General features: G+C 39.7%; 69 protein-coding genes (1 of these 69 only partly in view). 32 read left to right on the plus strand and 37 right to left on the minus strand.

Features of this window, described 5'->3' with window-relative positions; translation table 11 throughout:
- From ACTHN6_RS18850 to ACTHN6_RS18860, 3 genes are all read left to right on the plus strand, one after another.
- A protein-coding gene (locus ACTHN6_RS18850; protein WP_440437328.1) for an aminotransferase class I/II-fold pyridoxal phosphate-dependent enzyme crosses the window boundary here: on the plus strand, positions 1–449 show its 3' end. Its footprint begins 811 nt before the window's first position; only the last 449 of its 1260 coding nucleotides appear in the window; its start codon lies beyond the left edge, outside the window; the stop codon is at positions 447–449.
- A 156-nt stretch (positions 450–605) separates the two neighbouring features.
- Positions 606–1421, plus strand: a complete 816-nt coding sequence (locus ACTHN6_RS18855) for an alpha/beta hydrolase (RefSeq protein WP_440437329.1) — start codon at positions 606–608, stop codon at positions 1419–1421.
- Positions 1422–1595: 174 nt separating this feature from the next.
- Positions 1596–2990, plus strand: coding sequence for a S41 family peptidase (locus ACTHN6_RS18860; RefSeq protein WP_440437330.1), 1395 nt, complete (start codon positions 1596–1598; stop codon positions 2988–2990).
- Between the two features lie 36 nt (positions 2991–3026).
- Here the strand turns inward: ACTHN6_RS18860 and ACTHN6_RS18865 are convergent, their stop codons facing one another.
- Positions 3027–3266 (minus strand): hypothetical protein, encoded by a 240-nt coding sequence (locus ACTHN6_RS18865; protein WP_440437331.1) that lies wholly within the window; start codon positions 3264–3266, stop codon positions 3027–3029.
- A 354-nt stretch (positions 3267–3620) separates the two neighbouring features.
- On the opposite strand from ACTHN6_RS18865, the gene rpoC reads away from it, so the two are divergent.
- Positions 3621–7916, plus strand: coding sequence for a DNA-directed RNA polymerase subunit beta' (gene rpoC, locus ACTHN6_RS18870; protein ID WP_440437332.1), 4296 nt, complete (start codon positions 3621–3623; stop codon positions 7914–7916).
- A 75-nt stretch (positions 7917–7991) separates the two neighbouring features.
- Here rpoC and ACTHN6_RS18875 read toward each other — a convergent pair whose 3' ends face one another.
- Positions 7992–9032 carry an endonuclease/exonuclease/phosphatase family protein gene (locus tag ACTHN6_RS18875; RefSeq protein WP_440437333.1) on the minus strand — a complete coding sequence of 347 codons (1041 nt, stop codon included), beginning with the start codon at positions 9030–9032 and terminating at the stop codon, positions 7992–7994.
- A gap of 105 nt (positions 9033–9137) precedes the next feature.
- Between ACTHN6_RS18875 and ACTHN6_RS18880 the strand changes: the two genes are divergently transcribed.
- Positions 9138–11717 (plus strand): TonB-dependent receptor, encoded by a 2580-nt coding sequence (locus ACTHN6_RS18880; protein WP_440437334.1) that lies wholly within the window; start codon positions 9138–9140, stop codon positions 11715–11717.
- An 18-nt stretch (positions 11718–11735) separates the two neighbouring features.
- Positions 11736–13766, plus strand: a complete 2031-nt coding sequence (locus tag ACTHN6_RS18885) for a DUF5689 domain-containing protein (protein ID WP_440437335.1) — start codon at positions 11736–11738, stop codon at positions 13764–13766.
- A gap of 117 nt (positions 13767–13883) precedes the next feature.
- Here ACTHN6_RS18885 and ACTHN6_RS18890 read toward each other — a convergent pair whose 3' ends face one another.
- Together ACTHN6_RS18890 and lipB are read right to left on the minus strand one after the other, a co-directional pair.
- Positions 13884–14633, minus strand: coding sequence for a hypothetical protein (locus ACTHN6_RS18890; protein WP_440437336.1), 750 nt, complete (start codon positions 14631–14633; stop codon positions 13884–13886).
- A gap of 275 nt (positions 14634–14908) precedes the next feature.
- Entirely contained in the window at positions 14909–15583 is a 675-nt protein-coding gene (gene lipB / locus ACTHN6_RS18895) for a lipoyl(octanoyl) transferase LipB (protein WP_440437337.1), read from the minus strand.
- A gap of 21 nt (positions 15584–15604) precedes the next feature.
- Between lipB and ACTHN6_RS18900 the strand changes: the two genes are divergently transcribed.
- Positions 15605–16669, plus strand: coding sequence for an RluA family pseudouridine synthase (locus ACTHN6_RS18900; protein ID WP_440437338.1), 1065 nt, complete (start codon positions 15605–15607; stop codon positions 16667–16669).
- Between the two features lie 64 nt (positions 16670–16733).
- On the opposite strand, the gene hisB is transcribed toward ACTHN6_RS18900, so the two are convergent.
- Positions 16734–17309, minus strand: coding sequence for a histidinol-phosphatase (hisB, locus tag ACTHN6_RS18905; protein WP_440437339.1), 576 nt, complete (start codon positions 17307–17309; stop codon positions 16734–16736).
- Between the two features lie 104 nt (positions 17310–17413).
- Between hisB and ACTHN6_RS18910 the strand changes: the two genes are divergently transcribed.
- The 3 genes from ACTHN6_RS18910 (at position 17414) to ACTHN6_RS18920 (ending at position 24949) form a co-directional block, all read left to right on the plus strand.
- A complete protein-coding gene (locus ACTHN6_RS18910; RefSeq protein WP_440437340.1) occupies positions 17414–18334 on the plus strand; it encodes a sugar phosphate isomerase/epimerase family protein in 921 nt (306 codons plus the stop codon).
- 137 nt (positions 18335–18471) lie between these two features.
- On the plus strand, positions 18472–23862 hold the full coding sequence (locus tag ACTHN6_RS18915) for a PKD domain-containing protein (protein WP_440437341.1): 5391 nt from the start codon (positions 18472–18474) through the stop codon (positions 23860–23862).
- A 4-nt stretch (positions 23863–23866) separates the two neighbouring features.
- Positions 23867–24949 (plus strand): PorP/SprF family type IX secretion system membrane protein, encoded by a 1083-nt coding sequence (locus tag ACTHN6_RS18920; protein WP_440437342.1) that lies wholly within the window; start codon positions 23867–23869, stop codon positions 24947–24949.
- 1 nt (position 24950) lies between these two features.
- Here ACTHN6_RS18920 and bioB read toward each other — a convergent pair whose 3' ends face one another.
- Both bioB and ACTHN6_RS18930 read right to left on the minus strand, forming a co-directional pair.
- Positions 24951–25943, minus strand: a complete 993-nt coding sequence (bioB, locus tag ACTHN6_RS18925) for a biotin synthase BioB (protein ID WP_440437343.1) — start codon at positions 25941–25943, stop codon at positions 24951–24953.
- A gap of 285 nt (positions 25944–26228) precedes the next feature.
- Positions 26229–26639, minus strand: a complete 411-nt coding sequence (locus tag ACTHN6_RS18930; protein ID WP_440437344.1) for a hypothetical protein — start codon at positions 26637–26639, stop codon at positions 26229–26231.
- A 163-nt stretch (positions 26640–26802) separates the two neighbouring features.
- Here ACTHN6_RS18930 and ACTHN6_RS18935 point away from each other — a divergent pair, with 163 nt between their 5' ends.
- Together ACTHN6_RS18935 and ACTHN6_RS18940 are read left to right on the plus strand one after the other, a co-directional pair.
- Complete coding sequence (locus ACTHN6_RS18935; protein ID WP_440437345.1) at positions 26803–27591, plus strand: DUF4382 domain-containing protein; 789 nt, start codon at positions 26803–26805, stop codon at positions 27589–27591.
- 109 nt (positions 27592–27700) lie between these two features.
- Complete coding sequence (locus tag ACTHN6_RS18940; RefSeq protein ID WP_440437346.1) at positions 27701–28735, plus strand: PmoA family protein; 1035 nt, start codon at positions 27701–27703, stop codon at positions 28733–28735.
- Between the two features lie 182 nt (positions 28736–28917).
- On the opposite strand, the gene ACTHN6_RS18945 is transcribed toward ACTHN6_RS18940, so the two are convergent.
- Positions 28918–29850 (minus strand): TIR domain-containing protein, encoded by a 933-nt coding sequence (locus ACTHN6_RS18945; protein WP_440437347.1) that lies wholly within the window; start codon positions 29848–29850, stop codon positions 28918–28920.
- 249 nt (positions 29851–30099) lie between these two features.
- On the opposite strand from ACTHN6_RS18945, the gene ACTHN6_RS18950 reads away from it, so the two are divergent.
- Positions 30100–32112 carry a M13 family metallopeptidase gene (locus ACTHN6_RS18950; RefSeq protein WP_440437348.1) on the plus strand — a complete coding sequence of 671 codons (2013 nt, stop codon included), beginning with the start codon at positions 30100–30102 and terminating at the stop codon, positions 32110–32112.
- Positions 32113–32216: 104 nt separating this feature from the next.
- Here ACTHN6_RS18950 and ACTHN6_RS18955 read toward each other — a convergent pair whose 3' ends face one another.
- The 4 genes from ACTHN6_RS18955 to ACTHN6_RS18970 form a co-directional block, all read right to left on the minus strand.
- Entirely contained in the window at positions 32217–33068 is an 852-nt protein-coding gene (locus ACTHN6_RS18955; protein WP_440437349.1) for an isocitrate lyase/PEP mutase family protein, read from the minus strand.
- A gap of 10 nt (positions 33069–33078) precedes the next feature.
- Positions 33079–33546 (minus strand): carboxymuconolactone decarboxylase family protein, encoded by a 468-nt coding sequence (locus tag ACTHN6_RS18960; protein WP_440437350.1) that lies wholly within the window; start codon positions 33544–33546, stop codon positions 33079–33081.
- A gap of 26 nt (positions 33547–33572) precedes the next feature.
- Positions 33573–34025, minus strand: a complete 453-nt coding sequence (locus tag ACTHN6_RS18965; protein ID WP_440437351.1) for a cupin domain-containing protein — start codon at positions 34023–34025, stop codon at positions 33573–33575.
- Positions 34026–34106: 81 nt separating this feature from the next.
- Positions 34107–34898 (minus strand): helix-turn-helix domain-containing protein, encoded by a 792-nt coding sequence (locus tag ACTHN6_RS18970; protein ID WP_440437352.1) that lies wholly within the window; start codon positions 34896–34898, stop codon positions 34107–34109.
- A 332-nt stretch (positions 34899–35230) separates the two neighbouring features.
- On the opposite strand from ACTHN6_RS18970, the gene ACTHN6_RS18975 reads away from it, so the two are divergent.
- From ACTHN6_RS18975 to ACTHN6_RS19000, 6 genes are all read left to right on the plus strand, one after another.
- The gene (locus ACTHN6_RS18975) at positions 35231–36442 is read left to right on the plus strand and encodes a hypothetical protein (protein WP_440437353.1); all 1212 of its coding nucleotides are present in this window, start codon (positions 35231–35233) and stop codon (positions 36440–36442) included.
- Positions 36443–36585: 143 nt separating this feature from the next.
- Positions 36586–38103: a glutamate--tRNA ligase gene (gltX, locus tag ACTHN6_RS18980; protein ID WP_440437354.1), complete on the plus strand. Its 1518-nt coding sequence runs from the start codon at positions 36586–36588 to the stop codon at positions 38101–38103.
- A gap of 338 nt (positions 38104–38441) precedes the next feature.
- On the plus strand, positions 38442–39260 hold the full coding sequence (locus ACTHN6_RS18985) for a phytanoyl-CoA dioxygenase family protein (protein ID WP_440437355.1): 819 nt from the start codon (positions 38442–38444) through the stop codon (positions 39258–39260).
- 127 nt (positions 39261–39387) lie between these two features.
- Positions 39388–40938, plus strand: a complete 1551-nt coding sequence (locus ACTHN6_RS18990; RefSeq protein ID WP_440437356.1) for a glycosyltransferase family 39 protein — start codon at positions 39388–39390, stop codon at positions 40936–40938.
- Positions 40939–40990: 52 nt separating this feature from the next.
- On the plus strand, positions 40991–42283 hold the full coding sequence (locus ACTHN6_RS18995; RefSeq protein WP_440437357.1) for a serine hydrolase: 1293 nt from the start codon (positions 40991–40993) through the stop codon (positions 42281–42283).
- A gap of 57 nt (positions 42284–42340) precedes the next feature.
- The gene (locus tag ACTHN6_RS19000) at positions 42341–42781 is read left to right on the plus strand and encodes a rhodanese-like domain-containing protein (RefSeq protein WP_440437358.1); all 441 of its coding nucleotides are present in this window, start codon (positions 42341–42343) and stop codon (positions 42779–42781) included.
- 13 nt (positions 42782–42794) lie between these two features.
- Here the strand turns inward: ACTHN6_RS19000 and ACTHN6_RS19005 are convergent, their stop codons facing one another.
- Genes ACTHN6_RS19005 through ACTHN6_RS19015 form a run of 3 tightly spaced genes read right to left on the minus strand, consistent with a single transcriptional unit; the run spans position 42795 to position 45759 of the window.
- On the minus strand, positions 42795–44426 hold the full coding sequence (locus tag ACTHN6_RS19005) for an ArnT family glycosyltransferase (RefSeq protein WP_440437359.1): 1632 nt from the start codon (positions 44424–44426) through the stop codon (positions 42795–42797).
- Complete coding sequence (locus tag ACTHN6_RS19010; protein ID WP_440437360.1) at positions 44423–45043, minus strand: lipid-A-disaccharide synthase N-terminal domain-containing protein; 621 nt, start codon at positions 45041–45043, stop codon at positions 44423–44425. The genes ACTHN6_RS19005 and ACTHN6_RS19010 overlap by 4 nt, the downstream gene beginning before the upstream one ends.
- Entirely contained in the window at positions 45040–45759 is a 720-nt protein-coding gene (locus ACTHN6_RS19015) for a glycosyltransferase family 2 protein (RefSeq protein WP_440437361.1), read from the minus strand. Before ACTHN6_RS19015 ends, ACTHN6_RS19010 begins: the two co-directional genes overlap by 4 nt.
- A 139-nt stretch (positions 45760–45898) precedes the next feature.
- Between ACTHN6_RS19015 and ACTHN6_RS19020 the strand changes: the two genes are divergently transcribed.
- On the plus strand, positions 45899–46837 hold the full coding sequence (locus ACTHN6_RS19020) for an NAD-dependent epimerase/dehydratase family protein (RefSeq protein WP_440437362.1): 939 nt from the start codon (positions 45899–45901) through the stop codon (positions 46835–46837).
- On the opposite strand, the gene ACTHN6_RS19025 is transcribed toward ACTHN6_RS19020, so the two are convergent.
- Entirely contained in the window at positions 46832–47509 is a 678-nt protein-coding gene (locus tag ACTHN6_RS19025; RefSeq protein ID WP_440437363.1) for a hypothetical protein, read from the minus strand. The genes ACTHN6_RS19020 and ACTHN6_RS19025 overlap by 6 nt on opposite strands.
- 95 nt (positions 47510–47604) lie before the next feature.
- A complete protein-coding gene (radC, locus tag ACTHN6_RS19030) occupies positions 47605–48294 on the minus strand; it encodes a RadC family protein (protein WP_440437364.1) in 690 nt (229 codons plus the stop codon).
- A 10-nt stretch (positions 48295–48304) separates the two neighbouring features.
- On the opposite strand from radC, the gene ACTHN6_RS19035 reads away from it, so the two are divergent.
- The 6 genes from ACTHN6_RS19035 to ACTHN6_RS19060 all read left to right on the plus strand — a co-directional run bounded on the left by ACTHN6_RS19035 (position 48305) and on the right by ACTHN6_RS19060 (position 54824).
- Entirely contained in the window at positions 48305–49321 is a 1017-nt protein-coding gene (locus ACTHN6_RS19035; protein WP_440437365.1) for a ribose-phosphate pyrophosphokinase, read from the plus strand.
- A gap of 143 nt (positions 49322–49464) precedes the next feature.
- Complete coding sequence (locus ACTHN6_RS19040) at positions 49465–50070, plus strand: 50S ribosomal protein L25 (RefSeq protein ID WP_440437366.1); 606 nt, start codon at positions 49465–49467, stop codon at positions 50068–50070.
- A gap of 60 nt (positions 50071–50130) precedes the next feature.
- Positions 50131–50715 carry an aminoacyl-tRNA hydrolase gene (gene pth, locus ACTHN6_RS19045; protein ID WP_440437367.1) on the plus strand — a complete coding sequence of 195 codons (585 nt, stop codon included), beginning with the start codon at positions 50131–50133 and terminating at the stop codon, positions 50713–50715.
- Between the two features lie 80 nt (positions 50716–50795).
- Positions 50796–51407 carry a fumarylacetoacetate hydrolase family protein gene (locus ACTHN6_RS19050; RefSeq protein ID WP_440437368.1) on the plus strand — a complete coding sequence of 204 codons (612 nt, stop codon included), beginning with the start codon at positions 50796–50798 and terminating at the stop codon, positions 51405–51407.
- A 50-nt stretch (positions 51408–51457) separates the two neighbouring features.
- Complete coding sequence (locus ACTHN6_RS19055) at positions 51458–53524, plus strand: alpha-ketoacid dehydrogenase subunit alpha/beta (RefSeq protein WP_440437369.1); 2067 nt, start codon at positions 51458–51460, stop codon at positions 53522–53524.
- A gap of 127 nt (positions 53525–53651) precedes the next feature.
- A complete protein-coding gene (locus ACTHN6_RS19060) occupies positions 53652–54824 on the plus strand; it encodes a redoxin domain-containing protein (RefSeq protein ID WP_440437370.1) in 1173 nt (390 codons plus the stop codon).
- 5 nt (positions 54825–54829) lie between these two features.
- Here the strand turns inward: ACTHN6_RS19060 and ACTHN6_RS19065 are convergent, their stop codons facing one another.
- From ACTHN6_RS19065 to ACTHN6_RS19105, 9 genes are all read right to left on the minus strand, one after another.
- On the minus strand, positions 54830–57112 hold the full coding sequence (locus tag ACTHN6_RS19065; RefSeq protein WP_440437371.1) for a GH92 family glycosyl hydrolase: 2283 nt from the start codon (positions 57110–57112) through the stop codon (positions 54830–54832).
- Positions 57113–57240: 128 nt separating this feature from the next.
- On the minus strand, positions 57241–59469 hold the full coding sequence (locus ACTHN6_RS19070) for a basic secretory protein-like protein (protein ID WP_440437372.1): 2229 nt from the start codon (positions 59467–59469) through the stop codon (positions 57241–57243).
- 21 nt (positions 59470–59490) lie between these two features.
- Positions 59491–61677, minus strand: a complete 2187-nt coding sequence (locus tag ACTHN6_RS19075; RefSeq protein ID WP_440437373.1) for a hypothetical protein — start codon at positions 61675–61677, stop codon at positions 59491–59493.
- A gap of 196 nt (positions 61678–61873) precedes the next feature.
- Positions 61874–62857: a BT_3987 domain-containing protein gene (locus ACTHN6_RS19080; RefSeq protein ID WP_440437374.1), complete on the minus strand. Its 984-nt coding sequence runs from the start codon at positions 62855–62857 to the stop codon at positions 61874–61876.
- A 46-nt stretch (positions 62858–62903) separates the two neighbouring features.
- The gene (locus ACTHN6_RS19085) at positions 62904–64754 is read right to left on the minus strand and encodes a RagB/SusD family nutrient uptake outer membrane protein (protein ID WP_440437375.1); all 1851 of its coding nucleotides are present in this window, start codon (positions 64752–64754) and stop codon (positions 62904–62906) included.
- 24 nt (positions 64755–64778) lie between these two features.
- Entirely contained in the window at positions 64779–67907 is a 3129-nt protein-coding gene (locus ACTHN6_RS19090) for a SusC/RagA family TonB-linked outer membrane protein (protein WP_440437376.1), read from the minus strand.
- A gap of 237 nt (positions 67908–68144) precedes the next feature.
- Positions 68145–70592 (minus strand): Kelch repeat-containing protein, encoded by a 2448-nt coding sequence (locus ACTHN6_RS19095; protein ID WP_440437377.1) that lies wholly within the window; start codon positions 70590–70592, stop codon positions 68145–68147.
- 319 nt (positions 70593–70911) lie between these two features.
- Positions 70912–71466 carry a DJ-1/PfpI family protein gene (locus tag ACTHN6_RS19100; RefSeq protein ID WP_440437378.1) on the minus strand — a complete coding sequence of 185 codons (555 nt, stop codon included), beginning with the start codon at positions 71464–71466 and terminating at the stop codon, positions 70912–70914.
- 230 nt (positions 71467–71696) lie between these two features.
- Positions 71697–73241 (minus strand): YifB family Mg chelatase-like AAA ATPase, encoded by a 1545-nt coding sequence (locus ACTHN6_RS19105; protein WP_440437379.1) that lies wholly within the window; start codon positions 73239–73241, stop codon positions 71697–71699.
- Between the two features lie 240 nt (positions 73242–73481).
- On the opposite strand from ACTHN6_RS19105, the gene ACTHN6_RS19110 reads away from it, so the two are divergent.
- From ACTHN6_RS19110 to ACTHN6_RS19120, 3 genes are all read left to right on the plus strand, one after another.
- Positions 73482–74513 carry a helix-turn-helix domain-containing protein gene (locus ACTHN6_RS19110; RefSeq protein WP_440437380.1) on the plus strand — a complete coding sequence of 344 codons (1032 nt, stop codon included), beginning with the start codon at positions 73482–73484 and terminating at the stop codon, positions 74511–74513.
- Between the two features lie 109 nt (positions 74514–74622).
- Positions 74623–75999 (plus strand): serine hydrolase, encoded by a 1377-nt coding sequence (locus ACTHN6_RS19115; RefSeq protein WP_440437381.1) that lies wholly within the window; start codon positions 74623–74625, stop codon positions 75997–75999.
- A gap of 69 nt (positions 76000–76068) precedes the next feature.
- Entirely contained in the window at positions 76069–77244 is a 1176-nt protein-coding gene (locus ACTHN6_RS19120; RefSeq protein WP_440437382.1) for a thiolase family protein, read from the plus strand.
- Between the two features lie 116 nt (positions 77245–77360).
- On the opposite strand, the gene ACTHN6_RS19125 is transcribed toward ACTHN6_RS19120, so the two are convergent.
- The 11 genes from ACTHN6_RS19125 to prmA form a co-directional block, all read right to left on the minus strand.
- Entirely contained in the window at positions 77361–77858 is a 498-nt protein-coding gene (locus tag ACTHN6_RS19125; protein WP_440437383.1) for a DUF4268 domain-containing protein, read from the minus strand.
- A gap of 20 nt (positions 77859–77878) precedes the next feature.
- Positions 77879–78976, minus strand: coding sequence for a hypothetical protein (locus ACTHN6_RS19130; protein ID WP_440437384.1), 1098 nt, complete (start codon positions 78974–78976; stop codon positions 77879–77881).
- Between the two features lie 86 nt (positions 78977–79062).
- On the minus strand, positions 79063–82866 hold the full coding sequence (gene rpoB / locus ACTHN6_RS19135; RefSeq protein ID WP_440437385.1) for a DNA-directed RNA polymerase subunit beta: 3804 nt from the start codon (positions 82864–82866) through the stop codon (positions 79063–79065).
- Between the two features lie 410 nt (positions 82867–83276).
- On the minus strand, positions 83277–83774 hold the full coding sequence (locus ACTHN6_RS19140) for a hypothetical protein (RefSeq protein ID WP_440437386.1): 498 nt from the start codon (positions 83772–83774) through the stop codon (positions 83277–83279).
- Between the two features lie 11 nt (positions 83775–83785).
- Positions 83786–84637, minus strand: a complete 852-nt coding sequence (locus ACTHN6_RS19145) for a hypothetical protein (RefSeq protein ID WP_440437387.1) — start codon at positions 84635–84637, stop codon at positions 83786–83788.
- Between the two features lie 33 nt (positions 84638–84670).
- Positions 84671–85216, minus strand: a complete 546-nt coding sequence (locus ACTHN6_RS19150) for an RNA polymerase sigma factor (protein ID WP_440437388.1) — start codon at positions 85214–85216, stop codon at positions 84671–84673.
- 81 nt (positions 85217–85297) lie between these two features.
- The gene (galE, locus tag ACTHN6_RS19155; RefSeq protein WP_440437389.1) at positions 85298–86353 is read right to left on the minus strand and encodes a UDP-glucose 4-epimerase GalE; all 1056 of its coding nucleotides are present in this window, start codon (positions 86351–86353) and stop codon (positions 85298–85300) included.
- Between the two features lie 30 nt (positions 86354–86383).
- Positions 86384–87523 carry an anion permease gene (locus ACTHN6_RS19160; RefSeq protein WP_440437390.1) on the minus strand — a complete coding sequence of 380 codons (1140 nt, stop codon included), beginning with the start codon at positions 87521–87523 and terminating at the stop codon, positions 86384–86386.
- Between the two features lie 27 nt (positions 87524–87550).
- Positions 87551–88198 carry a DUF47 domain-containing protein gene (locus tag ACTHN6_RS19165; RefSeq protein WP_440437391.1) on the minus strand — a complete coding sequence of 216 codons (648 nt, stop codon included), beginning with the start codon at positions 88196–88198 and terminating at the stop codon, positions 87551–87553.
- Positions 88199–88339: 141 nt separating this feature from the next.
- A complete protein-coding gene (locus tag ACTHN6_RS19170) occupies positions 88340–88846 on the minus strand; it encodes a hypothetical protein (protein ID WP_440437392.1) in 507 nt (168 codons plus the stop codon).
- Positions 88847–89091: 245 nt separating this feature from the next.
- Positions 89092–89922, minus strand: coding sequence for a 50S ribosomal protein L11 methyltransferase (prmA, locus tag ACTHN6_RS19175; RefSeq protein WP_440437393.1), 831 nt, complete (start codon positions 89920–89922; stop codon positions 89092–89094).
- Between the two features lie 127 nt (positions 89923–90049).
- On the opposite strand from prmA, the gene ACTHN6_RS19180 reads away from it, so the two are divergent.
- Genes ACTHN6_RS19180 through ACTHN6_RS19190 form a run of 3 tightly spaced genes read left to right on the plus strand, consistent with a single transcriptional unit; the run spans position 90050 to position 93114 of the window.
- Positions 90050–90622 carry a TetR/AcrR family transcriptional regulator gene (locus ACTHN6_RS19180; protein WP_440437394.1) on the plus strand — a complete coding sequence of 191 codons (573 nt, stop codon included), beginning with the start codon at positions 90050–90052 and terminating at the stop codon, positions 90620–90622.
- A 45-nt stretch (positions 90623–90667) separates the two neighbouring features.
- Complete coding sequence (locus ACTHN6_RS19185) at positions 90668–91984, plus strand: TolC family protein (protein WP_440437395.1); 1317 nt, start codon at positions 90668–90670, stop codon at positions 91982–91984.
- Positions 91985–92010: 26 nt separating this feature from the next.
- Complete coding sequence (locus tag ACTHN6_RS19190; protein WP_440437396.1) at positions 92011–93114, plus strand: HlyD family secretion protein; 1104 nt, start codon at positions 92011–92013, stop codon at positions 93112–93114.
- Positions 93115–93206: the final 92 nt, after the last annotated feature.

Raw genomic sequence — 93206 nt, forward strand, 5'->3', positions numbered from 1 at the left:
GCTATAACATCCGCTCGCAGATATTTGCCAAGAGCCTGCCCATGCCTTACGTAATAGGCAATTTAAAAAGGCTGGACATGCTGCGCTCTATGCCGGAACTAAAAGCAAAACTGTGGAAAAATGCATTGAAGCTCCAGAATGGTTTAAAAGAAAGAGGGTTTGATATTGGCAAAACCGATTCGGTGGTTACGCCGGTGTATATGAAAGGCGGCATTCCCGAAGCAACGGCCATGGTTACCGACCTAAGGGAAAACTACGGCATATTTTGTTCGATCGTTGTGTACCCTGTTATCCCGAAAGGGCATATTATTTACCGCTTAATTCCTACTGCGGCGCATACGGATGAAGATATTGAAGCTACATTAACGGCCTTCAGCGAAACAAAACAGAAACTGGATGCCGGCGCTTATAAAGTGGAAGATATTGTGCAGATGGCGGAAGCAAGATGAGTTATTTGCGAGTGCACAGTGAATGGTGAGTTAAGCGTACATGCGGAAGATTAATTAAAATTGTTATATACGAAAGAGGCCGCGATGGCCTCTTTTTATTGCCGGTGGATTACCTGATTTTTAAATGAGCAAACCATTCCTTTATATTTGAATTTTATGGAGAGCAGCAAAACCACATTAACTAACATTCTTATTGAGCGTTCCGTAATCAACTCAAAATTGCTGGAAAGAGCGGTTATTATTGACGCTTATCTTCCCACCAATGTGGCCAAGCCGGAGCATATGAGCCTGCTGCTGATAAACGACGGGCAGGATTTGCCCAACATGCCTTTTGAAGATATTCTTAATGATTTACTGCTGGAAAATAAGATAGCACCGGTGCTGTGCATTGGCATTCATTGCGGCGAAAACCGTAAAATGGAATACGGCGTTGCCGGCCAGCCGGATTATAAAGGCCGCGGCGCAAAGGCCGGGGCTTATACTGATTTTATTTTTACCGAATTGCTGCCGCTTATACGCAAAACGTACAATGTGCCGGAGTTTAAACAAAAATCTTTTGCCGGTTTTTCGCTGGGCGGATTGAGCGCGTTGGATATTGTATGGAACCATCCGGAAGAATTTGCCAATGTGGGTGTTTTCAGCGGTTCGCTGTGGTGGCGCAGCAAAGGATACAATGAAGGGTATGATGATGACCGGCACCGCATTATGCACAGGCTGGTAAAAGCAGGTGGTTATTATCCCTGGCTGAAATTCTTTTTTGAATGCGGGGCTTTGGATGAAATTGCCGACCGCAATAAAAACGGCATTATTGATTCCATTGACGATACGCTCGACCTGATTGCGGAGTTAGGTAAAAAGGGTTATACAAACGATTCGGTAAAATACCTTGAACTGGAAGACGGCCATCACGATGTGCCTACCTGGGCCAGGGCTTTCCCTGATTTTTTGGAGTGGGCCTGGCCTAAACAATAGGTATTTATTATTACCGCCCAACCCTCAGCAAAATAATTTTGTCAATCGGCCGTTAAACCCTGAATCAGATAGTTATCTGCTTAATTTTATGGCGATATTCCGGAATAAGTTTGTGCTTATATTTGAAATTACAAAACTGCATTTTACGTTCTACCAATTTAATATCCATTTTATATGAGAAAAATCTCCAGTGCTGCCTTGTTTGCAATAACAATATTGTTTTTTGCATCGTGCCAAAAAGGTATTGATGATACTGTTACAACCCCGCCTGGTGATTCTACCGGTTCTCAAACGCCTTCGGCAGACGATCTTATAAAAGATACCGTATTGCTTATTTGCCAGGATGTGTATTTATGGAATACCCAGATACCTGCAAGTTTTGATGCCCGTTCTTACGAAAGCCCAGAGGATGAAATGATCGCCATTCGCCAGTTCAGCCATGAAACAGGCTTTGCCGACCCGGTTGACCGTTTCAGTTTTGCCGTAAAACAGGATGAATGGGACAATGTGAGCACCGGCGTGGCAGAAGATTTTGGCATGAGCATATTCTTTAATACGCCAACAGACCTGCGGGTGAAATTTGCTGAAATTGCATCGCCTTCAGGAATGGCCGGCATAAAAAGAGGCTGGCAGATAATAAAAATAAACGGCAATTCGCAGATTGACACAAGCGAGGCTACTATAAACCGTATAGTGGATGCTGTATTTTATAGTGAAAGCACCAGCTTTACTTTTAAAAAACCCGATGGCAGTGAAACAGCGATTACATTGCATGCGGGTACTTATCAAACGCACCCCATATTTGCAGATTCTGTGTACACCGTGAACGGGAAACAGGTGGGTTACCTGGCGCTCAATTCTTTCCTGGGCGATACAACGGCTATTTATACGGAGTTTGCCCGCATTTTCAGCAATTTCCAGTCTAAAAATGTAAGTGAGGTGATCGTTGACCTGCGTTATAATGGCGGTGGTTATGTAAGCATGGCTGAAAAACTGGCCAACTACCTGGCACCTGTGGCCAGCAACAACCAGGTAATGTACACAGAAACCTTTAATGCCAATTATACTAATTATAATACGACAGCATTGTATAAAAAGCTCGGAACGGTAAATGCTGGTAAGATTTATTTTATTGTTTCAGATAATACGGCATCGGCCAGTGAGTTGTTAATAAATGCTTTGAAGCCATTTGTAGAGGAAAAGTTGGTGGGCCCGGCGTATAATACCAATGGAAAGCCGGTAGGTTTCTTCCCGATTCCTGTGGGCGATTGGTACACTTTCCCTATTTCATTTAAAACGGTGAATAAAGATGGTTATGGTAATTATTTTGATGGTTTTACCATAGATCATCCCACCTGGGACGGGCTTGATAAAGATTGGGGGGATACAGAAGAGAACTGCCTGCATTCCGTGCTTACTTATATTCAAACAGGAATATTTGGTTATGCTGATAATGGGCCAGGCAATATATCCAATTCGGTTGTTAGTAAAAATGTAAGGGCAATTAATAAGAAAATCCAGTCGAGAACGGCATTTACAGGCGCTGTAGCCAAAGAGAAATTCCGTTAGTAAGTATATTTGTGACTGCATAAAAAAGCTCCTGTGTCAGGAGCTTTTTTTATTTTTAAACCAGCATTTCCGTTCTTGCTTGATGGCAATAGTGGCGGTGTCTTTCATAACAAATTGAGTGCTGTCTGAAATCTTCTTTTTTAAGTTAGTGATATAGACATCGGCTTTAGCGGCCTGCTCTCTCTGTAATGGGCTCATTTTTTTCTGAGCGGTTTGGCCGGTTACCATAGTTGCGGAAAACAGAAGCATTGCAAAAGGTAAAAGTATTCTATTCATGTTTTTAAGACTTTGTTACCATAATAAAGTAAAATAAATAGTCACTTTTAACAATGCTTATACCAGGTTTCTAATCCCTAAAAAACAATAAAATTACTTTTGGCCTAAATTTTAAGAAGCTTTTGCAACAAAAACAAATTTTTCTGGCAAATTATATTACCTTTGCCGACTTATGTTTTTTGGAGCATTAACCGCCTTTCGCCTTTCATTTTTACATCATCACAAATTATTAATTGTTATTTGGCAATAGCTGAATAAAATTATGTTGCTCAAGGGAGTGACACAACCGTGATGCCATGAAATACCAAAGCCGGTAACCAAAAAACAAATCATCAGAAAAATTGAAATTTCAATATGGCTATCAAAAAAGAAAATCGTCCTAAAGCCAATTTTTCTAAAATAACTATTGGTCTTGCCTCTCCCGATAGTATTTTGGAACGCAGCTTTGGTGAAGTTTTAAAACCTGAGACTATCAATTACCGCACGTACAAACCAGAGCGCGATGGTTTGTTTTGCGAGCGCATTTTCGGACCTGTAAAAGATTACGAGTGCGCCTGCGGCAAGTATAAAAGAATCAGGTACAAAGGCATTGTTTGCGACCGTTGCGGTGTAGAGGTAACTGAAAAAAAGGTTCGCCGTGAAAGAATGGGGCATATTAAACTGGTGGTACCGGTAGTGCACATCTGGTACTTTAAAAGCCTTCCCAACAAAATCGGTTATTTATTGGGCGTAAGCTCTAAAAAGCTGGAAACAATTGTATATTATGAAAGATATGCAGTTATTCAGCCAGGTATTCGTGAAGACAAAGGTTTGCAAACCGGCGATCTTTTAACGGAAGAAGAATACCTGGATATAATTGATAATCTTCCAAAAGATAATCAATACCTGCCGGATGAAGACCCGCAGAAATTTATTGCCAAAATGGGTGCAGAAGCGGTGCATGATTTATTGGCGCGCATTCAGTTGGATGATCTTAGCTATAATTTGCGTAATGCAGCCGCTAACGAAACTTCCCAGCAGCGTAAAGCAGATGCGTTAAAACGCTTAAGCGTAGTGGAAGCTTTCCGCGATGCCAGCACAAGAATCAGCAATCATCCGGAATGGATGGTAATGCAATATATACCGGTTATTCCGCCGGAATTACGCCCGCTGGTTCCTTTGGATGGCGGCCGTTTTGCATCTTCTGACCTGAATGATCTTTACCGCCGTGTAATTATCCGTAACAACCGTTTAAAACGCTTATTGGAAATTAAAGCGCCTGAAGTAATCTTACGTAATGAAAAACGTATGCTGCAGGAAGCGGTTGACAGCTTGTTTGATAACAGCCGTAAATCAAACGCGGTTAAGGCTGAAGGTGGCCGTGCCTTAAAATCTTTAAGCGATGTGCTTAAAGGTAAACAGGGCCGTTTCCGCCAGAACCTTTTAGGTAAACGTGTTGACTATTCCGGCCGTTCTGTAATCGTGGTGGGCCCCGAGCTGAAAATGCACGAGTGCGGTTTGCCAAAAGATATGGCTGCGGAATTATTCAAGCCGTTTATCATCAGAAAATTAATTGAAAGGGGTATTGTAAAAACAGTAAAATCTGCCAAGAAATTAGTTGACAGAAAAGATGCTGTTGTTTGGGATATTCTTGAAAATATATTAAAAGGGCACCCGGTTATGCTTAACCGCGCCCCTACGCTTCACCGTCTTTCCATCCAGGCATTCCAGCCTAAACTGGTAGAAGGTAAAGCCATACAATTGCACCCGTTGGTAACTACAGCGTTCAACGCTGACTTTGACGGTGACCAGATGGCGGTGCACGTTCCGTTAAGCAATGCTGCCATCCTGGAAGCACAGTTATTAATGTTGTCTTCGCACAATATTCTTAACCCGCAGAACGGTACGCCAATCACCCTTCCTTCACAGGACATGGTATTAGGTCTTTACTATATTACAAAGGGCAAAAAAAGTACGCCTGAAGAACCCGTAAAAGGGGAAGGCAAAGCTTTTTACAGCCTTGAAGAAGTAATGATCGCCTACAATGAAGGCAAGGTTGACCTCCATGCACATATTAAAGTGCGTACAGAAGTGCGTGAAAAGAATGGCGATATAGTTAAAAAATTAATTGAAACAACTGTTGGCCGTGTAATGTTTAACCAATTCGTTCCAAAAGAGGTTGGTTACATTAATGCATTACTTACCAAGAAGAACCTTCGTGAAATTATTGGCGATATCATCAAAATAACAGATGTTCCAAAATCAGCCAAATTTCTTGATGATATTAAAACCCTTGGTTTCCGCATGGCCTTCCGCGGTGGTTTAAGCTTTAGCGTAAACGATTTAATTGTTCCTGATGTAAGAAGCGAAATGATCGAAAACGCAAAATCTGAAGTGGAAGACATCCGTGAAAGCTATAACATGGGCCTTATCACCAATAACGAAAGGTATAACCAGGTTATTGATATTTGGGGCCGCGTGGATATGCGCATTACCGAATCATTGATCCAGGAAATGGCAAAAGATAAACACGGTTTCAACTCAGTTTATATGATGCTTGATTCCGGCGCCCGTGGTTCTAAAACACAGGTAAAACAACTTGTAGGTATCCGCGGATTGATGGCAAAACCAAGAAAGAGCGGTTCAAGTGGTTCTGAAGTAATTGAAAACCCGATTCTTTCCAACTTTAAAGGCGGGTTAAATGTATTGGATTACTTTATCTCAACACACGGTGCCCGTAAAGGTTTGGCCGATACAGCCCTCAAAACAGCAGATGCCGGTTATTTAACCCGTCGTTTGGTGGACGTGGCACAGGATGTTGTTATATCTGAAGAAGATTGCGGCACATTGCGCGGCATTGCCACATCAGCATTAAAAGATAATGAAGAAATAATTGAATCTTTGGGCGACCGCATACAGGGCCGTACTTCATTGCATGATGTATATGATCCACATACGGATGAATTGATTATTAATGCAGGCGAAGAAATTTCTCCGGAAGTTGCTAAACGCATTGATGAATCAGGTATTGAAAGTGTTGAAATACGTTCGGTATTAACCTGCGAAAGCAAACGCGGCGTATGTGTAAAATGTTATGGTAAAAACCTTGCTACCGGTTACCTGGCGCAGCGCGGCGATGCAGTAGGCATTATCGCAGCACAGTCAATTGGTGAGCCGGGTACACAGCTTACACTACGTACCTTCCACGTAGGTGGTGTTGCGGGTGGCGCTTCCATTGAATCTGCATTAACCGCAAAATTTGATGGTACCATTCATTTTGATGGTTTACGGAGTGTTCAGGCGGTAAACAACGAAGGCAATAAAATACAGGTTGTAATTGGCCGTACGGGTGAGGTTCGTATCATGGATATGAAAAACGACCGCCTGCTTATTACCAATAATATTCCTTACGGTTCTGTGCTCGCAGTAAAAGACGGGCAGGAAGTAAAGAAAGGCGATACCATTTGCACATGGGATCCGTTCAATAACGTTGTTGTAGCCGAAATACCGGGTACTGTTAAATTTGAAAATGTACTGGAAGGCATCACTTACCGCGAAGAAGCCGATGAACAAACAGGCCACCGCGATAAAGTGGTTATAGAAACAAAAGATAAAACCAAAATACCTTCAATAATGGTTGAAGGTGCAAAGGATACAAAATCATATAACCTTCCTGTCGGCAGCCGTCTGATTCTTGAAGAAGGCGATGCTGTAGCGGCTGGTGATGTAATCGTAAAAATTCCGAGAACGCTTCGTAAATCAGGCGATATCACAGGGGGTCTTCCACGTGTAACAGAATTGTTCGAAGCCAGAAACCCGAGCAACCCTGCCATTGTTTCTGAAATTGATGGGGTGGTTGCCTTTGGTAATGTAAAACGCGGTAACCGTGAGATCATTGTTGAAGCAAGAGATGGCATCATTAAAAAATACCTCGTTCCACTCACAAGGCAAATTTTGGTACAGGACGGCGACTTTGTAAAAGCGGGAACGCCGATGAGTGACGGACAAATTGCACCTGCTGATATTCTTGCCATCAAAGGGCCCTTTGCAGTTCAGGAATATGTAGTAAATGAAATACAGGAAGTTTACCGCCTTCAGGGTGTACGTATTAACGACAAACACATTGAAGTTATCGTTCGCCAGATGATGAAGAAAATTGAAATTGTAGATGCAGGCGACAGCAAATTCCTGGAAGAAGACTTAGAAGACAGGTTCGACTTTATTGAAGAAAATGACCGCCTCTTTGAAAAGAAAGTGGTTACCGATGCAGGTGAAAGCACTAAACTTCGTTCAGGCCAGATTATCTCGCTGCGTGAGTTAAGGGAAGAAAACTCTGTTTTGCGCCGTTCAGATAAGAAACTGGTGGATGTAAGGGATGCCGAACCCGCAACTGCAAGGCCGGTTCTTCTTGGTATTACGAAAGCTTCTCTTGGCGTGCAAAGCTGGATATCAGCCGCATCATTCCAGGAAACAACCAAAGTATTAAGTTCTGCAGCCATCAATGGCAAGAGCGATGATATGCTTGGATTGAAAGAGAATGTAATTACCGGTCACTTAATTCCTGCGGGCAGTGGTTTACGCGAGTTTGAAAATATGATTGTAGGAAGCAAGGAAGAATATGAATTGCTCACCACAACACGCGAAGCAATGAATTTCGATGAAGAAGAATAATTGTTCAAAGCAATAAATTAAAAGCAGGAAGCGAAAGTTTCCTGCTTTTTTATTTTATAGCCATCAATGCCAGCATTACTGCGCTTTCTTCAGCAAAACAATATAGGTGGGAAAATGATCGCTGTAACCGCCACGAAAAACATTACCATCCCACGTGCGCATGGGATAACCCTTGTATTTGCCTGTATTTTCAACCATAAATTCTTTATTAAAAATATGCGGCTGAAAAAAGAAATAACCTTGTTGATTTTTATCAAGCCAGGCATAGCTTATAATGATCTGGTCAAATAAGCCCCACGCATCCTGGTAAGCCAGCGTACCAATTCCTTTTTTGTATAAATCAACCCAGGGATTATATAAGCCTCCGGGTTTTACATCTGTTATTTTTCCTTTTGCGCCCAATATTTTTGTAATGCTTTCATTTATTGGATCATCATTTAAATCCCCCATAACGATAATCTTTGCGCCGGGTTTATATTTTTCAATCGAATCAATAAAATTCCTGTCAACCCGTGCTGCTGCAAAACGACCCGGTGCGCTGCGCTGCTCGCCCCCTACCCTGCTTGGCCAGTGATTAACAAACACATAAATCGTGTCTCCATTTAAAACACCTTTCACCCATAAAATATCCCGTGTATAAGCGCTTGTCTTGGCACCTTCCGGCAAAGGCACAAACAACTTCCTGCTGTTAAGCACAGTAAAGTATTTTGGATTATAAATAAGCGCAACATCAACGCCACGAATATCCCTTGAATCATAATGCACCATACTATAATTACGGTCTTTTAGCAAAGGATGATGAATAAGATCGTTTAACACCGTATCATTTTCTATTTCTGCAACGCCTATAAAAGCAAAACCATCTGGATTGATATCTGTTCCTATTTGCGAAACAACCGTGGCCAGGCGCAGCACCTTTGCCTGGTAAACCTTGCTGTTATAATTCTTTATGCCACCCGGCAAAAAATCTTCATCATTTATGTTGGGATTATTGATGGTATCAAAAAAATTTTCCAGGTTATAGAAAGCTATAACGGCAGGCTTATAATGCTGGCTTTGAGCATCAATGATTTTAAAAACAAGGATTGCAATAAGCAGCAGTAAGACAGTTTTCATTTTTAAGGTGTTTAGATTTCATGGCGTACGGTAACAGCAATTTAAATAACTGTATTGAAATTGAAAAAATATATCTTAGATTTGAATACCCTTAATCTTTACCTTATGCTTCGCAACCTTTTAACCGCCACCCTCCTGAACATTCCTTTTTATGTTTTTGCACAACAAACTATTGCTGATTCAATTCCTTCCGCAGACTCAACTACCCTACAACAATTGAAAGCCGATATTGCTGATAACATTCCTATCATTACGCTCGATGATAATGAGCTGGGAGATGCAGGTGCACAAAATATATCTTCTTTATTAACCGCAGGCCGCGACCCGTTTTATAATGCAGCCACATTTAATTTCAGCGTGGCAAGATTTCGCATCCGTGGGTACAATGCAGATAATTCGGCCACTTACATTAATGGCATTCCAATGGATAACCTTGACAATGGTTATACGCCTTTTGGCTTATGGGGCGGTTTGAATGACATATTCCGCAACCGCGACATCAACTTTGGTATTCGTTATAATACGTTTGCTTTTGGCGATATTGGTAACTCAACCAATATTGATGTGCGTGCCGGCAAACAGAGACGGCAAACCAGCATTGGTTACGCTTTATCAAACAGAAGTTATAATCACCGCATTATTTTCACACACAGTACCGGCATCAATAAAAAAGGTTGGGCGTTTACCGTTTCCGGAAGTTGGCGTTATGCTGATGAAGGTTATGTGCCAGGTACTTATTTTAATGGCTATAGCTGGTTTATTGCAATTGATAAAAAGCTGGGGCAAAAACAAATATTATCTTTTATAGCATTTAATGCACCGGCAGAAAGCGGCAGGCAAAGCGCTTCCACACAGGAGATAATGGATATTGCCGGAACGCATTATTATAATCCATCGTGGGGTTATCAAAACGGCAAAAAAAGAAATGCTAATATCAGCAAAACAAACCAGCCTGTAATACTGCTTACACACGATTTTCGCATCAGCAATAAAACCAATCTCACTACATCGATGAGCTATATTTTGGGAGAACGTTCTTATTCAGCGCTTGACTGGTATAATGCACCAGACCCGCGGCCTGATTATTATCGTTACCTGCCTTCCTATTATAACAGTGATCTTCATCAGCAACAATTAATCTATACTAACCTGGAAAATAATGAAGCAGCAAGGCAAATAAACTGGGATAATTTATATAACACCAACCGTTATAATACGGCAACTATTAATAATGCAAATGGTATTGAAGGCAACACGGTAACCGGCAACCGTTCTTATTACATACAAGGCGAAAGAGTAACAAACAGTAAACGCTTCATCTTTAATACGGTTTTAAATTCAAGCCTGAGTAATCATATTGATTTTACTGCCGGTGAAAATTACCAGTCAACCAATAATAATTATTTCCAGCGCATAAAAGATTTATTAGGTGGCAGTTTTTGGGTCAATATAAACCAGTTTGCGCAAAGGGAATTTTCAACAGATAACAATGCCTATCAGAATGATTTGGACCATCCCAACCGCATTGTAAAAACAGGTGATAAATACGGTTATAATTATAATATAAAGATTGATAAAGCAACGGCATGGTCACAGTTTGTATTCAGGTTTCCGCATATAGATTTTTTTATTGCCGGCGAAGGTTCGCAAACAGTTTTCAAAAGGATTGGCAATGTAAGGAATGGGTTATTTCCCGATAATTCTTACGGAAAATCCTCACCCAATGTTTTTTATAACTATGCTGTAAAAGGAGGCATCACCTATAAAATAAACGGCAGGAATTATTTGTATATAAGCGGTGCAATACTTACCCGTGCCCCTTATTTTGAAGATGCCTATATATCTCCGCGTACAAGAGATTTCACTCAGGACAGTCTGCGAAGTGAAGCCATTCAAACACTGGAAGGAGGTTATATTTTAAATGCACCCAGGTTTAAAATTCATTTAATTGGTTACTACACGCAAATGAAACACGCATTTAATATGCTTACTTTTTATCACGACGAATACCAGGATTTTGTAAACTATGCTTTAAGCAATATTGATAAATTATATTTTGGAAGTGAGTTTGGTTTTGAGGCGAATGTAGCCCGCAACATAACAATCAGCGGCGCCGCTGCTGTTGGAAGATATTATTATAACAGCCGCCAGCAGGCCATTACAATAGTTGATAATACGGCAACTATATTAAATAAAGAAACAGTTTATGCAAACAATTACCGCATTCCCTCAACACCGCAAGAAGCTTATAGTTTTACTATCACTTACCGTTCACCTAAATTCTGGATGATAAGTTTAACCGGTAATTATTTTGATTATATATGGCTTGATTTTAACCCGCTGCGAAGAACTGCGCTGGCTACTGAAAATCTTGATGCAAAAAGCGATCTGTTTCATGAAGTGATTGACCAGCAACAATTAGATGCACAATACACCATTGATGTATTCGCCGGCTATTCATGGCGCATTCCGCATGCATATATCGGATCGGGTTTTCGAAAGAAACCTGTGTATCTGGCTATGTATGCCGGCATCAGCAATATTCTCAATAACAAAAATATTATTTCAGGCGGCTATGAACAATTGCGCTATGATTATTCCACATCCGACATTAATAAATTTTTGCCCAAATATTATTACGCTTACGGATTGAATTATTTCGCAAGTATTGCCTTACGTTTTTAAAATCACCAAAACTCTTATATGAAAACATCAACCTTACTCATCTGCACGGCATTTGCAATTATTTCCTGCAACAAAAAATTTGACGAGCCGCCGGCTTACGCAGCGCCAAACCTCACACCAACATTAACTATTGCGCAATTAAAAGCCATGCACACAACGGGCAGTTATGAAACCATTTCAACAGATGATATAATTGAAGGCATTGTTATTGCCAACGACTCATCGGGCAATTTTTATAAACAGATAATTATTGAAGATTCTACCGCAGGCATTGCCATAAATATTGACGATTATAATTTATATACGTCTTACCCGGTAGGCAGAAATGTTTTTATAAAATTAAATGGTTTGATATTATATGATGATAACAGGTTGATTGCAATTGGCGCCGATAAAGATGCAAACAATAATATTAATGCCATTGCAGCCTCATTGAAAAATCAATATGTAATTAAAGGGGTGAATAATGTTCCTGTATTGCCAAAAATTGTTGATGTAAGCGATTTAAATGACGGCTATCAAAACATGCTGATCCAATTAACAAATATGGAATTCAGCGAAGCAGATACCAGCAAAACGTATGCTGACACTTCGGCTTCTCAGAATACAGTAAATTTTATATTGAAGAATTGCGCAAACAAAACCATCACACTCCGCAACAGTGGCTTTGCAAATTTTGCAGGCGCAAATGTGCCTAATGGTAACGGAAGCATTACCTGCATTTATTCCATTTACAATACAAGCAAACAAATTCTTATACGCGATACAAGCGATGTACAATTTAACGGAACACGCTGCAACGGCGGGCCGGCTGTGCAAACATCTATCGCCGATATCAGGAGCATGTACAAAGGCCATGATATAAAACTCGGCGCCTATAAAATTGGCGGTGTTGTAATATCTGATGCGGCGAATAAAAATATTGCAAATGGCAATATTGTTTTGCAGGATGGCAATACGGGCATCTCGGTTTATTTTGGCGGAACAATAACGTATAATATCGGCGATTCAATTGTACTGGATGTAACAGGCGATTCGTTGCAGAATTATAACGGCTCACTTGAAATTAAAACGTCATCGGGCACTATAAAACCCGACCCTGTTGCTACCGGTAAAACTGTTATTCCGCAGCAACTTTCTATTGCGCAGCTCAGTTCAAATTTGCCGGATATTGAATACACTTTAATCAAAATTGTAAATGCAAAAGCAAGCGGCGGTACAACTTATTCTGGCAGCAGGACGTTAACCGATGCTTCGGGCAACATTACTTTATATACTTCTGCATCCGCAAGCTTTGCCAATGATAATTTACCAGCAGAAGAAAGTGACTGGATAGGCTTTGCAAAATTCTTTGGCAACACCAAAGAATTTACCATTCGTAATACCACCGATGTAACAACAAGCAGCGGTACCAATGATGCCGATGGCATTGAGCTAACAGCTTCACCATTCACTTTAAACTTCGATAATATAGCAGCAGGATTACCACAAGGTGTATTTGTAAAAGCAGCTTCTTCATCCACATCCGTTGGTGCTGATGGGGTTTACAGCGGCAACCAGTCTTCCTGGAGCAATACATCATCCGGTTTTAAAAATTATGCAAGCGCAACCGGCTTGAACGCAGCAAGCAGTTCTGCAGACCAAAATGCTTCAGCCAACCGGGCATTGGGTGTAAAACAAACCGGTTCAACGGGTTTTGATCCTGGCGTTGCGTTTGTTTTTGAAATAAACAATACAAGCGGTAAAACAAATATCAGCCTGAGTTTCTTACTTCAATCTTTGGCTGATGGCGTTGGCCGCACAACAATCTGGCAAGTTGATTATGCGATTGGAGATAATCCAAACACATTCATTCCTGTAACCACATCTCCTTCATCAATAGCCACAGGTTCAGTTTTCAGCAGTACACCTGTAACGGTAAATTTTGGAGCTGCTTTGGATAATAAAAATTCCAAAGTTTGGATCCGTATTGTTACGCTGAGTGCAACCACCGGCAGCGGCGGCAGGGCTTCAACCGGCATAGATGAAGTGGAGTTAAAATGGAACTGAATTATGATAAGCCTTATCAGAATAAATTCCATCGGCACTGCAAAGCCGGTTTGATGAAGTTGAAATATGCATTCAATTTTTTGCTCTCCGGTCAGACAGCTTTCATGGGCTAACCGGTTAAAAATATTCCGCATCATCCGGCATCATTTTTATTTTACCGGAGCTTTCATATTTGCGGTATTTGTCAGCAATATCTTTGGATTGTTTTTGATGATTGATATATAAATCGCCGTCTTTCCATTCAATGGTATAACCTTTCTTTTTATCAATTAAACCATCGGCGGCAAGCACGTCAGTAAAATCTTTCATTTGCTGCAGCTTTACTTTTGCGTTTTCAATACCGGCTTTTGCATTGGCCATTGCAGCATCAATTTGCTGTTGTAATTTTTCACTATTAAACTGCGATTTAAAATCTTCGCTATCAAACTTTTGCTGTAATGCCTGCATATCTTTTTGCATCTTGGTAAAATCAACCTTTGCAATTTCTGCCCGCGCTTTTTGCATGGAAACATTGGCATCTTGTTGAACCTTATCCCAGTTAATTTTATCAAAACTTGCCTTCATCTGTTTTTCCATCGCTTTAAAATCCACAGAGGAAAGTGCCTTGGCAATATCTTTATTTACATCAATCTTTATCTCATTCATATGCTTGTTAAGCTTTACCATGTTTTCGTTAAGCGCTTCTATTGCTTTATCAAAATCTTTGACATTGCTCTCAGGCAATGTGTCGGTTTTATTGATGGTTTCAGCCATCTTCCTGTTGGCGTAATTATACATGCAGGGATTTTCCCAGGAACAAAGCAGCAATGCTGTTGCAGACAGCACAAATAATCTTATTCCAAAAAGTTGGCGGAATGTCTTTTTCATATTGTGTGGTTTTGATTAACGAATTTTTTCGTACATCAAACGTACGATTATCTTCGTATAATGTTACAATCATTATTTTCTTTAAGAAAACTTAAACAAATAATAGAAAACTGCTGAACTATTTGATTAAGGTGGAAATGGAATACCGGGTCAGACGTTTCAGGATTCTATGCTCAGCTGACCACTTGAAAGCGTCGGACCGGTAGCTGATAATGATATTTTATCACCAAAAATTTAAAAAAGAGGGCGTTATAGTGAAAGGCTTGTCGCCTGCGCTAAATGCGGGCATCAAATACCTGTTCAAAGTTTTTAACCAGCTTTTCTTTCACGTCATTCATATCAATGGCATATCCAAGTTCTTTTTGCATGGAAGTTACCTGCTTATCTTGTATGCCGCAGGGTGTAATAAAATTGAAGTAATTAAGATCGACATTTACGTTTAAAGCAAAACCATGCATGGTAATCCATCGGCTGCAGCGAATGCCCATTGCACAAATTTTTCTTTCCTTTCCTTTAGTAGCTGCATCAAGCCAAACGCCGGTTTCCCCTTTACTCCGCTCTCCTTTCAGGCCATATTCGCCAATAGTTAAAATAATAACTTCTTCAAGACTGCGCAGATACCAGCCAAGATCAGTTTTATAATGATCCAAATCTAAAACAGGATAACCTACAAGTTGCTCCGGCCCGTGAAAAGTAATATCCCCGCCCCTGTTTATATGAAAATATTCAATACCTCTTGCTGCAAGCATCTGGTCATTGATGAGCAGGTTTTTCTCCTTGCCATTCTTTCCCAATGTATAAACGGGGTTATGTTCAACAAACAGTAAATAATCAGGCAGGTTTAAATTCTCCTGCTTTGCCTTTATTTTTTGCTGAAGCAATTCCTCCTGGTAATCCCAGGTTTGCTTATAAGGGCGGCGGCCTAAATCCTGCAAAATAATTTCACGCATGCCGCAAAATTACGATAAGTGATGAAGCAACTTATTTTTGCAGCCATGAACCAGGATGAAGAGATTATAAAAGAAGAACCCGCAGAAGAATTATACGAGCGCAAAACGTTTAAAGTAGATGCCGGCCAGGAACCCCTGCGCATTGACAAATGGGTACAGCAGCGTATTGAAAATGCCAGCCGTAATAAAGTGCAGCAGGCCATTGACGCAGCTTTTTTAACTGTAAACGGCAAGCCGGTAAAAAGTAATTATAAAGTAAAGCCAGGCGATCATATTCTTTTAATGAGTCTTATAAACCCCGAATACACAGAAGTCAAGGCTGAAAATATTCCTTTGAACATAGTGTATGAAGATGATGATGTAATGGTATTAAACAAGCCGCCAAATATGGTTGTGCATCCGGGTGTGGGCAATTACACAGGCACATTATTAAATGGTATTGCTTATTATTTGCTGCAACAAAAACCGGGTATAACAGAAGACGATTTACCAAGGTATGGCCTTGTTCACCGCATTGATAAAAATACAACCGGCTTGATTGTGCTTGCCAAAACAGCCGAAGCAGCGGCGCATCTTGCCAAACAGTTTTTCAATCATACGGTTTCAAGAAAATACACTGCCGTGGTTTGGGGAAATATAGAAAATGATGAAGGTACTATTGTGGCGCATGTGGGCAGGCATTTGCGCCACCGCAAAATGTTTGATGCTTATCCTGAAGGCGATCATGGTAAGCATGCCATTACCCATTATAAAGTGATAGAAAGGTTTAATTACGTAACTGAAGTTGAGTGCAGGCTTGAAACCGGGAGAACGCACCAGATACGTGTGCACATGAAACATATCGGCCACACTTTATTTAATGATAAGGAATATGGCGGCGATAAAATTTTAAAAGGAACAATCTATACCAAATACAAACAGTTTGTAGAAAACTGTTTTGAAATTTGTCCGCGTGTTGCCCTGCATGCGGCTACACTGGGTTTCGTTCATCCCAAAACAAATAAGGAATTGTTTTTTGAAGCGCCGCTGCCTGATGACATGCGCCTGCTGATTGAGAAATGGAGAAGCTATACAAATAAAAAATAAACCGGCAAACAGTGTTCAATATAGTTTGTTGCCGGTAACTGTTATTTATAAAAATGGTTGTAAACTATTTTGCATCCAGTTGCTTCAGGTATTCGTAAATATCTTTCCACCCGGTGGTTTCAAGCGCCAATGCTGTTTCGCGCAATACTTCAACCGTATCAGTTATTTCTTTCATGCCAAGGCCTTCATTGCGATGTATCCAAAGGCATTTGCAGCCCATGTTTTTTGCTAACTGAACATCGGTTATCCTGTCGCCGATAACAAAGGAATTGGGCACATCATAATTGGGATCGTCCAGGTAATGCTTTATTAAACCAATGCGCGGTTTGCGGTTTGGCGATTTTTCATGCTTGAAAGAAGGATCAAAATATACAGCACTGAAATTAATGCCTTCATTTTCAAAACTCTTCATTATAAAATCCTGTATCGGTTGAAAATGGCTGTATGGAAATGATTCCGTGCCCAAACCATCCTGGTTGCTTACGACTACCAGTTCATAATCCAGTTCTGTTGCAATCAGGTTAAGGTATTTAAATACATGCGGAAAAAACTGGAGTTTATCCCAGCTATCAATATTGCCCCCTTTAGGTTCAATGATCAATGTACCATCGCGGTCGATAAATAAAAGTTTCTTTGCCATGGCTGCAATAATACTTTAAGTTGAAGAATCACAGAAATACAAATCTTACCTGCATATAAAAACATTGCTTATTTTTAAAAATCTTATCATCTAACGAATTTACCATGAACAATTCAAGAAGGAATTTTATAAAACAAAGCACTTTTACAATGGCAGCACTTTCATTGTCTAAAACCAAATCTTTTGCGTCTGCCTTTGCTGCAGATCATATTACAGGCGTTCAGTTGTATTCTGTGAGGGATGATATGGACAAAGACCCGTCGGGCACTTTAAAACAGCTGGCCGCCATGGGTTACCAATATGTAGAACACGCCAATTACAGGAACAGGAAATTTTATGGATACACCGCGCCGGAATTCAAAAAACTTTTAGATGATCTCGGTTTGAAAATGCGCAGCGGCCACACGGTTATGACCGCAGCGCATTGGGATAATGCCAAAAATGATTTTACCGACGTTTGGAAACAAACCGTGGAAGACGCCGCCACACTGGGCCAGTTATATGTTATAAGCCCCTGGCTTGATGAAGCACTGAGAACAGATATGGACAAGCTTAAAAAAATGATGGAAATATTTAACAAGAGCGGAGAGCTTTGTGGCAAATACAATATGAAGTTTGGTTATCATAATCACGATTTTGAAATTGTTACAAAAGTGGGCGATGGGAATTTATATGATTTTATCATTAAAAACACCGATCCAAATCTTGTAATCCAGCAGATAGATATTGGCAACATGTATGGCAATGGCGGCAGGGCAATTGAGATAATGAAGAAATATCCCGGCCGTTTTCAATCGATGCATGTAAAAGATGAGATAAAAGCAGCCAAAGGTGAAATGGGCGGCGAGCCTTATGAAAGTGCCGTACTTGGCAAAGGCGTTTTAAATGTGCGGGAAATTCTCGACTATGGTAAAAAACACGGTGGCACTAAACATTTTATTATAGAACAGGAATCTTACCAGGGCCAGGCGCCACTGGATGCCATGAAAGAAGACCTGGCTATGATGAAGAAATGGGGATATTAAATAAACACACAAATTAATGTAAATGTAAAGCGCTCTCAAAAGGAGCGTTTTGCGTTTTATTTCACTCTCCCGGCGAGTTGCAGCAATGAAACAGATTTGAGTTAATTCATTACCTTCACGCCCTACCAAAATTGACTGTGAAGCAGATAAACCAACCCCTGATAAAGAAGTACCTTGTTGCTGTAGGTATTGTATTGTTTATTTTATTTGGGCTGAATTCTTTTGGGCAGGCCCCAACCATAACATCATTTACCCCAACTACAATTTGCCAGGGCGAACAGATAACCATAACAGGAACTGATCTTAAAGATGTTGCCTCTGTATTAATAGGTAATTCTCCTGTAACGTCTTTTAAAATCATTAATGATAAAACTATAAACGCAACCTTACCCAATGATGCAACAAACGGTAAAGTTTCAGTAACAGATAAAGAAAACAAATCAGCAACAAGTAACGATATTCTTACAGTAAAACCAGCACCGCAACCTATTTTAACTGACCATACTCCAGGCTCACAAACTCCTTTTTCTAACTGTACCGGAAATATTATTTATGCACTAACAGTTGCTAACAATTCAATCCCTGCAGGAGGCTCTTGTTATTACGAAATTGACTGGGGAGATAATACACCTCATTTTACACAAAGTGATTGGCAGGCTGGTGCCCAAACAACACATACATATCAGGCACAGGGTTATTTTAAAATAATATTTACAATTACTCCTTCAAACGGCTGTACAAAAACTACTACTTATAATTTTTATAGCGGTGGGAACCCAGTGGGTGGTTTTGGTTCTGATCAACCAACAATTAACCTCTGTGCCCCAGCCACAATTTCTTTTAAGATAACAGGTCAATGGTATAACAATACACCAGGCACTTATTATTATATTAATTGGGGGGATAATTCTGATACAACTTTGCAGCATCCTTTAAATTCGACCAACTCTGATCAAGTTGTTACACACACTTACACAACTACACCTTGCCCTTATACAAGTTATTTTACTGCTACTTTCAAGGCTGCTAATGGATGTGTTCCAAGTAACGGGTCATGGTCCCCAATAGGTATTGGTATAAAACCAACTGCAAGTTTCAACGTTGATCAAACTACTATTTGCATAAACGAGCCAATTTGCCTTGATAATAATAGTTCAGCAGCATATTCGGGATCAACTTTAGATTGCAATAGCCCCAGCAGCTATAAGTGGGATTTTGGAGACGGAGAAATATCCCAATCAACAAACCCGGATTGTCATATATATAAAAAACCGGGCACCTATAAATTAAAGTTATCTGCAACTTCATTTTGTGGTACTGACGACAGTACAGAAACCATTACCGTTAGAGATATCTCGGCTACTCCAAAAGTTACAACCCTTGTAACCTATTGCCAAAACGAAATAGCAAGCCCTCTTACAGCCACCGGCACTAATTTACTATGGTATGAGCAGGCAACAGGCGGCACCGGTTCTGCAACAGCGCCAACACCTTCAACCAGTTTACCCGGCACACAAACTTATTATGTAAGCCAAACCATAAACGGCCAGTGCGAAAGCCCGAGGGCTGCCATTACTGTAATTGTACATGCCCTGCCACCGACACCTACTGTAAATACACCGGTACAATTATGTAAGGGTAAACCGGCAAACCCGTTAACAGCAACAGGCACAAGCTTGTTATGGTACCCTACTGAAACAGGTGGTACAGGTTCTTCAACGGCGCCGACGCCGTTTACCAGCGCTACAGGTACGATGTATTATTATGTTAGCCAATCAACTAATAATTGTGAAGGGCCAAGGGCCAGGATAGAAGTTATAGTGGAAGATATTCCATCTGCACCAACAGTAACTTCGCCGGTCAGCTATTGTCAGAATCAACCGGCCTTGCCTTTAATGGCAAATGGAACAGGTTTGCTTTGGTACACAACTGCCACAGGCGGTACCGGGAATCCTGCAGCGCCAACGCCCTCTACTTCCACACCGGGCAAAACATTTTATTACGTAAGCGCATCCAATCATTGCGGGGAAAGCCAGAGAATCAAAATTGAAGTAAACGTATTCGCTGGCCCGTCGGCTACTATAAACTATAGCAAGAGCGTTTTGTGTAATGTTGATGATGATGCCAACTCACCTAACCCACCCGTTCCCGTAATATTAACCGGTAGCCAGGGCGGCACATTCTCAGTAAGCCCTTCCGGTTTATCAATAAATCCATCAACAGGAACAATAATGCCATCAGGCGCAGCAGCAGGCACTTATACCATAAGATATTTTATAAGGAGCAGCAGTGGCTGTGCAGATTTTTCAACCACTACTACCGTAACCATCAACAGCACACCTTCTGCTGATGTAAGCTATCCTTTAATGTGCAGCACTGATGACAAAGTAAGCCCGACAATTAACGGAACAACAGGCGGCACGTTTACTTCGGCGCCCGGTTTAATTATTGATGCATCAACCGGCGTAATTTCTCCTGCTAAAAGCACACCCGGCAGTTATGACGTTACCTATACCATTGCAGCAGCATCGCCTTGCCCGGGCTTCACTACAAAAACAAGTATTACAATCAACAAAGCGCCGGATGCAAGCATAAACTATGATCTAACCAATCTTTGTAATGTTAAGAATACGGCCGAAACACCCAACCCACCTGTTAAAGTAAACTTAACCGGAATAGGCGGCGGCATTTACAGTATAACACCGTCCACCGGACTAAATATGGGAAATGATGGCACACTTAATCCATCGGAAGCACAGGCAGGCAATTATACTATCACTTATACAATTCCGGCATCGGGCGGCTGTGGTGTTTTCACAACATCGGCTAAAGTAACCGTAAGCAGCACCCCGTCGGCAACTATACAATATCCATCAATCTGCTCTTCCGATGCGCCTGTCAGCCCGCAGTTTGACGGAACAACCGGCGGCTCATACAGTTCTGCCGCAGGTCTTGATATCAATTCATTAACAGGTATTATTACACCGGCAAACAGCAAGCCCGGCAATTATGCTGTTACTTACACCATTGCACCTTCAGCGCCATGCCCGGGTTTTTCTGCCACAACAAATATTACAATAACACCTGCACCAAATGCGGATATAAGCTATAGCAAAACCAGCTTCTGCAATACAATTAATAGCAATAACAGTAACCCGCCGGTTGATGTAATTTTAACAGGAACAAAAGGTGGAACTTATAGTATAAGCCCATCAACTGGTTTATCAATCAATACAACTACAGGAACAATTATGCCTGCAGGCGCAACGCCCGGCACTTACACTATCGCCTACACCATCAAAGCCGGGGGCGGTTGTGCCACCTATACAACTTCGACAACGCTGGTTATAAACGCAACACCTTCAGCAACGATTAATTATGCCGGTGCACCGTTCTGCACCGGTTCAAATAACATTCAGCAGGTTACGGTAACAGGCACGCAGGGAGGTACATTCACTTCATCGCCCGGCTTAGCTGTTGATGCCCGCACAGGAGGCATCAATCCATCGCTGAGCAAACCAGGCATATATACCGTTACCTATACGATTGCGCCTTCGTCGCCTTGCCCCGGCTTTACAACCACTACGGTAGTTACAATAAATGAAAGTCCAGCCATTTCATTCGATGTTTCCAAACAATCTGTATGCTCCGGCGAAGCAGCAGCTTTCAAACCAACCTCCACCGTTCCAACCACAGTATATAACTGGAATGTAAAAGGCTCGTTGCCGCCAAATATTACCGGTATAACTTCTGGCAAGACTTCGGGTGAAAATGCAGCCATCAGTTTATTATTCACCAATACAGGCACAACAAGTGAAAGCATCACGATTGAAGTAATTCCTGTAAACCCAACATCAAATCCATGTTCAGGTACACCTTACGAGCTTACATTAACCGTTAATCCGATACCTGCCAGGTTACAGGGCGATACCACTGAATTCTGTATGCATGCTCCTTCTATGCCTTTAAGCGCCAACGCGGATGCTGGCAATATGGTCAAATGGTATGATGAAAATAATATTTTATTAGGCCAGGCGCCGGTTATCAATACAAAAAACCCTGCGCAGTATAATTTCTATGCCACGCAAACAAATGGTTATGGCTGCGAAAGCCCGGCATCAAAATTTGTGGCGGTTGTTCATCCTGTTGCAAAAATTGTAAGCACTTCTTACACTAACCCAACTTCATGCGGTATTCCTTCAGGTTCAGTTACCTTGAATGTTGTTGATTTAAATAACAATGCCATGCCTGCATTACCGGTTACTGTTCATTATACAAAATTTCAAATCAGTTATAGTGCAGCAACCAGCACAGATGCTTCAGGCAAAATAACAATCCCGCTAACAGCAGGCACATATGCTGATTTTTATGTTGAAACATTCGGCTGCCCTTCGCAAAAAATACCCGATGTCTTTGTGTTGAAAGACCCCGCACCACCGGCAGAACCCATTGCAGGCTATAACGCGCCTTTATGTTCCGGATCAGTTTTAAACTTATCAGCATCATCGCCCACAAGCTCACAAACAGGCACATTAAATTATGTATGGGTTGGCCCCGCATTTGGCAGTGAACCTGATACATCTCAAAACACAGTTGTTTCTTTTCCAAATGCCCAGGCTTCCTATAACGGAATTTATATTGTATATGCCATGCAGAACAACTGCATTTCCACGCCGGCAACTTTTACAGTTGAAATAAAGCAATCACCAAATACGCCAGTCATTACAACAAGAACGCCGCTATGCGTGGGTGATGATCTTTCGCTTTCAGCCACCAGTTCCATTCCCGGCAACAATACATTGAACTATGTGTGGAACGGACCGGGCACTGGCTTCCCTGTAAACAGCGCCAGCGCCGGTATATCACCTGTAAAAATTGAAGACGCAGGCGTTTATTCCATTACTGTTACATCGCCTGAAACAGGCTGCAGTGTAACGGCTGATACAATGATAGCAGTGGGCGGTTATCCCGTTGTTAAGTTCAGCAAAGATTCATTTAACGTGCCAACAGGTTATACCATGCAGATAACACCGGCCATTACAAATGCATCAGACAGGAATATTCTGCCAATAGCAAAATATGAATGGATGCCTGCTGATAATATTCAATGTAATGATCCGGCCTGTTCGCTGCCAACATTAACCGTAAAAAACAATATTTGTTATACCGTTAAAGCAACCAATATTTATGGATGCAGCGGCAGCGATACTATTTGCATAACTGCATTCTGTACCAACGCGCAAGTATTTATTCCAAACGCATTTACGCCCAAAGGTTTGGCAGCCAATTCAAGATTTATGGTGAGAGGCGCAGGCATTGCATCGGTTAAATCGTTCAGGGTATTTAACCGGTGGGGAAGGGTTGTATTTGAGAAAAATAATTTCCCGCCAAACGATGCCGGTTATGGATGGGACGGTTATATAAACGGCAGGCTGGCAGATATGGGTGTTTATGTTTACACGGTGGATGTGATATGTGAAAACGGAACGCCCTATACGTATAAAGGCAATGTAACCTTACTTCAATAATTGTATGGAAAAGATTTTAAAACGGGTACTATTTCTTTATATATTATTGATGTGTTGCAGCAACAGCAATGCACAGGATATTGGTTTCTCCCAATTCTATGACCAGCCATTGCTGCGTAACCCGGCACTGGCAGGTATTTTCAATGGTGATGTGAGGCTTACCGCATCTTACAGAAATCAATGGCAAAGCGTTACCATTCCTTACCGCACATTTGGTATAAGCTCCGAATTAAAATTTCCCATGCAGATAATGGATTATGATGTTACCGGCACCTTGGGCTTAGAAATATTCAGGGATGTTGCGGGCACATCAGAATTCAGTACCACGCAAATTTTACCGGCGGGTAACATCAGCGTAAGAACCGGTGAAAATTCTTTTTTATCGGGTGGTTTTATGGCCGGCTTAATGCAGCAGAGATTTGATCCAACCAAATTAGTACTGAATGACCAGTTTGTTGCCAATAGTGATGGTAGCTTTAGCGTATTGCCTTATACCAGCCAGGTGTTTAATAATACCAATGTAAATTATTTCGATTTATCTCTTGGCGTTACTTATAAAAGCTCGCTGAATGAAAATGTTGATTATTATATTGGGGCGGCTTTATTCCATCTGACCAATCCTTCTGTTGGTTTTTTTGATGGAAGCAAAATTATACTCAATAAAAAATTAGCGTTGAATGCAGGTTTGTCAAATGCTATCGGCGATGCCAATGAATTGATTTTATATGCCGATTATTTTGATCAATATACAAGCGGTTTTAAACGTATTGGCATCAGCACCGCGCAGTTTGGCATAATGTATAACCACGCTTTTTTTGAATCTGATGGCGATGCTTCCATTACCGGCGGATTGTTATATCGCTGGAATGATGCGCTTATTCCTGTTGTGCAGTTAGAGCTCTCAAAATTTACAATCGGCGCAAGCTATGATGTGAATGTAAGTAAGCTGGTTGTTGCATCGCAGGCCCGCGGTGGTTTTGAGCTCACATTATCTTTCAGGTCGTTTCTTAATTCAAGAAACCCGGACCTTATGAGTGCACGGTGTCCGGGTTTCGGTAAACGAAAAACAAATCCTTATTACCGGTAATTTACACCAAAATTTCAGCAACTTCTTTTTCTTCTTTAAATGCCACTCTTGGTTTTAAACCAAGTAAATTAAACATGGCATCATCTTCTTCAAAGCTTGGATTAGGCGTGGTTAATAATTTATCGCCGGCAAAAATAGAGTTAGCCCCGGCCATAAAACATAAAGCCTGCTCACTCACACTCATGCTGGTGCGGCCTGCGCTTAAACGCACCATTGCCTTCGGCATAAGAATACGCGCCGTAGCAATCATGCGCACCATATCCCACACATCCACATGCTGGTTATGTTCCAATGGCGTACCGGCAACCGGCACCAATGCATTAATCGGCACACTTTCCGGATGCTCCGGCATAGTAGATAATGTATGCAGCATTTTTATGCGGTCTTCATGTTTTTCACCCAAACCAATTATGCCGCCGCAGCAAACACTCACGCCGGCTTTACGCACATGCTCCAAAGTATCCAAACGATCTTCATAAGTGCGCGTTGTAATAATATGCTCATAATATTCAGAAGAAGTATCAAGGTTATGGTTGTATGCATACAAACCGGCGTCGGCCAGTTTTTGTGCCTGTGTTTCGCTTAACATTCCAAGCGTGCAACACACTTCCATACCCATTTCATTCACCCCTTTCACCATTTCCAAAACACGGTCAAAGTCGCGGTTATCGCGAACTTCGCGCCAGGCTGCGCCCATGCAAAAACGGGTGCTGCCAGCATCTTTTGCTTTTTGCGCATAAGCCAATACTTCATCTTTTTTCATTAATGCATGCACATTTACACCGGTATTATAACGGGCAGCCTGCGGGCAGTAAGCGCAATCTTCTGTGCAGCCGCCTGTTTTAATACTCAGCAAAGTGCACACCTGCACTTCAGCCGTATCATTATATTTTTTGTGAACGTTTGCCGCTCTTAAAATAAGTTCAAGAACGGGTGTATTGTATATTTCGTAAATCTCTTCTATTGACCAATTGTTACGGATATCATCCTGCATATAAACTTTATTTTAAAAGGCAAAAATAGGGAAGTTGGTTTTTATGGTAATGCCGAAGCTTTATCAGCTTTACCACGGAAATCATATTTAGTGCCAATTAACATGCCGCCGGCATTAATTTTTTGTTTGAATGGCGCAAATGAATTAGCAATGTTTGAGGGCCTGTATTTGAAATAAGGTTCTATAAAAAAATCAATTTTTTTGTTTGTATTAAATGAAAGATTTATGCCTGTGTAATAAAAAAGGCTGGGGATGCCAGCCTTTTTTCAAGTGTAATTTTTTACTTCATGCAGGTTCTTTTTCAGAAGGTGATTTAATCGCATTAAAATTCGTTTGCAGCTCTTCGCCCGTCAAATCGAAGTACAGGTTTTGCAATTCATGTAAATGCTTAACCGGCCTCAGGTTTTTCAGGTTATCACAAAACAGGCTAACGCCGTTATCATTCAGTGTGCATTTAAAATGATCACATTCAAAAACAGACGAGTCTGTAATCCAGCTAAATTGCGTGAAGCCTGAATGCAGCAAAATTTGTTTTGTAATGCTGATGGGAATAAGATGGTCTGGTTTAACCCATTTGCCATCTACCTGAACCTGGTTCCTGCTGATTTCGGTAACCCTTCGGGTTCGGTGCAGGTCATCTTCATAAAAAGATTGCACCTTAAAAAAATTACCAATGCGTAAAGATGGTAGTTTCATAAGATTAAGCTTTAACAGTGATTAATAAATTACCTTTTAAAGTTACGTAAAATCTCAGCACATATTATTTGGAAATATTATATGGATTAATTTTTATCCGGCCTAAGAGGTACGAATAGTTGTACTGGCATGCATATTGCTATTTCCCGAAAAAATTTATTCTATGAAAAGTGTTTCGTTATTCCTGCTTGCCGCTGTGCTGTTGTGCTCCTGTTCTAAAAACAATAATGATGATGCCGGCACATCGGGGCAAACTGATTTCAGTGTTTATCTTACAGATGATCCGGGTGAATATGACAAAGTAAACCTTGATGTGCAAAGTGTTGAAGTGCATTACAGCGATGATGCGGGTGATGCATGGCACAATATTAAAATGGTTTCGCCGGGCGTACATGATCTTTTAAAATTCACAAATGGCAGAGATACACTTCTTGCAAGGGAAAAAATTGCTTCAAAGAAAATAACACAAATACGGCTTATTTTAGGTGAGAATAATACTGTTGTAGTAGATGGTGTAACTTATCCATTACAAACCCCTTCAGCCCAGGAATCCGGGTTAAAGCTCAATGTAGATGCTACTTTAACACCCGGCGTTGAATATGCAATATGGACGGATTTTGACGCTTCCAAATCAATTGTTGTTACAGGCAATAATCAATATATTCTTAAACCTGTTATCCGTGTTTATACCAAGGCTGCTTCCGGTTCTGTAAACGGCGTTGTTTTACCTCCTGAAGCTGACCCCTGGGTGTATGTGCTTAGCGGTGCAGATACAATTGCATCCGCCATGCCCGATGCAATCACCGGCGAATTTTTAATACATGGCCTTGCAGCAGGCAGCTATAATGTTGCAATTGACGGTAACAATAATTTTAGTGATACTGTTTATAACAATGTACAGGTATCAATAGGTAATGTAACAGAAACAGGCACCACAATCCTCCATAAATAAATTATTAAATTACAGGCAAACAAAAAGGGCAGCTGAGTTGCCCTTTTTGTTTGCCGTTTTATATTCTGTATCTTCATCCGGACACTACAAACGAATTAAACATTGCACAATGAAGAACATGTTTGCCATATTTGGTTTTTGTTTTTTTTCAATACCAGTTTTTGCCCAGCAGGGATTTACATTTAAAGAACAGCCTGAAAAAAAACAGGTTGATGTTTTGTATAACGGGAAATTACTTACCGCTTATTGTCATTATGATTCCGTAGCCAAGCCCGTGCTTTTTCCTGTAAACACGGTTGATGGCATTACTGTTACCCGCGGCTATCCTGTTACACCGAGGCCGGGCGAAAGAACCGACCATCCGCATCATGTGGGTATATGGATGAATTATGAATCGGTGAACGGCATTGATTTCTGGAATAATTCTACCGCCATACCGGCTGAAAAAAAAGATCAGTATGGAAGCATCATACATGAAAAAATTATATCCAATGAAGCGTATGGCGATAAAGCGTCGCTTACAGCTACAGCGAAATGGGTAAATAATGCCGGTGTTGTTTTCTTAAATGAACAAACAACTTATCATTTTAAAGTTGAGAATGATATTTTTATTATCGACAGGATTACTACATTAACCGCCTTGGATAAAAAAGTTGTTTTTAAAGATGTTAAGGATGGCTTTTTTGCAATACGGGTAGCACGGGAGCTGGAAATGCCTTCTAAAGAACCAGGTGTTTTTGTAGATGCGCATGGCAATGAAACAAAAGTTGATCCTTCAGGCGATAATTCAGTTACGGGCATGTATTATAACAGCTTTGGAGTTAAGGGCGACAGCGTATGGAGCAGCAAGGCGCCCTGGACTATGCTAAAGGGCATTAAAGACGGGAAGCCAATTACGATAGCTATGTTCGATCATCCTGGTAATGTTGGATATCCTACTTACTGGCATGCCCGCGGTTACGGGCTTTTTGCCTTAAACCCTCTGGGACGTAAAGTATTCAGTAACGGAAAAGAAGAGTTGAATTATGTACTTGCACCAGGGCAGTCCGCAAAATTTGCTTACAGGATTATTGTGGCATCGAAAGATTTAAGCAGCAAAACGGTCAATAACATTTCACGTTCATTCGACAAGGAAAAATATTAGCGGCCAATCAGCATAACTCTATGCCGCTTTTTAAAACGAATAGGCTATGAACATCAATATTAAAAAGGCAAATAAAATTCTATACATTTTAACTGGTGCGTTAATCGCAATTATATACGTGCGCAACTTAATTAATCTTATACATTGATATTGCATCCTTTTATATCAGCGCCATAAATTATTCATTCCCCAAGCAGCCAGTTATAGCACTGGCAAATAATTTTCTCCAATGCTTTAATGCTCTCGTCGTCAAAACGATTACTGCGTAATTGTTTAAAAACATCACCCAGGGTAAAAAATTCGGGTACCCTTTTTTCGCTTTCTGTTGCGGGGTTCGAACTATAAACTTCCAGTAAAAAAGGTGTATAATTCACAATTTTATCATCGCTTTCTTTTTTATATTTAAACGGCTTAAGATTAGGTGCGCCTTCTGCTTTTCGTGCCAGCACACCGCCTTCTTTCCTTGCTATTTCAATGGCTGATTCAATAGGTGTTTGCGCACCGCTTTTGTCATAGGGTTGTTTGGGAAACCCAAAACGATTGCCACTGGAAGACCGTACCAGCAAAAATTCGTACAAACCGTTGTCATTTTTCCTGTAACAAATGGCCGCTACACGCTCGGGGGTAATTGTTTTATTTCTTTCTTCAAGAACCAGTTTCCATTTCACTTTAAATTTCAGCATTATTTCATCGCAGGCAGTGCGGAGGTTAGAAATGATATCATCATTTTCTGCCGGGTTCTCGAAAGTTTCTTCAAATATGCCATTAAGATCTGAAGGCAGGTGAAAGCCCTGTATATCGGGCCTTAAAACACTGCACCTGTCAAAGCCCAGCTTGCCAGCAAATAAACCCAATTCAAAAAGCACGTTATCCCTGGCAACAATATGCCTTTCATCATTCATGATAATGTTATCATCGCCTGAGAAAATAAATATGCCAAAATCATAACGTTCAGGAAGATGCAATATCCATTCAACCAATGTTATGGATGTATATTTAGGAACATCTTTCCAAACATAAGCTTTAAAATCATTTTTTATAAGGCGTTGTACTGCGCCGGCAAAAGGCAATGCCTTACTTGAAGACGCAATAAATACTTTGGGTTTTTCTTCCATACTGTTTCAGATTAGCGTTGGAAAAAAAGAAATTATTATCATGTAAAATAAAAATACTTTCTTACTTCGCCATAACATATTCAAGAATAGTTTTTGGTTGCAGCAAGAAGATTGTTAGTATTTGAAGCTGTGAGCTTTAAACATTGAACCTTGAAAGTTATCTTCGATGAATAAAATCAATATGAATATCTGCAGTAATAAATGCAAGCCGTGATTTATCCGGCCATTTCTTACATAAAACATCTGTTTATGAAAAGATCATTATTCCTCATTGCAACAGTATTCGCATTAGCAGCCTGTAATAATATTCCTGATAAAAATATGGTGGATATACAGGGCATCGATTCTTCCCTCAAACCCGGCGATAATTTTTTCATGTATGTAAACCGCAAGTGGTATGATACAGCGCAGATACCACCTTCACAGTCGGGTGTGGGTGCCTACATGTTTATGAATTACCCGCAGCGCTTACGGTTGCAGGGCATATTAGACAGTGTTTCAAAATCCAGCAATGCCGATGGGAGCATTGAACAAAAGCTTGGTGATTTCTATGCTTCGGGCATGGATACAAATACCATTAATAAACGCGGTTACGATCCCGTTAAACCAATACTTGCCCGCATTGACAGTATAACTAATGTTGCTTCTTTAATACAGTTTGTTGCAAACGAAGCAAAGGCTTACAACAATTCTGTTATAGGTTTTTATGTAGGTGCAGATAACAAAAACAGCAGCCTTAATATTGCCCATCTTTATCAAACCGGCATTGGCCTGCCGGATAGAGATTATTATTTTAACACAGATCCTTCAACCCTATCTATTCAGCAGGCTTACAAAACATATCTTTCCAAACTATTTGAACTTACAGGCATCGATACAGCAACAGCAACAAAGAATGCCGGCATTGTTTATAACATCGATAAACAACTGGCGGCTTCACATAAAACCAATATTGAATTACGTGATATAAATGCCAACTATAACAAGATGGCTGTTGCAGCGCTTGCAAAACGGCAGCCTGATATCGGATGGCCAAATGTATTGGATGAGTTGGGTGCAAAAACAGATTCCATTGATGTAGCGCAGCCGGCTTATTACGATAAACTCAATACAGCCTTAAAAACGATTCCCATAAATGATTGGAAAATTTATCTAAAAGCTTATTCTCTGAATAATTATGCAGATATATTGAGCAAACCTTTCACAGATGCAGCATTTGAATTTAATAAAGTATTATCCGGACAGGCTGTGCAAAAAGCACGTGGGGAAATAATAGCCAACGTTATCGACCAGTCGTTGGGAGAAGCACTTGGACAGTTATATGTAAAAAAATATTTCAGTGAAGATGCAAAGAAACGTGCACTTGAACTCGTAAATAATTTGCAGAAAGCGTTTGCAGCCAGAGTAGATAAACTTGACTGGATGAGCGACAGCACTAAAGAAAAAGCAAAAGAAAAATTATTTGCTATCACTAAAAAAATCGGTTATCCCGACAAATGGAGAGATTACAGTAATGTAACAACGGCAAAGAATAAATACTTTGAGAATGTAGTTGCAGCCGCTTCCAATAATTATCAATACCAGCTTGCAAAATTGAACAAAGCTGTTGACAAGTCAGAATGGTTTACAACACCATCTACTGTTACTGCGTATAATAATCCTTCAGCCAACGAAATTGTTTTTCCGGCAGCTATTTTACAACCGCCTTATTTTGATAATAATGCTGATGATGCGCTTAACTATGGCGGCATTGGTATGGTGATTGGCCATGAAATGACGCACACTTTTGATGACCAGGGCGCACAATTTGATAAAGATGGTAATGTAAAAAACTGGTGGACGAAAGAAGATTATGACAAGTTCAAAGCAAAAACACAACAGGTAATTGACTTGTATAACACCTTTACTGTTTTAGACACCGTGCATATTAAAGGTGCAATGACTGTTGGCGAAAATACAGCCGATATAAGCGGCGTTGCCGTTGCTTACGACGCGTTTAAAATGACAAAAGAAGGGCATGATACAACAAAAATCGGCGGCTTTACACCAGACCAGCGGTTCTTTATTTCCGTTGCCAGAATCTGGCGCGTAAAAATGAAAGATGAATTTATGCGCTTATGGGCCAACAATAATCCGCATTCACTTCCCATGTGGCGCGTAAACGGCCCGCTCATGAATAACCCGCATTTTTATGATGCCTTTAATGTGCAGCCCGGCGACAAAATGTACCTTCCTGAAAAAGACAGGATTTATATCTGGTAAACATTTCGTCTATAATTCAATAATACCTTTTATAATAAAAATCACCGGTAAATTGCCGGTGATTTTTATTATGAACTTTCGGGCGATAAAGCACTAATATTTGATCACAGTCCTGTAACCAGGTGTTTGAGATAATCGCTTGTAATATCGTTTCCTGTAATTTCTTCAATGCCTTCAAAGCGTAACAATTTCAGGGCAATATCCTTCATTGCTTTTAAAGCATATTTCAAATAACCCGGCCCCAGGCTTACTCTTGCCACGCCCATTTGTTCCAATGTTTGCAAATTGGGAATACCGGCTATCATTAAAATATTTACGGGCATTTTCAGTTCGTCAACAACCGCTTTAATATGCGCCTGCTCATGGATAAGAATGGGATAAAAACAATCTGCGCCTGCATCTTTATATGCCTTACCTCTCCTTATGGTTTCATCAACGAGTTGCTGTGCCGAATGAAAGTTCTTCGCATGTATAAAGGTGTCTGTTCTTGCATTTATAAATAAAGGCACATCCATATCAAGCGCTATTTCTTTTATAAGCTTTATTCTCCTGCATTGAACCTCTTCCGCTAATAAAGCATGTGATTCCTTATCGGTATCTTCTATATTAATACCGGCAATTCCTGTTTTAATAAGTTGCCTGATGTTATGTTCAAGCTGTTTTTCATCTTCAGCGTAACCACTTTCAATATCGGCTGTTACGGGAACATGCACGCTGTTTGCAACGGCTGTAAGAATGCGCAGCACTTCCGCAAAAGGAATTTGTTCGCCATCATTATATCCGTTGGAATAAGCTACAGCTGCACTGGCGGTAGCGATAGCTTTATAGCCTGTGTCTTCCAAAAGCCTGGCGCCAAGTACATCCCACACGTTTGGCAGCAACAATAATTTGCTTGAGTGGTGCAGGTGATGCAAATTTTTTGCTTTTTCTGCCTGTGTTATTGCAGTGTTGAGCATAATGTTTTATTTAGTTTAATGCAGCGCTGATTTTTCTTACAACCGGATGAAGCTGTGAAGCAACACCAATCCTGTTCCAGGCATTGATGGTAATAACAGCCATAATAATTTCCACCGTTAATTGTTCACCAAATACATCAATTGCCTTTGTATACGTTTCCTCACTTAAGCCGGCCTGGTGAATCAGCGTTACTTCTTCTGTTATTTTGAACAGTAGCTTTTCTTCTTCTGTAAATATATTTCCTGCTTCACGCCAGGCGCTTACCAACAACACTTTCTGCAATGGCACATTTATTTTTAATGCGTCGTGCGAATGAGCGTCTGTGCAATAAGAACAACCATTTATTTGTGACGCCCGAATCTTTATCAATTCCCTGTATTCTTTATTAATGGATGAATTATCTGTAAGCGCATCCAGCGATTCCATTGCATTGTAAGCAGCAGGCAGCACCTTGCCAAAATTAATTCTTTGTTTCATGGTTAAATTTTAATTGTTAGGATTAATCAGATAAAATATTGATCGTGGCTGTTGAAGAAAGCTTCGCGTTCCTTTGCATTTAACTGCAATTCGCCACTGGCAAGCTTTCCGAGGCCTTTAAAAAAGGCTTCCCTGTTGGCTGCGCCCGTAAAAATAAACTGGAGCCTGCTGCCCGGTTCCAGGGGCCTGAACCCATGTGGCGACATGGGCGGAATGATGGCTGTATCTCCGCGATAAAAAACTGTTGCTGCACCATTAAGCATAAAGGAAAATGTTCCTTCAAGCACCGTAAATATTTCTGTCATTCTTTTATGATAATGCGTATTATAATCCAATGCTGTATTTGGATAATAGCCTTCATAAAAACCGAGGTTTTGTTGGGCAGGATAAGATGATAAGTGGAATACATATTCACTGCGCGGCATTTTTACACCGTCTTTATCTGCAGCCCGGATAATTGTTGCTTTTTGAAATTCCATGTTCATTGTTTTATTCAATGCAAAGCTCTCGCACAAAGCATTTGCAGGGAATAGAGAATTCCGGGAAAAGCATGTAATTTTTTAAATTGAGAATTGTTGCTGATATAGTTTGGGAGAAATATTGGTGTATTTTTTAAAGAAGTTGGAAAAGTAAAAGGGGTCATTAAAACCCAATTCGTACGCTACTTCTTTTACGGTGAGGTCTTGATAGGTAAGTAACCGTTTAGCCTCTGAGGCAATTAAACCATATATCACATTCTGAGCCGTTTTGCCGGTATGCAATTTTGATTGCTCGTTCAGCCTGGCTTCTGTGGTTCCCAACATCCGGGCAAATTCAGTTAGGGAATAGTTATGTTTAAAATTACTGCGTACGAGTTCGAGAAATTTAAGAAACAGCGCATCGGGTTTCCATATCTCATCACCGCGTTCAATTTTGACGCGGTTTATTTCTACTAAAATTAATTCAATACGGGAATGAACAGTAATAAGGTATTGGAAAGGCTGCGCCTCCAGTTCCTGCTGTATCTGTAAAAGGTTTGACTGAATAGCAACGGGGTTTGGTATGGCAATAACTTCATTCATATCAAAATGACAGAACAAACCATTCTGAAAAATAAGTTCTATGTCATTATCAGTTTTGCCAAAAAAATCAAGCGTAAATTCAAGAATAAAGCCATCCGCATCCTGCCATTCTTTTATGTAATGAATTTGCCCCGACGTAATGGTGAGCACATCATACTGCTTTAAGTGCAATTCTTTTTCATCCACTATAATGGTAAGCCCGCCTTTACTGCACCATATAAGCACATATTTTCTAACGCGGCGCGGATGGGCAATTTCACTATGGTTACTGAATATTTTAAGCTCGATCATACAGCAAATCTCGGGAATATTTTGAGGCGGCACAAGGTGTGGTAAAGAAGATACATGATTCAAACAGGCAGCAAAAACGTATTATTGAAAGTATAGGTTTATAATTTCTACGGAAGGATTTTATCAACGTTCCAAAGTGCTCTGCCTTTGCTGGATAAAGATTTCAATTCAAACACACTTAATTCCATCTGTAATATTCATCGAATATATCCCAACATTCGTCGAAATACTTTCGGCATTGCAAAACAGCAAAATAGTTTTATAATATCAATATACAATAGCTAACGCTTTAACGGTTAAACACATTTCTTATTTACAGTTAAAAGAATATTATGAACTATTTGCACGCTATCATTAATAAAAAAACATTTGCTGTAACATGCTTTGCATTGATTACTCTGCAGCTTTTTGCGCAAAACACAAAAGCTAAGCATGCAGGGCAACAAAATAAACTCATACAAATACCTATGCAGCCGGCATACTGGGATTATGATACATCAGTAACTGAATTTGTAAATTATAAAAACACACAGGCAATAAGAGGAAAGGATGGCAAAGGCTACCAGGTATTTTTAAAAAATTATATGTTCACTAATGGTACTATAGAATTTGATGTGGAGTTGAGTGGTATGGGATTCCCGGGTATAAATTTCAGAATGTCGGGAGATAAAAAAAATGCGGATAATTTCTATATCCGTTCTTTTGGTCCGGTGAGCCCGGCTACAAGAACAACACTGCAATATGCTGCAGTAACAGATGGCATGAGCCTTTGGGACCTCTCTGATGAATACCAGGCAGGTGCTGTTATTTACCAGGATAAATGGAATCATATAAAACTCGTTATTTCAGGCAGGCAAATGAAAGCTTATGTAAACGACATGAACATACCGGCGCTGGTGATACCTGAACTGGAAAGCATGCGTGATTCAGGCAGCATATCCCTTTCAGGAAATGTTATTTATGCAAATCTTGTAATAAAGCCTGATGCTACAGAAGGATTAAGTAGCAAGCCAGGTTATATTTCTGCTTATAATGATTCACGTTATTTAAGAAAATGGTGGGTGGGTCCCGCAATAGACTTTCCTTTTGGCAAAGACCTGGTAATACAGTTGCCGAGCATGTATGGCACATTAAACAGATCATCGCTGCCAGACAGTACGCTTCAATGGACGGCTATAAAAGCAGAAAGCCGCGGCATTATAAATCTCAGCAGAATATATGGTCATGAAAAAAATGATGCACGCAGGGCGGCATGGCTGAAAACCACAGTTGAATCAGATAAAGACCAGGATAAAATTTTTCGGCTTGGCTTTAGCGATGAAGTTTGGGTGTTTGTCAATGGCCAGGTTTTATATGTTGATAAAAACTATTTCGGAACACCGCAACAGAAAAATGCCGGAAGATGCACGATAGAAAATGCAGCTATTAAATTACCATTGAGGAAAGGAAAAAATGAAATACTTATAGGTCTTGCGAATTATTTTTATGGATGGGGCATTATCGCACGGCTGGATGATACAGATGGCATTCAAATGGAAAAATGATTTGCATTATTTAATTCAAACAATCAGCAGGATCAGTTATTGTTTGAAGTACAGGCCGCGGTGTACATTTTTTCTTCCATAAATTTCCGCAAGTTTTTGCCGTTCTCCTTGGAGAGGGTTTTGCGGTAAGGTACATTTGCGCCATGAACAAAAAAGTAAGGGTGCGGTTTGCGCCTTCACCCACAGGCGGCCTGCATATCGGTGGCATGCGCACCGTATTATTCAATTATCTTTTTGCAAAACATCATAACGGTGATTTTATTTTACGCATTGAAGACACCGACCAGAACCGTTTTGTGCCCGGCGCCGAAGAATATATTTTTGAATGTTTGAAATGGTGCGGGCTTGAGCCTGATGAAAGCGTTTTGCATGGCGGCGGATATGCTCCTTATCGCCAGAGTGAAAGAAAAGAATTGTATAAACAATATGCGGAGCAACTGGTGAAAGAAGGTAAAGCTTATTATGCATTTGATACGCCTGTGGAACTGGAAGAAAAAAGGAAAACTGTACCCAATTTTCAATATAACCAGGCAAGCCGCAGCGACATGAAAAACTCATTAACGCTCGACGAAAGTGTAGTACAAAAATTACTGGCTGAAAATTTTCCGCATGTTATCCGCATAAAAATGCCGCATGATGAAACAATAGGTTTTGTGGATATGATCCGCGGCGCAGTAAACTTTAATACATCACAGGTGGATGATAAGGTTTTATTGAAAGCCGACGGCATGCCCACTTATCACCTTGCAGTAGTGGTGGATGATTATTTAATGAAAATAACGCATGCCTTTCGCGGCGAAGAATGGCTGCCCTCTGCTCCCGTTCATATCTTGTTGTGGCAATATTTATTTGGTTTGGAGAATATGCCTGAATGGGCGCATTTGCCATTGATATTAAAGCCCGATGGCAAAGGCAAATTAAGTAAACGCGATGGCGATCGTTTAGGATTCCCGGTATTTGCTATGAACTGGACCGATCCTAAAACCGGTGAACTTACAGCAGGTTTTCGTGAGCGTGGTTTTTTGCCTGAAGCATTCATCAACTTTCTTGCATTATTGGGTTGGAACGATGGAACTGAAAAAGAGATTTTTACACTGGATGAACTAATTGAAAATTTTTCAATAGAACGGGTGCATAAAGCCGGCGCCAAGTTCGATTATGAAAAAGCAAAATGGTTCAACCATGAATGGATAAAGAAGTTGACAGTTGACCAATTACTGTTGACGGTGAAAGAAACCTTATCACAGGCAGGCATTGAAGTGAACGATGATGAAAAATTAAAAACCGTTATTGAACTGGTTAAAGACCGTTGTACGTTATTGCCCGATTTTGTGCAGCAGTCATCTTTCTTTTTTCAATCGCCAAAAGAAATTGATATTAATGCCATCAAACCAAAATGGAATGAGCATAAACAGCAATTTTTTGCAGAATTAATTCGTGTTTATGAAATGCCGGCATTGTGGAAACATGATGAACTTGAAAATTCATTTAAGGAACTTGCAGCCGCCAGCCAGATAAAACCAGGCGATGTATTACTTCCATTGCGTATAATGTTAGTGGGCGGCAAATTTGGCCCGCATGTATTCAACATTGCAGAAGCATTGGGAAAAGAAGAAACCATCAATCGTATAAAGCATACATTATCGTTATTAGAGCAGTGAGCCTAATGGATAGATTGATGTTCTGAGTACTATCAATTGTTATCTGTCAGCCATCAACCAACTACACATTCATAATCTTCTTCCTGTATTGCAGCGGGCTTAACTGCATTTTTGATTTAAATGTTTTATAAGCAGGGTTATAATGATAAGGTACGGCAAATCCCTTTTTATCAACCAAGTTTTAATTTTTCATTGAAACCGCGCTATATACATTTATCCGCGAACTGTTCAGAACAGCTTGTGTGAGGAAAATTACCATGCGCAGTTCATTTATCTTTAATTTTAATTACAAACCTTAGAAATAATCATCATGGATAAATTTGATAAAAAATAAAGATATGCTTACGACCACATCATTGCCCGATATAAATAACGAGGTAAAAATTTCTGAAGAAACCATAAAAGAATTTCGTAAAAAAGGGCATACGCTTACAAGAAATTTATTAAACAAAGAAGAAGCTGAAGTTTATCATGCCGTAATAAGGAATGCCGCAGAAAAATACAATACGGAAAAGCGTAAAATGGAAGACCGCGATACGTATGGCAAAGCTTTTTTGCAGATTATGAATTTATGGCGTAATGATGATGCAGTTAAAAAATTCGTTTTATCAAAACGCTTTGCAAAAGTGGCTGCTGATTTATTAGGTGTGAAAAATGTGCGCATTTATCACGACCAGGCTTTATACAAAGAGCCCGGCGGGGGCCCTACGCCCTGGCACCAGGATCAGTATTACTGGCCGGTGGATACAACCAACACCATTACTATGTGGATGCCATTGGTTGACATAACAGTTGATATGGGCATGCTTACGTTTGCTTCCGGCTCACATGTAAACGGCAGCGTGTTTAATTATGAAATATCAGATGAATCAGAAGAAGAGTTTAATAAATACGTGAAGGATAATAAGTTTGAAATATCCCGTGCCACAACCATGAATGCCGGCGATGCAACCTGGCATTATGGCTTTACCATTCATAATGCGCCCGGCAACAATTCTAATATCATGCGTGAGGTAATGACTGTCATTTATCTCGCTGATGATGCAAAAATTGCAAAGCCAAAAAATAAATGGCAGGAAAATGATTTGAAAACATGGCTGGCCGGCAAACCTGTTGGTTCCCTGGCTGATTCTGAATTGAACCCTTTGGTATTATAACAGCATATATATATCGTAATAAAAATTGTTTGCTGCATTTGCAATGTGGCTGGCTGTGACAAATCTGCAATTTCTAAGTGGTATTTTTTATTCAGCGGTATTCCTGCTCAAAAAATATTAACGATTTTTGAGCAAGACTATATTCGGCATGAAAAAAACCAATACGCTTTTATACACGCTTGCACTGCTTAGAATTATCATCCCTTATTTATTGCAACATCCGGTTTACGAACCGCACCGCGATGAATTTTTATACCTGGCAGAAGGCCATCACCTTGCTTTTGGCTTTATGGAAGTGCCGCCTATGCTTTCCATTTTTGCATGGCTTACGAATTTTTTTGGCGGCGGCATGTTTTGGGTAAAGCTATGGCCGTCTTTATTTGGCGCTGCAACATTTATAATTGCCGGTAAAATTATTCAATCACTCGGCGGCAAATCGTTTGCATTAATTCTCTTATTCTTTTCTTTTTTATTTGGCGCTTATTTAAGAATGTTTTTTTTGTTTCAGCCAAATGCGCCGGAAATATTTTTCTGGACGCTGATAGCTTTTAGTTTTATCCGCTTTGTTCAAACTAAAAAAAATAAATGGTTGTATTTATTTGGCGTGAGTGTTAGCCTGGGCATGCTGAGTAAATATTCCGTTGCATTTTATACCGCAAGTATTCTGCTTGCATTGCTGTTCACAAAACATCGTACTGTTTTCTTTAATAAACATTTTTGGTATGCTTCGCTGATTGGCTTTCTTATTTTTCTGCCCAATATTATTTGGCAATGGCAGAATCATTTTCCTGTTGTTATACACATGAAAGAACTGCAGCAAACGCAACTGAAATACATAAACCCGGCAGGTTTTTTAACCGACCAATTGTTGCTTATGCTTCCTTGCTTTTTTGTTTGGCTCACAGGATTTTTTAATGCATTATCCTCAAAACAATATCGCTTTATTGGGCTTGCCTATTTGCTTGTAATTATTTTATTGTTGATGGAGCATGGTAAAAGTTATTATGCTGCCGGTGTTTATCCACCATTATTTGCTTTGGGCGCAACTGCGCTTGAAAAATTTACCATAGCAAAAAGAAAATACTTACGTTATGTATTTGTATTTTTTGCAGTGGGTTTTGGTCTATTTGTAGTGCCAATTTTATTGCCGGTTTTGCCGCCGCAACCGCTTGCAGATTTATATGTAAAGATGAACATTGCAAAAACCGGCACTTTAAAATGGGAAGATTTAAAAGATCATCCTCTTCCGCAGGACTTTGCAGATATGCTGGGCTGGGAAGAAATGGCGCAGAAAGTTGCCAAAGCCTATCATGCACTTGATGACAGGGACAGAAAAAACACAATTATATTTTGCAATAATTATGGCATGGCAGGCGCCATAAATTATTATGCACGTAAATACAATTTACCTGAAGCCTACAGTGACAATGCAAGCTTTTTATATTGGTTGCCCACAGGTTTGCAGATAAAAAATTTTATATTGGTTTCAGACGACCCGGATGAAAAACAACATGATTTTGCGAAAGGATTTACATCTGTTACAAAAACGGATAGCATCACAAATAAATTTGCCAGGGAGAAAGGAGATTACATTTATGTTTTTATAGGTGCTGATGATAATTTCAGGAAATTCTTCAAGCAAAAAATAGAAAAAGATAAAGCGGAGTTCAAATATTAAACGCGGTCAGACGCATACAGCGTCAGACCATTAGCAACCACATTTATTCATTATGAAAAAAATATTTCTTTTTATTTTCATTACCGTTTCCTGCGCACTTCATGCACAGCATAAAACAGATGCACAGCTTCAGAACATTTTATCAAAAAATACAGATAGTCTTTTTCAAGCTGTTTTATCTCATCCTGATGAATACCGTTTACAAATAATCTACACACAAATCAACAGGGATAAAAACAACAAACCTTCTTTTACCAATTATTATTTTAATGTTGATCCCTTATTCTATTTCAATCCTGCATCAACCGTAAAACTTCCTTTGGCAGCTTTATCGCTGGAAAAGATGAATGAAATGAAAAAGCCGGGCATTAATAAGTTTACATCCATGCAATTTGACAGCGCTTACCCACGGCAGGAAAAAGAATTGTACGACAGTACATCTGAAAATAATTATCCTTCTATAGCACAGTTTATAAGAAAAGCATTTTTGATAAGTGATAACGATGCTTATAACCGTATGTACCAGTTTATTGGCCAGCAAAACATTAACCGGAAACTGCACGCAAAGGGCTATAAGCATACAAGAATTACAAGACAGTTCATGGGATACACGGATGATGAAAACCGGCATACCAATCCAATTGATTTTATTGATAAAGGCGGAAAGGCTATTTATCACCAGCCTATGCAATACAATACAGATTCATTCGATTATTCGCATACGGTGAAAATTGGCAAAGCGCATCTTAACAGTAATGATAGTTTAATAAACGAGCCGATAGATTTTACAAGGGTGAATAATCTTCCTTTAGAAGACCTGCAGCAAATATTGCAATCTATTTTATTTCCTTTATCGGTTACTGAAAAACAACGTTTCAATCTGCTAAAGGATGATTATGCTTTTCTAAAACAATTTTTATCGCAATTTCCGTCTGAAACAAATTATCCCAAATATGATACATCACAGTATTACGACAGCTATGTGAAATTCTTCTTTCAGGACAGCCTTCATCACTCAATGCCATCAAACATTCGTGTATTTAATAAAGTAGGCTGGGCTTACGGTTTTTTAACAGATGCCTCTTACGTGGCAGATTTTAATAATAATGTTGAGTTTATGCTGGCTGCAACACTATATGTAAACAGCGATGGCATTTTAAATGATAATAAATATGATTATGAAACAATTGGGCATCCGTTTCTTTACCAGCTTGGACAAACCATTTATAACTATGAATTAAAACGCAAAAGAAAATACAAATCTGATTTGAGCGATTTTATAATTCAATATGAAAAACGCAATCCTAATGATATAAGGCCTTCAATTAAAGATGCAGATAATTAAACAAAGGCAATACATTTGCTGTACTAAAAGTATGTTAGGTTGAATTAAATTATTGTGATGAAAAAATTATTGTTTGTAAAAGTATCCCTGCTGTTGTTTATTTCATTCTGCACATTTCATGTAAGCGCACAGAAACCGGTAAACTGGACAGACAAACAATTGATGCAGCCATCGGAACTGGCAAGCATTATAAAAAATAAAACAAATCAGGTTACCATCATCAGTGTAGGCCCTTTTAACACCATACCGGATGCAATAAATGTTGGCATGGTAAGCGAGGAAGAAAATATGGATAAATTTAAAACACAATTAAGCACTTTAAAGAAAGACGCAAAGGTTGTTGTTTACTGCGGCTGTTGCCCTTATGAACATTGCCCTAATGTGCGGCCGGCAATTGATGTTTTAAAACAAATGAAGTTTACAAATTTTTATCTTTTAAACCTTCCTGACAATCTTAAAATAGATTGGATAAATAAAGGTTATCCCGTTACGCAGTAATTTGGCAAACCTGTTATTCTATCCTTTTAACGAGGTAATAATTTTTTACAATTCGCTTATTATGTTGTTTACTTTCGGCAGGCACTTCATTTAAGTCAACCGTAGCAAGCTGCTTAAAGCTGTAATTATTAAAACTGTGCATTAATTCATTTGCTTTATTAGGGTAAACCAGCAATCCAAACCTAGTATCAGCAGGCATTTTAACTGAATTGTTATCGGATATATTTAACATCGGTTTTCCATAGCTCCAAATTATTTCAGGCACGAAATTATCTCCCTCATACGTTTGTATGTTATACTTTTTTTCAATGCCATGCAGCCTGGCTGCGTCAAAATAATTGCTGTTCGTGTAAAATATTTTTGATATGGGAATAAGTGTGGCTACAATACCGCACATAAAAAAAACAGCAGCATAAAACACCTGTATAAAATGTTTTCGTTTCAATCCTTTTATAATTACAAATGAGCAGGCAAAAGAAATCACAACAAGCAGTATGTACCAACCGATATAATTTCCCAGCTTCGCTTTCAATAAAAAAAAGCTAACGAACGGAACGGCCAATCCTATGAGCGCAATCAATCCAAAACTGAAATAAACAACCGCTTTTTCATATCTGCCTGTTATTTGTTTAAAAGAAAGCATCAGGTATTGAATATAAAAGCTCGTGTTCATTGCCAGCGGAATTAAAACAGGCATTATATAACGCACTTTTTTTTCAGGAATGAATGATAAAAGCAGCAGCGACGATATCGTCCACAAAAAAGAAAACGTATAAACTTTTACATTATTCACACGCTTACGCATATAGAAATACATGAGCGAAATGAAAGAAGGAATCGTCCACAGCCCGCTTTGCGTAAAGAAGCTCCAGTAATAGTAAAAAGGTTTTATCTCATAATTGCCCCAGTTTTGAGTTTGCTTTGACAAAGCTGTTCCGGCATAAGGATCAAAATATTTTACATAGAGCGGCCATGAAAGGCCAACGGCCAAACCGGCTGCAAGAACAATCAAACTCAGTAATAAATTTTTACCTGCTTTTTGCCGGTAAACAATAAAATAAGCAATCAGGAAAGAAAGAAATAACCCATACAATGAAACAGGGCCTTTGCTGAGAAAGGAACAGCCTATAAATAATGAAGACAGTATAACATTTAAAAAAACATTTTTAGGCTCATTCATTACTTTATACAGAAAATAAATGCCTGCTATCATAAATGCATGCGTATATATATCCCACTGGTTATCCCTGCCTGAAAAAAATATATAAAAAGAGGTGATAAGAATCAGCGATGCATGCAAAGGCTGGTTGTTTTCCGGTTGAAAACGTTTTACCAGCTTATAAAAAAAGTATACAAGCAGCACGCATACCAACACAACCGGCAAACGCAATACAAACATGTTTTGCATACCGCCTATCAGCATAAAAATTGCAGTTAGCCATGTTGGCAACGGCGGTTTTTCATAACGGGGCAAACCATTCATGGTTGTAAATATCCAGTGGCCATCATTTACCATTTCTCTTGCTGTTATGAGGTTCCTTGCCTCCATGATATTTGTTTGCACCAACCCAAGATGCACAAACAACATCAGTACTGAAACGGCCAGCAGTACAAGCATCGGGTATTTTTCAGCAAATGATTTCATGAATGTTTTTTAATAATTACAATGTTGCGGAAGTAAACGATAAAGCCCGTAAGCTGCCCGGCAAATAAAACAATATCTTTTCTAAACACGGCATACGTTAATATAAGGAAAGAGCCGGCAAGGCTTATGATCCAGAAACCTAAAGGTAAATGCGACTCCTTTCGTTTCTCTGAATATATCCATTGGTAAATAAATCTGCATGTAAACAGCAATTGCGAAACAATGCCAAGTATAAATAACCATGCAGGAATATTTTCATTGTGAAAAAGATTTATGCGGTCTTCAACCGTATTATTATAACCGTATATTAAAATGATAACAGGAAACAGGTAAATAAACAGGCGTAAAATTTTTGAAAACTTTTCCCACTGGTGCTGCAACTGCATATTACGTATATAAATATAATAAGTGATGGTTTGGCCAAGCATAATAGCAAAATCATCTCTTAAATATCCATATACAAACAACAGGAACGAAGCCAGCAGGCTAAACTCCCAGAATAAAACCGGCGTTAATACTTTCTTCTGTTTTTCAGACAAAATCCATTGCAGTAAAAGGCGGCTTGAAAATAATATCTGCGCCAGGGCTCCTATACCAATCACGATCCAGTTGCTCATAATTTCTTCTCGGCAATGGTGTAATTAATATATTTTCTTTTCATCCATAAATACGCAAAGCAGTCGCTTAGCGGGCCAATAAGCCTGTTCCATAAATGAAAATTCGATTTGCCCGCAACCCTTGGAAAAGCACGCACCGGGATTTGCATAATCTTACCTTTTTGCAATAAGATCATGGCCGGTAAAAAACGATGCAGGCCGTTGAACATGGGAATAGCTTTTGCCTTATCGGCTTTAATGATTTTTAAGGGGCAGCCGGTATCATCCATGCCATCATGCGTAAAACTGCGCCTTATGCCATTAGCAATTTTTGAAGATGCATTTTTAACAAAAGAATCTTTTCTGCCGGTGCGCACGCCGGTTACCAGGTCATATTCATTGCAGTAATCTGTCAGTATATTAAAGTCTTCAGGCGTGGTTTGCAGGTCGGCATCAATATAACCCACCCATTTTGTATCAGCGCAATCAAAGCCGGCTTTAATAGCGGCGCTCAGGCCACAGTTTTTTTCAAATGATATATAAGTAAAAAGAGGATTAGCATTACATATATCACGAATCATCTGCAGGCTGTTATCTTTCGATCCATCGTCTACAAACAGCACTTTGGAAGGAATTTTTGCCAAAGGAAAATAAGCTTCGAAAACCTCTTGCAGGCGTAGCAAGTTTTCTGCTTCATTATATACAGGAATAATTATAGCCAATTCCGGTTGTTTCATTCAGGTTTGTTTTTATATGGTCTCATGTAACCTCGTTATGCATCCTTTTATAATGATAAAATTACCATGCCCGGTTTCATTCAACTTATTATGACCGGCAAAATTAAAACATAACTAACTTGCGGCTTTTATTTTTAAGATGAAAATACTTGTTACAGGGGCGGCCGGATTTATAGGCTCGCATATGTCTGAGAAACTTGCCGATATGCAGCACGAAGTAATTGGTGTTGATAATTTATCTTCTTTTTACCCGAAAGATCTCAAAATGCTCAACCTTCAATCCATGCAGGATAAAGTTGCATTTATTGAAGCAGATCTTGTTAAACACGATGACTACAAATTATTACCCACAGACATAGAATATATTTTCCATTTTGCGGCACAACCTGGCTTATCTGAAAAATCGGGATTTGCTGAATATCTTTCAAATAATGTAACTGCTACTTACAATCTTATAGAATTTTCAAAGCAGTTAAAGCGCCTGAAATTTTTTGTTAATATTTCTACTTCTTCTGTTTACGGGTTAGATGCCACCAAGAATGAAACGGCTGTTCCCGAACCTGTTTCTTATTATGGCATTACAAAACTTGCAGCCGAACAATTAGTATTGGCTGAAAGCAGAAAGCAAACGCTGAATGCCTGTTCACTCAGGCTTTACTCTGTTTATGGGCCAAGGGAAAGGCCGGATAAGCTTTATACAAAACTCATTCGTTCTGCATTAACAAATGAACCATTTACATTGATTCAGGGTAGCCTGCAGCACAAACGCAGCTTTAGTTTTGTTGGCGATATTATCAATGGTATTGCAGCAGTTATAGGCAAAGAAGAAGCCGTAAACAATGAGATCATAAACATTGGAAACAGCATGCAATACACAACTCAACAGGGAATTGATACGGTTGAAGCATTAACAGGCAATGCAATAAAATTTGAAATTATACCGCCACGTACCGGCGATCAAACCACCACAAAAGCTGTTATAGATAAAGCAGCACGGTTGCTTTATTACAATCCTCAAACAAGTTTGAAGGAAGGTGTGCAGCAACAATTAAACTGGTTTAAGCTAAACTTTTTATAACTTTAAAGAGCGGGATTCTTTGTTTAAAGGATTTAAAACAATCAGCATAAACATAGCACTGCCGCCAAATTCCAGCAACTCGGCGCCCTTGCTATCGAACGTTAAAAATGATAAACCAAAAACAAGCAGGCAACCGATAATTTGATAAAGCCTCGCCACAGGGAAAGCTGCTCTGTCAATAAAATTTTTAAAGCCTGGTTTCTTATTATACAACCAGGGAATAACAATAAGATATATGGCAACACCGGCAACAAGCACATCGGTAAAAATTATTTTATTAAGCTTTTCGCCGCCTATAATCAGGTTATGAATATTTTCTTCATCCTGTGAATTATGTTCACGGAAATATTCAGAGGTTTCAAAACCAAAAATGCGCTGGCCCCAGCTTATCTCTTCACCCAAAATAAAAAAACTGCCTACAGCAATAAAGAGGTAAGTGAAAAAAAACCATACATTTTTTTTGCGGGCATATTTAAACAACAAAATGAGGCAGGTTAATGTTAGGATTGCAAGCGGGATTAAAGTAACATCTTCAATAAACCCATCTTCCACCACATAGGTTTCAAGAAACCACGTTTTATTTACCCAGGCGGCAATAATTCCTATAACCATCAGCACAAAAACAATACTTAAAACTATTTTTTCTAAACTGCTCAGTTTATTTTTTTGCATGGTGAAAGTTTAATATTCAGTCTGCAAATATCTACAAAATCATTGCAGGTAAATAACAAAATGGGGATTTTATAACGATTGAATATAATAGCCATTTACAGCAGTCCTTCATCTGCAAAGCTGTAATAACCATCTTCGCTTACAATAATATGGTCTAACACTTTTATATCAAAATAAGCAGCAGCCTCGTTTATTTTCTTCGTCAGTTCTTCATCGGCGCGGCTGGGTTTTAAACTGCCGCTCGGGTGGTTATGGCAGAGAATAATACTTGTGGCATCGTTTTCCAGGGCCTTCTTTAAAATAATACGCGGATCAGCAACCGTTCCGGTAATCCCGCCTTCACTTACAATCTCAGAATGTTTTATTTTATTGGCGCGGTTTAAATATACCACGGCAAAAATTTCGTGCTGCTTATATTGAAACTGCGCCCTCAGGTAAGCCGCAACGTCGCGGCTATGAATAACGATATCTAATTTCTTTGCTGCAACATCACGCCGCAACCCAAGTTCCAAAGCAGCAGTAATGGCAATGGCTTTTGCCTCGCCAATGCCTTTTACTTTTAATTTTAAAATTTCTTTTACAGATAGTTTTCCAAGCTTTTGTAAATCGTTATCCACGGCATTTAGCAGGCTTTTGGAAACATCCACCGCGCTTTTATCTTTTGTTCCGTTGTTAATGAGGATGGCTATCAGTTCTGCATTACTTAATACATGATAACCTTTTAGCAGTAGTTTTTCGCGGGGACGGTCGTCAACTGCCCAGTTTTTAATGGAAGATTCAGGCATTGTAAAAAATATGAAACTTCAAATTAGTATTTCTTTTTTGAATTTTTATCTTCGCCCCCTATTAAGCTATACTATGGGCCCTTCAGTAAAGATTTTTTCAGGTACCGGTTCGCAGGCACTCTGTGCTAAAATCACAAAGTGTTTTGGCGCTGCATCCGGTAAAGTAATTATTCAAAAGTTCAGCGACGGCGAGTTTCAGCCAATATTCCTTGAAAGCATTCGTGGCGATTACGTGTTTTTGGTACAAAGCACCTGCGCACCCACAGATAATTTAATGGAATTATTACTGATGATTGATGCCGCCAAACGCGCCAGCGCTTATAAAATAATTGCCGTTATTCCGTATTATGGTTATGCCAGGCAAGACAGGAAAGACCGGCCTCGTGTGGCCATAGGCTCCAAACTGGTTGCTTCGCTGCTGGAAAAAGCCGGCGCTACCCGTGTGATTACCATGGATTTGCATGCGCCGCAAATACAGGGTTTCTTTGATATACCGGTGGATCACCTCGACAGTTCGGCAATTTTTATACCTTATATAGAGAAACTTAACCTGCCAAACCTTACCTTTGCCGCCCCCGACGTGGGAAGTACCAACCGTGTAAGGGAAATTGCCAGCTATTTTAATGCAGAAATGGTTATTTGCGACAAGCATCGCAAACGCGCAAATGAAATAGCCAGCATGGTGCTGATAGGCGATGTGCAGGATAAAGATATTGTTTTGATTGACGATATTATTGATACCGGCGGTACACTGGCGAAAGCCGCAGCTCTTTTAAAAGAAAATGGTGCAAGAAGCGTAAGGGCATTATGCACACACCCGGTTTTAAGCGGCAACGCTTACCAGAATATTGAAAACAGTGTGCTGGAAGAACTGGTTGTTTGCGATACGATTCAGCTTAAAGAAAATGCTTCTTCCAAAATAAAGGTTATTTCTGTGGCCGATCTTTTTGCCATTGCAATAAGGAACGCTTACGAAAACAAGAGCATCACCAGCCTGTTTATACACTCGCAGATGAGGGATAAATAGTTGGGAGTGCTGCCATGAAATATGCAGCATGAGGGAGTGATCCGCCGCGGTGGAATGCCTTGAAATACAAAAGCTGATTAGAAAAAATATCATGCAAAAACCATTGGTTTTGCATTAGCGCTTTAATAATTAAATCTCAAAAAATGAAGACAATTACAATCGAAGGACAACTGAGGACCGAAATTGGCAAAAAAGCCACCCGCCAGCTTCGCTCTCAGGAACTGGTGCCTGGTGTAATTTACGGGGGTGCGCAGGAAGTAAATTTCTCTGCTCCGGCAAAGGCTTTCAAGCCTCTTGTTTACACATCAGAATTCCAGTTGGCAGAAGTAAAAGTGGATGGCAAATCTTATACCTGCATTTTAAAGGATTTGCAGTTTGATAAGGTTAAAGACAACCTGATCCACATTGACCTGCTGGAACTGGTTGAAAACAAAAAAGTAATAGCCAACCTGCCGCTTAAATTTGACGGTACGCCCATAGGTGTAAAAGAAGGTGGTAAGCTTATTACAAAAATGAAATCGCTGAAAGTAAAAACCCTTCCCAAACATTTAAGGGAAAACATTGAGGTTGACATAAGCGAGCTTAAACTGAATGAAAACATCCGCGTGGAAGATGTAAAAGCAGATAATATAGAGATTATGAATTCGCCCAGAATTCCCATTGCATCTGTAGTGCTTACACGCCAGTTGAAGCAGGAAGAAGCTGCTGCTGAAAAAGCAGCGCCAAAAGGAGAAGAAAAGAAAAAGTAATTTTTTCAATATTCTATCAGAGTCCCGCCTTGCTGCGGGACTTTTTATTTATTTTCAGTTATGCAGAAGTTTTTAATTGTTGGCCTGGGCAACCCGGGTAATGAATATCGCCATACCCGCCATAATATTGGTTTTGACGTAGTATCTGCATTTGCGCTGAAACATAACGGCATGTTTCAAACGGTGCGGCTGGCAGAAAAAGCAGAAGTGAAATGGAAGGGCAAATTATTTATTTGCATAAAGCCCACCACTTATATGAACCTGAGCGGAAAAGCTTTTAAATACTGGCTTGATGCAGAGAAAATCCCGCTGGAAAACACGCTCACCATTGTTGATGACCTGGCGCTTCCGGTAGACAGCCTGCGGTTAAGATCAGGCGGCAGCGATGGCGGCCATAATGGTTTAAGAGATATTCAGCTAATGCTGGGCACAGATAAATATCCCAAGCTGCGGTTTGGCATCGGCAATAATTATCCCAAGGGCATGCAGGCAGATTTTGTGCTGGCAAAATGGTTTCCGGAAGAACTGAAACTTATATGGAAGAAGATAGAATATTGCACAGAAGTGATTGAAAGTTTTTCAACCATCGGCATTGAAAAGGCCATGAATATGGTGAACGGAAAAAAATTTTCTATTGAAGAATAGTAAATCTATTTTACTATTTTTAGGCAGATAAAGATCAATCACTAAAACAAATTCATTCCCTATAAACCAAACTTGCATATATGAAAATCTTTTGCGTTGGAAGAAATTATGCAGAGCATGCCAGAGAGTTAAAGAACGAAGTTCCTCCGGAACCTGTTATTTTTCTTAAACCCAAGAGCGCTTTGCTAACGCCCGGTTTCCAGTTTTATTATCCAGAATTCACCAATGAACTACACTATGAAGCCGAACTGGTTTTATATATTTCAAAAAACGGCAAGTATATTCCGGAAGAACAGGCGACTAGGTATTATGACCGTATTTCGGTGGGAATAGATTTTACAGCCAGGGATATCCAGGCTGAATTAAAGAAAAAAGGGCTGCCCTGGGAAAAAGCCAAAGCATGGGATGGTTCTGCGGTGGTTGGACGAATGCACGAATTAACAGCCGATATGCTGAAAAAACCTATTGAATTTTCTTTAGAAGTGAATAACGAACTTGTTCAGCAGGGCAATAGCAACGATATGCTCTTTTCCTTTGACCGTATTATTGCAGATATATCGCAATACTTCGCCCTAAACATAGGAGATCTTATTTTTACCGGCACGCCAGCCGGCGTGGGGGAATGTGTGGTTGGCGATGTGCTGATTGGCCATCTTGGCAATGAGAAAGTATTTGAGTTTGAAATAAAATAATTAATAGCCCCTTCCTGTCATATTTTCTGCAGTAATTTGATATTTGTGCTATGCTCGACAATGCGATTCTTGCCAAAGCCTTCAGGCTAATGGTAACTGCACGCTGTATGGCCGATATTTATGAGGCCAACAGGCAGGTTTGTAAATACGTTCACTCTACATCAAAAGGTCATGAAGCATTGCAAATTGCAACCGGCCTGCAACTGATGCCCTGTGATTTTGTAAGCCCGTATTACCGAGATGACAGTTTATTGCTTTCGCTTGGTTTCACACCACACCAGTTAATGTTGCAGTTACTGGCCAAAGCTGATGATCCTTTCTCCGGCGGCCGTTCTTATTATGCGCATGCCAGCAGCAATGTTGCAGATAAACCTAAAATTATCCATCAAAGCAGCGCTACCGGCATGCAGGCCATACCCACCACCGGCATTGCACAAGGCGTTAAACATCTCGAACAATACCTGCCGCATCTTTTGCAAAAAGGCAGCAATAACGAAAACCCTGTTGTGGTTTGCAGCTTTGGCGATTACAGTATTACAGAAGGTGAGGTAAGTGAAGCTTTGCAGTTTGCCGCGCTGAAACATTTACCTGTTATTTATCTCGTGCAGGATAACGAGTGGGGCATCAGCACTACGGCAAGGGAAGGCCGCGCTATGAATGCTTTTGATTTTGCAATGGGTTATAAAGGCCTTGAACGGTTAAAGGTTGACGGCAGCGTTTTTGAATATGCCTATGGCGCTATGAACTATGCTATTGATTTTGTGCGCAGGGAACGCAAGCCCATTTTGGTGCATGCAAAAGTGCCATTGCTTAACCACCATACCAGCGGCGTGCGCAAAGAGTTTTACCGCAGCAAAGAAGACCTTGAACGCCACCAGGCGCACGACCCTTATTTAAAGTTTAAAAATTATCTCCTTGAAAATGGTTTTGTTGAAAGCCATATCGGGCAAATGGAAAAAGAAGTTTTTGAAGAAGTGCAACAGGCTTTTGAAAAAGCAAAACAGGCGGAAGACCCCGCTCCTCTTTCCGTTACATTGAATGTTTTTGCGGAAACACCCGTTAAAGACGAACGCGGCACACGTGAACCTGCGAATAGTGAAAAGATATTAATGGTTGATGCAGGTTTGCATGCTATTGAAGAATTAATGCAGGATGATGAACGTTGCCTTTTATACGGCCAAGATGTTGGCAAAAGATTGGGCGGTGTATTTCGCGAAACCGCAACGCTGGCAGATAAATTTGGTATGCACCGCGTTTTTAATACCGCTATACAAGAAGCTTATATTATCGGTTCAACCGCAGGCATGAGCGCTGTGGGCTTAAGGCCTATTGTTGAAGTACAGTTTGGCGATTATATCTACCCCGGTTTAAACCAACTGGTATGCGAAATTGCAAAATCAAATTACTTAACCAATGGCAAATACCCGGTAAGTATGGTATTGCGTGTGCCGGTGGGCGCTTATGGCGGCGGCGGTCCATATCACAGCGGCTGCGTGGAATCAACGCTGCTTTCCATTAAAGGCATAAAAGTTTGCTATCCGTCCAATGCAGCAGATATGAAAGGCTTGATGAAGGCTGCTTATTACGATCCCAATCCTGTTGTTATACTTGAACATAAAGGCTTGTACTGGAGTAAAGTGCCCGGTACAGAAGATGCTAAAACCCTGGAGCCTGCAAAAGATTATATACTGCCGCTTGGCAAGGGCAACATTATTTTACAGGCTGATGAAGAAATGGTAAACAATGGCGAATCTGTTTGCATCATCACTTATGGAATGGGTGTTTACTGGGCTAAAGCTGCAGCAAAATATTTTAAAGGCAATGTTGAAATAATTGATTTGAGAACATTATATCCTATGGATGAGGCACTCGTTTTCTCAACGGTAAAAAAACATGGTAAATGCCTCGTGCTTACTGAAGAGCAGCAAACCAATTCTTTCGCAGAAGCACTTGCACACCGCATTAATCATAATTGCTTTACCTGGCTGGATGCGCCTGTTGAAGCATTTGGCGCTTTGGATTTACCGGCAGTGCCTATCAATATAAACCTTGAAAAAGCCATGTTGCCAACAGCAGAAAAAGTAAAAGAAAGAATTGAAATGTTATTGAATAAATGATTTTCAATTTTCTAAACCGGGCTTTGCAAAGCATCATGTTATTTCAGTTCATTATCAAAAAAATAATACGCTTATGGATTATTAAAAAAATTGCATCATAGAAGTTTTGACACCTAAAAAGCTTGCTATGAAAGTATCTCTATTCACATTCATTACATTTGTTATAGCTCACTCTTTACAAGCCCAGCCTTTAAAAAAATACTCTTTATCAGGAGAGATTAAAGGAGAAGATACAGGAACAATTTACCTTAGATATTTTGATGCAGGGATAAGGAATGTTGAAACTGCCAGAATTCAAAATGGGCAATTTCAATTCAATGGGTTTATATCAGAACCCGTATTGGCATCAATTACTGATAATAAACAAACAATTGACGGCAGGCAAAATGCTTATAAAGGATTTTATATGGATCCCGCGGCAATGACAATTATACTTATTGCCAATGATTTTAAAAATGCTAAGTTAACCGGAAGCAAAACAAATGATGACTGGCTTCTTTTATCAGAGAAAACTGACGAATTGTACAGCAAGTTTTATAAACTTAAGAATGCATTCGCTGAAGACTTATCTGAAAAACAGAAAGATTCGCTTGACCTGTACAGCAAAAAAATAGCTGGTATAAACATTAATTTTTCTAAAAAAAATCCACGTTCAATAATAGCGGTCAAAGCCATTTCAGCTGTAAGTCTTGTACAGGTTTCTAATGACTCCATTTTACATTTATTAGACAATCTTGATACCTCTATAAAGAAAACCTATTCATTTCAAACATTAAAACAAAATATCCGGTATGCAATTAATTCCGGAATAAACCATGCAGCTCCTGACTTTACACGTCAAGATGCAAATAGCAAGAAGCTGCGTTTATCTGATTTTAAAGGTAAATATGTATTACTTGATTTTTGGGCAAGCTGGTGCGTGCCTTGCAGAAAACAAACACCGCATATTAAAAATATTTATAAACAATATCATTCCAAAGGTTTAGAAATTATTGTTGTTTCCTGTGATGCAAAATATGATGCCTGGCATAAAGCAATTAAACAGGACAGCATTGAATCATTCCACAATATCCTTGCTTTTACAAACAGTGACATGGAGTTTTTAAAAACCCATGACAATAGAATGGAAGCAAGTTTTAAGGGCGAATTGAGAAAATTATATAACCCTATGCCTATACCTGCACAGATATTAATTGATAAGGATGGAATAATAATTGGCCGGTATTCCTTGTATGATAATACAACGGATGAGGGCATGGACAAAAAGCTATCAGAAATATTTTCAGTAGATAAAGAGTAATCTTTTTATTTCTCTTTTGATAATGAAAACGGAAAGCTCTCTTTATGCGTTCCCCGTTGTTTATCAGGCGCGGCCTGCATATTAAAATTAATAGTTGCGCCCTGCATTAAAGCGGCATGATCAAACCAGTTGTAATTATAAGGTTTGCCATTTAATGTAATGTTGCTTACATATATATTCTTAGCGCTGTTGGCCGGTGCATTAATTACAACATCTTTTCCATTTTCAAGATGCAATGTTGCCTTCTTAAATAAGGGCGCGCCAATAACATATTGTGCACTCGTTGGACAAACCGGATAAAAGCCTAACGCTGAAAACACGTACCACGCAGAAGTCTGGCCATTATCTTCATCGCCGCAATAACCGTCGGGTGTGGCTTTATATAATTTCTTCATGGTTTCGCGGGCCCAATATTGTGTTTTCCATGGCTCACCTGCATAATTATATAAATAAATCATGTGCTGGATAGGCTGGTTGCCATGTGCATACTGACCCATACCGGCTATCTGCATTTCACGTATTTCATGTATTACGCCACCATAATAACTATCATCAAAAACCGGTGGCATAGAGAAGATGGAATCAAGTGTTTGCGTAAACTTTTTTGCACCGCCCATTAAATTAACCAAGCCCTGCACATCGTGAAAAACACTCCAGCTATAATGCCAGCTATTGCCTTCGGTGAAAGCATCGCCCCATTTAAAAGGGCTGAATGGCGATTGAAAAGAACCGTCTTTATTCTTGCCACGCATCAGCCCTGATGAAGCATCAAACAAATTTTTATAGTTCATGCTTCTTTGCTTATAAAGATTAACAACAGAGTCTGGTTTGTTCAAAGCTTTTGCCAATTGATAAATAGAAAAATCATCATAAGCATATTCCAGTGTTCTTGCTGCATTTTCATTAATGCCCACATTGTAAGGCACATAGCCTAAAGTATTATAATATTCAACGCCGGTTCTGCCGGTAGCTCTCGGGCCTTCAGCATTGGCGCCGTGCACAAGCGCCTCAAACAAAGTTTCAATATCATAACCACGTAAGCCTTTTAAATAAGCTTCGGCCACAACTGATGCAGAGTTATTACCCACCATTACGGCAGCATAGCCGGGGCTGCTCCATTCAGGCAGCCATCCGCCTTCTTTATAATCATTGATCAAACCTTCCTGCATTTCTTTTACAATAGATGGATACATTAAATTTAAGAAAGGATATAATGCACGAAATGTATCCCAGAAGCCAGTGCCGGCAAACATATAGCCATCAAGCGTTTCACCGGTATATGGACTCCAGTGAATGATTTTGTTATCTTTATTGATTTCATACAATTTGTTTGGGAAAAATAGCATGCGGTACAGGCAGGAATAAAATGTTCTTGTTTCATCTATAGTGCCACCACTTATTTGTATACGGCCCAATGTTTTATTCCATATATCTTTTGCTTTTGATTTGAGCGTATTAAAATCATCATTCCCCTGTTCACGCCGCAGGTTTAACTCTGCCTGTTCAAAGCTGATGAATGATGATGCTATTTTTACATGTACCACTTCACCTTTGTTTGTTTTAAATCCAACAACACCTAATGCGTGATTGGTTGTTGTTTCAAGGCCCTTATTTAAAACGCTGTCATTATAGGTTTGTGCAATGGTGATGGGTTTATCAACATATATAACAAAATAATTTCTGAAATTTTTTAAAGGCCCCCTTGCATATTTTGTGGAATAGCCGATAATCTTTTTTTCACCGGGAATTATTTTGATATAAGAACCTTTATCGAAAGCATCAATTACAAGGGTTGAGCTATCGCCTGACGGAAATGTAATCCTGAATTGTGCGCTGCGTTCCGTTGGAACAATTTCAGTGGTAACATCAGCATCTGCCAAATAAACTTTATAGTAATAAGATGTTGACACTTCTGTTTTATGTGAAAACCAGCTTGCCCTTTTATCCTGGTCAACTTTAATACTTCCCGTAACCGGCATAATACTGAATACACCATAATCATTCATCCATGGCGATGGCTGATGCGTTTGCTTAAAACCTCTTATTTTAATAGCATCATACGTGTATTGCCAGCCATTACCGTTCTCGCCGGTTTGGGGCGTCCAGAAATTCATCCCCCATGGCAAGGCCACTGCCGGGTAAGTGTTGCCATTTGATAACTGGAAATTTGATTGCGTACCCATAAGCGGGTTTACATAGTCAACAAGGCTTGTGGCATTATCAATTGCCTGCGCCGTTGCCGCTTTACATGCAAAGAGGAACAGGAGGCTGGTAATAATTCTCTTCATTAAAATAATTGAGTGTATAAAAAAATTTGTGCTGCATGATATGTTCTGACACGGACTCCTGTAATACGAAGCTGTTTAAAATTAATGTTTGCTGCAAAGTCAATAAGACACGTGTTTTAAAACCAGGTTTATCTAAGTTCCTGAATAGCCGGGCTTGCAGCATATTGCGACCACAATTCATCCACTGTTTTACCGGTTATTTTTTCCCAGAAAGTATTGTCATAAATATTATCACGCATTGCTGTATTAAGCTTTTTTACAAAGTCCTTATCATATTTATTTACAATCCACACAAAGAAACGCGCTGTGATGCGATAACTATTTGTATAAGACTGACCGGCATTAAACGGCGTTAACGACCAGTTCGCTGATGCATTATTAACGCCTAATGTATAACGCACAAAATCAGCGATGCCTTCCGTAACCCACGAGGGCAGAGAATGGTTCCTGTATGCTTGTACAATATGCATGACTTCGTGTGTAACCACATCTATATCATTTGGATTTTGTTCGTACCATTTTGGATTGAAACGTGTAAGGCTGTCTCCGGAAGCCGCAACACCCGTATATTCAGGATCGATCACAAAGGTTACCTGCTTCGGGGCAAGGGGATTATATATGGCTACTTCTTCAGGATAAACCTTAAAGAAAGCATCGATCATTTTTTCCTTCGTGCTATCCGGGAAGGTTTGATATTTATTTATAAATATCAGCTTGTACCCATTTTTATGAATCGTATCATTTGAGACAATTCCTTCTTTACTTATGTACGACCAGTCATTTACAAAGTCTGGCTGTTTGGTTTGTGTAGTTGGAGTGGGCACGTGCGTGTCGTTTATCTTTTTCATATAACGTGCGACAAAAGGATCTGCGAACATAGCATCTCTCACATCGAAATATCCATCAGGTATTTTGATATTCTCATTAATAAGTTTACGGGCAATATTTGCAGGAATTACCAAATCGGTTGTTACACCACGTTGCCAGCCCAGAGCATCATTAAGATATTTTGTAAATACCGGGACCAGGATATAACACATTGAAATATCCTTGTATTTATTCAGGATTTCATCAACTTCTTTTTGATTATTAGTAATAATACTTTTTAGCTGCGCGTGATTATTTCTTTCCTCATAAATATTTTTTAACAACGATGCCTGCCGCTCATTAACATCTTCCCACTTATTATATAAAGAATGATAAACCAATGCAATGGTCTCAATTGTACCGCCTATACGATTTAAGGAATCCTGAAATTGCTTATCGTGCAAAAGAGGCGCGAACAATTGGTTCAGGTTATCATCCGCATTTAAAACATTTAAATAACTTGGATATGCCTGCGCTATGGAAGCCGTTTCGCCGTCTTGCAACCCGTGTAAAAAATCAAAATAAGATACAGGCAGTTCAACGGATTTAAATTGCTGATCTGCTTGTTTCATATAAATATTATAGCTAAGCAGGTATTGATATGTTGCATATTTTATATCCAGCTTATGCATCTGATAGATTGCCGGGCTAATTGTTTTTGTTGCATAAATAGAATCAAGCACTGCCTCCGCTTTTCTTTGCCCTGCGAGGAAATATTTTTTATACTGTTCGGGCGGCGCTCCTTTAATCTCCCCTAAATAATCTGCCGGATCAGACAAGTAAACCTGCTTTGTTTCTCTAAGAAATTGATCTTCTCTGGCTAATGCTGCACCGTTACCGCCAAAAACAATTTCATGATTAGATTTTATAATGACAAAAAGATGGCCGCCCGGCATAACATAAGGAAACACTGGTTGAACAGGCGTAAACGCCAGTAAAACTGTTGGGTTCGTTTGCGGTATTTCAACAGAAAAATAACCATCCGGCTGAATGGTTACAAGATAAAGTTTTTGCTGGCCTTCAAATAACTGATCTGAAGTAACAATGAAGTTTTTTGCATCGCCATCATAATCGGCAATCAACCCGGAAAAATATATAAGGCCTTCTTTGAAAACCGGCGCAGTAAATTCCGGCAGATCATGTGCAACATAACAACCGGATAATTTATTTGTACAAGCTGCCGATTCACCATCAGAAGGGTTGACTACAATTGTTGATTTTTTTATTTTAATATTCAGCGCAATCTTTTGCCCACTATTATTAATAATTTCAATAAATGCCTCTGTGCCTTTCTTTCTAACGGCAGCGTACTTCCAAACCTGTTCGCGGTACACAACAGCTTTATTGTAAAACCCGTATAGCAAATCTCCGTTTTTCTTATTGTACCATTCGCCATACAACTCAGCGGGAACAGTATCTTTCGACAGGTTTTGACCAAATGTTTGCACAGCAATAAAACATAGAACAATAAACAAAATCTTCTTTACCATAGCTTGCATTTAAATTTTGTGTTACCACTTAAGCTGAACTTTTACGCCATCAGGGTTGTTATCAAATTGAAGGAATAATGTTTTGGAGCTTTCATCCCAGGAAGATTGGGCGTTGTTTATCACCTTGCCTTTATTGTCTGTAACAATAATTTGCTTTGCATTCTCCGGCAACAAAATGCGCATTACGTTGTTTGTATTAACAGGGCTTTTTGCAACGAACGAATATGTTCTTCCTTCAATCTTCTCATCGTAATTTCTTGATGCGGAAGCCAGCACCTGCGGTTTATTTTTATCTTTAATGCGATTGATGTTAAATAACAACGATTGCTCACCAGGCTGCACATCTTTGGATACAAGCACCGGCAATTTTGGATCGAACAGATCAATTACAGGACCGTTGATATGATAGGGCTCTGCATTCGCATTTTCATCCATCACCGAAATAATATCGAAAGGGCCACGCTCTAAATAAAAATTATTTTTTATTATAAGCTTTCCTGCTTTTGCATCAGCCTCATAAGCCTGCTTAATAATGTTCATATAAGCAGTGTCGTTATTTTGCTTCAACACAAATTCTTTTGGATTTTCTTTTATCACATACACCGTTCCCTTACCAACTGTGAATTTTTCTTTGCCAGATAATGGATCAATATGCAATAACTTAAACAAGTGCGCTGACGGTGTTTTGTATTGATTGCCTTTTGTATTCCACCATTCCATTACAGATTGATAAGGGTCATCATCTTTACCAACATAAATTAATACGCCACCTTTCTTTACCCAGTCTGCAATATGCTGGTGCACTTCAGGCTTATCTGGTTTCATATTGCTGTAACTCATCACCAATACTTTTATATGGCCGAGTGTTGCAGCATAGGCAAGATTTTCAGCATGCACGGTTTGCACGGCAATACCGCGTTTAACAAGCGGTAGAGTTTGTCCGTAGAAATTAGAAAACTGCGGGTCTTCATAACTATTATGTGTTGGAAAACGCTGAAACATTAATGAATTGCTCATCAGTACGCCAATATCATTTACGCCATTTATTTTGTTGGATGATAACGGCATTTTGTTCAGCACATTTATCATCACCTGCATTTGTGTTGAATAATATTTTGGTATCAACACAGCAGAATCGCTGTTAGCTAATTTATAAGGCCGTGTGTATATTCTTTCGGGCCAGGGCATCACTTCGTAATTATCAACAGTGGGATATAATATTTGCGCCGTGAAAGTGGCCTGGTAATTTTTTTTATAATCTGCCCAGTCTCTTGGCCAGTCTTCAATAGGGTCAGTTAAGAAAAATAATTTTCTTTTTGTAGGCGCCGTCATAGAAAGCATAGAACCATATTCGAGGAAAGCATTTTCAAAAACACGCTCTCTTTTTTTTCCATTAAAATAAACGGGCTCCCGCGAAGTGCCCGTCCAAACCTGTGCGATATAACCATCAATGCCGGGCAATGATGCAAGGCTTGCTTCGGGGCTTACAATCTGCCAGGATGAATAGTTAACCAGCGAATGTGTTGGTATATATACTTTCACCTCTTTAGCCTTGCTTTTTCCATATTGCTTTGCATACGCTGAAACCTGGTCTATGGCATTATAAAACAAATGGTATTTTAATTTATTGGAGAGATAGGTATTCTCCGGCGATGCATCCTGAGGCCGCCAGTCGAAACCATAATATTTTTTCCATTCATTTTTAAATGGTTCGCTATAACCGGCACGCGCCCAAAACTCAGGCTCTTCTAAAAAGATGTTTGTAATACCTGCATCAATAACACGCTTAATAACTTTCTCTTTCATGTAATCAATGAATGACTGAACCGGCACCACATAAGGCATGTTACGACCGTGCATGATGGTATCGCCTTTTAAGGTTACCTGGCCCACGCCGAGATGATTTTGGCCATCCCATTTGCCCAGGAAATAATCGAAGTATTGTCCCCATGCAATACCCGTCATAAAATCAACCTGGTAACCTCTTTCCTTCCACGATTTTACACGTTCTTCAAAAGGCGCCTGGTTTGTTTCACTCACACCATAAACAATAGCAGCATCTGCCCGCACATCTATTTCCGGTATCCAAACATGCGCCGTTTGAAAGGTTGTTTTCTGCCTTGGATTTTCCTTTGCCGGATTATATGATTGCGCTATTAACGATGAAACAGTAACGATGCAACCAATTAATATATATATTCTTTTCATCCAAAAATTCTTTGATTTTTTATTTGCCGAATGGCCTCCTCATCTGTTTATCTCCGGTGTATTAAGCTTCCTATCAAGTTGGCTTCATACTAAACTGTAGAAAGCCATTATAAAAAAAGGGCAGGGTTGATGTATGACTGCTGACCTTATTAATACTTAACCAAACTGCTATTTGTTTAGGTGTAAAAAGTTTCTGCTAATAATACTGAAGCAATCTCCATTCTGTTATCTGGATAAGGTCAGAACCACCGTTTTCGGTGATGTATAACCTGTAATAAGAATAGGCTTCAGTTGTACTGAAATCAAACCGGCGCGTTAATAACCTGTCAGAAAAACTTTCGTTTGTTCGCGTATCCAAAGTTGTCCAGTTTACACCATCATTAGAGCCCTGGAACTGCCAGGTTTTAGGATCTCTTTCCGGTGCATCGTTGCCGGATGTAATTGTGTAAGCATCCAATTTCTGGGCAGAAGACAGGTGCAATTGTGTCCAGAAATTTGGATTATAATCGAATGATAAAAACTTAGTCCCATAATCATTATCTACCAATTTTTTGGAACCTTCACCGGCATCTGCACCACCTGAATTTTCATCGCTCACCGTTAATGTGCCGGTTGATGTAAGATCTCTCGACCGGGTTAACAATGTATCAAGCTTAAAATATGCAATGGATAAGGACGAATCTATTGCACCTGAAGATGCGCTAACCAGCCGCACAGGCAGCAAATAGCGTACACCAAATGAGAGCTTGCTGCCATCAATCATTATCTGCATGGAATCGGTGCTGGTTTTGCCCGCCGGAATAATACCGGTGGTGGAAGTAACGGTGTAGGCATCTGCAGGTATTGCATGATAGCTATATCCTAAATAAGCAGCATTGCTTGCATTGTATGCTGTAACCAGTGAGGTATCAACCTGGAATTGTACTGTAATGTCAGATGAAGCGGATTTAAACCCTGAATAAGCTGCGCCAAAAGTTATGCCCTGTATTGAATCAACTTTATATATTGTCATAGTGGCCCGGTCCTGGTAAGCCTGCGGCATATAAATGGTGCCTTCCTGCGGCGAAACCAGGTCGTCGTTTTTTACACAGCTTGCCATAACCAGCGCAAAAAGGAAAAATATAATTGTATTGAAGGAAAAGTTGTGTGGCAACTTTTCCTGTTTATTTAAACAACTCATGTATCTGATTTTTATTTGTGATTGAACAAAATATTATTTCAGGAATTTACCATCCCGGGTTTTGCACGAGGTATTGGTCTTTTAATATTTCATTGTTAGGTATGGGCCACAAATAATCCCTTTGTAAAAAGCGCCTTTTCTGAATCAGGGTTTTTTCATAAAAATCATCCCCGTTAGCAAATACATTCATACCATAAACATCCTGTCCCATTGTTTGCGGTGCTATTTTCCACCTGCGTAAATCAAAATAACGTACATTCTCAAAGGCAAGTTCCACCTGGCGTTCGTGCCTGATTATATCCCTTATACCAGTTTGGGTTGTTGGTACCGGAATTTCACCCGTACCACCGCCATAAACCGGAATACCAGCCCTTTGCCTTATCATGTTTACATATTTCAAAATATCGGGATTGCCGGGGTCTGTTTCATTTAAAGCTTCTGCATAGTCGAGGTAAATTTGCGCAAGCCTTAAATAAACCCAGCCTCTCCTGCTGCCATCATTTGTAAGTTGTTTGCGGATTATATAACCAGTAGAGGTTACATCCCATGTACTTTGTATTCTGCCTGAATTACCACTTTGTTCAAAAACAGGAATTACTTCATCTGCGCTCTGCCCCTGGTTTTGCCAGTAACTTTTGTTGTAAGTAACGCCAACGTAAAAACGTGCTTCCCTGTTTGTCCACTGGTTAAAGGTTGATCTTTCTTTTACATCAGAGGGAGATTTAAAATCGGAAAAACCTGAACTTTGATAATCTGAATTTGGATTTGATATAGGATAACCATTCCTCATAAAATAAGCATCCACCATAGATTGGTTTACGGCAAGAAAGCCTGCGCCTTTTGAAACAGAGCTGCCATAACCAACAAGTTTCGGCGTAATATCATATTGATAATCGCCAACCCCATCGCACATGGCCTTGCCCCATATCCATTCTTTGTTCCAATCGTTTGTTATCACATTTTTGCAAGATTTATAAGCCGCCACATAAGGATCGGCATCGCTTTCTGTATATAAACCATATGTGCCGCCATCAACAAATTCATCTAAAAAATCTTTACCGGCCTGCACGGCAAGTTTCCATTTGTTAGGATCGTATGTCTGGTTTATAAGTTGCTGGCCATCTTTATTTTTAAGTGTTGATAATTCTGTATTACCATTAAACAAAGGGCTTGCAGCCAGCATTAATGTTTGAAATTTGTAAGCTTTACAAACACCGGTGGTTATACGGCCCCATTCATTATCCAACGGCATGGCAGGAGACTGCGGGCTGCCTGCAACAGATTGCTTTATTTCATCATAAGCACTATCTAACTGGGTTGTTACATACAGCACGCAGGAATCGAATGAGGTGCGGGGGAAGAATATTTCATCGCCTGTTCCATTTACCGGCACCACATCTTTAAGAATAATTACGGGCCCGTACAAACGCATCATCCAATAATAAAATATGGCACGTAAAGCCCTTGCCTCGCCTTTGTAATGCATCCTGAGCAGCGCAGAAACTTCATCAGGATTTGCATTGTCTATTTTACTAATAAAATCGGTAGCTGTTCTTACCGGTTTGTACCAGTTTGTCCAATAGGTGCCGCCAACGTTATTGTCCCAGGTACTTTGGTTAAGGCTGTTGGACATAACCCATGATAATGACCAGTAATTGGCCTCGTCTGAAGCGCCTGTCCACGGGCCCGCATACCGGCTGGGTGCAAACCTGCTTGAAAATTCGTCAGGTATATTGGTGTATATCTGTGCGAGGTAAGCATTGGTATTTGCAAGCGATTGAAATATATCTTCTTCCTGCAAAATATTATCGGGTATCTGGTCTAAAAACGACTTTTTACAGGAACCTAAAAAAACAATGCTGAATATAAATGCAACAAGTATTATTTTATTTTTCATTACTATTAAATTAGTTGTTACAGATTAGAAATTCATTTGCAGGCCAACAGACAGGTTTCTTGTATTGGGGTAGTCGCTGCCGCTTCCGGTGTTCATTTCCGGATCCCATAATTTGAAAGGACTCCAATACAATAAATTAACTCCTGACAGGTAAATGCGTGCATTTTTCAGCCCTATGCTTTTAAATGAACCACTTGGCAAATTGTATCCTATATCAAGTGTTTTAAACCTTATGAAACTAATATCCTTCACCCACCAGGTGCTGGGCTGATTGTTGTTATTAACGGTTGTTCCTACGCCAAGGCGTGGATAAAACGGGTTTTCTGCATGATTTTCTTCTGTCCACCGATCAACAACATTGGAATAAGAATTACCATCATTACCGCTGGCAGAAAGGGGTACCCTGGCAATACCGTCAAGCGTACGGTACGCGCCTGAAACCCCCTGGAAGAAAGCGCTGATATAAAACTGGCCTACATTAAGATTTACACCAAAACCATAGGTAAGGCTTGGCACATCGCCCCTGCTTATTTTTGTTTGATCATATATATTTACAACACCGTCTCCATTGAGGTCTTTGTATTTTATATCCCCTACACGAGGATTGCCCAATGCTGTCTGATCGGCCCAGTTATCAATCTCTTTCTGGCTTTGAAACAGGCCATCTGCCACATATCCAAATTGGGATAAAATATTCTGCCCCCTTCTTTCCTGGTAAGGATCGGCAAAAGGCGCCTGCCTGTTTTCCAAAAGCACATCCTGGTTGTAGGAAAAAGTTCCCCTGAAAGAAATAGAAGATTTCCTGCCCAGGTTTATTGGAAGCAATTCTACTGTTCCATCAAAACCCGAGGCATTAACTTTACCATAGTTACCAACCGGGTTGTATTGCAGGCCTGCATAGTCAGGGAAATCGGCCCTGTCGAGAAAAACACCCGTTCTTTTCGACCTGAAATAATCCAATACGAAAGTAAGTTTATTGTTAAGCACGTTAAACTCAAGGCCAAGGTCTTGTGTATGTGCAGTGGCCCACGACACATCTGCGCCGTATTGGGAAATATTGATACCGGAAATATAACCGGTATTGTTGTTTGGCGTACCAAACCATATACCCTGGGCTCCGGTGGTGATAAGCGTTAAATAACCAAAACGCAAGCCCGTACCCGGTGCGCCTGCAATACCATTGGAATAACGCACTTTAAAGAATTGAAACACATTGGAAAGCGGCTCAAAGAATTTTTCTTTTGACAGCACCCAACCTAAACCAACTGAAGGAAAGAAGCCAAATCTTTTTGATGGCGCATAATCTTCCGACCCGTTGTAGCCTGCATTAAATTCAACAAAATATTTATCCTTATAAGAATAAGTAACCTTGCCTGCATAGTTCTGCTGGCGGTGCGGTATATAATCGCTGAGGTTGCCGGCAAAAGGGTACAACTGGCTTAGCTGGTTATACACCAGCATGGAGTAGATATGATGATCGCCAAAAGTATTATCATAAGTTACCTGCCCTTGTGCCGTAAACTGGCGGTTAGCATCATTGGCATTACCAAAATTCAGGTTGTCTGAACCTGCAATCATTTGCTCAAGGTTTAAAGAACCATCAGCGTTGTAATGATCTACCTGGTTAAGAAAATAGATGCTTCTGGAGCGGATTCTGTACTGGGTAGAAGAATTCCAAACATCAAAAGAATACAAACCACTTACAGATAAGCCCTTCACCCAAAAACTTAAATCCTGGCTAAGGCTTGCATTGGCATTTAATTTAGAAGTAAAGTATTTAGAATAACCAGTTTGGGTAACCGCTGCCCATGGATTGGGTGAAGGCGAAGAACCATAGGCAACACCAGAAACGAGGTTGCCGGGGTACATTGGCGGATAGAAGACAGGGCTGGCATTCATGGCTTGCACAAAAGCTTGTTTCGCTCCTTTGTTACTTTCATTATTATTATCCGTAGATATGCCCGGCTGATTAAAATTAGTGATATAGCCACTGAGACCAAGAAAAAATTTAGTGGTTTTAGTCCATTTCATATCAACGTTAGAAGTGAAATTATACCGTTGAAAACGTGTACCGGCATCATAATTAACATCGGGCGACGTCTTTAATAAAGAAGATTCATCATAATAGGCAAGCGAGGTATAAAACTGTGTATTTTCAGAGCCACCTGTTGCGCTGAAATTCAGGCGTTTGTTGGAGGAAGTACTTTTAAACAGGTAATCCAGCCAGTTAACATTTGGATATACATAGTGGTTTGCAGCAGGTGAAAGTGTGCTATCTATATAATCCTGTGTAAACTGCGGCTGCAGTCCCGATGCAACCATAGCTTCATTTTTTAAATTCATATAGGTTTTTGCATCGGCCATTTCGGGCGTTTTTGTAAAAGCGGTAATTCCCTGGTTATAATTTACCATAAGGTTTACTTTACCTTGTTTACCTCGTTTTGTAGTAATAAGAATAACACCATTTGCACCCAATGATCCGTACACGGCTGTTGCCGCAGCATCTTTTAAAATGGTAAAAGTGGCTATATCTTCCGGGTCAATACTGTTAAGGTCGCGGCCCTGTACACCATCAATAATTATCAGAGCGGCGCTGCTGCTCCTGCCAAAACTTTGTATTCCTCTTATCCATATATCCGCAGTATTGCTACCTGGCAAACCAGAGCGTTGTACACCAATCAAGCCTGAAATACGGCCGGCCAACATGGTACTTATATTGGCAACAGGATGCTGAAGATCTTCTGCTTTTATAGTTGCCTGGGCGCCAACAAGGCTAACTTTTTTCTGTTTGCCGTAACCCACCACCACCACATCTTCCATGCTGCCGCTTGGGGCATTCAGGATTATGTCAAGGTAAATACGGTCGCCAATGGCAACTGTTTGGGTGCTGTAACCCACATAAGAAAAAGAAATAGAATCTCCCTGTTGGGCATTGATGGAAAATGCACCCTTCTCATTTGTTACAACGGTTTTACCCGTTTTCAGGTTTATGGTTGTAACGCCCTGCAACAAATTATTCAGTTCGTTATGCACTACACCGGTAATGGTAAGCTCCTGTTTTGTTTGCTGGGCACTGCTTGTTGAGCCGAGCAATAAAATGAAACATAGAAAGAGCAGCAGTTTGTACTTTCTTTTTTGCAAGTAAAATTTCATCAGGCAATTGTTTTTCAAAATGATTAATATGCCGGATAGGTTCCCGGCAATGATTCTATTGGCAATAACAGTTCTGGCTTTCAGTTATTTTCGGATAAAGCAAGCCGTCGTTTAACGGTGTAATTTTATTGGACAGGGTGTTAAAAAAAGGGTTAAAAGCCGGGTTAATGGTCAAATATTTTTAGTTAACCTTAACAATTAGGCCTTTTTTTGTTAAAAAAAACAATATGAAGAGGACTATAAATTGATGTCTTCAAATTTTAAAGGGCAATCGTCACCCAGGGAGCGTTTATATTCATCTGCGTGCAGGTCAAAAATCTTACGTGCATAATCCGCACCTTTTAATTTCTTTAGTACGGCTATTTCGTATTTGAGGGCTTCTTCATTAAACGGCTCTGTTTTTAAAATATACCTCGAAATTTCCAGGGCTTGTTTTAAATTATTGGCGTCATAAAACAGCTTTACTTCGCGCATCAGGAGGTTAATTAACCTGTGCTCATATTCATACTTCACCTTTTCCAGCCAGGTATCATGCATTTCATGTAGCAGGCCGCCCCGTAAAATCAAAGGCAGGCTTACATCAGTAAATTCACCGTGGTCTAAAATTTTGGAAACAAAGGCATAATCACAAAAAACCGTTTCATCCAGCTTAAAGAAATAATTATCACCTGAAAAATTAAGTTCAAGCCCACTGATATTACTAATAACATTTCTTAAATGATTGAACGTTACGCCGCGTATGTTTTTGGTTTTTGCGTACTCTTTATCAGGCCATAAGGCAGACGAGATTTTTCTTGAGCTGATGCCTTCACCGTTAATGCTGTTGAGTAATATCAGCGCAAAAAGCTGTTTGATCTTTGGGCTGAACAGATGGGTTATATCCATCCCTTTTGCATCATATACTAAGAAATCGCCTAATATATAAATTGCATTTTGGGTAATCTGATTAACTGCAGCCTCCGTTTCCGCAGGTTCATTCTCCATTTCAGGAACCATTAATGGCCGAACAACTGCTGCCTGGCTTTGGCCTTTTTTTCTTCTCAATAATATAATTCCGGCTATAGCGCTAATAATAAACACACCTGCAATGATGTAGGGAATAAAATTCTGCGAAGGCTTTTCAGGCTCGAGGGATTGCAGGTAAAGCGCCCTGCTTAACGGTGGCCCCTCCAGTGAAAATACTTTTATAGCAGAGTTATGCCTGTCGGTAAACTCTTGTACGGTGCAAAAAAATTCATTCGTATTGCCGTCAAAAAAAAGATTGATGTCAGATTCTATGCGCTCGGAAATAACCGGTATGGGCGCACTTACAATTTCATAGCTGCCATCTTTAATAGAAAACTTATACAGTGCTAATGCTGTTCTGGCCATCTCATGCGGATAGCACAACGCATAAAAATATTGTTTGTCGGGCGACAGGATGAGGTTGTTGGCCGGAACAAACACGCCGCTGTCAGGTTGTATTTCCCAACACTTCTTTATTGTGTGATTTTGAACATTGATCCTGTAAAGGTCATAATATTGTTTGCCGCCAATAACCTGGTTGCCCGATTCATTTCCATAACCACCAAATAAAAATATTTCGTTGGGCTTGTCGGAAAGGCCGGTGGCAGAAAAGAAACGCGGCGTTATTTTATCGCCGGTAAAGGTTTGCGGCTGCCAGGTATCTGTTCGTTTATCGTAGTACAAAAACGTGTTGTGATATTTATAATTTCCATAGCCGCCAAAAAGGTAAATGGTATCACCGGTGGCATCATAGAAAATATTATGATGATGCAACTGGTTTGGCAGCGTTGCTTTACCAACCGTTTGCCATTCAAGATTATTCAGGTCGAGATTGAGTGATGCTATGGAAGGCTGGCCTGCCTGCACATCAAACAATTCATAGATATAAGCCCTGCTTTCTTTGGTATTAAGAATGTTTTTGCCCAGCACCATATTTACGGGCATTGCGTTTTTATACTGCCTTGCCACCAGGTCTTTATTTTGTGCATTATAAGTTATGAGCGAATCTTTTGAAAAAATGGAAAGGTTTTGATCAAGCGGGTTGAAATTTAATCCTGCTACCTGTTTAAATGGACGGTTGAAAACCGGTTTCCAGAAATATGATTCGCGGGTAAGCCAAAACGGGTTATCCACGTAACCAACAATATTGCCTTTTTCATCGTGCACATTGTTGCCGCTCCATTCATTCAATGGAAAGAAGTAATTTTTTTTATTGTCACTTACCGAAAGGTTTTTAATAGCGATATGCGGCACTTCAGTATATAAAGGATTTTTGCCAAATACCAGCCTTGCTGTTATTTTATCATGTAATCCTAATTTGCTGGTCTGATAAGTTTTATTGTTAACGGCAATTGCCACTTCATCTTTGCCCAGGTTAAAATTTATTGCCACTTTCATCCATTTCTTTCTTACCAAAAGCGACGGCTGTAGCGGAATTTTAATTTTATTGCTCCTCGCATCAATATTAAAATTGAGATAACCGGTATCATTATTAAAAAGATAGCTAAGGCTGTAAGAGTTTTCTTTATCGGCCACATTTAATATGTATCCAAGGTTGGATCTGTCCCATACAGAAAGATCAAAGCTTATTAAAAGATGATGGCTAAAAGTGGCATTGCCATTAAAAACATTATAGGATGTACGTTTTATAAGCAGGCTGTCATTAGCATTAAATTGCAATCCTTGAGCTTTTGTATGGAAAGCGTTTATAAGTAGTAATAATATATAAAAAAGGTTAGAACGACGTTTTAACAGGCCCATCTTTCAGCATTATAATAAGAAGCAGTTGCAGAATATCAAAGTTATAGTAACAGGCAATAAGCAGAAGGAACTAAAACCGGATAATTTGTAACAACAAAAACTTAGCTTATACAGAAATCCGTTTGCCGGCAGGTCTCTGCTTAAGATTATAAACTGCGGAATTCTATTTAAAGCAGGAGAACTGGCAGGGTGGAATGAATTTCTCCCTGCGACATACAAAAATGATATTCCAGCGTTTTTAATGTTCCAGGCAGCTAAATACTATTTTATAAAATTCAGGATGCGATTGCCAGGTTTTGCCTGTTACAATTTTACCATCCTGTACGGCTTCATCGTTTTTTACATATATGCCGCCACAGGCTTCTACTTCAGATTTTACATGTTCATAGCAGGCAATATTTTTTTTATCTACAAGGCCAGCGGTTACCAATATTTGTGTGCCATGGCATATAGCAAAAACATATTTACCTGTAGTATAGAATTCTTTTACAATTTTTATGACACGTTCATCATTGCGCAGGTATTCAGGCGCTCTCCCGCCGGGCATAAGCACGGCTGTATAATCAGCAGTGTTTACGTCATCAAAAGAAATATCAGCCATTACTAAATAACCTTTTCTTTCCACATAAGTATCCCAGCCCGGTTCAAAGTCATGCATTACAAGATTCATTCTTTTTACGGCGGGTGCTGCAATAACCGGCGTATAACCGGCTTCCCGCAACCTGTGGCTGGCATATAAGATTTCAAAGCTTTCACCGGCATCTCCGGTAATGATGAGTATCTTTTTTAGCATAGCAATAATTTGAAAATTATAATCAAAAGCTATTTTACGGGCTAAAGATAAATGATTGATACGGCTGAAAAAATAATTGCTTAAAAACCGGCAAACAGCTTATTGTAGATAGCATCATTAAAGTATTAGGGAAATAAAGTATGTGCCGTAACCGGGTTTTTACCAAGTTACTTATTACTCTTTGCACTTAGCTTCGCAATGGGTTATTAAGTATTGTCTGATACTGTTTGCTACCCCGCCCAACCTTCCCTGTCCAGACTCCGGTATTGAATAGCTTCGGCGAGATGCTCCACTTTTATATCAACACTACCCGCAAGATCGGCAACCGTACGACTTACTTTTAATATGCGGTCATAAGCGCGTGCAGATAAATTTAATTTTTCCATAGCGCGTTTCAACAGGTTTTCACCGGCTGTATTGATTACACAAATTTCCCTTAGCTGCTTGCTGCTCATTTGTGCATTGGCATACATACCTTCAATACCCTTATATCTTTCCGTCTGAATTTCCCTTGCTCTTATTACCCGCTCCCGGATAACTGAAGAAGATTCGCCTTTTGCCTGCATATTGCTTAATTCACTGAAGGCAACCGGTGTTACTTCCACATGCAGGTCGATGCGGTCCAATAATGGCCCGGATATTTTGTTGAGATATTTCTGAACAGCACCGGGCGGGCAGGTGCACTCTCTGTCGGGATGATTATAAAACCCGCAGGGGCAGGGATTCATAGAGGCGATGAGCATAAAACTCGCCGGGAAATCTACAGCCACTTTTGCCCTTGATATGCTTACTTTTCTTTCTTCCATCGGCTGGCGCATTACTTCTAAAACCGTGCGCTTGAATTCAGGTAACTCATCCAAAAACAAAACGCCATTGTGCGCTAAAGAAATTTCACCCGGTTGCGGAATACCACCGCCGCCCACCAGTGCCACATCACTGATGGTATGGTGGGGCGAACGGAATGGGCGCCGGCTTATTAAGGAACTATTCTCCGGCAACTTCCCCGCTACGCTATGGATTTTTGTTGTTTCCAGCGCTTCATATAAACTCAATGGCGGAAGAATGGTTGGCAGTCTTCGCGCCAGCATGGTCTTGCCTGCGCCGGGCGGGCCAATCAATATAGCGTTATGGCCACCGGCCGCAGCAATTTCCAAAGCACGTTTTATATTTTCCTGTCCTTTTACATCATTAAAATCTACATCAAACTGTTGCTGGGCATCAAAAAATTCTTCCCGCGTATTTACTTCAACAGGCTTTAAAGAACTTTCATCTTTAAAAAATCCCACCACTTCTTTTATATGATTTACACCATAAACCTTTAAGTTATTTACCATGCCCGCTTCCCGCTCATTGGCTTTGGGAACAATCAATCCTTTAAAGCCTTCTTTTCTCGCCTGAATGGCAATGGGCAAGGCACCTTTTATAGGGCGAACCGTTCCATCCAAACTCAGTTCTCCCATTATTATATATTCAGCCAACCGCTCGGGTTCTTCAATTTGTTCGCTGGCGCCCAGCACGCCAATGGCAATGGGAAGATCAAAAGCAGAGCCGCTCTTTTTTATATCAGCAGGCGCAAGATTCACCACGATCTTTATGCGTGGCATATACCAGTCGTTGGTTTTAATGGCGCTTTCCATGCGCTGCAGACTTTCTTTCACCGCATTATCAGGCAGGCCAACAATCGTATAGTGTTGACCGGCGCTTACATTTACTTCAATTGTTATGGTGATTGCTTCAACGCCATAAACCGCGCTTCCAAAAGTTTTCACAAGCATAAACAGAAAGGTTTAGTGTATGATAGGCATTATTGCTTAAAAGCCACATTAAGATAAAGAAAAACCAGTAATAATATTGTAACATATGAAGTATTATGCTTCTTTATATTTGTTTGAAATAATTATTACCGGTTGAATATATCATTTTTAAATACAGTTATTTTACTTGGTTCTGTGCAAGGTTTTATTATCAGCACGATGCTTTTCTTTTCAAAGAAGAATAAGCAATCAAACAGATTGTTGGCTGTATTAATTTTATTAATAGCTCTTGCGAGCTTTGATATATATGCATCTTATTCAGATTGGTTTGATTCTTCAACATTACAATTTCTTACCAACTTTATTCCCCTGATCATCGTTATGCCAACAGGGCCGCTGATATATTTTTATATTCAATCTTCACTAAACGATGATTTTAGATTTACCAGGAAAAAAGCTTCTCATTTTTACACAGTAATAATAGATATTATTCCGCAACTTATTGCAATTGTGTATATGATTGGATTATCTGCAGGCGTTTTTAAAAACAACTCAGCCCGCTGGGGCAATTTTATTGATATGTATAATGTATATGCAGATGTACCAAGATGGTTGAGTTTGAGTTTTTATGTATTGGCTTCCGCAAAATATCTCCGTTCAATAAAACAAAACAGCTCTGCCGGCTTTGAGAAAAAACTTAAATGGCTGCAGCAGTTTATTAATGTTTTCATGTTGTTCCAGGTTTGGTGGCTTATTTTTCTTATTCCATATATTATTCCTTCGGTTACCTATAAATTATTAGATGCTGTAGATTGGTATCCCATCTATATTCCACTTGCTGTAATTATTTACTGGCTTGGTATAAAAGGATACATTGTTTCGCAAATAGAAATGAATCTTATTAAAAAAGCGCAACCTGTTATTTCAACTTTACCTGCCGAAAAAATTTCGCAAACAATTGCTTTATTAAAAAAAAGCATGACAGATGATAAATTGTTTCTTCACTCAAATCTTAATTTGACTATTCTTTCCGAATACACTTCCATTCCACAAAAAACAATTTCGTTTGTTTTAAATCAAAGCCTGCACAAAAGCTTCAGCGAATTTGTGAATGAATATCGCATCGAAGCCTTTAAAGAAAAAATTAGACAACCTGAAACAGACAATCTTACAATTGCAGGCATTGCTTTGGAATGTGGCTTTAGTTCTCAGGCTACATTTCAAAGAACATTTAAACAGGTAACGGGCTTATCACCTTCTGAATTTCGCCGTACCATTTTACAAACACAATAATTAAGTTCTTATTCCAGGTTTAAAAGAGTTCTCAAATCCGGATTTGAGAACTATCATTTTCTCTTATTGGCCTTATTATTATGAAGTTTGCCCTATGATAATTCACCATATGAAAAAACTGATCATTATTTTACCGGTTTTTATTCTCAGCCATTTTGCAGCACAAACACAAAATACGAATGATACACTTGCCCAAAAGCTTGATGAATATCTTATTGCCGCAAACAAAGTGAATAAGTTTAATGGCAATGCATTGATTGTACAAAAAGGGAAGGTGGTTTTACAAAAGAGTTATGGTTATAAAAATTTTGCTGAGCATATTTTAAATGATTCCAATACGATTTTCCAAATTGGTTCGATCACCAAACAATTTACTGCTACAATTATTTTAAAATTACAGGAAGAAGGAAAACTATCCGTACATGATAAACTCAGCAAATATTTTCCGGAATTTAAATATGCTGATGAGATAACGATTGAAAATTTATTAACGCACACTTCGGGCATTTACAATTACACAAATGATATTGATGCCGGAGATGCAGCACTTGTTTGTAATCCCATCAATAAAAACCTGGCAATAGAAGTAATGCAGAAGCATGAACCCGATTTTAAACCAGGCACTACGTTCCGCTATAACAACTCGGGTTATTATTTACTTGGTTTGATAATTGAAAAAGTAACCGGTAAATCTTATGAACAAAATATTCGTGACCTGGTATTTACACCATTACAAATGGAGCATTCTTTATTCGATTTCTCACATTCTGCCGATACCAATATAGCCAAAGGATATCAATCTATTTCTAACAAGAGCCAGGTTGAAGCAACTGTATGGAGGTGGGATTCTACCGTTACGTATGCGGCTGGCGGCATCTGGAGCACAACGGGCGATATGTATAAATGGGCGCAGGCTATAGCTAGTAAAAGAATTATTTCGGCAACCTCATGGAAAGCTGCCACAACGCCGCACCTGCAGCATTATGGTTATGGCTGGGTGATTGACTCTGCATTTGGTAAAAAAGCAATTACTCACGGTGGTGGCATACCCGGTTTTATTGCTTATTTATGTTATTATCCCGATGAAGATGTTACAATTATTTTATTGAATAACTATGGTGGATTTGGCGATGCACTAAATGGCATAAATGGAGACTTGTCTGCCATTATTTTTAATAAACCATATAAATTATTGAAAGATTATGACAATAAAAGGCTGCCCGATGATATTCTGAAAAAATATGTTGGAAAATACGAGTTCGATAAAGATCATCACGTTTACGTTAGCATCCAAAATAAACAACTGCAAATGGAAGCGCCCGAAGGCGGTGTGCCCAAATCGCCTTTGTTTGCACAGGATGAAACTAATTTCTATCTTAAAGTTATTACTGCAAGGATTGAATTTTTAAAAGATGAATCAGGAAATATTACTGGCTTTATCTCACACTATAATGGTAAAGATGAATTTTGTAAAAAGATAAAATAAGTGATGTTGATGGGAGGTATTTAGTTGCATAAACAACTTTTATTACATTTGAATTCTCAAATGTATTTTATGCAGGAAGCTTATATTATAGCTGGTTATCGCACAGCCGTTACAAAAAGTAAAAGAGGCGGTTTTAGATTTTACAGGCCCGATGACCTGGCTATTGATGTAATAAAAGGATTGATGGCGGCCGTTCCGCAACTGGAAGCGCAGCGTATTGATGATGTAATTGTCGGCAACGCGGTTCCGGAAGCTGAACAGGGCTTACAGTTTGGGCGTATCATTGCTGCACGGGCGTTGGGCATTGAAGTGCCGGGCGTCACAGTAAACCGCTATTGCGCCAGCGGGTTGGAAACCATCGCCATCGCTACCGCTAAAATAAGAACAGGCATGGCCGATTGCATTATTGCCGGTGGTACAGAAAGTATGAGCCTGGTGCCAACCGCCGGCTGGAAAACGGTGCCTGCTTATTCCATAGCCAAAGATGAGCCGGATTATTATTTAGGCATGGGCTTAACCGCAGAAGCGGTTGCCAAAGAATTTAATGTAAGCCGTGAAGACCAGGATGCATTCGCACTCAGGTCGCACCAGAAAGCAAAGAAAGCAATTGAGGAAGGTCATTTTAAGAGCGGCATTTTGCCCATTAATGTTGAGCAGGTATATGTGGATGAAAAGAACAAGCGCAAAACAAAAACGAATACGGTTGATACAGATGAGGGCGTTCGGGCCGATACAACCATGGAAGCGCTGGCTAAACTTAAACCGGCATTTGCGCAAAATGGCAGCGTAACCGCAGGTAACTCTTCTCAAACCAGCGACGGTGCAGCTTTTGTAATTGTGATGGGCGAAAAAATGATGAACGAATTAGGCCTGAAACCAATGGGCCGTTTAAAAAATTGTGTTTCGGCAGGCGTGCATCCGCGGATTATGGGAATTGGCCCTGTGGCAGCCGTACCAAAAGTTTTGAAGCGGGCTAACATGAATTTAAGTGATATTGATTTGATTGAACTGAATGAAGCGTTTGCATCACAATCACTTGCCGTAATAAGGGAGCTTGGATTAAACCAGGATATTGTAAATATAAATGGCGGCGCTATTGCACTTGGGCATCCTTTGGGATGCACCGGCTGTAAATTAACGGTGCAGATATTGCACGATATGAAACGCCTCAATAAAAAATACGGGCTGGTTACGGCCTGCGTGGGCGGCGGTCAGGGTGTTGCAGGCATTATTGAGAATTTGTAAACACTGATTCCTGCATCTGCAATATTCCATATTTCCCATCCTGGTTGAATTAGCAGTCAGGAACAGTGTAATACTCAATGTTCAATACAAATATGTAAGCTATATAGATTTGTAAATTATCGCAATGTTTCAAATACGTGTTTTGCTGTGCTCCAGAATTCATCCAATGCGGTAATGCGGGGTTTAAAGAACGAAATGAGTTGGGGCCAGTCTTCCTGCTTAAAAATACTTACGTCATTGAGTTCAGTATAAATACGGCTGATGTATTTGCCATGTTCATCATGCGTGTGTAACTGCCATATCCATTCTTCATTTAATGCTTCATTCAGCAAGGAACGCAATTGCTTAAACTGCTCAAAATATAAAGCCTGGAGGCCGGTATCTTTATGTGTTAACTCAATTGCTATGAAAGCCTTTTTGTTATCAGCCTGCATCCTGAAATAAATGTCTTTCTCACCGGTTTTATAATTTATCCAGTTTATCCGTTCACCTTCAGCAGATAGAACAGGCTGCATATACTGGCCCAAGGCTGTCCAGAACTGTTGTTTTAATTGAGCGGCCTGCTGTTTTGAATACATGAAGATGTTATAAGATTTCCATAAATATTCAAACATACAGCAAAGCTGAATGCGCGCTAATAACAAATCCCACTTTCCAAATCAAGTTCATATACAAATCTTCGGGTTTGGTTGTTTTCTATTATTTCCGATAATGCAGCCGCTAATAAAGAAACACTTGCAGCTTGGACAGAACTCATATCCATAGAATAAATTTGTGGCCGGCTTTGTGAAATATTCTTTTCAAAAACAAACGCAAATGTGTTTTGTTGACGTATCAAGGGGCGCAAAGTATTGTTCACATTTAACCAGATTATTTTACCATCGCAAAAACCAACTGCACTCATCTCCGGCACAAATTTTCCTGAGTTGTCTTTAGTATATAATATAGTAGCCACTCTATCTTTAATAAATTCATATTCAGGAACTGAAGGGTTATTATTAATAAATTCAGCAAAAGATCTGTACACTCCTTTTTTTAATTTCGTATCTGTTAAAACAGGCAGGTAAAATCTTTGTGAATATCTATTCTGAATTTGATCCGATTTGTAAGCATGTTTTGCCAGACATCTTTTTATATTGAGTAAGGATGCTTTTTGTACCAAAATATGCAATACGTTAGATAGAATGTTATAATCATTTCCTCTTAAATCAAATGAAGTAATCGATGTATCGAGGCGCAGGGCAGGGAAATAAGTATTATTGTTTTGAATATAGGATTCTACCGAAAACCTTAACCTGTGATATACTCCGTTTTGGCCTTTACTATTCCTCTTAACTGTATCGAGCTCGGTTAACCGCAATTGTTTTATAAAACAAACAAGATTCATTGTGTCCTGCCCGGGTGAGAACAGCGTATTAATATAATCTCCGAGCGCTGTTGCAGTTCCATTCAATAAAGCTATTTTATCATAGCGCTTATTTTTGTTTCGTACCGCTCTATTCACTTTTGTTCCGATACAGCTTGTATCTGCGCGCACATCAATAAAAACAAAACTTTTGAAGGGTAAAATATCCTTATGAGCTACATCATTAGTATTTATATCGATTAATTTAATTTCTGATGCGCTGATAAAGGTCCTATCTCTTTTATAAATATTAATATCCTGAGAATATAAGCTTGCAGATAACAAGTTTACAATGCATATTAAAAAAGCTCTCAAAAGAATGTTCATGTTTAAGGGTTATGCTAAGAAAAGCAATAATACAAAAAAGGCTGCTTCTTTTCAGAAACAGCCTTAAGCATATAAAAGTTTTAAACTTATTCAAACCTTAAATCCAAACCTAAGCCGCGTAACTCATGTACCAATACATTGAATGATTCAGGAACACCAGCCCTTGTAATATTATCGCCTTTTACAATTGCCTCGTAGGTTTTTGCACGGCCAATAATATCATCAGACTTGATAGTGAGCAATTCCTGCAGAATATTGGCGGCACCATAAGCTTCGAGTGCCCAAACCTCCATTTCACCAAAACGCTGGCCGCCAAACTGTGCTTTACCACCCAGCGGCTGCTGTGTAATTAAGCTGTAAGGCCCGATGGAACGTGCGTGCATCTTATCGTCAACCATGTGGTGTAATTTAAGCATGTAAATAACACCCACTGTGGCTTTCTGATGAAAACGCTCACCTGTTTCCCCGTCGTAAAGGTAAGTATGGCCCATTGGCGGAAGACCCGCCTCTTTACATTTTTCCTCAATTTCATCGGTTGTGGCACCGTCGAATATCGGCGTGGCAAATTTGGCGCCTATCTTCTTTCCAACCCATCCTAAAATGGTTTCATAAATCTGGCCGAGGTTCATACGGCTTGGTACGCCAAGCGGGTTCAGCACAATATCAACCGGGGTACCATCTTCCATAAACGGCATGTCTTCATCGCGAACGATTTTGGCAACAATACCTTTATTTCCATGGCGGCCCGCCATTTTATCTCCTACTTTCAATTTACGTTTTACAGCGAGGTAAACTTTAGCCAGTTTCAATACGCCTGCAGGCAATTCATCACCTATAGAAATATTGAACTTTTCGCGTTTGTAGCGGCCAAGCTCTTCGTTGTATTTTATATTATAATTGTGCAAAAGGCGGTTGATAAGTTCATCTGTATCTGCATCACCAGTCCAACCCAATGGATTTACATTCTGATAGTCGATAGAACCAAGATTCTTTGCATTGAATTTGGCTGTTTTACCAACCAGCATTTCACCAAAGTTGTTAGTAACACCGGCAGAAGACTTGTCTTTCAAAAGTGTCTGCAGTTTTTCCAGCAGCACTTCTTTCTGATCGTCAACGTTCTTCTCATGAACTTTCTCTACTTTTTCGAGCAAAGCTTTTTCACGCACTTTACCATTTTTATCTTTTTTAGCGCGCTGGAAAAGCTTTTTATCAATCACCACACCTTCTGTTCCGTTAGGCGCTTTTAAAGAAGCATCTTTAGCATCGCCGGCTTTATCACCGAAGATGGCACGTAACAGTTTTTCTTCCGGTGTAGGATCACTTTCACCTTTGGGTGTAATCTTTCCGATTAAAATATCACCTTCCCGCACATGGGCGCCGATGCGGATAATACCATTTTCATCAAGGTCTTTTGTAGCCTCTTCAGAAACATTTGGAATATCAGGCGTTAATTCTTCTTCACCCAGTTTGGTATCGCGTACTTCCAGTTCAAACTCATCAATATGGATTGAAGTGAAAATATCATCACGAACCACTCTTTCGTTTATAACGATGGCATCCTCAAAATTGTATCCTTTCCACGGCATGAATGCTACCTGCAGGTTACGGCCTAACGCCAGTTCCCCATCTTTTGTAGCATAACCTTCAGTAAGAAAGTCACCGTTTTTTACTACCTGGCCTTTCTTTACAGCAGGCCTTAAAATAATGGAAGTTGACTGGTTTGTTTTGATGAATTTGGTCAACCGGTATTTTACCAGGTCATCTTCAAAGCTTACCAGCCTGTCAAGATCATTACGTTTGTAACGAACATGAATTTCTTTGGCATCAACATATTCAACCACGCCATCACCATCTGCATGTATCTGGATACGGGCATCACGGGCGGCTTTGCCTTCCAAACCCGTACCTACAATTGGCGCTTCAGGATTGATCAACGGAACCGCCTGGCGCTGCATGTTTGATCCCATCAATGCACGGTTGGCATCATCATGTTCAAGGAACGGAATCAGCGAAGCACTTAGACCAACAATCTGGTTTGGTGCAACATCCATATATTCAACTTCTTCTTTTTCAAGAATAGGGAAATCACCTGTTTGACGGCTTGCAATCCTGTCTTCAACAAAATTTCCTTTATCATCAAGGGGTACATTATTCTGTGCAATCTTGGCAGTATCTTCTTCTTCGGCGCTCAGGTAAGTGAGCTTTTTCATATCCACTTTACCATCATTTACTTTATGGTAAGGGGTTTCAATAAAGCCCATTTCATTTATGCGCGCATGCACACAGAGCGTAGAAATCAAACCGATGTTCGGTCCTTCCGGAGTTTCAATTGTACACAAACGGCCATAATGCGAGTAGTGTACGTCACGAACTTCAAAGCCTGCACGCTCACGGCTTAAACCACCGGGACCGAGGGCGGAAATACGGCGTTTATGGGTAATTTCTGAAAGCGGGTTAGTTTGATCGAGGAACTGTGATAACTGTGATGTACCGAAGAATGAGTTGATAACCGAAGAAAGCGTTCTTGCATTGATCAAATCAACTGGAGTAAATACTTCATTATCACGTACGTTCATTCTTTCACGAATGGTACGTGCCATACGGGCCAAACCCACGCCAAACTGAGCATATAATTGCTCGCCTACGGTACGTACGCGACGGTTGCTCAGGTGATCAATATCATCAATTTCTGCTTTCGCATTAGTTAGGCGAACCAGGTATTTAATGATCTCGATAATGTCTTCACGGGTTAAAACCTTGGTTTCAAGTTTGGTGGTTACATCAAGCTTACGATTGATTTTGTAACGGCCAACTTCACCAAGATCGTAACGCTTATCGCTGAAGAATAATTTATCAATAATACCACGAGCTGTTTCATTGTCCGGAGCGTCAGCGCCGCGCAACTGGCGGTAAATATGCTGAACGGCTTCCAGTTCACTGTTAGAGGTATCTTTATTTAAGGTATTATATATAATTGCGTAATCGCCGCCCACGTCTTCTTTCTGAATAAAAATGCTTTTAACGTCGAGTTCAGCAATCATTTCAATGGCATCTTCATCCAGCACGGTATCGCGTTCCATCACAATTTCGTTACGTTCAATGGAAACCACTTCACCGGTATCTTCATCCACAAAATCTTCTACCCAGGTCCTTAATACACGGGCTGCCAGTTTTTTACCAACATAAGCCTGTAAAGTTTTCTTATCAGCCTTTACTTCGTCGGCCATTCCGAAAAGTTCGAGAATGTCTTTATCGGTTTCATAACCAATAGAACGCAATAAAGTTGTAACCGGGAATTTCTTCTTACGGTCGATATAAGCATACATTACATTGTTAATGTCTGTAGCAAATTCCATCCAGGCACCTTTAAACGGGATTACCCTTGCAGAGTAAATTTTTGTACCGTTGGGGTGAACAGACTGGCCGAAGAATACACCGGGTGAACGGTGCAGCTGGGAAACCACCACGCGCTCAGCACCATTGATAACAAATGTGCCGCGGGGCGTCATATAAGGAATATTTCCAAGAAACACATCCTGAACGATGGTCTGGAAGTCAACGTGCTCTTCATCGTTACAGCTTAAACGCAGCTTTGCTTTAAGCGGAACAGCATAGGTGAGGCCACGTTCCATACACTCTTCGATGGTATAACGTGGCGGATCGATAAAATAGTCCAGGAATTCCAGCACGAAGATGTTGCGGGTGTCAGTGATAGGAAAATTTTCCTTAAACACTTTGAACAATCCTTCGTTGTTACGTTTATCAGGCGTGGTTTCTAACTGGAAAAAATCTCTGAATGACTCTAATTGAATATCTAATAAATCGGGAGACCCAGCAAGGTTTTTTGTTTTACCAAAGCTGACTCTGTTTTGCAATTTAGTTGATGACATATCTTAATTGATAGTTTTTCCGGAAAAATAAAATGGGACAGAACTTACGGGTTCTTAAGGCATTAAAAAGCAAACAATTAATTAACCTTACTGCCGCTTTTAGCCAACCGCCCAAATAAAAGGACGGCAAAGGTAAGTATAATACTGAAAATGAAAGTAAAATTTTAAATGTGGAATGAATGCGCGAAGTTAAAAAAATTATAATTAAAAATTCATTTAAGGCAATTAAAACTTTTGAAGTTAACCTCCACTTAATCTTAAAGCAAAATTTATCTCTCCAACTTATACTTAGGATACAGAAGCGTTGTTTTAGCTGGAAGCACCATAATACAGTAAATATTTACAAAAAAGGCCTGCCCTAAAAAGAGCTGGCCGTTGCTAACCTATGAAAAACACCTAGTTAAATATGATTAAAACCGCTGATTGGGTTTTCGTTTACTACTCTGCTTATTTGGCTTACTGCTGGAATTATTTTCCTTTTTTGGGCGTTGTACCTGATTTTGAGCCGGTTTACCTTGTGATTGCTTTTGCTGGCGGTTTCTAAGCTCATTTCGCAGGGCGTTGTTAAACTGCTTATCAGTAGTGTAAACTTTATTTACACGCTGACTATTGTTTCCCAAAACTTTTTTAAAGTTTCCTTTATAACGCTCCTTGATTTCAACAACCTTCTTTTCGAATGCAACTTCATCATCAGGGTACCGGCTTCTTGCCTGCCTGATCTCGCTAACATAGTTATTATATACGGGCCAAAAACTTTGCGCTTCCTGCGGTGTGAGATTTAATTCGCGGGTCATATAACCCATCTTTACCACTTCCACCCTGTTATTATCATCTCTATCAGAAGACTGCGCAAGACAAAAATAACTATGAAAGCATAAAAACAACAATAATGTAAAATTTTTTTTCATGATTCTCATCTTTATATACCTTCCTCTTTTTTTAAACTCTCTCCTTCATTTAAATACTGCTGTATTTCATCGTCAGGTATATCTTTTATAAGGATCTGTATGTCTGTATTTTGATTTTGAGGCTGATAATCTGCACCTACACCCGTAAAAACAGCCATACTGCTGTTTTCATTAAGGTATGATTCAATTTCGGAATCGCTTATATCTGCCAATTGCTGCTGGATATTGGCTTTTACTGTTGCAGCAACAGGCTGCGTGGTTTGTACAGGTTTTGTATTATTACCTGAAATAAAAAAATATCCGCCTGCAAATAAAACAGCGCCTATGCAGGCTGCAGCCGCATAATTTATCCATCTGTGGGATTTGCTGCCAATAGAAATTACTTTGGCTGATGGCTCGTTTTTACGAGCATGGCTTAAAGGAGTAAGCTCATCAAAATATTTTGCGGGCAGCGAATACACATTTTCCTTTGATATGGTATTTAATAAAGGAGCGATTTCTTCCAGCTCTTGCCTTACATTATTCTTTTTTTCAGCTTTTATTCTTTCAATAACATTGTTTGCAAATTCATCAAAGTATCCGCCGGGAACTGCAAAAACCCCTCCTTTGCGGCCTTGTAACTGCAGAGAAGGAGCATTTATTTTATCGAGAACTATATCGGAAAAATTCTTAAAATAATTTTCAGGCGCGGCATAAGGAGTAGTTGCTGGTAATTGGCTTACAAAAACATTAGCTATTGCATGGGAAGAAAGATTTCTAAAATAATCTTCCGGCACCGAATAATAATTTTTGTTGTTTGCCTGTATCAATGTTGCAGCACCGGCTTCTCTTAATTCATTCAATATATTAATATTTGTCTGCATCACTTTTTTTTGACCCCTGTATAGCTAAACCGTTTAATTATTTTTAATGAATTCCTCTATTTTTTTTACTGCATGATGATAACTCGCCTTCAAAGCACCTTCGCTGGTTTCTAAAATCCGGCTCATTTCCTCGTAAGGCATTTCATCATAATATCTTAAATTAAAAACAAGTCTTTGTTTTTCAGGCAATTGCTGTATAGCCAATTGAAGTTTCCATTCCAGGCGGTTGGCGTCAAAGTTTTTATCAGCCACAACCTTATTGGCCAGCCCGCTTTCGACAGCGCTGAGGCTGACGGCACTTTTTTTCTTCTGCTGTTCAAGAAATGTAAGGCTTTCATTAGTTGCTATGCGATATAACCATGTATAAAGCTGGCTGTCTTCCCTGAAATTTTCGAGGCCATTCCACACCTTTATAAAAACGTTTTGCAGCACATCATTGGCATCATCATGATCTATTACCATTCTGCGCACATGCCAGTATAATTTCTCCTGATACTTTTTAATAATAGCTGTAAATGCCCTTTCCTTTGTATCCGGCTGCCTGAACTGATGTAACAAATCCCTATCTTCAATTTGCATGCAGGGTTATTTTAAATAAAAAATCTAACCTGTTTATTTTGATAATACCTTAATTGAAAAGTTTAATAACAATAATGCTAATTAATTTAAAACGGCATTTTGCGCTTTAATCAGCTCTTCATCTTCCTTAATCTTAAGTTCCCATTCCCATGCAGTACGCATCATATCATCAAGATCATATGTAATATCCCAGTTCAAAGCTGATTTCGCAAGATCGTTATTGGCATAAATAGCCACCACATCTCCAGGCCTTCTCGGGCCTAACCTGTAATTTAACTTTCTGCCCGATACTTTTTCAAACGCTGCTATGGCTTCCAGCACCGTTACGCCATTGCCGCTTCCCAGGTTAAAGATCTCGCAGGCAGATTCATTCTTTTTATTGATGAGGAATTCCAAAGCAAGCGTATGCGCATGGGCAATATCGCAAACATGGATATAATCGCGGACACAACTGCCATCACGGGTGGGGTAATCTGAGCCATGAACCGTCATTTCCTGGATTTTACCGATAGCACATTGTGTAATGGCCGGAACGAGATTCTGCGGTCTTCCCAAAGGCAGTTCGCCAATCTGTATGGAAGGATGAGCACCAACCGGGTTAAAATAACGCAGCAATATGGTATTGCAGGCCTGCACTTTTGAAAAATCTTCAACAATCGTTTCACCCATTTGCTTGGTAGCGCCGTAGGGAGATTCTGCTTTTTTGGTGGGGGAAGATTCTGTAACTGGTATTTTATCAGGGTTTCCATATACAGTGCAGGAAGAAGAGAACACAAAATTCGGAATATTAAATTCCTTTGCACATTTAAGGATATTTACGAGAGAAAACAGGTTATTTTCATAATACATTAATGGTTCTGCAACGCTTTCGCCAACTGCTTTATAGGCTGCAAAATGTATAATGCCCTGTATATCTTCATTTTCCTGGAAAACAGCACGGGTTTCATCAAAATTTTTAAGGTCAACATTATAATTTTTGATGTTTCTGCCCGTAATTTTTTCAATGCCATCAAGCAGGTAAGTACCCGAACGTGAATTATCGTCAATTGAAATTACTTCATAGCCATTTTCCAGTAAATCAACCACGGTATGCGCACCAATATAGCCGCAACCTCCAGTAACCAGTATTTTTTTCATAGTAAAAAATATGGTTGCAAAATAAGGAAACTAAGCAGAAAAGAGATGGAAGAACCAATATAATCCTGCCGCTAACAGTGCACTTACAGGTATGGTTAATATCCAGGCCCAGACGAGGTTTATAGTTATACCCCAGCGAACGGCACTTAAACGTTTGGTGGCGCCAACACCTACTATGGAGCCCGCAATTGTATGCGTGGTACTTACAGGCGCCCCGAGATTGGCTGCCGTAAATAAAGTAATAGCGCCGGCAGTTTCAGCCATTACACCTTCCAGCGGGGTAACTTTTGTAATTCGTGATCCCATTGTTTTCACAATTCTCCATCCACCGCTCATGGTGCCAAGGCCAATTGCCGTATAACACATAAAAGGCACCCATGAAGGTATCTGGCTAATATCAGGAATTACATTTTCAGCTACCATGGCGGCTCCTATAATCCCAATAACTTTTTGCGCATCACTTCCGCCATGCCCAATACTGAAAGTGGCAGAAGAAACCAATTGCAGCCGTTTGTACATATTGGTGGTTCTGGCAGCGGTTTCACCCCTGAAATAATTATAAAAATAAGATGCAAGAAAAATAATGCCCAATGCCAATAACCCCCAAAATTCAAAAGGCTTTTTAAAGTCAATGAAGACAAGGCAGACTGTTAAGGTAGCAACGATTATCGTTATTTTAAGCCAGAAGTTTCTTTGTATGGTTACCAGCGTTATAAACATGGAAATAACCATACCAATTACAGGCGCCAATAAAATAAAAAGTATAGTAAGGCTGATACCACCGTTTAGCGACCAGTTAATGCTGTCAAAACCTGAATGGGCAATGGCAGCACCGGCAAACCCCCCGATTAATGTGTGGGATGAGGATGAGGGAATACCATACCACCAGGTAAGCAAATTCCATATAATAGATGCGATAACACCTGCCAGTACTACCGTTGAATCGTAAGAGCCGCTATTTACAGTTTTTGCTACGGTGTTAGCCACTTCATGATCGCGAAAAATAAAATAGGCAACAAAGTTGAAAAATGCTGCCCATATCACAGCCTGAAATGGTGTGAGCACTTTGGTGGATACAATGGTGGCAATGGAATTTGCCGCATCGTGAAACCCGTTAATATAATCAAATACTACTGCAAGAATTATAATTACAATTAATAATGTAGACATGCGATAGGATAAGTTTCGTTTAAATGGCTAAGAATACTTGATAATGATGGTTTCTATCGCATTGCCTGCATCTTCACATTTATCAGTTGCAGTTTCCATAGCATGATAAACTTCCCTTTTCTTTATAAGCATTTTTATATCCTGTTCAAGATCGAAAAGACGCTCAACGCTCAAATCATAAATATCATCTGCCTGGTTTTCTATGCTGTTTATTTTAACCAATGCTGTTGTCATAGCCTGCAGGTCCCGCATATTTCGTAAACCCCGCACAGCGGTTTTTAATTCCTGCACGCCAAACGAAATAAGGTTGGCCAGTTTAATTATGCCTTCATCGTCGTTTGTTATATTATAGAATGTCATACGCTTTGCTGAAGCGTAAATGTAATCGGCAACATCGTCAAGTGCGGTGGCTAAAAAATGGATGTCTTCCCGGTCAAAAGGAGTTATAAATGTTCTGCCGAGCTCTGTATAAACACGATGTGTAATGTCATCGTTTTTATGCTCTGCATTTTCAATTTCACTTAATATCGCAAACCGCTTATCCCGTTCTCTTTCAATAATAAGTTTCTTCAACAGCTCGCTCATTTCATAAACCGTATCAACAACTTCTTCAAAAAGTGAATAAAAAATCCTGTCCTTAGGCTGAAAAATTTTCATGAAGGAATTAAATGCCATAGCTCAGTTTTTGCAAAAATGAAGGAATACATATCATCCTGTCCGCAATATTTGAATTGGTAATAATTTCTTAACATTAGCAAATTAATACACATTCGCCACAAAACTTAAAATCCGGCAATTTTATAAAAGGGATATTTTTTATTTTTTTTCGTTCTGAAAAAGATATGCGTATTTTTTTAAATACTGAAAACTCAACATTATGTGTATAAATAAAACAATTGCATACACGAGAAAGAAATAAGATGTTATCCTGATGTAATTCTCAAAGTCAGCTTTATTCATTTTAAATTCAGCACCTGCATTCTCCTTAGCCTGAGCTGTAATTTGTTGCAGCATTTCCGGATGCATTAAAAAAATTGTACACTGTGTTATCATTAATAAAGAAAATACAGTGCTGGCAATTGCATTTACCCTAAGCCAGTCCTTAGATGATTTTCCCAGAAATTTTTTGCCATCAAAGCCTCTTATTAAAAAATTAAGCGAAGCGAATGTGTAAATGGCAATACAGGCAATTAGAAAAAGCGGAAGAAGCATAGCAGGGTTGGCAAATGCGGCCCGGATTAACAACAATATTGCTATAGAAAACAAAATAGCCATCGGCAACAGCAAAAAGCTCAATATGCGATATATGGTAAGTTTCATCATTTTTCTTGTTAGGCAGGGTTTTTCTTCTTTTTTATCACTGCTAATTACGGTTTCTTAAAACATAATTAGCAAAACATAATTTACAAATAAGCCGGATATAAAAAATTATCCGGCTCATTATTCAGTATAATAACATTAAAAAACTAAACCCGCAAAATCAAATAAACAAGTGCGAAGTTATATCAACTTTCTCAAAAATTAGCAGCCGTAAATATGCAACCCATTCATATAATATTTTCACTCAGTCAGAATAAATACCCTTCATTGGTTTTTGCAAAAAGCAAGCATATCCAGTTATCTTTTTCAAGTTTATGCTTCAATTCAAATTTTGCGCTGCCAGCAGTTGCCGTAATAATTTTTTCATCTTCTTTTAAAAGGCCGCTTAATAAAAGAAGCCCGCCTTGCGCCAGTTGAAGATTAAACAGCCGGAAATTCTCCTGTATAATATTACGTGTAATATTAGCAAGAATAATATCAAACACGCCTTCAGCATTTGCATTGTCAGCCATTTTCAATTCTATGCCATCAATGTTGTTATTAATAAAATTCTCTGCTGCATTTTCTATACTGAAACTGTCGTTATCAATGGCAACAATTTTTGCTGCACCGAGCTTATATGCAAGAATAGCGAGTATGCCGGTGCCGGTGCCAAAATCCAAAACAATTGTATCCTTAAAATCAATGGCCTGCATTTGTTGTATCATCATAAACGTAGTGGCATGATGCCCGGTGCCAAAACTCATTTTTGGCGTTACAATAATTTCATACTGTATATTTTTTATGGGTTGATGAAATGAAGCCCTTAAAGCGCAGTCACCAATTATCACCGGTTGAAAATTCGACTCCCATACGTGGTTCCAGTTTACATCGGGCAATTCGGTTGCTGAATAATTTAATTGCATTTTTTCAGCGAGAGTGTGTAACATTTCTTCATCGTACAAATCAAGCGAAATAAATGCTTTTAACTGGCGCGCCTGCTCTTCAAAGCCTTCAAAATGCATTTCAGAAAGCAACGCAATTAATATTTCTTTTTGTTCTTCGGATAAGGCTTTAAAGCTTATTTCAATATAATCCATAACCAAATTGTTTTTACCAAATTTCAAACGAATATCCGTGCAAAAACAAACGTAAGTTTTATTCTAAAATGTTAAATGCTTAGAAGACATTTTTATAAATGAATATAAATTCATTTAATTTTGCAGCGTGAAATTAAAAGATGAAAATAAAATAGCCCGCATTTACAAGGCAACCTTAAAACTCGTTAAAGCAACAGGCCTTTCAGGCATAACGATGCAGGCTGTGGCTAAGGAAGCTAAAATTGCAACGGGCACACTATATATTTATTTTCAGAATAAAGAAACATTAATTGCAAGCGTTTTCCACGAGTGCATAAAAAATTCACAAGGCAGCTTTTTTAAAAATTATGATGCCAAAGCACCTTTTAAGGTTGGGTTTCATACCATTTGGCTTAATATATTGCACCACAGGCTTTTACGGTTTGAAGAAAGCCTTTTTATAGAACAGGCTTTTCATTCCCCTTATATAGATGAACAGATAAAAGTTGAAGCTAAAAAAATGTTTGAACCTTTAAAAGAACTATTAGCCCGCGGAAAAAAAGAACACCTCGTAAAAGATGTTGATAATTTCTGGCTCACCGCTTTTATGATTGGAAGCATCAACGAAATATCCAGGAGGGTAAATTATTATAATAAAAAACTTAATCCCGAAGTAATAGACCTGAATTTTCAATTATGCTGGGATGGCATTAAAGCGTAATTTTTTTTATTTAAACTGAATTTATATTCATTGTTAATATAATATATGAAGCATAAAAAATATATACGGCTGGCATTGGTGCTTGTTTTGTTTTCTTTCATTAAAATAAATGCGCAGGAAAGTAAAACACTTACTTTAAATGAAGCTATTGAATTAGGTATTAAAAACAGCAAACAGTTAAAACTAAGCCAGTCAAAAATTGATGAGGCAGTTGCAGCTACAAAACAGGCAGCAGAAGCAAGATTGCCTGATGCAAGCATAAGCGGCTCATATTTACGATTAACCAAGCCCAACGTTAATTTAAAAGGCTTTGGCAGCGATAGCAGCGGCGGTTTTACGTCCCCAACTATTTCACAGGCATTATATGGATCAGCCAATGCTTCATTACCCATTTATGCAGGTTCAAAAATTAAGTATGGCATTGAATCTGCAAAATATCTTGAACAGGCCACAAGGCTTGATGCCGAACATGATAAGGAAGCAGTAACGCTTAATATAATTGCGGCCTATATCAATTTATACAAAGCCAGTGCTTCAGCGAAAGTAGTAGAAGAAAATCTTGAACAATCAAGGTTGCGCGACAGCAATTTCGCAAGCCTTGAAAGAAACGGTTTGCTTGCAAGAAATGATATGCTCAGGGCACAGTTGCAAACATCCAATTTTGAACTGGCACTTGTGGATGCACAGAACAGCATACAGCTTGCCACCGTTAATATGAACATATTATTAGGCCTTCCTGAATCAACTGTACTAATAGTAGATTCTTCAGGCATAACAAACCCTACTGGGCTGCAGTCAATTGAAGCGTATGAACAATCTGCAGACACAGGCCGTAACGATGTGCAGGCACTCAATTACCGCAGCAAAGCCGCAGATGCAGCCGTGAAAATAGCCAAAGGCGATTATTACCCGAGCCTTGCTTTAACAGGCGGCTATGTGGCTGCACATGTTCCAAAATTGCTTACAATAACCAATGCTGTTACGTTTGGTCTTGGCGTGAAGTATGACATCGGCTCATTATGGAAAACAAAATCAAAAGTGCAGCAGGCTGAAGCCCAGGCGCAGCAATTGCAGATAACCAGGGATATGATGACGGATAACATTCATCTAGCCATTAACCAGGCTTATCAAACATATTTAACCGATATTAAAAAGATAGAAGTAAATAATAAAGCAGTGTTGCAGGCAAATGAAAATTACCGGATCAGTAAAAACAAATATGATAACAGCCTGCTTTTATTAACAGACCTGCTTGATGCCAACGTTGAACAGCTACGCGCCAATCTCGACCTTGAGGTATCAAAGGCTGATGCAGCACTTGACTATTATACATTACAGCAAACAGCAGGATTACTTAAATAAGATAACTATTCAACACTGATATAATTATGGCAACACAGGAAACCGGCAGCAACGCTGCTCCCAAAAAAAGAAGTAAGGCATTTTTAATTGTGCTTATACTGCTGGTGCTTGCTGGCGGCAGCTTTGGTGTAAGCAAATACATACACTCCCTGCACCATGAAGAAACAGATGATGCACAGGTGGAGGCACACATTAATCCTGTAATTCCAAAAATTTCAGGATATGTAACGGAGGTGCGGATAAAAGACAACCAGCGCGTAAAGAAAGGAGATACCTTACTTGTGCTCGACGACCGTGATTTTAAACTCAAACTGGAACAGGCAGAAGCTGCCTTAACTACTGCTGAAAGTAACCTTACATCAGCAAAAGCAAGCACAAATGCCTCCGCCGCAAATATTGCTACATCGCAGGCTGCAATAGGCGCAGTGGATGCGCAAATAGAAGCAGCCAAAGTAAATGTATGGCGCACCACGCAGGATTATAACCGATATGCCAATCTTATAAGAGATCATTCGGTAACGCAGCAACAATATGAGCAAGTGCTGGCTGCAAAAGAAACAGCAGAAAAACAATTGCTCGTATTACAGCAGCAGAAAGCACAGGCCGCAAGGCAAACCAATGCAATTAGCTCACAAAGCAATGCTACATCAACACAGATAGGGCTTGCCAGCTCAACCATCAAACAACGTCAGGTGGATGTGGATGATGCAAAGCTTAATCTTTCCTACACCGTTATCACCGCGCCTGCTGATGGCATTATTTCCAAAGTGAATGTGCAGGAGGGCCAGTTTCTTTCAGCCGGCCAGGCCACTTTCAGCATTGTACAGGATAATGATATTTGGGTAGTTGCCAACTTTAAAGAAACACAGTTTGACGACCTTAAAATCGGGCAGAAAGTTATTATAGAAGCAGATGCGCTTCCGGGCCATGAGTTTGAAGCAAAGCTTGCTTCGTTCTCACCCGCAACGGGTTCGCGCTTTGCTTTGTTGCCGCCGGATAACGCCAGCGGAAACTTTGTAAAAACAGTTCAGCGTTTACCGGTTAGAATTGAATTCACTAACCCGCAGGATTCATTGGTAAAGCAATTGAAAGCTGGTATGAATGTATATGTAGATGTGCATTTGGATTAATAGCTGGACGGGGATTTACAGGATTAAATTATCAGCAGGATTCTTTGAAAATTTTATTTATTGACTGCATTCATCACCACACAAGGTGTAAC

The sequence above is a fragment of the Parafilimonas sp. genome (genome assembly GCF_051953455.1).
GTDB lineage: Bacteria > Bacteroidota > Bacteroidia > Chitinophagales > Chitinophagaceae > Parafilimonas.

What these genes read in the sequence shown, in the direction of transcription:
- ACTHN6_RS18855 (WP_440437329.1), top strand. Translation starts at nt 606, where the DNA reads ATGGAGAGCAGCAAAACCACATTAACTAACATTCTTATTGAGCGTTCC.
- ACTHN6_RS18860 (WP_440437330.1), top strand. Translation starts at nt 1,596, where the DNA reads ATGAGAAAAATCTCCAGTGCTGCCTTGTTTGCAATAACAATATTGTTT.
- ACTHN6_RS18865 (WP_440437331.1), bottom strand. Translation starts at nt 3,266, where the DNA reads ATGAATAGAATACTTTTACCTTTTGCAATGCTTCTGTTTTCCGCAACT.
- rpoC (WP_440437332.1), top strand. Translation starts at nt 3,621, where the DNA reads ATGGCTATCAAAAAAGAAAATCGTCCTAAAGCCAATTTTTCTAAAATA.
- ACTHN6_RS18875 (WP_440437333.1), bottom strand. Translation starts at nt 9,032, where the DNA reads ATGAAAACTGTCTTACTGCTGCTTATTGCAATCCTTGTTTTTAAAATC.
- ACTHN6_RS18880 (WP_440437334.1), top strand. Translation starts at nt 9,138, where the DNA reads ATGCTTCGCAACCTTTTAACCGCCACCCTCCTGAACATTCCTTTTTAT.
- ACTHN6_RS18885 (WP_440437335.1), top strand. Translation starts at nt 11,736, where the DNA reads ATGAAAACATCAACCTTACTCATCTGCACGGCATTTGCAATTATTTCC.
- ACTHN6_RS18890 (WP_440437336.1), bottom strand. Translation starts at nt 14,633, where the DNA reads ATGAAAAAGACATTCCGCCAACTTTTTGGAATAAGATTATTTGTGCTG.
- lipB (WP_440437337.1), bottom strand. Translation starts at nt 15,583, where the DNA reads ATGCGTGAAATTATTTTGCAGGATTTAGGCCGCCGCCCTTATAAGCAA.
- ACTHN6_RS18900 (WP_440437338.1), top strand. Translation starts at nt 15,605, where the DNA reads ATGAAGCAACTTATTTTTGCAGCCATGAACCAGGATGAAGAGATTATA.
- hisB (WP_440437339.1), bottom strand. Translation starts at nt 17,309, where the DNA reads ATGGCAAAGAAACTTTTATTTATCGACCGCGATGGTACATTGATCATT.
- ACTHN6_RS18910 (WP_440437340.1), top strand. Translation starts at nt 17,414, where the DNA reads ATGAACAATTCAAGAAGGAATTTTATAAAACAAAGCACTTTTACAATG.
- ACTHN6_RS18920 (WP_440437342.1), top strand. Translation starts at nt 23,867, where the DNA reads ATGGAAAAGATTTTAAAACGGGTACTATTTCTTTATATATTATTGATG.
- bioB (WP_440437343.1), bottom strand. Translation starts at nt 25,943, where the DNA reads ATGCAGGATGATATCCGTAACAATTGGTCAATAGAAGAGATTTACGAA.
- ACTHN6_RS18930 (WP_440437344.1), bottom strand. Translation starts at nt 26,639, where the DNA reads ATGAAACTACCATCTTTACGCATTGGTAATTTTTTTAAGGTGCAATCT.
- ACTHN6_RS18935 (WP_440437345.1), top strand. Translation starts at nt 26,803, where the DNA reads ATGAAAAGTGTTTCGTTATTCCTGCTTGCCGCTGTGCTGTTGTGCTCC.
- ACTHN6_RS18940 (WP_440437346.1), top strand. Translation starts at nt 27,701, where the DNA reads ATGAAGAACATGTTTGCCATATTTGGTTTTTGTTTTTTTTCAATACCA.
- ACTHN6_RS18945 (WP_440437347.1), bottom strand. Translation starts at nt 29,850, where the DNA reads ATGGAAGAAAAACCCAAAGTATTTATTGCGTCTTCAAGTAAGGCATTG.
- ACTHN6_RS18950 (WP_440437348.1), top strand. Translation starts at nt 30,100, where the DNA reads ATGAAAAGATCATTATTCCTCATTGCAACAGTATTCGCATTAGCAGCC.
- ACTHN6_RS18955 (WP_440437349.1), bottom strand. Translation starts at nt 33,068, where the DNA reads ATGCTCAACACTGCAATAACACAGGCAGAAAAAGCAAAAAATTTGCAT.
- ACTHN6_RS18960 (WP_440437350.1), bottom strand. Translation starts at nt 33,546, where the DNA reads ATGAAACAAAGAATTAATTTTGGCAAGGTGCTGCCTGCTGCTTACAAT.
- ACTHN6_RS18965 (WP_440437351.1), bottom strand. Translation starts at nt 34,025, where the DNA reads ATGGAATTTCAAAAAGCAACAATTATCCGGGCTGCAGATAAAGACGGT.
- ACTHN6_RS18970 (WP_440437352.1), bottom strand. Translation starts at nt 34,898, where the DNA reads ATGATCGAGCTTAAAATATTCAGTAACCATAGTGAAATTGCCCATCCG.
- ACTHN6_RS18975 (WP_440437353.1), top strand. Translation starts at nt 35,231, where the DNA reads ATGAACTATTTGCACGCTATCATTAATAAAAAAACATTTGCTGTAACA.
- gltX (WP_440437354.1), top strand. Translation starts at nt 36,586, where the DNA reads ATGAACAAAAAAGTAAGGGTGCGGTTTGCGCCTTCACCCACAGGCGGC.
- ACTHN6_RS18985 (WP_440437355.1), top strand. Translation starts at nt 38,442, where the DNA reads ATGCTTACGACCACATCATTGCCCGATATAAATAACGAGGTAAAAATT.
- ACTHN6_RS18995 (WP_440437357.1), top strand. Translation starts at nt 40,991, where the DNA reads ATGAAAAAAATATTTCTTTTTATTTTCATTACCGTTTCCTGCGCACTT.
- ACTHN6_RS19000 (WP_440437358.1), top strand. Translation starts at nt 42,341, where the DNA reads ATGAAAAAATTATTGTTTGTAAAAGTATCCCTGCTGTTGTTTATTTCA.
- ACTHN6_RS19005 (WP_440437359.1), bottom strand. Translation starts at nt 44,426, where the DNA reads ATGAAATCATTTGCTGAAAAATACCCGATGCTTGTACTGCTGGCCGTT.
- ACTHN6_RS19010 (WP_440437360.1), bottom strand. Translation starts at nt 45,043, where the DNA reads ATGAGCAACTGGATCGTGATTGGTATAGGAGCCCTGGCGCAGATATTA.
- ACTHN6_RS19015 (WP_440437361.1), bottom strand. Translation starts at nt 45,759, where the DNA reads ATGAAACAACCGGAATTGGCTATAATTATTCCTGTATATAATGAAGCA.
- ACTHN6_RS19020 (WP_440437362.1), top strand. Translation starts at nt 45,899, where the DNA reads ATGAAAATACTTGTTACAGGGGCGGCCGGATTTATAGGCTCGCATATG.
- ACTHN6_RS19025 (WP_440437363.1), bottom strand. Translation starts at nt 47,509, where the DNA reads ATGCAAAAAAATAAACTGAGCAGTTTAGAAAAAATAGTTTTAAGTATT.
- radC (WP_440437364.1), bottom strand. Translation starts at nt 48,294, where the DNA reads ATGCCTGAATCTTCCATTAAAAACTGGGCAGTTGACGACCGTCCCCGC.
- ACTHN6_RS19035 (WP_440437365.1), top strand. Translation starts at nt 48,305, where the DNA reads ATGAAACTTCAAATTAGTATTTCTTTTTTGAATTTTTATCTTCGCCCC.
- ACTHN6_RS19040 (WP_440437366.1), top strand. Translation starts at nt 49,465, where the DNA reads ATGAAGACAATTACAATCGAAGGACAACTGAGGACCGAAATTGGCAAA.
- pth (WP_440437367.1), top strand. Translation starts at nt 50,131, where the DNA reads ATGCAGAAGTTTTTAATTGTTGGCCTGGGCAACCCGGGTAATGAATAT.
- ACTHN6_RS19050 (WP_440437368.1), top strand. Translation starts at nt 50,796, where the DNA reads ATGAAAATCTTTTGCGTTGGAAGAAATTATGCAGAGCATGCCAGAGAG.
- ACTHN6_RS19055 (WP_440437369.1), top strand. Translation starts at nt 51,458, where the DNA reads ATGCTCGACAATGCGATTCTTGCCAAAGCCTTCAGGCTAATGGTAACT.
- ACTHN6_RS19060 (WP_440437370.1), top strand. Translation starts at nt 53,652, where the DNA reads ATGAAAGTATCTCTATTCACATTCATTACATTTGTTATAGCTCACTCT.
- ACTHN6_RS19065 (WP_440437371.1), bottom strand. Translation starts at nt 57,112, where the DNA reads ATGAAGAGAATTATTACCAGCCTCCTGTTCCTCTTTGCATGTAAAGCG.
- ACTHN6_RS19070 (WP_440437372.1), bottom strand. Translation starts at nt 59,469, where the DNA reads ATGGTAAAGAAGATTTTGTTTATTGTTCTATGTTTTATTGCTGTGCAA.
- ACTHN6_RS19075 (WP_440437373.1), bottom strand. Translation starts at nt 61,677, where the DNA reads ATGAAAAGAATATATATATTAATTGGTTGCATCGTTACTGTTTCATCG.
- ACTHN6_RS19080 (WP_440437374.1), bottom strand. Translation starts at nt 62,857, where the DNA reads ATGAGTTGTTTAAATAAACAGGAAAAGTTGCCACACAACTTTTCCTTC.
- ACTHN6_RS19085 (WP_440437375.1), bottom strand. Translation starts at nt 64,754, where the DNA reads ATGAAAAATAAAATAATACTTGTTGCATTTATATTCAGCATTGTTTTT.
- ACTHN6_RS19090 (WP_440437376.1), bottom strand. Translation starts at nt 67,907, where the DNA reads ATGAAATTTTACTTGCAAAAAAGAAAGTACAAACTGCTGCTCTTTCTA.
- ACTHN6_RS19100 (WP_440437378.1), bottom strand. Translation starts at nt 71,466, where the DNA reads ATGCTAAAAAAGATACTCATCATTACCGGAGATGCCGGTGAAAGCTTT.
- ACTHN6_RS19105 (WP_440437379.1), bottom strand. Translation starts at nt 73,241, where the DNA reads ATGCTTGTGAAAACTTTTGGAAGCGCGGTTTATGGCGTTGAAGCAATC.
- ACTHN6_RS19115 (WP_440437381.1), top strand. Translation starts at nt 74,623, where the DNA reads ATGAAAAAACTGATCATTATTTTACCGGTTTTTATTCTCAGCCATTTT.
- ACTHN6_RS19120 (WP_440437382.1), top strand. Translation starts at nt 76,069, where the DNA reads ATGCAGGAAGCTTATATTATAGCTGGTTATCGCACAGCCGTTACAAAA.
- ACTHN6_RS19125 (WP_440437383.1), bottom strand. Translation starts at nt 77,858, where the DNA reads ATGTTTGAATATTTATGGAAATCTTATAACATCTTCATGTATTCAAAA.
- ACTHN6_RS19130 (WP_440437384.1), bottom strand. Translation starts at nt 78,976, where the DNA reads ATGAACATTCTTTTGAGAGCTTTTTTAATATGCATTGTAAACTTGTTA.
- rpoB (WP_440437385.1), bottom strand. Translation starts at nt 82,866, where the DNA reads ATGTCATCAACTAAATTGCAAAACAGAGTCAGCTTTGGTAAAACAAAA.
- ACTHN6_RS19140 (WP_440437386.1), bottom strand. Translation starts at nt 83,774, where the DNA reads ATGAAAAAAAATTTTACATTATTGTTGTTTTTATGCTTTCATAGTTAT.
- ACTHN6_RS19145 (WP_440437387.1), bottom strand. Translation starts at nt 84,637, where the DNA reads ATGCAGACAAATATTAATATATTGAATGAATTAAGAGAAGCCGGTGCT.
- ACTHN6_RS19150 (WP_440437388.1), bottom strand. Translation starts at nt 85,216, where the DNA reads ATGCAAATTGAAGATAGGGATTTGTTACATCAGTTCAGGCAGCCGGAT.
- galE (WP_440437389.1), bottom strand. Translation starts at nt 86,353, where the DNA reads ATGAAAAAAATACTGGTTACTGGAGGTTGCGGCTATATTGGTGCGCAT.
- ACTHN6_RS19160 (WP_440437390.1), bottom strand. Translation starts at nt 87,523, where the DNA reads ATGTCTACATTATTAATTGTAATTATAATTCTTGCAGTAGTATTTGAT.
- ACTHN6_RS19165 (WP_440437391.1), bottom strand. Translation starts at nt 88,198, where the DNA reads ATGGCATTTAATTCCTTCATGAAAATTTTTCAGCCTAAGGACAGGATT.
- ACTHN6_RS19170 (WP_440437392.1), bottom strand. Translation starts at nt 88,846, where the DNA reads ATGATGAAACTTACCATATATCGCATATTGAGCTTTTTGCTGTTGCCG.
- prmA (WP_440437393.1), bottom strand. Translation starts at nt 89,922, where the DNA reads ATGGATTATATTGAAATAAGCTTTAAAGCCTTATCCGAAGAACAAAAA.
- ACTHN6_RS19185 (WP_440437395.1), top strand. Translation starts at nt 90,668, where the DNA reads ATGAAGCATAAAAAATATATACGGCTGGCATTGGTGCTTGTTTTGTTT.
- ACTHN6_RS19190 (WP_440437396.1), top strand. Translation starts at nt 92,011, where the DNA reads ATGGCAACACAGGAAACCGGCAGCAACGCTGCTCCCAAAAAAAGAAGT.